The organism is Microcoleus sp. CAWBG27 (assembly GCF_020883145.1).
GTDB lineage: Bacteria > Cyanobacteriota > Cyanobacteriia > Cyanobacteriales > Microcoleaceae > Microcoleus.
Window position 1 is genome coordinate 33,286 of sequence record NZ_JAHREU010000003.1, and the last position, 91,279, is coordinate 124,564.

A 91,279-nucleotide genomic window follows, 5' to 3' on the forward strand; every position below is an offset into this window, starting at 1 on the left:
AATTATCCCTTCAATTCTTCCTTCGCGTTCTTAGCGTCTTCGCGGTTCGTTAAACAAATCTTTTAGGTTCGTAGTGAGGACTTCAGTCCTCTGAATTTATGAGGACTGAAGTCCTCACTACGAACCAAAGTTTTCAATTATCCCTTCAATTCTTCCTTCGCGTTCTTAGCGTCTTCGCGGTTCGTTAAACAAATCTTTTAGGTTCGTAGTGAGGACTTCAGTCCTCTGAATTTATGAGGACTGAAGTCCTCACTACGAACCACAGATAACAGGCTTTCCAGCCTGTTCCACCAACTAACAATATTAGCTCGCGCTCAAAACAAATTGTTCGATCGCAGCCGCCACACCATCTTCCTCCACATCCGGCGCCACCCAATTAGCAACAGCCTTCACCCCATCAGGAGCATTCCCCATCGCCACGCCCACACCCGCGTAGGAAATCATTTCTAGATCGTTAAAATTGTCGCCGATCGCCATCACATTCGCCGCCTGCAAACCCAAAATTTCCTCCGCCAAATACTGCACTGCATCTCCCTTATTCGCCGAAGGATGCGTCGCTTCAAAAAAAGTAGCAACGGATCGAGTTAAATAAAGCTCCGCAGGCGTGTAACGCTCGCGCATACTAATGAGCAAGCCGTCGAGTACCTCCGGATTCTGGCACAAAGCCAAGACTTTCGTCGGTTCCCCCGGAATATCTCGCCGCAAATCTTTAATTACATTTGGTTGAATACCCGATCGTTCGGCATAAAGTCGGGTAGCTGTGGTAATTTCTGGTACATACAGTTTATCGTCAATGTAGAAATGGATCGACAGGAGCGATCGCAATTCCGGTACTTCAAAATGCTCTAACAATTGCAAAGCCCTTGGTATCGACAGCGGTAAGTGGCGCAGCCGCTTTTGACTCGCGACATCTTGAATCCACGCGCCCTGGTAGCAAATCAGCGGCAGAGTTGAGCCGATATGCGAGTGGAAACGCAAAGCAGACTGGTACATCCTGCCCGTAGCGACAGCTACTTTCACTCCCCGCGACTGGGCTGCCAAAATGGCCTGCTTGACCGGTTCTCGGATCTGATTTGACAAACCTGCGATCGTCCCGTCGATATCCACTACCAGTAGTTTAATGTCTGCGGTGCCAAAATTGCGATCGGTCGCAGTAGCTGGATTTGAGGCAGTTATATTCTGCATGATTGTTTTTAGATTTTACCTGTTGATTTGCACGTACCAGTTTATTTTGGCACTGGCCCGATAGCAAAATGCAACTTCTGATTTTTTGAATACTAGAATATAGATAATTGAGTAAACCCCAAAAAAGTATCAAGGATGAGCCTTTAGGGCCTGGTTTAACTAAGCTACATAATAGCAGCTAGTTTACTGCCGTAAAAACCGCCCTCGATCTGCGATCTGTATTTTTACTTACTTAATAATACCATGTAAAAAACAACAACAGCAGCCAATATGTCAACCATTCTGTCATCATTCATTCCCACTTCTTCCATCTCAAATCTAAAATTTAAAATCTAAAATCCTCTAACCGTACTTTTCAAGCCAGCCCTCAAACAGCATGATTACCATTCCGGGATACCGCATTGACGGAGAACTTTATACAAACCCCCACACAGCCATTTATCGAGGGATGCAGCTTGAAGATCAAAAACCAGTTATCCTGAAAACTCTCACGCCGACCTACCCTACCCCAGGGCGAATAGCCCAACTCCTGCACGAAGCAGAAATCCTTAAAAATTTAAATTTGCCAGGAATAGTCAAACTTTACAAGCTCGAAAAATACAATCACTTTCCTGTTTTAATTTTAGAAGATTTTGGTGGCATTTCCCTAAAAGATTTTCTCAGCACCAACCAGCTAGATTTACAACAATTTCTCCAAATTGGCATAAAACTAGCAGAAACTCTCGGGCAACTTCACGAACACCACATCATTCACAAAGATATTAAACCCAGCAATATTATTGTCAATATCCAGACTGGGGATGTCAAAATTACTGATTTTGCGATCGCCTCCCTGCTACCGGGCGAAAACCCCGCCCTGGCCCACCCCAATTTACTCGAAGGAACCCTCGCCTATATCTCTCCCGAACAAACGGGACGCATGAATCGGGCGATCGACTACCGCACCGATTTTTATTCTTTAGGCGTCACATTTTATGAAATGCTCTGCGGCGAATTGCCTTTTAGTGCCACCGATCCGATGGAATTAGTGCACTGCCATATTGCTAAAACGCCCATTTATCCTCGCGAAAATAGAAAGCAGAAAGTCAAAAGCAGCATCAATCAAACAGAAAGCGACGAGATTCCTCTAGCCATTGACGATATCGTAATGAAGCTATTAGCAAAAACAGCCGAAGACAGGTATAAAAGTGCTTTCGGACTTTTGTATGACTTGGAAAATTGTCTCGCTCAACTGCAAACAAGCGGCGCAATTTCTCACATCACCCTCGGCGAGCAAGATCGGTCAACTCACCTACAAATTTCCCAAAAACTTTACGGACGAGAAGCGGAAGTTAATCTACTTCTCAATACGTTCGATCGCATGAAGCGAGGCTATGCAGAAATCCTACTTATTTCCGGTTGTGCCGGTCTTGGCAAATCGTCGCTTGTCTATGAAATTTACCAACCCATACTCCGGGAGAATGGGTATTTTATAGACAGCAAATTTGAGGAATTCAAGCGCGATATTCCCTACGCTTTTTTGCTCCAAGCTTTTCAAGACTTGTTGCAGCAAATTCTCACAGAAACAGCCGCCAAAGTGCTAGTTTGGAAACAAGAAATTTTAAATGCTCTCGGTAACAACTGCCAAGTAATTATTGAAGTTATTCCAGAAGTAGAACTGATTGTCGGGTCGCAGCCTTCTGTGCCAGATTTAGGATCGAATGAATCTCAAAATCGCTTTAATTTAGTATTTCAAAAATTCATCCGCATCTTTACTCAAAAAGCACACCCGCTGGTGATTTTTCTCGATGACTTGCAGTGGATTGATTCAGCCTCGCTCAAGTTGATCCAACTGCTAGCAACTGACATGGCCAGCCAATACTTATTAATAATCGGAGCCTATAGAGAATCAGAAGTAGATGCAAATCATCCCGTAATGCTAGCCGCAGAAACAATTAGGAAAGCAGGCGGGAATGTAAGTACGATCGCCCTTTTGCCTTTAGATATTAACAGCGTCAATCAACTCGTCGCGGATACTCTGATCTGCGCCCCAGAAAAATCGCTACCTTTGGGACAATTACTGTTTCACAAAACCGGAGGAAATCCATTTTTTATAATCCAGTTGCTGAAGTCTCTTTACTCGCAAAAAATGCTACAATTTAAAATTGTAGCCTCTAAAAATTCCGTCGATCGAGCCGAACCTCACTTGTCTGACTTTGGCGAACAAATCCCAGAACAAGCTGTGAAAAAATGCAAAATCACAGGCGAGTGGCAGTGGGACATTGAGCAAATACAAGAAATAGGAATAACTGACAATGTTGTGGAATTAATGATAGACAACATTCAGAAACTTTCAGGCAATACGCAGGAACTGCTAAAATTAGCCGCTTGTATAGGTAACAAATTTGATTTAGCAATTCTCTCCCAAATCAGCGAACAACCTCTCACTTCCGCAGCAATAGACCTCTGGGAGGCACTTCAGTCCGGTCTCATTTTGCCCGTGAATAACGCTTACAAAATTCCGATCGCACTAGCAGCAAGCACAGGGCTGACAGACCAAATATCTAGAGACGTTACAGATGAATTGTCCCTACCAGTTGCTGATGCTGGTAGCGCAACTTATAAATTTTTGCACGAGCGAGTTCAGCAAGCAGCTTACGCTTTAATATCGGAATCTCAGAAACAAGAAATTCATCTCAAAATCGGCAGATTCTTGCTGCAAAACGCGCATCCAGAGCAATTAGAAAACCATATTTTCGATTTAGTCAACCAACTAAATGCAGCCCAACCAATCATCAGCAGTAAATTAGAAAAACTTCATTTATGTAAATTAAATTTAATGGCGGGCCGCAAAGCAAAAGCCAGTGCAGCTTACGAACTCGCTGTCAAATATTTGGCTGCAGGTATTGCATTGCTTCCCATGCAAAGTTGGCAAACCGACTACGACTTGACTCTTGCACTCTACGAGTCAGCAGCAGAAGCAGCTTACCTCAATACCGATTTTGAACAAATGGAAAAATGGGCAAAAATTGTCTTGCAATACGCCCAAAATGAACTAGACAAAGTCAAAGTTTTTGAAATCCGAATCACAGCTTGTGCGATGCAAACCAAACTGCAAGAAGCGGTAACAATTGGTCGGGAATCACTCACAATGTTAGGAATAAACTTTCCAAAATCGCCAACTCCCCTCCACATTCAGCAAGCACTTACCAAAACCTCAGCTTATTTAACAGGAAAAAAGATAGAAGATTTAATTGACTTGCCTATGATGACCGAGCCGCGTAAATTAGCAACTATGCGCGTGCTTTCCAGTATGTTGTCGGCTACCTCGATTGTTGAACCCATACTGTTGCCGTTGATTGTCTGCGAGCAAGTTAATTTATCTATCAACTACGGAAATTCTGCTTTTTCTGCCTTCGGTTATGCTAATTACGGAGCAATTTTAAAAGGAATAGTTAGAGACATTGAATCGGGCGAGCGATTTGGTCAATTAGCGTTAAATTTGATCGCTCGGCTAAATGCTTTAGAATTCAAAAGCAAGACTCTTAATTTAGTTGCCTTCATTTTGATGCACGGCAAACATCACGTTAAAGATACTTTACCTCTGTTAGAAGAAGCCTATCAAAGCGCGCTCGAAAATGGTGATTTAGAATCGGTTGGATATTCTGCCGTAAATATTTGTCAGTCCTTGTATTTTATTGGTCAAGAATTGCCGCAACTGGAACGAAAAATGGTAAATTACAACCATTTGCTATTTCAACTAAAGCAAGAAACGGTATTGACTTGGAATCAAATATATTGGCAAACAGTTTTGCAATTGATGGGGAAAATGGAAAGCCCCGACATTTTATTACGTGAAGCTTACAGCGAAAAAACATTATTGCCGCTGCTGTTGAAAGTTAACGATCGAGTGGGACTTCAAACTTTTTACTTACAAAAATTAATATTAGCCTATTTATTTGGCAATGTCGAGCTGGCGCTAGAAAATGCAGCGCAAGCCGAAGTTTATTTAGACGGAGTTGTGGGGTTTATTAATGTTCCTGAATACCATTTTTACGATTCTCTCGCCCGACTCGCAGCATATCCCTCGGCAACAAAAGAGGTACAAGAAGAGCATCTTTTTTACGCAAACACCAACCTAAAGAAAATGCAAAAGAAAGCACTTTCTGCGCCGATGAACCTCCAGCACAAATGTGACTTGATTGCCGCTGAAAAAGCTCGAATATTGGGAGATATTGTGAGAGCAATGGAATATTACGACTCCGCCATTGCCGGAGCGCAAACAAACGGATACATACAGGTACAAGCACTAGCAGCAGAATTGGCAGGAGCATTTTATTTATCGATTGGACGAGAAAAAATTGCGAAAACTTACTTGACAGAAGCGCGTTATTGCTATCAGCGCTGGGGAGCTAAAGCGAAAGTAGCGCATTTAGAATCAAAATACTCGCAGTTGCTGACTTCACCCTCAATTTCAACTAATATCGAAACTCACAAATCTACGAGTAGCGCTTGCACTACGAGCGACGGTGCAGGCGTACTAGACTTGACAACAGCAGTAAAAGCATCGCAAACCTTAGCGGGCGAAATAGTTCTAGACAAACTGCTGGCAAAACTGATGAAAATTGTTATTGAAAATGCCGGGGGACAAAAAGGCTTTTTAATACTAGAAAAATCTGGTCAATGGGTGATTGAAGCATCAGGCTCTGTAGATGTCGAGCGGGTTAATGTAATGCAATCAATTCCGATAGATTTTGTAGGTGAAGATCGAGAAGTAACTTTGCTGGCAGTTTCTGTTGTCAACTACGTCGCCCGTACCCAGGAAAGTATAGTTTTAAATGATGCCACCCGCGAAGGACAATTTACTCGCGCACCTTATATAATTGCGGTTCAACCTAAATCAATTCTTTGCACTCCCTTAATCCATCAAGGCAAACTCAGTGGCATTTTATATTTAGAAAACAATCTGACTACAGGCGCTTTTACGCCAGACAGGTTGGAACTATTAAAACTGCTGTCTTCTCAAATTTCTATCTCGATTGAAAACGCCCAACTTTACATGAACTTGCAGCAATTCAATCAGAATCTTGAAAACTTAGTTCAGCAGCGTACCTGCGAATTGTCCCAAACTTTAGAAGACTTAAAATCGGCTCAAAATAAACTGGTAGAAGCGGAAAAAATGGCTGCCCTCGGAGGGTTGGTTGCAGGTGTCGCCCACGAAATAAATACTCCCATCGGCGTAGGTATCACTGCCGCCTCGCTACTGGCTGAAAAAGTCACAAAATTTTTGGATCTTTACAGCAAGGGTCAAATTAAACGATCGGAGCTAGAAAAATTCCTGGATACGGCGCTGCAAAGCAGTAATATGATCTTATCCAACCTCACGCGGGCGGCAGACTTGATTCACAGTTTTAAAGAAGTGGCTGTAGATCAGTCGAGCGAATTAAAACGCACGTTTAACGTGAAAAACTATCTAGAGGAGATTTTGACATCCTTAAGCGCCAAACTCAGAAGAACTAAGCACAAAGTAGAGATTAAGTGCGATGAAAATATTGTACTGGACAGTTACCCCGGTGTGTTCTCTCAAATTGTGACAAATCTGGTGTTGAATTCCCTAATTCACGCTTACGATGGAGAAAATGGGGGGATTCTGGCGTTTGATTTGAAACTAGAGGGCGATCGGCTAATATTTGAATATGCCGATAACGGCAAAGGAATTACCCCAGAAAATCTCAGTAAAATTTTTGAACCATTTTTTACGACAAAAAGAGGTCAGGGCGGCACAGGATTGGGACTGCACATTATTTACAACCTTGTCACGCAAAAACTAAAAGGCAGAATTCGCTGCGAAAGTCAAGTAGAAAAAGGCACAAAATTTATGATAGAATTTCCGGCTATAAGAAGAAATTAGTTATTATACTGTCAGTTTTAATATAATTCTATTTAGGAGAACGATAAATGTCAGAAGCTAGTAAAAATGTGTTGGCTGCGGGCGATGACGAATTAATAGTGGCGGGCGACGATGAATTAATCTTTGCCGACGAAGACGAGACGGAAGACAAGCCGATCGCAGGAACGTGGAAAATATTGATTGTAGACGATGAAATAGAAATTCATAATATTACAAAACTCGCTTTAAATGAATTTATATTTGAAAACAAAGCGATCGCATTTATCAGCGCTTACTCAGGTAAAGAAGCCAAAGAAATAATCGAAGCCCATCCAGACATAGCCTTGATTTTACTCGATGTAGTCATGGAAACAGAAGAGGCAGGCTTGGAAGTAGTAAAATACATCCGCGATATTTTAGAGAATCAAGTAGTACGGATTATTTTGCGTACCGGACAGCCGGGACAAGTGCCAGAAGATGTAGTAATTGTCAGCTACGATATTAATGATTACAAAACAAAAACAGAACTAACAAACAAAAAGTTATTTACCACGGTAGTGACAGCACTCAGAGCATTTCGCGCCCTGACTCAAATCGAGGCCAGCAAAAGTGAACTAGAAAAAATAGCAGCAGCGTCAGCGCGCTTTGTACCCAGAGAATTTTTGAAATTTCTCCAAAGAGAAAGCATAGTTGATGCCAGATTGGGAGACTCTGTACAGGCAGAAATGACGATTATGTTTGCTGATATTCGTTCATTTACAAGTTTGTCAGAGAGTATGTCTCCCCGAGAAAATTTTGAATTTCTCAACTCTTACTTAAGCCGAGTTGGCCCAGTTATCCGCCAGTACAACGGTTTTATAGATAAATATATTGGTGACGGAATTATGGCTTTATTTCCTAACTGTGCTGAAGATGCTGTGCAAGCAGCAATAGAGATGCAGCAGCAAGTTAAAATTTATAACAAACACAGACAAAATTGTGGATACAAACCTATTTCTATAGGGATTGGCTTGCATACTGGAACTTTAATGTTGGGTACTATTGGCGAGGCGGAACGGATGGAAAGTACGGTCATTTCTGATGCTGTAAATTTAGCCTCTAGGGTGGAAGGATTGACAAAGCTTTACGGAGTTGGTATTGTTGCTAGCGTTCAGACTTTGTGCCGGATTGACGACCCCCAACATTATAAGTGCCGATTTCTCGATCGCGTTCAAGTAAAAGGAAAACAAGCGCCGGTGGCTGTGTTTGAGATTTATGACGGCGACTCGGATATGATGATCGAACTAAAAGGAAAAACCCAAACTGATTTTGAACAGGGAATTTTTTTTCACTACCAGCAGCAATTCGCGCAAGCGAGGCAAATGTTTATGCGTGTCTTGCAAGTGAACAAGTATGATAAGGCTGCATTGTTTTATGCAGAACGCTGCGATATGTTGATGAAGAATGCACTGATTATGACTTTGGAAGGAATTGAAATATAGGGCATTGGGCATTGGGTATTGGGCATTGGGTATCATTTATTATCACGAACTGATAACGAATAACGAATAACAAATAAGAAATAACAAATAACAGATAACTTAATTTATGCGCTTAAAATCTCTTGATGTTTTTCGCGGAATTGCGATCGCCTCCATGATTCTAGTGAACAACCCCGGCAGTTGGAAACAGGTGTATCCGCCGCTAGATCACGCGGAATGGCACGGCTGCACCCCGACAGACTTAGTATTTCCGTTTTTCCTGTTTATCGTTGGCTGTGCGATGTCTTTCTCGCTGTCAAAATATACTGAAACTACTACAAAAATAGAAACAAATATTTATTGGCGAATTGTGCGGCGGGCGGCGATTTTATTTGTATTAGGATTGCTGCTAAATACATCTTCGATCGCCCTTGACGTACTTTTGAACGGCGCCCCGATCGCAAATTTCGGTAAAATCAGGATTATGGGAGTTTTGCAGCGGATTGGCTTAGCGTATGCAATTAGTGCGATCGCGATTCTGAACCTTTCCCCCCGCAATCAAAAACTGCTCGCTGTTGCGGTGCTTTTAGGCTATTGGGGCGCATTATTCGTATTTGCTGTAGGGGGGTACACTGAATACGCACTGACGCCGGAGGGATATTTGGGTGGATATGTCGATCGGCTAATTCTCGGCAGCCAACACCTGTACAAAGGCGGCCCCTTCGATCCAGAAGGATTGTTGAGCACATTACCAGCCAGCGTGACAGTGCTGATCGGCTATTTTACAGGGGAATGGTTGCGCGTGCAGCCAATTAAAACCCGCACGAGTTTAAATTTAGTAATTAGTGGATTATGTTGCTTAGTAATTGGTCATTTGTGGGGATTTTTATTTCCGATTAACAAACAACTATGGACAAGTTCCTATGTAGTTTTTACCGCAGGTTGGGCTTTGCTTTTGCTAGCAGCTTGCTACGAAACAATTGAAGTGCGAGGTTGGAAATGGGGGCGACCGTTTGAGATTATGGGATTGAATGCGATTTTCTTGTTTGTTGCTTCTGGGATTGTCGCCAGACTTTTGTTGAAAACTCATATCGGTAGTGGCGAAACTGCTCCAACAACTTACACTTGGATTTATGAAAACTGGTTTGTGCCTTGGGCTGGGCCGTTGAATGGTTCTCTGGCTTTTGCAGTGACGGCGGTATTGTGTTGGTGGTTGATTTTGTATGGGATGTACCGTCGAGGTTGGCAGATTAAAATTTGATAAGTTTGGTGTAGTTGATGTATAGCCTTTCTCAAAAAGGTGAGGTATGACTGACAGGTTATATAACCACTGAAACCAAGAGGGCACTCTTCCCAACAACGTCCGCGAATATGGGAGCTAGATCCGCTATAACTCTTTTAATAATCTCAGATAAGGGCGATCGATCTTTCTAGCAAAACACCAGTTTAAGTTATAATTGAAGGCAGGAGGATATATTATAGCCTTTCTCAAAAAGATGAGGTATGGCTGACAGCTTACATAACCGCTGAAATCAAGAGGGCTCTCTTCCCAACAACGTCCGCGAATCTTTGTGAAAACCGCTATATGCCGACTAATGCTCAAGAAATCTATCTTCAAGTTGTCCGCACTTTGCCACCAACGGAGCAACTACACTTAGCAACTCTAATCCTCAACGACTTATCACAGGGAAATGTCTCTGTCGTCGAGCCAAGCGATACCTGGACTGAGGAAGATTGTCTCGATGCAACAACTCGATCGATTCAAATTGAAGAAGTTCTAGCAGGGGTGAATACTTATCAGGCTTTGGAGAACATTCAACAACAGCTTCGTCAAGAAATTTGCGATCGCCCACAAGCTGAAACCAATTTGAAACAAACCCTTGCTACCTTACGGGATGCACAAATGGAACTGCTGCTAAAGGAGAGGGAGCGATCGCACCTATTAAACCTCTTACAAAAATCCTTTTGATCAATTGATGGGACGGGCAAGATGCCCATCCCACAAAAAAAATAAATCTTGTGGGATGGGCATCTTGCCCGTCCTAATTATTTTTGCAAGAGTTCTATTCTTAAATCTGAGTTGGATCGATATCTAGTTCTCTCAGTTTTGCAGCCATGCGATCGCGCTGTTGCTGGATTTCATCGCGCTGTTGCTGGATTTCATCGCGCTGTTGCTGAATTTCATCGCGCTGTTGCTGAATTTCATCGCGCTGTTGCTGAATTTCATCCCGCTGTTCCATTAACTCAACATAAGACAAAAACCGCTGTCCGTCGGGACGAATTATCTCTAATTCTGGTTCTGCAAATACGAACCGAACTCCCAAACGCGGACTGATCCAGCCATCTAAAGACTCAATAACTGTTAGTCCTGCTTCAGTTCTTTGCCATCCAGTCAGATCGTTATTATCTGGATCGTAGAGATAATATTCTTCCACACCAAATCGATTGTAAAACTGCAACTTCAGCGCCATCTCCGATAGCGTATTTCCCGGCGACAAAATCTCAAAAACCACCTGGGGCGCGATATTATTTTCCAGCCATTGCTGGTAAGAACCGCGATATCCTTTTGGTCTGCCAAATACCACCATAGCATCGGGTGCGCGCTTCGTTTTATTGTCACCTTGGACGGGATACCACAATAAATCTCCGGCTACGAATACAGTTGGATTGTCTTTAAATAATGCTTCGCACCCTTCTTTGAGTTTGACAATCCAACCAAATTGAAGTGTGTTATCTGACATGGGCTGTCCGTCGCTGTCTGGATACAGAACTTTTTCTGGTTGTTGAGTTGGCAGTAACTTAGTTTGTAATTGAGAAGTCATTTCATTTCTACCAGAAACTTCCACACCTAATTATAGCCGACGAGAATGCCTCAACTGGTTTCAGCTTCAAGCTTTTAGCCTTCAGGGCCGATCGCCCGCCAGCGCACCCTAACTATAAATGAGCCCAAATCGCTAAAATAAAAAAAAGATACGTAATAGGCAGGCCCGTTCAATGATCCCAACAGTTATAGAACAATCCGGTCGCGGCGAACGCGCCTTTGACATTTACTCGCGACTCCTGCGCGATCGCATCGTCTTCTTGGGCCAACAGGTTGACTCCGACTTAGCCAACCTGATCGTAGCCCAATTGCTATTTTTAGACGCCGAAGACCCGGAGAAAGATATTTACCTCTATATCAACTCCCCCGGCGGATCGGTAACAGCAGGTATGGGGATTTTTGACACGATGAACCACATCCGTCCCGATATTTGCACTATTTGTCTTGGTTTGGCCGCCAGCATGGGCGCTTTTCTGCTGAGTGCGGGCGCTAAAGGCAAGCGGATGAGTTTGCCTCACTCCCGGATTATGATCCACCAACCTCTGGGCGGAGCTCAAGGACAAGCTACCGATATTGAAATTCAGGCGAAAGAGATTTTGTACCACAAACAGCGCCTGAATCAATTTTTGGCAGATCATACCGGTCAGCCGCTTTCTCGCATTGAAGAAGATACTGAACGCGATTTCTTTATGTCGGCTGAAGAAGCAAAGGATTATGGTTTAGTCGATCAAGTGATCGATCGCCGTCCTTCTGCTAGCCGCCCGATCGCTGCTGTGGTGTAAATTAAAAATCAAAAATCAACAATGGGGAAATTTTCTTCATTGTTGATTTTTGATTTTTACTATCCGCTTAATTCCTTTTCATCAAATAGGTTCGATCGTTGGGACTTTAGTCCTTAGACAGCAGCACTGAAGTCCTCACTACGAACATTTTTTAGGCTTTTTTACGGTAACTTGTTTGATCGTTCGGACTTTAGTCTTAAGAAGGACTGAAGTCCTCACTACGAACCTATTTTAAGGACTAAAGTCCGCAAGAAAGAAGGACTTAAGTCCTCACTACGAACCTATTTTAGGTTTTTTTATGCTAACTTCTTTGATCGTTCGGACTTTAGTCTTAAGAAGGACTGAAGTCCTCACTACGAACCTATTTTAAGGACTAAAGTCCGCAAGAAAGAAGGACTGAAGTCCGAACGATCAAACCTATTTTCCTGATTTTTAGGGTAAAGATTCGAGATATTGCAGGAAGTCGAACAATTGTTCTCTATTTAAGAAATGTCGTGCTTCTTTGCCGTAACCTTGTTTGAGATAATCTTTTCCTTGGTTGGCTGTCCATCCCAACCTCTTGATTTCTTCGGTGGTTCTGCTGTAGATTTCCAGATATTCTAGGAAATCTGCCAACTGTTCGCTAGCAAGTTCTCTCTGCGATGACTTGCCATAATTTTGTTCGAGACAGTCGGTTTCCTGTTTTTTTGTCCATCGCAGCCGTTTGAGAATTGCGTCTATTTGGGCGATCGTATCAGAATCATCTTCGATCGCATCGCTGGGAATTCCTACCGCGATCGGTTGGAATTCCCGGACTTCGGCCGCACCCTGCGACAGTTCGCTTTGGCTAGTATTTGGCACTTCCAGTTCGGGAAGCGGTTCGCCGTAGCTGGAAGACAGCCAAGCGTCCGAGTCTAACTGCTTTGGTACAAATCCCACTGCCGGAGGTAAATCAACTGTTGGCGGCAAAGGTTCCGCTACAGGTGCGATCGACTCTGCATTTAATTTGGGTTCGGCATTGACAAAATTGCTTTGATGCGGTATGTCAACTTTGTCTGGAACAGGCATTTCTAAAACCGGAAGCGGAGCAAGGGCTGGCGGAACGGGAACGGGAACGGGAACAACCGGAACGGGAACGGGAACGGGAACAACAGCAACCGGAGCCGGAACGGGAACAGCAGCAACCGAAGCCGGAGCCGGAACGGGAACGGGAACAGCAGCAACCGAAGCCGGAGCCGGAGCAAATGCGAGGACAGCAATTGCTCGCGATCGGGCGCGGTCTTCAGCATCCTCAACAGACTCAGCAGCGGACATACCAGTAGCGAGAGTTTTGCCGTCAACCTCAACCAAACAGCGAACCACAAACTTACCGTGATGAATAGTCAGCAACTCACAGATCAACTGTCCAGCGGGATAAAGGGCGCGAAATTCTGCAAACATAAATTTTTTACCCCGAAATCAAAAGGGGCTGATGAGTTGAGTTTAGTACAACGACAGAGAAAACAATTTTCTGAAAGCACATATTCAACATACAATAAATGAAAGGTGAATCATGCACGCAACCTTTCACGCCATTAAACCCTATCCCACATCCGGCGGTTTAAGCTAACAAGCACCGGCAGTCATTTCTACCTATAGGAGGTCAGTAACTCAGTGCTAAAGCCACTGAGCTTGTAAGAGAAATCGAGCAAGCTGTATTGACCAGCCTAAGCCTTAACTGGCTACGTTATTTAGGTCACGACACCCTGGGATGCGAAGCTAGTCCCTTGCTCTGTCGCTAGTAGTTAAACAGCCTTAAAGTCACTGAGGCAGTGCTGCTAGCCTGACAAGCCTTTATAACATTGGCGAAGCTAACTTTACCCGAAAGGGAGATTGAGGACAACCATCCTCGCCAGAGGGGCAACCATACCCCTCTACCCCGCAAGGGGATTCAAGGCGGTTGAAACCGCTCTTGGAGTTTCCCTCTCAGGACTGAAGTCTCGCTCGTTTCCCACTTACCGAGTGCTTTTATGACACAGCAACTAGGCAAAAGTAGTAAAAGTCTCCGGTTTTGTGTACCAAGCACCTTCTACAGCACAGATTGCTCCCGACCCGCTCGTTCCTCCTCTGTCCCCAAGGACAGATCGCGTGGAAAAAACAGGGGCATCGCAGCGATGAGCTACTAGCAATTTTGCCCGGATCGCCGGTAAAATCTTTGGCTTTAGCACAAGGCAAGAGGCACTTCAAAAAGCAGAAGAAAGCAGGAAAAAGGCAGAAGGAAAAAGGCAGGAGGCCCAAATGCAAATTTTCTCCCTCTGCATCTCTCCATCTCCCGATCCAGGACTCAACCCGTCGCTTTCAGCATCGAGTCATCTTTTAAGAACCGACAGGGGCTTTCTACTTCGCGAAGAGCTCGGCGCTGCAAGCCAAAAGCAAAGGAACCAACGCTAAAAAATTGTATTGGGGAATAGGGTATGGGGTATTTGTCTGCACCATCATCTGTCATTTGCAGACAGACAGCAGACAATTAGCGACTGCTGGTGTGGGGAAATAATCTGAAAAAATCCCCGCGCACGGGTAGCACCGACTGTGCTGGTATCTCCACCGACTAACCCGCGCATTTGTTGGGAAGCAGGCACAGCGAGGGCAAGAAAGGGTGCGGCTGATTTCGCCAAAAGTTAGACTAATTGCTGGAAACAAGAGGATCGATCGCTACATGGAATTTTCTATCGCTGCACTGCTGGCAAATTTTACAGAAGACAAATTAGTGGCTCCCAAAGCACTAGAAAAAAAACTCGACTGCAATGATGAAACCAGTCAACTCAAACTTCAAATTGCATTAGAAGCTCTAGAGAAAATTGGCATATTAGTCAAAGACAAAGGCCGCTATCGTCGAGTAGCTGAAGATGACGTAGTAGAAGCAAAACTGCGCTGTTCGAGCAAAGGATTTTGCTTTGCAATTCAAGATGCTGAAGGTTCAGAAGATGTTTATGTGCGGGAAAGTCACCTCTCGACTGCTTGGAATGGCGATCGAGTTTTAGTCAAAATTATCAAAGAAGGTAGCCGCCGCCGATCGCCCGAAGGCGAAGTCATGCTGATCCTCGAACGCGCCAACCCCTCGGTACTGGCGCGAGTCAAGCAAACCGCTACCCCCACCGGCCGCGTCAGCTACAGAGCAATTCCCCTGGACGATCGCCTGCTGTTTGAACTAGACTTGCTCGCAAACGGTACAAATCTCCAAGAGGCGATCGACCATTTAGTACACGTCGAAGTCAAACGCTATCCCCTAGGAACCCACCGCCCAGTCGGCAAAGTAGTACAGGTACTCGGTTCCGACGCCGAAGCCGCCGACGACCTCGACATTGTATGCTGCAAGCACGACTTGCCACGCTCCTTCCCCGCAGCCGTCATCAAAGCAGCCGAAAATTTGCCCAGCAAAGTCAAAAAAACCGACATCAAAAAACGGCTAGATTTGCGGAACATCTTGACTGTTACCTTCAGCAGAAATGAACCGATAGAAACCAACGGCGAAAATGATGCCCCGAAAACTCAGCAGGAAAGTTTCTCAGAGGACTCCGCCGAAAACGAGTTTGACCCCACTTCATTCCTCTCAGATCCGCCAATAGAACACGCATTGTCGATCGAAAGTCTGAAGTCCGGCGGCTGGCAAGTTGGAGTCCACGTCACCGACGCCGCCGAGTACGTACAGCCCGAAACCCCCCTAGACCGCGAAGCCCGCAAACGAGGCACAGCAGCCCATTTGGGAGAAAAAATCATCGCCGTACTGCCAGAACTCCTCAGCGATCGCTGCTCCCTGCTGCTAGACACCGAACGGCTGGCATTCAGCATCATGCTCACCCTAGACGAATCAGGAGAACTCCTAGAATACGAAATTCAAACCAGCGTCATTCACATTGACTACCAGCTAACCTACGAGCAAGCTCAAGCAATTGTCGAACCAGGCTCCGATGCCGAAGATCGCGCTTTATCCTCCGCCCTCCGTCCTTTCCTAGCTCAAATCTCCGCAGCCTCACAGGCTGCCAGACAGGCGAGGCTCAAGCGGGGAGCTTTTGAACTAAATTTGCCAGACGCTAACTCTCACTTCGACGATGAAGGCGAATTAGGAGCTTTTGCAACGGCTCCCCCCGTGCAGTCGGCTGTCTCCGAGTTGGTCGTACTTGCCAACGAAGCTGTCGCCACCCACCTGCAAGCCTTGGGAGTGCCAGCAATCTACCGCGTCCAACCGATGCCAGATCCGGCAGACATTCAAGAGTTCATCAAACTCTCGAACAACCTCGGAGGCGAACTGTATCTCGAAAACGAGGAAGAAGTTCTGCCCTTTGACTTCCAGCGATTTACCCAACAGTTTGCCGGCCTCAAGTCCGAAAGAGTTCTCACCTACCTGCTCGAAGACACGATGAAGCCCGCTGTTTACAGCACAACTCCCAAGCCGCACTTCGGTTTGGCCCTGTCAGATGGCTACACGCGCTGCACTTCGCCGCTTTCCCGCTACGCCGATTTACTGGTGCTGCGGGTGTTGCACGCTGTGTTAGAGCAAGGGCGCAGCAGCCGTACAACTCGCGCTAAGGAAAAAGTTAACCTGCACCATTCCTCCTGTCACGGTCAAATTACTTGGAATGTCCTGCCGCCAGACTTGCATCACGAGTTTGAGACAGAGTTTGCAGCGGCGGTGGTACACCTGACGGAACGCGAAAGGGTTGCTGAGGATGCCGAAAGCGATTTGCAGGGATTGAAGAAAACCGGATTGATGAAAGAGCGCACTGGTCAAACTTTCCAGGGTTTGATTACAGGGGTGCAGTCTTACGGTTTCTTTGTGGAAATTGAGGTGCGGCCGCCGGAAAGTGAACTTTTGCGAGTTGAAGGGTTGGTGCACGTTTCTTCGCTGAAGGATGATTGGTATGAATATCGATCGCGCCAGCAAACTCTAGTTGGCCGCAAAAACCGCAATCAGTACCGTTTGGGCGATCGGGTAGAAGTTCAAGTCAAAAGCGTTGACTACTACCGCCAGCAAATTGATTTAGTTGCAGTTGGCGGCGGTAGCCAAGCTTTTGATGATGAGGAATAGTCAGTTGACTGTTGACAGTTGACAGTTGACAGTTGACAGTTAATTTTCCTCAATACTTAGTTGTCATTGTCTAGCAACTAAGTATTGATAAATTGGGAGCAAACTATACTCATAAATCATCCAAAAATAATCAACAACAGTCAACAGCCAACAGTCAACAGCCAACAGTCAACAGTCAACAGTCAACAGTCAAATAATAACTAACAAATAACAAATAACAAATAACAACTAACTAATGACAAATAACTACCCGCTGATTGTAGGAGTGACTGGAGCATCGGGACTGATTTACGCCGTGCGAACATTAAAATATCTCTTGGAAGCCGATCGAGCCGTCGAACTGGTAGCATCAAAATCTACCTACATAGTTTGGCAAAGCGAACAGAACATCCGTATGCCCGCAGAACCGACTCTGCAAGAAGAATTCTGGCGAGAACAAGCAGGAGTACCCAATTCTGGCAAACTCCGGTGTCATCCCTGGCAAGATGTTGGTGCTAATATTGCTAGCGGATCGTTTCGCACCCAAGGGATGATGATTATTCCCTGTAGCATGAGTACACTAGGCAAATTGGCGGCTGGCTTGAGCTCGGATTTACTCGAAAGAGCGGCCGACGTTCAGCTCAAGGAAGGGCGTAAATTGGTACTTGTACCTAGAGAAACCCCTTTTAGTTTGATTCACCTGCGGAATTTGACGACCTTAGCAGAAGCGGGAGCTAGAATTGTGCCAGCGATTCCCGCTTGGTATCACAATCCCCAAACAATTGAAGATTTAGTAGACTTTGTGGTGGCTCGTGCTTTGGATCAGTTGGGGATTGATTGCGTTCCTCTCAAACGCTGGAAGGAAGAAGAAGGGAGTTAGTTGTTATTTGTTATTTGTTATTTGTTAGTTGTTATTTGTTGGTTCCAATTTCCAATCACCAAGAACAAATAACCAAGAACAAATAACCAAGAACAAATAACCAAGAACAAATAACCAAGAACAAATATTATTGATATGCGCCCTGTATTATTGCTAGTGATTGTGGTAGGGCTAACTATTTTTGCCTTACAAAATGTGGAGCCGGCATTATCGCTGGTATTTTTGGGAATTCGATCGCCCGCTTTACCCTTATCTATCTGGATTTTGCTCAGCATGGGGACGGGAGTTGTCACGTCTTTATTGATTTCTGCTTTGCTCTCGTTTTCAAATTACCTATCTCAAACACGAGGGCGCAGCGGCCGCGACATTCGCAGCCGTGAGGCTGTCTCACCAGACAGGAGAACAGCTTACGCGCCACCTCCCCCTCCCAGAAAACAGGAGATTGACCCCGATTTTGAGACGGTAAATAGCCAAACTTCCGATCGAACTGAGTACGGGACACCGGCAGGCTACACTCCGCAGACTTTCCAACAAGAAACTCCAAACCCTCCTGTTGCTAAGAATTACGATCGACCGACAATTATTCAAGCCGCAGATGATGAAGATGATTGGGTTTCAAATAGCTCAAAATCGGTCTCTGGCGGCAGCGATGATGATTGGGGGGACGATCGAGATTTTGCCGATCGACCGCAGGTAAATGACGTTCCAGCAGCAAATCCGAGGGCTTACGAATCGACGCAGGAACCGAAAAGCAAGTCTTGGGCTGGCTCAGTATACTCCTATGGCTATCGAGATCCCAGCAAGTCGGGGGTGGGACAAACAGAGTCTGTCTACGATGCAGAGTATCGAGTGTTGGTTCCCCCGCAAGATCCCATACCTTCACCGGGTGGCGCCCAAGTCCCCCAAAATCCTAGTGCAGACACAGAGGATGATTGGGGATTGAATGAGGATGATGTCTTTGATGAGGACGACTCACGTCCCAGCGACGGCCCGATTAACCTGAAAAAATAGCAAAATATTGGAGGATTTGGCGGTGGATTTGTTGAGGGGAGTTAATATCTATCTCGTCGGGATGATGGGTGTGGGTAAAACCACGGTGGGGCGGATTTTGGCAAGGGAATTAAAATACCGTTTTTTTGATACTGATGAACTAATTGTGCGAGTTGCTAATCAGTCAATTGCTGAGATTTTCGATCGCGAAGGGGAAGAGGCTTTTCGGGAATTAGAAACGAAAGTGCTCGGCGAATTGGCTGCTTATCAAAATTCGATCGTGGCTACGGGCGGCGGTATTGTTGCCCGATCGAAAAATTGGGGTTACTTGCATTACGGTATCGTGGTTTGGCTGGATGTGCCTGTAGACCAATTGTGCGATCGACTGCGATCGGACAGCACTCGGCCCCTACTGCGGGAGGGAGACCTCAAATCTAAGTTGCAAGGCCTTTTGAGCGAAAGAGAGCGTTTCTACGCTCAAGCAGATGTCCGAGTTGGCATTTCCGGAGGCGAAAGGCCCGAAGAAGTAGCGCGTCGGGCGATCGAGGAAATCAAAAAAGTTCTAGAGGAAGGAAGAAGGAAGAAGGAAGAAGAAAGCAACGGTTTCGACAACTAAAACGTCCTAACCATCTGGCTCGGTTTTTATCAGAAACTGGGCATGATGTCAATTGATACACTCATCAATTGGGTCTTGGCAAAATTACCTATTTATAAAGACTTAAAAGTTACGTAAAAATACTGATTTATGCCTGAGTGTGTCGCTTTAACCGCTGAATGTTTGCAAATCAACCGGGTTTAAGCAGATGTGGTGCGTAAGTTTCATATATAAAGGTTCTCAAAAAAATAAGGTATGTTGTTGGGCTTTAGCCCTCTTACTCTGGATGGTTACGTAAGCTGTCAGCCATACCTCATCTTTTTGAGAAAGGCTACAGCAACCGCCCTCGACGATTAAAACCTTCTGGGATTGCTGAAACCCTTGCTTGTATTGCTGCTTCTTCTCTCTATTTACCCGATCGCGAAGTCGAAGGGCCTTCTTCCTCTTCCTTCTTCCCTCTTCCTTCTTCCTTCTTCCTTCTTTCCTCTTCCTTCTTCCTTCTTCCTTCTTCCTTCTTCCCTCTTCCTTCTTCCTTCTTCCTTCTTCCTTCTATCAACTGTCAACTCTTCCTTCTGTTGTGCCAAAAAATAAAATGGCCCCACCGCTGAAGGGCTGTAGGGCGCAAGGACAGTTAAACGCTAACCTCATTGTCGGAAAAATTAGCATCGATGCTATCCTCCTGTGTGACGATTTTGCGATCGTCCATTGACTCATCAATGCTCTCGTATCAAAAAATGTAACCCAAGATCGATCGAATTCAACCTGTCCTATTCTAAAAACAATACCTCATGCATTCTGACGAGCAGCTCCCTAAAGCTGCTTTTTTATTGGGATTTAGTTTTTGGTTGCCGGATTTACGGATCTTGGGAATAAAATTTTGAACAACAGTCGCTACAGATCGATATTGCCATAGTGGTTTTCCGTTGCACTCCAGGTTCCTCCCTAATTGACAATTGGCAATTGGCAATTGCTAATTGGGTATTGTGAATTTGTAATCGGTAATTGGGAATCTCAACCTTATGAGAGTGGACAACTGCTAGAATTACGGCACGAAGGCCTTAGTCGGGGGGCGGTGAGGTATTAAAAAAACCATCTCCATTTATTGTTGACACTCTCAGGTCTAAAGACACTGAGATTCTGCGGACAGAATAGGTTTGGGCAATACCCAAAGTCTAACTCTCGCTACGGTCGTCAAAACCCGTCTACCCAGTTGGTCAAGGTTTACACTTAACTTACTGGCTACTTTTCTCAGAATATTGGCAGCACCATTTAAGTCTGCATTCACCATCGAAGCATTAGCTGACTGATACAAGCCACGTTTAATCCGTTTTCCAGATGCTTTCCACCCAGATGGTTTTTCACCATATTTGGGTAGGGAGTCACCATCTAAAAAACTAGCTTTCGATGTATATGCTTCTTCGGTTTCAACAAACCTGATGCCGTGCAAATCGCACAGTTCTTTTAACCTATTTTTTAGCTTACCTAAAGGCATTTGAACAAACTTTTGATTGTTCACTTTACCGAGATTACTGTTAGACTTGAAACCTTCATTCCACCCAACTATCAGCGTGCCAATTCCGGATTTAAGGCAATGGTTGGTAATCAACTTTGCAGCCTTATTTATACCATCACGCATTTGGTGATTGCGCTTGCGGGTTACACGGTCTAGCCAATTATCCCAATAACCTTCTGGCTTTCCTTCTTTTCTAGTTGCTACTTTCTTGTTCCACAATTGATTCATCGCTTTCATCGCACGAGAATCAATTAAGAAGGAATTTCCTAATGTATCGACACAAGCTGCTAGATTATCAGCAGTTCCCAAGTCAATTGATAACGCTTGATTAATGTCCAGATTATGTTGTTGTTTTTCAACTTCGTAGGACATTTCCAGATAAAAAACGCCATTTTTAGGGAGAATTGTAAACTCTTTCACTTTGAAAAAATCAAGATTCGATGGCATAGGTAGAAAGAATTCAGAAACTCCAAACCATCGCCTCACTGTTAAACCCAAGGAAAATCTTAACTGATTCCCAACAAGTTTAGGTCTTAAACCTCCAGAATTTGGATAAGCCACTTTGAACAACTTAGACCCTTTTAGGTATCCCGGTGGCTTGGGCTTAAAATGCAATTGACCTTTGATGTACAAGTCTCTTAATTCTTTAAAAGATTTGAATGCTTCTGCGACTGACATCAATGTTTGCTGCATTGGCGTTGACGGCAATGACTTAGCAACCATTGACCTTGAAACTGACGATTCAACAGATAAGTCGAACTTTCCAGTCAACAGTTTTCCTGTTTTGAAAAAAGTCTGACGAGCCAAGTAAACGCCACTATTGTAAAGCTTTCCAGATTGCTGACAGAGATACTCTAACAAGGCTTTAACATCTTTGTTTGGAGATAGTAATACTTGCTGAACTCCCATTATTTTTTTGGTTTTAGTCACCTCTGTCTTCCTGGATATTGGTTGATTTTTCCAGTTTAAACGATCGAGCATGGATACGTCAAATATAAACCCATACTATTCGGCCAATTAAACAATAAATAAAGAAATAAATAAATAAATAAAGAAAGAAAGAAAGAAGGAAAGAACACGGGGACTGAAGTCCCACGAGTCGCTTCCCTCTCAGGTCTAAAGACGCTGAGTTTCCCGCATTCCGTATTATTTTTATGAGCGATCGCATAATTTTGCGCTAAATACCCATTGCCAGTTGTAGAATTTGGCTTTATGAATTTCCCGTTCCACATTACGGTAATACTAGCCTGCCTGTTCTTGACAAAAACTCGATCGCTCCGCCCACCCCCAAACCAGTTAAAGAAATAGTAGCTAATATCGCAAAAGTCCGCCATCTTTGGTGCCCAAACATTTGAATATCGAGTCTTGCCAAAGCTCCGGCTGAAGTCAAAACTAAAACCGTCACAAAAAGGTGCAACCAGGTAACAACTATAACTGCCAAACAAGCTCCTACAATAATCGAAATAAAAGCCCCAGCATCACTCGAAATCCAGCGCATGAGCCATTTTTTTGTCTCCTTCAGCGGGAATGACAAGGCAATGGCTAATACTAAAACAGCAGCTACGGCAAAAAACCAAGTCAGGTGCGGGGGAATATCAAATTCAGATAATTTCCAGCCAAAAATGAAATAAGTAACAAAAAGTAGAGTTAAGGAAAACCAAGAGTTTCTTTTCATCCGATATACAAATTAGGGGAACCAAGCAACATAAAGATGACCCCGCCCAAAAACGGTTACTTGCTTGCCGACACTCATGATGGTCGATTCCAAAATTTTAGACTCTTGCTTAAGCTCTCAGATTCAGGGCGCTGCGAGTTAATCTAAAATTCTTCATTTCTTTAATCTAAAATCGGCTGACCCCGATAAATTTGTGTGCGGGCTTAGAGGTTAGTAGAAATAGCTTGCACCGGACAAGTAGGGATGCACTGCTCGCAGACGATACAGCGCGATCGAGCAAACGTTAGTTTAAAGCTTTCTGGGTCAAGGGTCAAGGCTTCTGTCGGGCAAACCCCCGTGCACAAGCCGCAGTGAACGCAGGTATCTTCATCGATGAGTATTTCCCTGCTGGCTAGGGAAACGCCGATACTTTGCGATCGCATCCAGTCGATCGCCGCTTCTAGTTGGTCAATGTCCCCTGATAACTCTAGCACCAGTTTGCCCACTTGATTCGGAGCCACCTGAGCGCGGATAATGTTGGCTGCAACATTAAAATCCTTGGCCAGTCGATAGGTGACAGGCATTTGGATCGATCGTTGTGGAAACGTCAGCGTTACCCGTTTTTTCACTGTTACCTCGGTAATTTACAAACACAATCTTTCTTATCTTATTGTTTTAGCGCACTTGCTCTAATTACTGGCCTCAGCCAAATTTTTGATGAGATTGGTCTGATTATCTCAAAATGTGGTATAATTTAAAGTGCTTATTAAAAATAAAAACATAGAAATAAGATCCCAATTTATTTTATGAGTCTTAATTCGCCCAACTCAACTCCTGCACCCGCAGATTCCGAAATAAACGCCGCCGCGCGCGTCAGAAACTTATTGATCGTATTAGCAGCGATCGCCCTTTCAGTATCCCTCTTCTTAGGAGTGCGAACTCAAACGCCAGCAAGCAGTCTCACCGAAATGGCAAAAGCCTCGGCACCGATAGCAACAGCCTTAACAAACGGCAAGCCAACACTCATGGAATTTTATGCTGATTGGTGCGGTAGCTGTCAAGCAATGGCTAAGGACTTAAGCGCCATCAAACAGAAATATGCCGAACCAATGAATTTTGTCATGCTAAATGTAGACAACGACAAATGGCTACCAGAAATCACCAAATATCGAGTAGATGGCATTCCCCACTTTGTCTATTTGAATAATAAAGGCAGCAGCGTTGCTGAAACCATCGGCGAAACCCCACGCAGTATTATAGAAGAAAATTTAGAGGCTTTAATTGCCGGAAAACCAATACCGCACTCGCAATCTTCCGGTCAAGTTTCTGATTTTACTCCCGCCACAGGCCCTGTGAAAACAAGCAGTTCAGACCCGCGCGCCCACGGCAGTCAAGTACAGTAAATCAAGGAAGAGGGAACAGGGAACAGGGGGAGCATCTCATTTTTGCAAAAAGCATTTTTTCTTTCAGTGCGAGCGTCCCCGCTCGCGTGCTTTATAAAGCACGCGAGCGGGGACGCTCGCACTACTATAAATGCAAAACTGAGAGGCTCCCGGAACAGGGAACAGGGAACAGGAAACAGATAGTAATACCTTACAGAAATTCCACAGTCGATCGCAAGTTTAGCAAATTTTCATTGCGGGCGATCGGCTATGTCTAAAGGAATATAAAAAAACACTTTTTTGAGATTTTATTAAGATTTATTATACTACTCGTAAGGTGCGTCCGTAAAATTTATTTCTCCTCGACCTAAATTTAAGACTGACGCACCCTACTAAAATTAATGTGACTGACTGGGTAAACTCTTCAATCCAAAATCTAAAATCGAATGAGCGCCGACAAAACCGGATTTAGTATTAGCGCGATCGCGATTCGCCGCCACATCGGCACTATAATGCTGACATTGGCGATCGTCGTAGTGGGCATTTTCTACATCACCCAACTCCCCGTTGACTTGCTACCCTCCATCACCTATCCCCGCATCAGCGTGCGCCTAGACGCGCCGGGAGTCTCGCCAGAAGTCGCAGTTGACGAAATTACCCGCCCCCTCGAACAAGGACTTTCAGCCACAGAAGGAGTCACGCAAGTCTTTTCCCGCACCCGCGAAGGACAAGTCAGCGTCGATTTATTCTTCAAAACCGGCGGCGATATTGACCAAGCCCTCAACGACGCCACAGCCTCTGTCAACCGCATTCGCAACCGACTTCCCGATACCGTTGCATCCCCCACTCTATTTAAATTCGACCCTTCCCAACAGCCGGTTTACGAATTTGCACTGACTTCAGACTCGCGCCAAGGCGTAGATTTACGAGTATTCGCCGATGACGAATTAGCCAGGGAAATTAACGTAATTCCCGGAGTAGCTTCCGTTGACGTTTCCGGCGGGGTTCAAGAAGAAATTCAAGTTAATATTGACCTGAACCGGCTGCAAAGTTTAGGAGTTAATCTTAACGATGTTTTTAGTGCTTTGCGCGATCGCAATTTAGATACTTCCGGCGGCAGACTGCGCCAAGAATCCAACGAACCCCTGACTCGCACCATCGGGCGATTTAAAACAGCCGCCGAAATCAACAACATCTCATTTCAAATATCCGGTTCCAACCCGCCAAAACGAGTTTACCTGCGGGATTTTGCCGCAGTCAAAGACGGTACGGAAGAACAGCGAGTTAAAGTTTTTCTCAATCAAAAACCCGCCGTTAAAATCAGCATTTTGAAACAGCCGGACGCCAACACAATTACTGTGGTGGACGGCGTCAAAAATCGCCTCAAACAAATGCAGGCATCCGGCTTGATTTCAGCCGACATGAAAGTAGTTACAACCTTAGACGAATCCCGATTCATCCGCAATTCCCTAGCCGATGTCGCGAATGCCGGAATTTCCGGGGCAGTCTTGGCTGCGATCGCAGTTTTGTTCTTTTTAGGTTCCCTCAGACAAACGCTGATTATCTCTCTGACTATTCCCCTGTGTACTTTAGCTGCGATTATTTTAATGCGGCTGTTCGGCTTGTCGCTGAACTTGTTTAGTTTGGGCGGTTTAGCCTTGGGAATCGGTCAGGCGATTGACACTAGCGTAGTTATTTTAGAAAATATTGTAGTCGGTTTAAACAGCAACCCCGATCTCAAAAAAGGCAAAATCAAAAATCGCAAAGAACTCACAATAGAAGAGTCGGTAATGCGAAGTCAAGAAGTAGAATCAGCAATGGTTGCTTCCACGGCGGCAAACTTAGTATCGGTGCTGCCATTTTTGCTGATTGGCGGATTCTTTTCCCTGCTATTTAGCGAATTAATTTTGACAATTTGCTTTGCAGTAGCAGCGTCTCTGCTAGTAGCTGTAACTGTAGTACCGATGCTGACTTCCCGCTTGATGGGAATGTCTTATTCCAGCGGCGTCAGTCAGTTCGGGCCGATCAAACATTTCAACCGCGGCTTTGAAAACGGTACGCGGGCCTACGGTGCGGTGCTGTCAAAAGTGCTGGGTTTGCGCTTAATTATCATTCCACTGGCTTTTATAATTTTAGGCTGCGGAACTTGGGTGATGGCAAGTCAAATTCCCCAGGAAATATTGCCAAGAATCAACACAAGTCAAGCGCGATTGTTTGCTTTGTTTCCTCCCGGGACTAACTTGGAAACCAATCAAAAAGTAGTTGCAGCCGCCGATAAACTGCTGCTCGCACAGCCAGAAACCGAGTATACTTTAACGACAGCCGGAGGGCTGCTGTTCGGCAATAATACCATCGAGAATTTGCTCCGGGGAAGCAGCACGATTACCCTAAAAAAAGGCACAAATACGATCGCCTTTACCGAAAGAATGACCGGGGAATTACGGAAAATTGACGTTCCCAAGGGAACTCGCTTGCGCCTAGTCCCAGAAGGAATCAGGGGTTTAGTGCTAACGAATTCTCCAGTCAGGGGCGGCGAAATTGATGTCATACTTCAGGGCCCAACTGAAAAAGCATTACAAGAAGCAGGCCGTCAGATATTGACAGCATTGGATGAAAAGGTAAAATTAGCGCGGTTTCGGCCGGATGGAGACGCGCCGCAGTCGGAAGTGCAAATTCGTCCAGACTGGGAAAGGGCTTCTTTGTACGGGCTCAGCGCCCGAGACATTGGGGAGACAGTTCAAACAGCAATTGAAGGTTCTATTCCAACTCAGGTGCAGCGGGGAAACCGTTTGGTAGACGTGCGCGTGCAGTTCGATCGCACTTCTGTCAAATCCACCGCCCAACTCGGACAAATTCCCTTATCTGGCAATAATACCATCGTCCGTTTGAGCGATGTCGCAAAAATTGCGATCGGCAAAGCGCCGGGAGAAATTCAGCGTCTCAACCAACGGCAAGTTTTCTTAATTGTCGGAAACTTAAATCGCGGTGCAAGTTTGGGCGATGCTGTCAAGCAAGTCGATGCAGTTTTAGCCCAATTAAAGTTACCGCCAGGAGTCAGAATTGTGCCAAGTTCCGCAGCGGAAACCAACCAGCAATTGCAAAGTTCGCTCAAACTTTTGGGCGGATTGGCGACATTTTTAGTGTTTGTAGCGATGGCGGTGCAGTACAATTCCCTAGTCGATCCGCTGGTGATTTTGCTGACAGTGCCGCTGGCGTTGGCTGGGGGGATTTTCGGGCTGTACGTGACCAAAACTGCGATCGGCGCCACGGTGATGATCGGGGCAATTTTGCTCGTCGGAATTATCGTGAATAACGGCATTATTATGGTAGAATTGGCCAACCAAATTCGCGAAGACGAAAAGGTCGATCGGGCGACAGCAATTGTCAGGGCGGCACCTCAACGTTTGCGTCCGATTTTGATGACAACTATCACCACAGTTTTGGGTTTGTTTCCCCTCGCTTTGGGAATAGGAGAAGGTTCGGAGTTTCTGCAACCTTTGGGAGTTGTGGTGTTTTCGGGTTTGTCGCTGGCTACTTTGCTGACGCTGTTTATTATTCCGTGTTTCTATATTTTGCTGCACGATTTCTTCGGGATATTTGGGGCGAAGAAGAAGCCGCAGGTGGTGGCTGTTCCCGTGCAGAAAACTGGAAGAAAGAATGCGAATTAAAAGTGTTAGAGTTCCACGCGCTTTGTCACAATCCGGCAGGGGTTTAAATCCCTGCCTCATAGACGGTCATGCAATCGAGCGAGTATAATAGACATCTCATTAAGAAAGAACCTATGACATACACCCCATCCAAACTACTTAGCTTTGAGGAGTTTATTGCCCTATATGGGGATAATACACGATATGAACTCATTGATGGAGAACTCAGAGACATGGAACCTACTGGTCCTCACGAAGCGGTTGCAGGTAGTATTGCTGGTAGAATTTACGTAGAAATTTTTCGCGAACAATTCAATTGGTTGGTTCCAAAAACTTGTTTAATAAAACCCCTATACGCTGAGGCCACAGCACTGCGTCCTGATGTAGTTGTTTTAGATAAAGCAGAACTTGGTAGTGAACCCCTTTGGCAAAAAGAACCAGTGATTTGTAAAGATAGTACAATTAAGCTTGTTGCCGAAGTGGTCAGCACTAATTGGCAAGATGATTATGCAAGAAAAGTGGAGGAATACGCTTTTTTGAAGATTGCAGAATATTGGATTGTGGACTTTCGAGGCTTGGGGGGTTTGCAATTTATCGGCTCTCCCAAGCAACCTACTTTCACCGTCTGCCAGTTGGTTGATGGAGTTTACCAGCAGCAACAATATCGCTTGGGAGAGCGGATTTATTCTTATCAATTTCCCAATTTACAATTGCAACTTGATGACATTATGCCGACTTAAAATTTTCGCAATATCTTTATGCTGATTTCACCAAAAAATGAAAGAAAAATTGACTGCGAGATATTAACTATAAATCAAACCATTAATTCCGAGTGGGCTATGGCGATAACTTGCGGTCAAAAGGTCACTGTGTGCGATCGCAACTTGTCACCAAAATACGAATACCAGCTTCCAGACGAAATTAGCTGCTTAGCCATCAGTCCCAAAGGCGATTTGCTAGCAGCAATTATGGCAAATGGCAATCATTTAGCAATTGTGACAGCAGAAAACCAGCTAGTTTTTGAAGAACAGTTACCTAAACTTCCTAACTATAATGGATTTGAGGACTGCTGGTTTGATGCAGACGGCTTGCGTTTTTGGTGCATGAAAGTAATTGAAGGCAAGGAAGTAGAAATTCAAATTCGCGATACCAATTCATGGCAAATCCAGCGAAAACTTTTGCTCGAAGACCCTTTTGGATCGAGTTCCTTCGGGTTTTACCCGCACCCGGAAAACCAAATTTTAGCTATTTGGGCTGCTGAGGGTCAGGGCTTACAGCAAATTTACTGGCTTTATGATGATGGTACGAGAATTCACGCCGTGGAGGTTCCATGTCCCCATGACGCAGCACCTCCAGAATTTCATCCTGCTGGTAGGGAATTTGTGACCGTACATGATTGTGGGCGAAAAATCAGCCGATTCAGTTTTCCTGAGTGCAATCTACTTGGAATATGCGAATGGCCTCATGCCGATGACGGTTTTGGCTACTATATGTGCTACCTATCGGACGATAGCATTCTAGTCAACACAGATGAAGGACTCATGTATCTAATCGATCTTAACAAAATGGAGATATTAGATGCACTAATTTTAATCGGTCACGAACCGCGTTCGTCTAAAGAACTTTTTCCTAATCTCAAGGATGTTGGAGAAGGGCTTTGTGGCGACTTACACTATTTCTATCGTTTTGATTCAGATAGAATTCTCTCCGTTCATTCACAACTGCTGAGTCAAGAACCTCGATCTAAACAGAAGACATTAGTTATCTTCGGGGGAGAAGAGTTGTTTGGTTCGCTGGCGAAGGTACAACCATCCGCACCCTATAGTAAATTATTCATTCAATCTTTGGGAATCTCTTAAGAATTTTCAATTTTCAAGAACAGGCAAGATGCCTGTTCCACAAAGAAAGAATCAGTTTTATTGTGGGGTGGGCATCCTGCCCGCCCATAACAGCCTGTTCCACAAAGCGACGCACCTGACAAATCGGATGGGAACACAATCATCTATTTAAATATGATCAATAAATTTTGTGTGGCACGACTCCCACAAATGGGATAAGGTGCGTCGCCATCAGATTGTCTATCTTTTTTTCGGGATTTTTCGCAGGCGACGCACCCTACTAATACTCTGCTATTTGTTTTGAAAAATACGATCGCCAATAATACCAATACAGCATTTGATGTTACGCGCGATCGCCCTTCACAAGATTTATATCTCCCTCTATCATATTTCGAGCCTTTAAGCGACACCCCAGCCACCCCAGCCGACGCCCCACCAGCACCCCACGGACTGATATTTTGTAGCCTCAGTCTCATAAAGTTACATTCCGTTACAATAAAAAAGTAAACAGAACTTGCAGGCGAGCTCAAAAATCAATGCGCTTAATCTTAATGACCGGAAAAGGCGGCGTCGGCAAAACCTCCGTAGCAGCGGCTACAGGGCTGCGATGCGCCGAATTGGGATACAAAACCCTAGTGCTGAGCACAGATCCCGCCCACTCCTTGGCCGACAGCTTCGACATGGAGCTCGGACACGACGCCCGACTCGTAAAACCCAACTTGTGGGGAGCAGAATTGGACGCCCTCAGAGAATTAGAAGGCAACTGGGGGGCAGTAAAACGCTACATTAGTGAAGTTTTGAGAGCCCAGGGACTTGAGGGCGTGCAAGCTGAAGAACTAGCCATTTTGCCAGGAATGGACGAAATATTCGGTTTGGTGCGGATGAAACGGCATTATGACGAGGGAATATATGATGTTTTAATTATCGATTCTGCCCCCACTGGCACAGCATTGCGACTCCTAAGTTTGCCAGAAGTTGGCGGCTGGTACATGAGAAAATTTTACAAGCCATTGCAAGGCATATCAGCCGCCCTCAGACCTTTAGTTGAACCGATTTTTAGACCAATTGCCGGCTTTTCTTTGCCGAACAAAGAGGTGATGGATGCACCTTATGAATTTTACGAACAAATCGAAGCTCTGGAAAAGATTTTAACTGATCATACTGTGACTTCGGTAAGGTTAATCACTAATCCCGAAAAAATGGTCATTAAAGAGTCTTTGCGCGCCCACGCCTATTTGAGTTTGTACAATGTTGCCACAGATTTAATCGTAGCAAATCGGATTATTCCCGAAGAAGTAACCGATCCATTTTTCAAGCGCTGGAAAGAAAACCAGCAGGAGTACAAGCAAGAAATTCACGAGAACTTCCGGCCCCTACCCGTGAAAGAAGTGCCGCTTTATTCCGAGGAAATGTGCGGTTTGCCAGCCTTGGAGCGATTGAAAGAAACGCTTTACAAAGACGAAGATCCTAGCAAAGTTTATTACACAGAAAATACGATTAAGATTGTGCAGGACAACAATCAATATGTTCTAGAACTGTATTTGCCGGGAATTGCTAAGGATCAGATTCAGTTGAGCAAAACTGGTGATGAGTTGAATGTTCGGATTGGGAATCACCGCCGCAATATGGTATTGCCGCAAGCTTTAGCTGCACTGCAACCTTCCGGGGCGAAGATGGAGGATGATTATTTGAAGATTAAGTTTGCTTAATTTAACAGGACTTACGCAGGCACAATATAAATAGTTTGCCTGTGTAAGTCCTGTATTTTTAGTTTAGTCATTGTAGAGACTATCTACTCAGTCAAACATCTGAACTCAAGGCTATTTTAGTAATTTAACTCAACAAAGTAATCAACGGGTCTCGTCTAATTCGGTTTACTTCCTTGTTATACGAATTTTTCATGAGGCTGCATAGAATCCGATCCCCCCTTAGCTTGCCCCCTACTCCCCCTTAATAAGCAGGGTGGTTTTATTGTCAGGATAGGAAATTTCTAACTACGAAAAGTATTGCTCGCCAAGGTACGTAGTTTCGATCTTTGCGCTGTTAGCTAATCTTATAAAGAGCGCTGAAGCGCAACTACATACCTAATTTTCTGACGACAATAAAACCGCCCTGCCTAGCCCCCTTAATAAGGGGGGGAAAAGATTTTTCTCAAAGTCCCTCTTTTTAAGGGGGATTTAGGGGGATCAAGATATGTGCAACTTCACATTAAATTGGTATTAGCCCACTTCATTGGTGTTCCCCATATTCCCTTTGTGAAGAAGCGATCGCCACTTTTGACAAACCCTACTTTCTGGTAAAAGCCTACTGCAACATCAGATGCGTTAACCGTGATTTCATCAAGCTCGTTGCTGCATCTTGTGAATAGTTCTCTACCGATTCCTTGCCCCGAAAATTCTCTCCGGACGAACAACAACGACAGATGATTGCCTCTCCGAAATGCAATAAAACCAACAACTATCTCATTCCATGTAGCAACTAGCGTTTTCTCGCTACTCAAAATTCTTGCTCTTAATTCTTCTAGATCGGAAATTTGTTTCCATTCAGCAACGCTTTCTGGTGTTCCATCTGTGAGTTCCCATAGATCCGCAGAAGCCCACATACAAGCACTAATTTCTTGTTCGTCTCCAAGCTGCGGAGGTCGATAGGCAATTGCGTTTATCATTGTGGTGCGATCGTTGAAATGGTGTACCATGATGAAAGCGAAGTACCCAACCGCTGGTTGTTCGCGACCAAAGAGAGTTTCTGCGTGTATTAGTGTTAGTCTGGCGATCGCAACAGACGAGTAAAACCCTCTTGGCCAAAGTGTTTATCAGTTGTCAAGGCTTCCAGAATACCTCGATCGCGCATCAACACAAAAATTATACATTCCTACACAAAATAAGTTCGATCATTTCGCTAGACCTTCCTGTTTCATTTCGTATCCCAACAGTTTAGAGAAGTAATCCAAAGTTTCTTGATGTCGGTCATACATATGTATAACCGAAGCCAATTTTTCATCTACAGTGAATACTCCATCAGGACAAACTTTAAAGCGATTCAAGGATGCGCCAGTAATTGTTAGTACAGGGCCCATGGCATTTTCATGAACTTCCAAGGGAATATTATTAAACCCATCAGTATAGAAAAGATGATTAAAGACTGATTGCTCGATACCAATAAAGGGAGTTTTCAAAATTTCTGCACATAGAACTTCAAGGAAAGCATCGACTCCCTTGAAGCTTCCCATAATTGTGCCAATGCAAATCGCTGGTTTGCCTACCACCTTTTGCAAAGCCTTGGAACCGTAGCTATCGCCATACCACTTTGTATCCCAGTAATCGTCACCTCCATACTGGACATCCTGCTTAAAAAAGTGTAATTCTGAGGAATCTACCTCATCAAAAAAGGGTGACTGAAAAGCTACATCTTTTACATCTGACATAAAGACTTTCTTATACTGTGGATTCGTTTTTAGGAAGTCTCTGTAAGTGAACCACCGGACAAAATGAGGATGATGCCATAGCTTCAATAGCTGAACGTACATTTCGTAAAATATAACTCTTAATGACGGTATATTTTGAGTTGACAGTGCCAGCCATCTTGTTGGGTAGAGTATGCATCTATTGAGAAGCTTGGAGAACTTATTTACACTAGGCGAATAGTTATTTGGAGTGTATGAAAATGTTACCGAATACTCTTTGGCAATTTGACAAAGCTGATTGTTAACATTATTCGTGCAGATGACTAAGTCGCATACTTGAGGAGCATAGACGCTACGAAGAGTTTTTGCAAATACCTCTAGTCTCTCTGGATTTAGATTAGTTGCAAATCCAAGGACAACATTCTCAATTTGGTGATCCGACATAGTTATAATCCTTCGTCAAAACAGATAAAACCTAACTATAGCAGCCCTAAATCAGTCGAAAAATTGATGGATGCCAGAACCTTTGCAGTCTAAGCGTTTTACTAGCGTATAATGCCAGGAAATCATTTAGGATTGGTATATCTAATATTACAGGCCATTTAGGCTGATTGTCAAGTTTCTGGCTAAACACCCTATATGGGTTCAAAAGCCGAAAGTTTCTGCCTAAAATCCCTATTTTATCTGATTAGACCGAAATTTTGTGCCTAATCACACAAATCGTGGTGTTATGTGGAAAATTCCGGGCATTATTATTTAGACCCGCACGCGATCGAGTGCGGGTCAAGCATTAGTCGTAGGGAGTGATTAGTCCGCTCGCTAGCAATTAATATCAAGTCAGCGCCGATCGCAATCTATTAGCTGATGGATTAATCGTCACACCCACACTTAGGATCGCAAATTAAATAATTTACACTCTTGAAAGTGGGATGGGCGGGAGAGCCCGTTCTTTCTTGCTGGCAAGATTTATATCCGCATCATCACCATCAAATCGATAAATATTTTGACTCATTTACTACTCCGTAGTTGATTGTTTTTGGAATGAAAGGCGATCGCATTTAACCCTTCGACGTTGATTCAGTGTATCCGATCGCACTCACGATATCGCGATCGATCGCACTCAGCCAATTCTCCTGTTGGGATTGAACACTGTGCACAAAGCAACTCAACAAAAAGGCGATCGACCTCACAGAGTCTTGATTTGAGAAATCCGCTGTGTTATCCTCTTCCGGTGCACCGCTGGGTTGTGGAGAATCATTGATGCTGTAATGGTTTAAACCCGTTAACTCAATGAAGGTTTTTGCTGGTGCTGGTATCCTCTGAAATGCCGATCGCGAAAGTGTTTGAGGAACCACTGAGTCCTTTTCCCCAGATAGCATTAGGATAGGAGGCAACGGGGCGATCGCGCTAGTGTTTGATGGTGCGTTCGATCCGTAGGTAACTATCGCCATGAGTTGACTGGATAGTTCAGGAGAATTCGCGCCTACAGTACCGAAAGCAGCCATACCACCAGCCGAATGTCCTAACAATATAACTCCTCTATCGAGAGCATTGTTAAGTGAGGGAGAACTCGAAGGTTTCAGTGCGGCAAAAACCTTCGCCGCTGAACTGTTATCTGGACAAAGATAATCTCTGCCAACTGGGAAGCAGTTTGGCACAATTACCCAGAATTGATGCTTAGTCAACTCGGTTGCGATCGCAGTATATTCTAACTTGTCGATTTCAACTCCCTGTAAGATTAAGATGACGGAAGATGAGTCATCATCTTCAAGGAGTGGTTGGGGAGGATATATATCGAAAGGAATCGGAGATGCCAAGTTAGGCGTTATGGATATGGGCATATACTGGTTAATAAAATTAGGATACTATTCTTTCAATTTAGGACACGGTTTGTAGTAAGGACTTTAGTCCTTTCTGAATGGATGAAGAAGGACTGAAGTCCTCACTACGAAACTTTTTCCTCTCTTGGTTTGTAGTGAGGACTTTAGTCCTTTTTGAATGGATGAAGAAGGACTGAAGTCCTCACTACGAACCTTTTTCATCTGCTTCTTCTTTCTCCTCCTCTGTGCTCTCTGCGCCCTCTGCGGTTCCTTCAATCTTTCCTGCATTAACCTCAATTTTTCGCGAGTGACGTTCCGACGCAGCTTTTTGCAGCATTTTCAATTTTTCCGGGTCAGCATCCGATCGCCAAAATAACTTATGACCTTTAATCTTAACGCAATTGTCCTCCAAACACTGTACCCATTCCCGATATTTCCTAACCGCACCACCATCGAGAATCCCCAACTTTTCCTCTTGGCGGGTGAGTTTTGCAAACTTTTCGTAATGCGGATAACTAGGCGTCACAAAAGCTTCTTTTCTGACTAAAAGTGGCGGGTTGTATACATCGGAATAGTCTTGATAGCTGACAGAAAGGTCGCCCAAATGTATGTGCATAGACTTGTGCAGGGCTGGATGCGGATTAGTGTCAAAATCTGGATAAAACAAATAGGAAATTTGAGGTTTGCAAGCATGAAATTTGACGATTGTAGCGCCGTCCAGCCTGCCAATTGTGCGGTTGGCGCAGCCTTCGTAGAGGCGCAGCAAAGGGTCGAGTTCTTCTAAAAATGAGACGTGGACTGAAAGGGAACCGTGCTGTTTGTAGCCGATCGCACTATCCTCGCAACAATCCGCCACAATATCCGGTTTGCTCAGGCTGTATAGCATTAAATCTGCCAAAGTGCAAGCCCTGTGATAACTGTCAAACAAACCCTTGATGTCATTGCGGATTTGAGCCGGAAGCCGCCGCATCGGAGGGCGATCGCCCAAACCGTTAAGAGCGAGATATACTAGCAAATCCTGGCGGCGCTTGTCGGCGATTGTCTCCCAATCATCCGCATCCGTTGCTTGCAAAATCACCCTCCAAGCCCGATTAAAACTGTGAAATTCCTCCTTAATTGGCGCTTCTTCGGCTAATTCGCCCTTCACCGGGAGGCGGCCGCGATCGCTCACAAAAGCCATCAAAGGAGCCAGCATTTCCTCGTAATCCTCAAAGCGCTTGACTTGCGATCGCACTCTGGGAGTCGCTAAGCGCGATCGAAATCGAGAAGCCCGAAAACCCTCACCCTCCGCCGCATCCCGAAACACAAAATAAATCCCCAAAGCCACAGGAATCGCATCAACATTCAAAACTTGGTCGATATAAATTTTCAATTCTTCCTGTTCGTAATACTTCTGAAAAGTATTCCGAGAAGTAATCACCCCATCCCCATAAGCAATTTGACCGCGATCCGGATCGTCAATCAAAACCTGAGCCGCCACCACCAATAAATTCTTAGTTAATTCCCAAGCATTCAGCAAAGCTTCTCGGCGTTCCGCCAAAGATTCAATCACATTAATTACATAACCAATATTCACAATATCCGCACAAATTTGCGGAGTATCCGGCTGATAGTACGGATCCCAACCAGCAGCACCATAACCCTCTTGGCTAATACATTTAACATCCCCACCGTAACCGCAACCGTAATCAAAAAAAGTCATCCCATCAACAAACAAATCAGATTCCAAAACCAGGCGCACAGGTTTAGAAATAGAGTTCCGCACCATCGCAGCTTTGTGCCGCTCAATCTTGGGAATTGATAACTCACTATTCTCCTGTTTCAAACGCTCGACAACAGCATGATCGTGGATTTCCACACCGCAATATCCCAAATATTTAAGCCAACCATCGCGAGTGCCAATGACGCTTGTATTGTCCAGCAGTCCCCATCCTTCCTCGCAGCGAGTCAGCCGAGCAAACTTCTCGTAATTGGGATAATCGGGTGTCACAAAAGTTTCTTTGCGGTGCAAAACTGGTGGATTTTCGCTGTTGCTGTAATCGAAATATTTAACTTCGCCTGTTTCTAGATTAATTTGGATGCTATTTTGCAAAGCAGGGTGAGCGTCCGTATCGAAATCGGGGTAAAAAAGATAAGATATTTTAGGTTGATTGAGGGAAAACTTAACTAAAGTTGCTTCATCAATATTTTCGAGATGGCGTCTGGCACAATTTTCGTAAATTACCAGGACAGGATTGAGTGCTGACAAAGCCGAAACGTGAACGTAAAAAGCCGTTGGTAATTTTTTGCCTATTTTGCTTTCCCGACAGCACCGAGCTATTTTGGTCACCAGACTATCAACAGAAAATTTATTAATTTCCTCAGGCGGACACGGCACGGCATTTACAGAAGTTTCCCCAGAAATAGCATTGTTTTCATGTAATAAAACTTCCCGAGCAAAATCCATCAAAGGCGTTAGCAGTTCTCCATTATTTTCTAATGGTTCGCTATGTGAAACAGGGTTTGTATCGGTATCGTAAGTCATAGATTAACTCATCGATTTTTGAAAGTAACCGCAGATAAAAGTAGGGTGCGTCAGGGAGAATATTCTTCGTCTTTTGTTAACAAAATCCGTCCTGACGCACCCTACAATAACTGAGCCTACAATAATATCGTCTCCGATCGATTGCAATAAGTAAGGTTCGTAGTGTGGACTTTAGTCCGCAACATACTGCGGACTAAAGTCCACACTACGAACGGCACCCTACAATCACTATGCCGACGCATCTAAAAACTTAAATTTTAACCAAACATTCGAGTTTCCACAAACTCTTGAACTCTGGCTAAATGACTGGACAAACTCGCTAATATGCTTTCAACCCTCTCAATAGTTGACAATCCAGAAGCTGGCGGTTGAGATTGAAAGCCTCGCGCCTGATGCTCCAATTGTGCTGCTAAATCCGACATCTGAGCAACTCCCACATTTGCAGAAGTTCCCTTCAGACGGTGAGCTTGATATTCCACAGTTGGCCAATCTTTAGCTTCTGCGGCTATTTTGGCAGCATCCACATCAGCTTGTGCGTTTCCCACAAATGCTTGCAAGAGTCGCTCGGGCAATTTGACATTAACCTGTCCGAGTTGCTGCAATCTGCTTTTATCGAACAGTCCGTCGCAGTCTGCGTGTTCCCAAGATTGCAGTTCGCGCGGCGAAGCTATCGGGTTCTTAATCGCCCTTGGTGCCGGCACAGCCACAGGCTTTGCTGCTTCCAAAACTTCTGGATAATTTGTTTCTAATTGAGGATTTTGTACCAAATTAATACCTTTAACTCCATACTTATTTTTAAACTCAACATTTTGGGATTCATATTTTTTCAGCGCCACGGCCAAAGCATCTAAATCTACAGGTTTGCTGAGATAATCATCCATCCCCGCCGCCAGACATTTTTCTCGTTCTCCCGGCATAGCGTGAGCCGTTAAAGCAATCACAAAAGTATGCCGATCGCCCTTTTCTCGTTCCCTTAACTTTTTTGTCGTTTCATAACCGTCAAGGATTGGCATTTGACAGTCCATCAACACCAAATCATAGCTTTTCTGTGCCAGCAAGTCCAGCGCTTCTTGACCGTTGGAGGCGGAGTCAGCATGATAGCCTAAAGCTGTCAACTGTTCGACAATAACTTCTTGATTGATCGGGTGGTCTTCCGCCAGCAATATTCTCATAGATGAGGGTGAATTGGGAGTAACATATCGAGAATTAACTCCTGGCAATTTGCAAGTATTAGCAGCCTCCAAGCTGTCAAAGTCTCCCGTTCCCTTAACCGATGCCAGCAAAGCTTCAAGCAAGCGGGAAGGCCGCACCGGCTCGATTAAATAACCGCTAAAACCATGACAGCAAAGTGCTTCAGCTTTCGGCTGTTCCCGCAAAGCAGTCATGGCGATTAACGAGGCAAATGTCGAGGTCGATCGCACTTTCTGGGCAAATTCCTCAGCATCCAAATCCGGCATTTGCAAGTCCACCAGCACCGCATCGCAGCTTTTTTCGCCTTCCTCTGAATGCCCAGAAATGCTGCTATTGGCATTTTTCAACCAAGTCAAAGCAGCAGCAGCGGTTTCTGCTTCGTAGCAGCGGGCGCCCCAACTTTGAGCGAGCGATCGCACCGCCGCCCTCTTCAAAGCGCTTCCCGAGACTACTAACAGCTTCTTTCCTGCAAGTTCGCCAGTCTGAGGCTCAACTTGCAACTGTTTTTCCAAAGGTACAGCAAACCAAAATGTCGAACCGTTGCCGAGAAAACTGCGAACCCCAATCGCACCTCCCATCATTTCGACTAACTGCTTGCAAATAGCCAAACCCAAACCCGTGCCTCCGTAAGCCCTAGTTGGAGAAGCGTCTACCTGAGAAAAAGATTGGAACAGTTTTGCCTGCCCTTCCGGCGAAATTCCAATGCCAGTATCGCGCACCGAAAATAGCAAACTTTCTTCTTGCCTGCCGTCTGCCAATCGGTTGCCCCGTTTCACAGTCACGTGAACTAAGACTTGACCGCGATCGGTAAATTTGATTGCATTTACCGTCAAATTTAGCAATATTTGCTTCAACCTGCCCGAGTCGCCCACCAACTTTTTAGGCACCGCACTGTCAATTAAAAAATCCAATTCAAGACTTTTTTCCTCCGCCAAAGGTGCCACCATTTCTATCACCGATTCCAGGCAGATATCCAAATCAAAATCTGCCTTTTCCAGCCGCATTTCTCCGGCTTCTATCTTAGAAAAATCGAGGATATCATTAATCACGCTCAGCAAATGTTCGGCACTGCGGTAAATAGTCTGAGCCGACTCCCGCTGTTTTGGTTCCAGAGGAGCGCGCAGCAGCAATTGAGCCATGCCCAAAACGCCATTCATCGGAGTGCGAATTTCGTGACTCATGTTCGCCAAAAACTGCGATTTTACCCGGCTCGCTTCTAGGGCAGTTTCCCGCGCTTCCACCAACTCATTAATCTTGTCGGCTACCATTACCATTCCCCCCACTTTGCCGTCGGGATTGTACCAAGGGTGAGCTGCCCAGCGCAGGTACATCACAGAGCCGTCTGCTCGTTCCCAAGCATCTTCGCTCACAGAAACTACCTCACCCTTTAACACATCTTGATACATCATTTTCCAGCGATTAGGCGTATCTGGAAACAATTCGTAATGACTGAGATTTGTCAGGGACTGCCACTCAAAATTAAATTGAGTCAGCCATTGGTGAGAGTTAGCTAAATAGCGCATTTGGGTATCGAACATCGCCATTGCTACCGGCACGCAGGTAATAATTTGTTTCAGTTGCTGCCGTTCTCTTTCTAGCGCGTCTTCGGCTTGTTTGCGATCGGTAATATCGCTAATCATGCCGGCCATCCGCAGCGCTTTTCCTTGGGAATTTCGCTGGGCTTTGCCCTGGGAAGTGCAGTAGCGGTAAGCTCCTGAGGAGTGCAGCAGCCGGAATTCTACATTGTAGTCGATCGCCCGATCTAAGTGAGCGGCGATCGCCCGGACGATGCCGTCCTTGTCATCGGGGTGCAGGCGGCTGTAGAGAGCATCCATCGTACTGCCAAATTGATCTCGCGCCAAACCGATAATTTCCAAAAGGCGATCGTTCCAATAAACCTCATTTTTACTTAAATCCCAATCCCAAATTCCGTCGTTCACTCCCTCTAAAACTAACCTGTACCTTTCCTCGCTTTCCTTAAGTTGTTGACTGGTATGAAACGCCTGAGATTCGGCGCGGTAAACGCGAAGGGCATTCTGCAAACTGCGCGACAAACTCTCAGCAGACATTTTGCCTTTAACGATATAATCAGAAGCTCCCGCCTTCATCAATTCCACAGCAATTTGTTCGTCGCCTTGCCCGGTAAGTACAATTAAGGGAACTTTCAGCCCAGATTCCCGTACATTTTTTACCAAAGTCAGTCCGTCTCCGTCTGGCAAGCGGTAGTCTAGGAATACGCAGTCAAATTTGCAGTCAAATATCTGGTTTAATAGCAACGAATTTTCGGTTTCCTCAACCTCGCTTAACTTTTGAGATTTATCTGGATGCGAGAGTTTCGCCGCTGCTATACTAGAACTTTTCCTCACCAATAATTTTGCCAGAGCATCGGCGCAGTCTTCGGCTTCAGTAATTTCTACCGAAACCCGAGCTGACTTGAGCGAGCGTTTGACCGCCATGCGATCGACTTCATCGTCATCAACTATCAGAATTTTGATAAGTTTGTCCATAACAACCGAATTGTGAATTAATCTCAAAAAAATGCGGCATCCCAAAAATATATAAAACGAATGTACCGCTCCCAAAATCACAACAGCAACCTTGAAATTTTTCTGTTCTATTTTCTAGGGCTTACGGAATTTCGCTCAACATCCAGTATCTGTTGAGGGTAGCCATAACTTCGACAAAATTAGAAAAAGTTACTGGTTTAAGAATATAACCCGCGACATTTAAATTATAAGCTTCTACCTTATCTCTATCTTCATTAGAAGTGGTGAGGACGATCACCGGAATCGACTTCAACTTTTCATCCAGCCGCAATTCTCGCAAAAACTCGATGCCGTTCATTCTCGGCATATTCAAGTCGAGCAAAATCAATCGGCGTGCTTGAGGCATTGCAGGCTCTGTTTTGCTTTCTCCGCGCAATATATGCAGAGCTTCTAATCCGTTTGCAGCCAAGTAGAGCGGGTTAACAATGTTATTTTTTTTGAACGCTCGCCGGACGTTCATCACATCTACCTCATCATCTTCTACCAAGAGGATATGAATTTTTTTGTCTTCCATAAATCAGCCATTTTACAGATGTTTGTTAAGCGCCAGTCTGTATGGTGAGCTTCATTCAGCACCGATCGCGAACCCAGCAGGTCTAATCTCTATTGTGCTTTGTCAAGAATCATTTATGCCTCAGCCGATCGCAGTATATATCTGGAGGCATACTCAGTTGACAGTTGACAGTTGACAGTTGACAGTTGACAGTTTAAGAGCGGCCTCTACCATTAAGCCCGAGGATTGAAGTAATAAATAGTCTGATTTTAATTTCTCCCGAGAAGGCGGGCCGGCTTTCAACTAATTATTTCTGGTAGTGGGTAGGAGGCATCTAACGGCGCAGTCGATCGGCAAAAACTCGCAAATAATACCAGTTAAAAAAAAGAATGAAACTGTAAGTAAGCTCGAAACCTATACACGATCGGGCATTCCTTATCTAAAATCTCACATCTAAAATGGTATAATTTGCGATCGAGCTACGTTCAACAGTTGACAGTTGACAGTTGACAGTTGACAGTTGACCTCTGCCGAAAAGTCAGAGAATTGGAGTAATGAATAGTCTGATTTTAATTTCTCCGCCCAAGGGTTCCGGCTTTCAACCAATTCTTTCTGGTAAAATCTCAAACTCATCTATAATTATTAACCGCCATGTCAGCCGATCGCAAACTCTACGAAGGCAAAGCCAAAATCCTATACTCCACCGAAGACAGCGAAATTTTGCTGACCCACTTCAAAGACGACGCCACAGCGTTTAACGCCCAAAAACGGGGCAGCATCGCCGGCAAAGGCGAAATTAACTGCGCCATATCCGCCCACCTGTTTCGGATGCTAGAAGCCAAAGGCATTCCCACCCACTTCATCGACACGCCCGCCCCCAACCAAATGCGAGTCTGCCGCGTCGGCATCTTGCCCTTAGAAGTCGTCGTCAGAAACATTGCCGCCGGTAGTCTTTGCAAACAAACCGGAATTGCGATCGGTACAATTATCAATCCGCCGCTGGTGGAATTTTATTACAAAAACGACGATCTGGGAGACCCGCTGCTAACCCGCGGCCGATTGCAGTTAATGCAGCTAGCCACCCCCGAACAAGTAAAGCAACTGTCCATCGCCGCCCGTGAAATTAACGAAATACTCAAAGAATTTTTTACCCAGTGTGGCATCACCCTGGTAGACTTCAAACTGGAATTTGGGATCGACCAACATCAAAATCTGATCCTGGCTGACGAAATCAGTCCCGACACTTGTCGCCTCTGGGACAACGCAGAAAATGACCCCGACGCCCGCGTGATGGACAAAGACAGATTCCGCCGCGACTTGGGCTCGGTAGAAACCGCTTACCAACAAGTTCTCCAGCGGGTTCTAGCTCAGAAAGTCTAGAGGCTGGAAATGCGCTAGAATTGCACAGTTTGTACTTGTACTCTTGTACGTTCGGTGTCAGCAATCAGCGGTGAACAGTCATGAATTAGCGGTCAGTAGATTTTCCATTTTTCGATTAGAGATTTACTTCACAGATTAATCTGGGAGGTTGAACCCTTAGTCTAAAATTTGGGGAACACCACGAAAGCCTTGCGGGAGTATATAAACAGTTGACAGTTGACAGTTGACAGTTGACAGTTAATTAATGACTAATGACTAATGACTAATGACTTCTGAACTAATAACTAATGACTAATGACTAATGCTGTTCGCGAGCGGGGACGCTCGCACTAATAACTAATGACTAATGACTAATGCCCAATGCCCAATCCCTCCGCTACGCTCCGCCCAATGCCCAATGCCCAATGCCCAATGACTAATGATTAAATAGAGTCGTGTGTGTGGATCGCCCAAAAGAGTGAACAAAAATGCGTTTATCTGCTGTATTGGTGGCAGTTTTTACTGTCTCAGCAACCTTCGGATTGTCAAATTCGGCAAGTGGTCAAACATCCTACTCTGAATCAACAGAGGAAGCTTTGGCTGCCGTTCCTTCCGCCCCGTCGATCGAATTACCCGATCACCCCGTTCCAGAATTAACCAAAAATTCTCCTCAAAACCGCACAGCAGCTAACAACAGCCCAGCGGCTGCCCCTCGCAGAGGAGAAGACGATCGCGAACCTCCAAACCGAGTCACAGAACCAGTAACTCCGGTTTCGCCCGCACAGGTGCAACTCCAACCTGAGATTGCATCCAATCCGGTCGGCTCTAGCAGCCAAAATGCCCTGCCAGAGGCACAAGCGGCTAGCCCGCTCCCCCCCTCGGAGACGGGCGTTTCGCCCGCCTGGGTTTCCGTAGAGCCTCGGAAACAGGATGAATCAGGGGCGATCGTCCAAAACGCCCAAGTTTCTCCCAAACCAGGCCAGGATGAATCAGGGGCGATCGTCCAAAACGCCCAAGTTTCTCCCAAACCAGGCCAGGATGAATCAGGGGCGATCGCCCAAAACGCCCAAATTCCGCGCAGACCGGCCCCGGCTAGACCGGCCCCGACCAGACCGGCCCCGACCAGACCGCCGGCTAACACCCTTCCGACATTGCCCTCGGGCCCAGGAACACCGCAGCCCAGACCAGCCCCCGCACCAGCCGGGGCAGCAGAACCGCAAGTGCTAGTTGCCGAAGTTACCGTTACCGGGGCAACCGGAGACCTGGCAAGCGAGATTTACCGAGTCATCAGCACCCAACCGGGACGCACGACCAACCGCACCCAACTGCAACAAGACATCAACGCCATTTTTGCCACAGGCTTTTTCAAAAACGTGCGCGCAGTCCCGGAAGACACCCCCTTGGGCGTTCGGGTGAGTTTTATCGTGCAGCCAAATCCTGTGCTACAGGGAGTGAAAATCACCGGTCAGCAAGTTCTGCCCCAAAGCGTAATTGACGATAGCTTCCGCGATCAGTACGGCAAAATTCTCAACCTCCGCCGCTTTGAGGAGGGAGTGAAAAAAATTAATGCCTGGTATCAAGAAAACGGCTATGTTTTGGGCCAAATCACTGATGCGCCACAAGTAGCAGATGACGGCACTGTCACCTTGGTAGTGGCAGAAGGTCAAATCGAATCCGTTGATGTCCGCTTCCTGAACAAGGAGGGAGAGGCAACGGATGCGACCGGTCAGACGATCGGAGGTAACACCCGCCGCTATGTCATCACCCGCGAAGTACAACTCAAGCCCGGAGACATCTTTAACCGCACCAAGGCGGAAAGGGATTTGAGGCGAGTTTTTGGTTTGGGGATTTTTGAAGACGTGCGGCTTGCTTTGGAACCGGGAACGACTGACCCCCGCAAGGCAAGGGTAATTGTCAACGTCATTGAGAAAAATACAGGTTCTCTGGCTGCGGGTGCGGGTTTGAGTTCCGCGACGGGTTTGTTCGGTACGGTGAGTTACCAGCAGCAAAACTTGAACGGTAGGAACCAAAAATTGGGGGCTGAAGTACAAATCGGGGAACGCCAAACCCTGTTTGACTTGAGTTTTACCGATCCCTGGATTGCGGGCGATCCTTACCGAACTTCTTTCACGGCTAATATTTTTAGAAGGCGATCGATCAGCGTGATTTTTGACGGCGGCGAGAGGGAAGTCAGATTGGCAAATGACGATCGACCCCGCATCGTCCGCACCGGTGGCGGCATCAATTTTACCCGTCCCTTGTCGCGCAATCCTTTTGCAGATTCCGAGTGGACAGCTTCACTCGGTTTGCAATACCAGCGAGTCTCAATTACCGATCGCAAAGGCCGGCGCGAAGCCGAGGACGCACTAGGCAACCAGCTAAGTTTTAGCGATTCCGGCAGCGACGACTTGACAACAATCCAAGCAGGTGCTGTGCGCGATCGGCGCAACGACCCCCTCCGCCCCACCAGCGGTTCCCTGCTCAGATTTGGCATGGAACAATCGATTCCTATCGGTTCCGGCAGCATCCTGCTCAACCGCGTGCGTGCCAGCTACAGCTTTTATCTACCAGTCAAGTACACAAACTTTACCCCCGGCCCCCAAACCCTGGCATTTAGCTTGAAAGCCGGCACCGTATTCGGAGATTTGCCTCCCTACGAAGCCTTTGCCTTGGGTGGGGCCAACTCTGTACGCGGATACAACGAAGGCGACATCGGAGCCGGCCGCAGTTTCCTAGAAGGCAGTGTGGAGTACCGTTTCCCGATTATTTCGTTTATCGGTGGAGCGCTATTTTTGGATGCAGGCACCGATTTGGGTACGGGCAAAGATGTCCCCGGCGACCCGGCTGGTGTTCGCAGAAAGCCCGGTAGCGGTTACGGTTACGGCCTCGGCGTGCGGATTCAATCTCCTTTAGGCCCGATCCGGATCGATTACGGTATCAACGACAGCGGCGACAATCAAATTCACTTTGGGATTGGTGAAAGATTCTAATTACAGTTGACAGTTGACAGTTGACAGTTGACAGTTGACAGTTGTCAGTTGTCAGTTGTCAGGAAAGCAGTTGGCAGTTCCACTGGTCAACCAGATGGGTCAGCTCTGCCTTCGTTTTTCCTTCACCACCTACGCGAGGCAGAGCCTCTAGATATGGGTTCCCAGGCAGAGTCCGGGAACCAGTTACCACAAACAACTGACAACTGACTAATGACAACTGACTAATGACTATTCACACCCTAAAATCTGAATTTGAACGATCGGGAATTGGTTTGCACAGCGGCGAACAAACTCGCGTCCGAGTCTTGCCGGCTGCGGTGGGAGAAGGCCGCTATTTTGTCAGAATTGACTTGCCCGGTGCTCCGATAATTCCGGCAACAATTGAGGCGGTTTGTCAGACTGCACTTTCTACTGAATTGGTAGGTGCCGCAGGTGCTCAAATTCGCACTGTAGAGCATCTATTAGGCGCTTTGGCGGGGATGGGAGCGGATAATGCTCGAATTGAGGTTGATGGGCCAGAAGTGCCGCTGCTGGACGGTTCGGCTCAGGTTTGGGTGGAGACGATCGCCCGTAGCGGCCTAATTGCTCAAGAATCCCAGGAAGATCCAAATCCCTCATTCGTCCTGACTGAGCCGATTTGGGTGCGTCACGGCGATGCTTTTGCCGCCGCCTTACCGTCGGCTCAAACTCGGTTTAGTTACGGAATTGATTTTGAGGAACAGGCGATCGGCAATCAATGGTACAGTTGGTCGCCAGAGGTAGAAAGTTTTGCTAGCGCGATCGCCCCAGCCCGCACTTTTGGACTGGCCCGCCAAGTTGAACAATTGCGACAAGCAGGTTTGATCAAAGGTGGTACCCTAGAGAACGCCCTAGTTTGCGATCGATCCGGGTGGCTCAACCCGCCCTTGAGATTTGCCAACGAACCAGTGCGCCATAAAATCTTAGACTTAGTAGGCGACCTCAGTCTGCTGGGAACTTTGCCAAAAGCTCATTACTTGGCCTACAAAGCCAGTCACAACCTGCACGTTCAACTTGCCAAAGCCCTGAAATCCCAAGTTTCAGCCGTGCTACAGACAAGTTAGAAAAGGTTCCAGGCAATATACAGTTATAGTTTGCAGTTACAATTCACAACCCAAGACGCGATCTTTTGCGTTTATGTAGCAACGGCTAAGGCGCTTAGAACATTCTGAATTGCTGAAACCATTGCAGTGAATCTGTTATCTGGTTGCGATAACTAAAGCCTTCCTTCTTCCTTCTTCCGACTTCGATGGGACTTCCATCCGTTACATCCGTTACATCCGTTACTTGCATCCGTTGCCGAACTTCCTTCTTTCATACCACACTCAAAAGTCTTCAAGCAATGTCCATGCTGACTGAAGTTAACACCATCCCTACTGCTAATCCCGAGTCCGTTTCCACAGAAAACGGTGAAAATTCTCCAGCGGTTAAATCTACTTTTACTCTCGAAGAAATCCAGAAAATATTGCCTCACCGCTATCCTTTTGCACTCGTAGACAGGATTGTTGATTACGTGCCGGGAGTGCGGGCTGTAGGAATTAAAAATGTGACTTTCAACGAACCACAATTTCAAGGACATTTCCCGGGAAGACCGATTATGCCGGGTGTCTTAATTGTCGAAGCGATGGCTCAAGTTGGTGGTATGGTTCTCGGTCAGTTACCGGACATTGAGCAAGGATTGTGGATGTTTACCGGCATTGATAAAGTCAAATTCCGCCGTCAGGTTGTACCGGGCGATCGGTTGCTGATGACTGTAGAATTGCTCTGGGTAAAACGCCGCCGCTTCGGAAAAATGCAGGCGATTGCAGAAGTGGACGGACAAAAAGTTTGTGAAGGAGAATTGACGTTTTCGATGGTAGATTAAATTTGTTATTGGTTATTGGTTATTGGTTATTGGTGATTAGTTGTTTAGGAAAATTTATTTCTGATGACAACTGACAACTGACAATTGACGGGACTACTGATACTAAATCCTGGTTTGTTACTCCTTGATGATTCGGCGATTGAAATCGCTCCTTGCCAAGCGAAGTCCGCCTCCGCGGACTAAGAAATAAACGGGGTATTTAAGCTTGATTTGGTATGAAAACTGAAAACTGAAAACTGAAAACTGAAAAATGCTTACTTTGATTCACCCAACTGCTGTGATTCATCCCCGCGCCGAAGTGCACCCGACTGTAGAAGTGGGCGCTTATGCTGTAATTGGGGAAAGAGTGAAAATCGGGCCGGAGACTAAGATTGGTGCCCATGCAATTATCGACGGGCTAACAGAAATAGGTGCTCGCAATCAAATTTTCCCTGGTGCGGCGATTGGTTTGGAACCTCAAGATCTCAAATATGAGGGTTCTCTGACTAGGGTGACAATTGGCGACAACAATGTGATTCGGGAATACGTGACAATCAACCGCGCTACTGGAGCGGGCGAAAGCACCAAACTCGGCAATAATAATATGTTGATGGCTTACGTTCATGTGGGTCATAATTGCGATATTGCCGATCGAGTAATCATCGCCAACGCTGTAGCCCTAGCCGGACACGTCAAAATTGAGTCCCAAGCCAGACTCAGCGGGGTTTTGGGCGTTCACCAGTTTGTCCATATCGGCCGCTTATCCATGATCGGTGGCTTGAGCAGGATCGATCGAGATGTACCTCCTTATATGCTAGTTGAAGGGAATCCATCGCGAGTGCGAGCTATCAACAAAATAGGCCTCGAACGCGCAGGTTTAACCCCAGAAGATTTGCTAGTTTTAAAGAAAACTTTTCGGATTTTATACCATTCTGGCTACACTCTCAATCAAGCTTTGGAACAGTTGGATTTGTTGCCGGAAAATCACCACTTGCAGCACTTGCGGAGATTTGTGCAACAGTCTGTAACCAAAGGGCGGCGCGGTTTGATTCCCGGCAAAAAATGAATGAGGTAGAATAAATCTATTGTTTGTAGTAAGGACTTTAGTCCTTATTAGCTAAAAGTCGCGTCAGAGAGGACTGAAGTCCGAACGATCAAACCTATGAGTAGTTAGCTGTTTGTTTGTAGTAAGGACTTTAGTCCTTATTAGCTAAAAACCGCGTCAGAGAGGACTAAAGTCCGAACGATCAAACCGATGAGAGAGAGGACTGAAGTCCTCACTACAAACCGATGAGAGAGAGGACTGAAGTCCTCACTACAAACCTATGGATTTTATGAAAATTTTTATTAGCACTGGTGAGGTTTCTGGCGATTTGCAAGGAGCTTTGTTAGTTGCAGCTTTAAAACGTCATGCTGTCGCCGCTGGTTTGGAGTTGGAAATAACCGCATTGGGCGGCCCTCGTATGGCTCAAGCTGGCGCTACTATTTTAGGCGATACTCTGGGTATTGGTTCTATGGGTATTATAGAATCTGTGCCGTATATTTTGCCAACGATCACAGTTCAGCAAAAAGCTAAACAATATCTCAAAAAATTCCGTCCCGATGTTGTTGTATTGATTGATTATTTGACTCCCAATCTCGGTATTGGTAGCTACATTCGCCGCTGTTTGCCCGATTTACCTGTGGTTTGGTACATCGCACCTCAAGAATGGGTTTGCTCGATTTCTCCTCGCAATACTCAATTGATTGTCAATATTGCCGATCGCATTTTGGCGATTTTCCCCGAGGAAGCTACTTATTATCGCGCTAAAGGCTCTCAAGTCAGTTGGGTTGGTCATCCTTTGGTGGATAGAATGCAATCTGCGCCCAGTCGGGAAGTTGCTCGCAAAACTTTGGGAATTGAGCCGGAACAGGTGTCAGTCGCTCTAATTCCGGCTTCTAGAAAGCAAGAACTCAAGTACCTGATGCCGGTGATATTTGAGGCTGCTCGCATTATTCAAGCTAAATTGCCGGAGGTTCATTTCTGGATTCCGGTTTCTCAAGCGGCTTTCCGCAGCAAAATCGCAGAAGCGATCGAGAATTACGGTTTGCGGGCTACTTTGTTGGAAAATCAAAATCTGGAAATCTTGGCTGCTGCCGACTTTGCGATCGCCAAATCTGGTACTGTTAATTTGGAATTAGCTTTGCTGGGCGTTCCGCAAGTTGTTGCCTACCGCGTCAGTCGCATTACGGCGATGATTGCCCGCCACCTGCTGAAATTGTCGATTCCTTTTATCTCTCCGCCCAATTTGGTGCAAATGAAGCAGATCGTTCCGGAGTTGCTGCAAGACGAGGCTACTGCCGAAAATATAGTTTTCCACGCCCTGGAATTGCTCCAAAATGCCGATCGACGCCAGCAAACTTTGACGGATTATCGGAAAATGCGGGAAAGTCTCGGAGATGTCGGTGTGTGCGATCGCGCGGCTGCCGAAATAATCAAAAATGTTAAAATAAATACACCTTCTTAAAACAATTTTATTATTGAAATATTATGTCAAGCTATCGGAAAAAGCGACCGATCGCTGTTGATTTATTTGCAGGTGCAGGCGGCATGACGCTGGGCTTTGAACAAGCAGGTTTTGATGTACTTGCTTCAGTCGAAATTGACCCCATCCACTGCGCTACCCACGAGTTCAATTTCCCGATGTGTTCTGTATTGTGCAAAGATGTCTCAGAGCTGACTGGAGCAGAAATTCGGCAAAAATCTGCGATCGGGCGGCGCGAAATCGACGTAGTAATCAGCGGTTCGCCCTGTCAAGGATTCTCGCTGATGGGGAAGCGCGATGTCGGCGATCCGCGAAATTCTCTAATTTTCCACTTTCAGCGCTTAGTTTTGGAGCTCAAACCCAAGTTTTTTGTAATGGAAAATGTGCCGGGAATTGTAGCAGGCGAACACAAAGAACTCCTGAATCTTTTAATTAGCTCTTTTCTGGAAGCAGGCTATCAAGTAGAAGAAAACTATCAAGTTCTTAACGCAGCTCACTACGGAGTACCGCAAGCTCGCAAACGATTGTTTCTGATTGGTTGCAAAAAAGACTACGATCTGCCAAACTATCCTCAGCCAACTACTTTTTTGCCTAAAAAGAAACTTCCTCAACGCTATAAAAAAGTTAATTTACCTGCGGTTCCGACAGTTTTGGATGCGATTGGAGATTTGCCGGAAGTAGAAAAGTATAGCGAGTTGCTACACCGAGATTGGGTAATGGTGGAGTACGGAAAGTGCAGCAGCGATTACGCGAGTTTTTTGCGCGGATTCGATGATTTTGAGAATGATTATGCTTACGATCGCCAGTACGATCGACAAATCCTCTCATGCAGTCGGCGCACCAAACATTCTCCCGAATGTATGGAAAGATTTGCAGCCGCAGCCTACGGCGAAAAAGAGCCGATCAGCCGTTTTTACAAGCTTCACCCCGACGGAGTTTGCAACACTCTCAGGGCTGGAACCGACAGGGCGAGGGGCGCTTATACTTCGCCAAGGCCAATTCACCCGATCGCGCCTCGGTGCATTACAGTCAGAGAAGCAGCGCGATTGCATTCCTATCCTGACTGGTTTAGATTTCACGTCACAAAATGGCACGGTTTTCGCCAAGTCGGAAATTCTGTACCGCCACTATTGGCGAAAGCTGTAGCAGCGCAGATTATTAGCGCTTTGGGCGTAAAACCAATTAAGCCGAGTTTCAAGCTTTCAAGTGGAGAAGATTCGTTACTTAAACTAAATTGGTCGGAAGCAGAAAAATATTATCTCACAAGATCGGACGGCGGTTGAAACCGCGTCTATACAGGCAAAACCCGACGAGAGCGGGTTGAAAACCGAGCTAAATACGTTATTCTCTCTTAGTCCGCGGAGGCGGACTTTGTTTATGTAGCTGCGGTTTCAACCGCCGTCCGATCTTATCCCAAGCGTATTGAATGAATTAAAAATCAACTTCTAATCTTCCTTTTAATAAATAAGCAGCCATTTGGCCCTTACCTTTAACATTGATTAAACCGCGTTTTTCAAAATCATACTTGTCTTCTATAAGCAAATAAGTTGCGTCGGAAATTTGAATTCCGTCCGGGATACCGTGAGATTCCATGCGGGAAGCGGTATTTACCGTATCGCCCCACAAATCGTAAATAAACTTTTTTGTCCCGATGATTCCAGCTACCACTGGGCCCGAATGAATGCCGATGCGGATGCTAATAGTGAGGCCGAACTCTTCTCTGTATTTAACTATGGCTTCTTGCATATCGATCGCCATTTCCGCGATCGCATCTCCGTGATCTGCTCTCGGATTTGGCAGCCCCGCCACTACCATATAAGAGTCGCCAATTGTCTTAATTTTTTCTAAACCGTGTTTTTCGGCGAGATCGTCGAACTTGGAAAATATATCGTTGAGTAAATGTACTAATTTTTTGGGCGATATTGATGCCGACAACTGGGTGAAGCCAACAATATCCGCGAACATCACGCTAACTGCTGCGAATTCGTCGGCAATTACACCTTGTTCTTTTTTTAATCTTTCGGCGATCGCCTCTGGCAATATATTTAGCAGTAACTCCTGGGATTTTTTTTGTTCTATCTCTAATTTGACTAGATAATCCTGCATGGTTTGATAGGCAAGATTCCTTTCCAGCAGGTGCATATAAGCTTTGGAGTGATAGCGAATTCTAGCAATCAGTTCGACTGGATTGGGCAGTTTTACTAAATAATCGTTAGCACCCAAGGAAAATGCTTGCGCTTTTAGTTCCGCTTCTTCTTTACTGGAGAGCACAATCATCGGAATGTCTCGCGTCAGCGAATTCCCTCGAAAAAAGCGCAGCAACTGCAATCCATCTATTTCTGGCATTACTAAATCTTGGAGGATGACTGTTGGCTTCACCTCTAATGCTTTCTTAATTGCTTGAGCTGGATCGTTACAGTAATAAAATTTAATGTCTTTTTCATTAGCAAGCATTCGGCGCACCGCTTCGCCGATCATTTCCTGATCGTCAATCAGTAAAACTGTAACAGTGTATTCGGTCAAGCTAGATATTTTTTTGCTTTCTGAATTTAAAGGTAAATTTAAGTCAATAGAGTGACGGCTTCTCTCCAATTTGAGGTTACTGAGAATGGCGCTATCTCTGGCGGTAACTGGGTTTTTCCCATTGTTTCCCCTATCCTCAAACTTCAACTTTACCACGTTGCAGTTGACTATTTGACTTTCTCGTTGATTTAGTGTACAACTGCGATCGAATTCAATAGCCTGAGAGTGAGTTAATTTCATAACTAGATCGGGCAACGGCCATTGTCTGGAGAGGATCGAAACTTTTACTTAAATATTTTCTAAGTGTCAATAGCGACCCGGTATTATTTAAGTACGCTTACCAGGTGATAATACCAGGTTGGTAAAGTCTTATCCGCTGATTTTTGTAAAATCTTTACACAGCCTAGCACGCTTGACATTGATTGCAAGGGCGACGATCGCTAATTGTTGGGTCAGCCGGCTGCTGCTTGCTAGCAGGTGTCCGGTAACCTCAGCATTCCGTGAAATTACAGACTGCTGCAAGATATACGCGCGATCGCGCTCCCAAAACATCACCCCAATAGATTGATTATGATCGCTGAGAGTCTGGCACGACCTCGGCCATTGTGCTCAACAACTTAAGCCTTATGGCCCAAACATCTCTAGTATTTTCTACACGAGATATTTCATGCAGGCTGGGGCGATCGCCTCGATCGGCAAAACCTGCACAGCCGCATTCAAATCAGCAGCAGCTTTCGGCATCCCGTAAACTACTGATGTAGCGCGGTCTTGGGCGATCGTGTGCCAGCCTGCCGATCGCAAAACTTTGAGCCCTTTAGCGCCGTCTTTGCCCATACCGGTTAACAGCACTGCCACCCCTTTGCCCGGCCAGTATTGAGCGACACTCTCAAAAAAAGTGTCCACTGAAGGGCGGTAAGGATATTCTAAAGGTTCTTTCGTATACTTAAGTGTTAAATTCGATTGTAATACTAAGTGGTCGTTAGTCGCGGCAATTATCACCTTACCGACTTCCAAAGGTCGATCGGCAACTGCGACACTCACCGACAACTTACTTTTTTGACTCAGCCAATCTGCCAAACCAGGAGCAAACTCAGCATCTACGTGTTGGACGATCGCCACAGCCGCCGATAAATTGGCAGGTAAAGCCGATAGCAGAGTTGCCAAAGCTTGGGGCCCGCCAGTCGAAGAGCCGATCGCCAGCAGCGGCGGAGTCAAGCATTTGGGAGTTGCGCTGTGAAATAAAGAAGTCGAGTTACTTTTGCCAATCAATCTAGCAACTTTAGAAATAGTTTTTAACAACTCCATACCGCCGCTTGGGGAATTGCCCATCAACCCCAAAATTGGCGTATTAATAGCATCCAGAGCTCCATATCCCATAGCTTCAAAAACCCTGCCCGCATTACCTGTCACCGAAGATGTCACTAGCAGAATCGCGCAGGGAGATTGCTTCATGATCAGGCGCGTCGCCTCAACACCATCCATCACCGGCATGATCAAATCCATCAATATCACATCCGGTGTATTGCGGGCGCACTTTTCCACAGCTTCGGCCCCATCCGCCGCTATCCAAATAATTTCATACTCCGGTACCGTCACCAAAACTCGGCGCAAAGCTTCAGCAGCAATCAACGTGTCGTTGACGATCGCTATTTTCATGTTGAAATTGCTCATAGTTAATTAATTTTAAGTTGCGGGTAGTTGCCGGAGCCTGCCGATCCAGTTTTTTATGCTGCGGCCTTTTCTTTAAAACTGAGATATTGCACTATTGTCAATAAGCCTTTTATGAACAGGCAAGATGCCTGTTCCACAAGATGATTTTTGTGGAACAGGCATCTTGCCTGTTCCTGAGAATGGTGCTCGTCGGTCAGTTAAAACTAAACTTGTAGACGGAGGCAGCAAACAGCTTCTCAATTAGCGATCGATACTGTTGGGTTAACACTTTTTCGGGCCCGGAGATCCCCCTAAATCCCCCTTAAGAAGGGGGACTTTGAGTGCTTCCGGTTCCCCCCGACCTAAGGGGGGCTAGGGGGGATCTCCAGGCTCGGGGCCAAGCGTATTGAATTACCGATTGAATTACGAACTATCACGCACCCTACCACTATTCATACCACATTTTGGTCGTATTTTTATTTTTTAATTAAAAAAACTTAACCCGAGGTTTTTTTTTAAGCCTCACCGATTAAATCAACCACCGCATTTAACAGCGTATCGTCGTGAAAACTGCTTTTAGTTAAATAATAATCCGCTCCCACTTCCAATCCTCTGATTCTATCTTGCTCGCGGTCTTTGTAAGAAACAATAATTACCGGAATCGACTTTAGGGCCGAATGATTTTTAATTTGACTTACCAACTCAATCCCCGTCATGCGCGGCATATCAACATCGCTAATTACCAAATCAAACTGCCCGGTACGCAGAGCATTCCAACCATCCATACCATTAACAGCTATTTCAACCTCATATCCTTGATTTTCTAAAAGTTTGCGCTCTACTTCTCGAACAGTAATTGAATCATCTACTACCAAAACGCGCTTGCGAGTTGTTGATTCAGCAGTTTGTTCGGTTTTACTAACTTTCTGTAACAGACTTTCAGCCAGCAGTTTATCAGTCGATCGCACCAAATCTTCAACATCGATAATCAGCACCGGCGCACCGTCTTCCATAAAAGCAGCCGCGCTGATATCCGCTACCTTACCCAAACGCGGATCTAAAGGCCTGACAACTAAATCGCGTTCGCCCAGAAACTTATCCACAGCTAAACCATAACTGCTAGAGCGATCGCTCACAATGATCACCGGCAACAAATCCAACTTCTCAGGTGGCGCAGCTAACTCCAACACCTGATAAGCTGTCACCAAACCAATGTTTTGGTTGTCAAGAGTAAAATACTGTCGGTTTTCGGCGATCGCAATATCAGCAGACTCAACCATCACAATGCGATCGATCCGAGTCAGCGGAAAAGCATAAGGTTCCCCCGAAATTTCCACCAACAGCGTCCGAATTACCGACAGAGTTAGCGGCAACTGCAAATGAAAACTCATACCTTTTTCCGGCACAGATGTCGCCCGGAGAATGCCACCAACCTCCTGCACCATACTTTGCACAATATCCAAACCAACACCGCGGCCCGAAATTTCCGTCACTTGACTAGCAGTAGAAAAACCAGGCAAAAACAGAAAATCCATCAATTCTGGTTCAGTCAATTTCGCAGCCATTTCCGCACTTACCATACCTTTCGTGACAATTTTTTGGCGGAGTTTTTCCGGTTCTATTCCTTTTCCATCATCCGAAACGGTAATTGATAGCATCCCGCCCCGATGTGCAGCTTCCAGTCGGATCGTACCTTCCGCCGATTTTCCCGCAGCCAAACGTGCGTCTGGGAGTTCAATACCGTGGTCAAGAGCGTTGCGTAAAATGTGCGTTAGCGGTGCTTCTAATTTTTCTAAAATATCTCTATCTACCTGAGTAGATTTGCCAACAACTTCAAATTTTACTTGCTTGCCCAACTGTCTCGCCAAATCTCTCAGCATTCGCCCAAAAGCTGAAACGCCGTCAGCAAACGGTCGCATATTGCTGGCAATAACTTCTCGGTACAAGCGATCGGACAAGTTGGCAGAACGGCGGGCAAACAGTTCTAGTTCGTTAAGGCGATCGGACAAAATATGGCGGCAATCATTAGCTTTTTTGCGAGCACTGCTGAGATAATCTTCCGAGCGCTGATCCAGAACAGAATCGCTTAAAGATTCCTGCAATTTCTCCAATAAATTATAAAGTTGTCCTTGGTTTTTTCTAAGTTTTAATAATGAATCAGCAAACGGTTGCAGCCATTTTGCTTCGACTAAAGATTCGCCCGCCAAACCCATAATCCGGTTTAAATTTTCCGCATTTACTCGCACTACGCGATCGGCGGTTTTAGGCTTTTGAGCGTTTTCCCTGAGATTTGAAGGTGCAGGTTTGGCGCTAACAATTTTAGTCGGTCGTTGCTCTACAGCTACTGCTGTAGAATTGGTAGCGGGGGAAATTCGATCGCTATTTTTTGTGCGTTGGGAAGCATTATCTTGAGGTTTTGGTTGTGGTGTCGGGGTTGTTTGGATACTCGTCACTTCGGCAGATTTTTGTGAAACAACTGCCGCAGTTGTTGCCGATTGTTTAGTTGTTAATAATTCAAGAATCTTACTTATATCTGCGACAATATTATCTATTCCTGCCTCTTGTTCTGCCAGCCAAGATTCGATTTCCAGTGCCGGAATTTCCTGCATATTTACCAGAATATTTACTCCAGCGAGCAGGGTGTCAATTTGACTGGGATTTAAGCTAGATTTGTGCTTCTGAAGTGCCACAAATGTATCTTCTATCGCCTTCGCAAGTTTAACAACTTCATGGAACTGAACTATTCTGCCAGCACCTTTTATTAAATGAGCGGATTTAACAAGGGAGTCTAAGTCTAAATATTCATTGGGGTCATTTTTGAGCGAGAGTAAAGTTTGGTTTAATAGTATTGATTGTGCTTCTACTTCTCCGGCAAATAAAGCTAACATCGATAAATCAGTTTTAAGCAGCCGAGTTTCTGGACTTTCAACCTGTGGCAAATCGGGCAATATTTCATGAGGAATATCAGAATTGAATTGTACGTGATCTGTTATTTCTGCGGTAAAATCAACAGGTAATTGCGGCTCCCATTCCGGCAGAATTTCTGTTTCAACAATGGTCTCTTGTTCTATTGTTTCTGCTTCATCTGGGCTGCCCAAATCTAATTGTTCGTTATTGATAATTGCTAAGATGGCAGTTTCTAAGGTTTCAATTTGCGATCGATTAACCGGGAACCAATTTTCGATCTCGGTTTCCGGAATCTGGCTGATTTGGGCCAAAAGGTCGATCGCCCGCAGCATCACATCAATCTTATCAGGTGAGTCTAGGGCGATCGAGCCAGCCTGCGCCGCCACAAAGCAATCCTCCATCATGTGAGCGATTCGCACCGCAGCATCTAGTCCCACAATCCGCGCCGCGCCCTTGAGCGAGTGGGCCGCCCGCATCAAAGATTCCAGTTCAGCAGGAGAATTCGGGTTATTTTCTAATACCAAAATGTTCTCATTTAATACTGCTACTTGAGTGTCCGCCTCCATGCGAAATAAATCCATCATGGAGAAATTGCTCATATCTTGGTTTGCCATTTTTTATTAATCCTTAATAAGTGATATGAATTCCGGTTGCACCGTCAGGTGATTGTTAACTGTTGACTGTTGACTGTTGACTGTTAACTGTTGACTGTTAACTGTTAACTGTTGACTGTTGACTGTTGACTGTTGACTGTGGGACTCTTAATCGGAAAAATGATGGTGATTGGCTCTTCACTGTTGACTCGATTTATAATTTTGATGCTACCAGATTTGATATAAGACGGAAGTTCGGCAACAGATTGTGTAAATGATTTAACGGATGAATGTTGAAGGAAGATAGAAACAAGCTTTTCTGCTCGTTCTCCAAGCTGATAAACGCAGATAAACGATAATTAATCTTTTTTATACTGCAAGCAGTTATTTTTTTTTACAATGCCCAATGCCCAATGCCCAATCCCTCCGCTACGCTCCGCCCTGTTTGGCCAATGCCCAATTTATCAGATAATCTTCTTATTCAACGTATAAAACAGCAAATCATCATCCAGATAACAAACACTTTGCCCCTGCCAACTGATAATCCCTTTAGTATAAGTTTCTGGCACTTTAGAAACAGTAGATGGAACATTTCTGATTTGTTCCGGGAGAATGCGGTGAATGCCGTAAATTTCATCCACCCCAAACACCCAGCGGCTGCCTTCTCTCTCAATAACTACCATCCTTTCGTAAACAACAGGACTAATATTTTGTCGGCTAGCATCTGCTGCTTCCAATCCCAAAAGTGCTTTTAGCGAAATGCACAACTGGATTTCGCCGCGAATATTCACCAAGCCAATAAGTATATTATTGCTGCGGTGTGGCAAAGTGTGGATAACAGAGATCTGCGTCACTTCCTTAAACAGCGCCGCCGGTAAAGCCAACCATTCGCCGTTAAGCCTAAAAATACCTACAGATATAGTACCCGCAGCCGTGACGGCGTTAGTTACTCCTTGACTCGAACGCAATAAATTAGTCCACTCTTCCAGATATCCAGTCGGTAATTGCTGTTCCAGCAAACTCCGGCCCGCGTCGGAATAGACGGGACAGTTGCGGCAGTGAATAAATGTTTTTAATTGAGGACAAGTCCGATCGCCCCCAACTCCGATCCGATTCCAGCAATCATCAGTCATTCGATTTTAGATTTTAGATTTTAGATTTTAGATTTTAGTTTGTAGGGTGTGCACCACGCACCAGTTGATTTAACTAACCGTAGGGTGGCCAGCGGGGGGAAATGCTTAGTTTTGCGATCGCATTCAGGCTTCGACCGCACCCTACAATAACTATTGTACAAAAAAATAGATTTTAGACTGAGCCTTGCTACACCTGTTATTCTTCTAAAAAACCGACTCGGGCCGCCGACTCCCTCTTTACTTTAAAAAGGCTACTTTAAAAACGCTAGCATTTCGTGGCGTAAACCGAGTGTAGCATCATTAACTTGCCCGATCGCCCCATTGATATCCCGGAGCGCCGACGCAGTTTGCGAAGAAGCCTCACTCAACTGCACCATCGCCTCGCTAATTTGCACAGCACCCTGAGACTGTGCATCCATCCCCTCATTCACCTCTTCAAAACGCGGAGTCAAAGCTTCCACCCGCTGGATAATCGATTCCAACTGCAAACTAATAGTTTGCACATCTTCCACCCCGCGACGCACCTCATTAGTAAACTTATCCATTTCCATCACGCCAACACCCACCGCAGACTGCATTTCTTTAACCATATTTTCAATATCCAAAGTAGCCACCGCCGTTTGATCTGCCAGTCGGCGAATTTCCCTAGCCACCACCGCAAAACCCAACCCATACTCTCCCGCTTTTTCCGCTTCAATAGCCGCGTTGAGCGAAAGCAAATTAGTTTGATCTGCCACCTTCGTAATCGTCGTGATAATACTGTTAATATTATTAGCTTTTTCGCTAATAACTCCCAATTTACCCGAGATCGCACTGGTAGAATCTGCTAATTTATTCATCGTGGATTCCATGCGACCAATTTCTTGTTTACCGCCGCCGGCAGATTGAGCAGCTTGGTGGGACATCTCCGAAACTTCATCCATTGTCCTCGCCAGTTGCATAGCAGTAGCAGCAATTTCTTTAGCCGTGGCTACTACTTCATTAGTCGAAGCCACTTGTTGATTCATCGTCGCTTCCAATTCCTTCCCAGAAGCAGCAATTTGGTTCGTAGAGCCGCTAATTCTGAGACCAGACAGATCTATTTGATTTTCCAGAGTTTGGGATACCGCGCTCGTGAGAAACAGTCCAAACAGTCCAGCCGTTAGCGGCCCGAGAATCATGCCAAAAATCACCCAAAATGTGGTTTGATTAATATCGTTTTTAGACTGATCTTTAGCTAGTTGTCCCGTTGTTTCATTGATTTTGAGGTCTTCCAAGATTAAGTTAGTAGCTGCTTGAAACGAGGATCGATTCGCTTTGGCGCGATCGCTCAATTGATTGTAAAACGCCCCAGCCCTCCTAGCAGCCTCGATATCGGGCGACTTAGTATTCCCTTGACCAATCAGTTCGATCTGCCTTTTAAATGGGTTGAGAATTCCCAAACTCTCAAATTTTTTATTTAAATCTAAAAAAGCTTCGTGATTTTTCTTCCAGATATCCCATTTAGCCTGCAAGTCTTTGTATACCTTATCTTCTTCCGCAGTTCTGGATGTGGTTTCATACTCTTTAAAACCCTCATTAATCTGCTCCCAAGCTTTCTGAATTCTCGTCAACTCACTTCTCCTTTCCTCTGGGCTGAGTTCCAGATCCAGTAAGGCCCGTTCCGACGACTCTATTTGCGTTTGTCCTTCATTAATTTTCCACAATCCACTAACGCTCGGCAGGCTATTATTAGCTAGCGTATCAATATGTCTACCTAGCCGAGAAGTGCCGCTCCAACCAATACAAGCCACAGCTAAAACAATCACAGCTAGAAAAACAAATGCAGCATTCAGGCGCTTTTTGAAACTGATATCTTTAAACATTTTCTACATCCTTATTGCTTACTTTAAACCGAGAAATTTCTTGACGCAAACCTTGAGATGCCTCATTTAATTGAGAGATAGCACCGTTAATTTCGCGCAATGCGCCCGCCGTTTGCGACGACGATTGACTCAGATACACCATCACCTCGCTAATTTGCTGAGCGCCTTCCGATTGAGCCTCCATACTCTGATTTACCACTGAAAAACGCGGAGTGATAGCCTGCACCTGCTCGATAATTTCAGTCAGTTGCCAGCTCACACTTTCCACATCCTCAACGCTATCATTTACTTCTTCAGTAAACTTGTTCATTTCCGTCACCCCAGTAGAAACTGCTGCCTGCATCTCTTTAACCATTTTTTCAATATCTAAAGTAGCAACAGCAGTTTGATCGGCTAAACGCCGAATTTCTCTAGCAACTACAGCAAAACCCATACCATATTTTCCAGCTTTTTCTGCTTCTATGGCAGCATTCAAAGAAAGTAAATTAGTTTGGTCAGCTACCTTGGTTATTGTAATAATAATTCGACTAATATTATTAGCTTTTTCGCTGATGTTGCTAAGTTGGCTAGAAATAGAAGTTGTGGCGGTTGATAATTCCCGCATGGTATTTTCCATGTGGCTTAAGTTCCGCTGACCGCCCTCTGCTGCTATTGTGGTAGTTTGGAAGGTAGAAGTAATTCCCTGCATTGCTTGCTTCAGTTGTCGAGAAGTAGCAGCTATCTCTTTTGTAGTAGCTTCCACCTCTCTAATCGAAGCTGCTTGTTTGGCGATTACTTCCTCCAAGTCCTTGCCAGAGGCGGCAATTTCATGAGAGGAAGCAGTTACTTGAAGGCCAGAATTTTGTACTTGCCCGATCAAGGAATTGAGGCTTTGAGTCATGCTTTGGAATCCGGCGAGTAGTTTGCCAACTTCTCCCTGATAATTTGCTGAAATATTGGCAGTTAAATTACCAGCAGATACTTCTTCTGCAACTTTTACTGCTATTCCCAAGGATTGCGCGATATTCCGGATAATTACCCAAGAAATTAACACCCCAACTCCCACAATAATCAAAGTGCTCGCCCCAGCAAAGTAAGTTGAAAAAATCTCAGATTCCTGGGCGAATTTCTTTCTTTCATCCAAGAATCGATTTTCTGTTTCCTTTATTTCTGTAATTTTCCCCCTTAGCTTCGCCATAATTTCTAGTCCTGTTCCAGCACTTACTATTTGTTTTACCTGCTGTTCTCGACCAGATTTGCGGAGTTGAATAGTTTTTTCTAAATAATCGATTCTTTCTCTAATCAGGATTTGCAATTGACCGAGTTTTTCTTGTTGTGTCGGATTTTTCATCTTCTCTTTCAACTCTGCTAGTTGCACGTTAATGCTTGCATTTGCTTCATTGTATGGCTCTAAAAAATTCTCTTTTCCCGTGTACAGATAGCCGCGCTGACCAGTCTCAGCTTCCAGCAAAAGCATATCTAACTGTGCCAATTCTTGCAAAATTTTATGGCTCGAAGTAACGTTATCTAAAGATTTAACTAAGGTATTTTTAGTGTGTTGTGCTACAAGATTCCCTATAAGTATTAAGGTAAATATTGTGCCAAATCCCCTCCACAAAATTTGTTGAATAGTTGAATTTTTCTGCACTTAATTTACCTCTTTTTTGTCTGCTACAAATAATGAATAAAATTTGATATTTTAGAGTTTAGATACTGACGAATATTGGGTGTGAGTAACTATCAATTGACTTTGAATCGCGAAATTTCGTGGCGCATCCCGTGGGCTGCTTCGTTCAAAAGGCCGATCGCACTATTGATTTCCCGCAAAGCATCAGCAGTTTGCAGGGAAGTTTCGGCCAACTGCGCCATAGTTTCGCTAATTTGCTGAGCTCCTTCCGATTGAGCTTCCATGCCTCTATTTACCGAATCGAAGCGGGGAGTGAGAGATTGTACTTGCTGAATAATTTCGGCTAATTGCACGCCGATGTTGCGAATATCTTCCATCCCCTTGCTGACTTCATGGGAAAATTTATCCATTTCCATCACCCCAGTAGAAACGGCTGACTGCATCTCTTTAACCATATTTTCAATATCTAATGTGGCAACGGCTGTTTGGTCGGCTAGGCGGCGAATTTCTCGGGCGACGACGGCAAAACCCATGCCGTATTCTCCGGCTTTTTCGGCTTCGATCGCTGCATTTAAGGAAAGTAAATTAGTTTGATCTGCTACTTTGGTGATCGTGGTAACAATGCTGTTGATATTGTTGGCTTTTTCGCTAATAATTCCGAGTTTGTTAGAGATAGAAATGGTAGCATTTCCCAACACTTTCATGGTATTTTCCATGCGAACTAACTCTTTTTGACCTGTGCTAGCTTCGCGGGCGGTTGACTCTGCCATGTGGGAAACTTCATCCATCGTTTTTACGAGTTTACCGCTGGTGGCTGCGATTTCTTTGGCAGTAGCTACAACTTCGTTGGTGGATGCTGCTTGTTCGTTGACTGTGGCTTCTAATTGTTTGCCAGAAGCGGCTATTTGGGTGGCTGATGAAGTGATTTGTATGCCCGATGTTTGCACTTGTTTGATTAATCCGGCCAAACCCCGATTCATGCTGCGGAAGGAGTTCTCCAATTTGCTAATTTCGTCTTTGGTGTCGCTGACATGAACTTCTGCTGTTAAATCGCCGATCGACATTTTCTCTGCTACATCCACCACTCCGGCAATTTTAGCCCCTAACGGTTTGGCGATCGTATTGCTAAAGTACAGTCCAAACAGTACGGCCGTTAAAGGGCCCAGCAGCGTGCCTAAAATCACCCAGAACCTAGTTTGACTGATATCTTCGGTGGCAGCTTTGGCTGAGTCTGCTGCTAATTGGCGATCGTAGTTCAGGAGTTCCAGCATTCCCTCTGTCGCAGCTTGAAATGTAGTTACTTTCTCATTCAAAGCTTTGTCGTTCATTCTGTTAAGCACCTCAACTGCTGATGCAGCAGTTGCTAGTTCAGGTGATTTAGTTTTACCCTGTTTGAGCAAATCAATTTGGATTTGGCGGGGGTTGACAATACCCACTCTTTCATATTCTTTATTGAGTTCTTGGAATTCTTTGTGAGCCTCAGTCCACTTTTGCCACAGCGGTTTAAATTGTTGATAAAGCTTGTCTTCTTCCTCGTTGCGCGGAAGTTTATCGTAATCTTGAAAGCCTTGATTTATTTGAATCCAAGCATTATTTATTCTCGCAATCTCTCGGCGTCTTTGGTCAGGATTGATTGCTTCGTTGAGCAGCATCCGATCGGAAGACTGCACCTGTGTTTGTCCTTCGTTGATTTTCCACAAAGCGACGGTGCTGGGATAAGCATCGTTGGCGATCGACTTCAGGTGTCCGGATAGCCGAAAATTGCCGCTGGCGCCGACTAAAGCTACAACAAGCACGATCGCCCCCATGAACACAAACGCAGCGATCATGCGTCTTTGCAAAGTCATATGCTTAAAAATATTGTCCATAATTCCGTTCTCAGTTATTACTTGTCAGGCTATTTTTCCATTCGCTGAATGCGCCGGCGGACGATCGCAGCACCGGCAATATCTCCTCGCTCTTCTTTGAGCAAAGCTAGGTGAATTAGTCCTTCATAGTGATCCGGCTTGAGGTAAGTTGCTTTTTGGAAAGATTGCTCAGCTTGTTGGCGATCGCCCCTTGCTTGGTAAACTTGCCCCAATAAGACGTAAGCATCAGCATTCGTGGGATTTTGACTGAGGTAAGTTTCGCACAGTTTGGCCGCTTCCTGCAATTGTCCGCGATCGGCCAAACGTCGCGCTGCGTCTAAATCCGCACTCGGAGACTTAGCAGGATCTCGTGGCGGGGCGATCGCCCGAATTGGCAAAATCCCCGAATTCTCATTCTCTCTCGGATATTTTTGATGGGAAGTAGAGGATTTATTGTTAATACTTGGCAACTTTTCACTGCGAACATTTTCCCTATTTTCCGCGTGTTTAAACTCCCGAACTATCCGCGAATAACTGATATTAGTCTGCTCTTTTTTGACCTGGACTTGCGGGCTGTCTGGAATATCTGTTTTGCGGTAAGCAAATGCTAGGGAATGACGCACCGAGACAAATTGAGTAGGCAATTTTTGCCCGCTTTCTGAGTGACCCAAAAATAATATGCCTGTTTCTTTTAACAATCGATTTAACAGTTGAATGGTTTGATTTCTGCCTGCTTTATCAAAATAAATTAATACGTTCCGGCAAAAAATTGCATCGTAAGGAAGTTGGTTAGATAAAAAATAGCTATCTAGAATATTACCCTGAATAAAATTAACTTTCCTTCTCACCAAGTCGTTCAACTGATAAAGATCTCCCGGCAGCGGAGTAAAATAGCGATCGCGAAAATCTAAGTTTTTGTCACGGAAAGAGTTTCTGCCGTAAACTGCGCGCTGGGCTTTTTTGAGAGCAACTTTGCTGATGTCTGCCGCATCGATGCTGAAGTTGAGCGGATTTAAACCAGCGTCTAGTAGGGCGATCGCGATCGAGTAAGGTTCCTCCCCCGTCGAACAAGGAAGGCTCAACACGCGCAGGGTTTTGCCGGGATTTTGTGGCAACCATTCCGAAAGCGCGTAGCGACTCAAAAAAACAAAAGGTTCGCGATCGCGAAAAAACCAAGTTTCCGGTATCACGACAGCTTCGATTAATTCTTCCAATTCTGGAGGAGATGTTTGCAATTTTGTCAAATAAATACTGATATCTGTTAAACCGCAATCTTCCATGCGACGGTTAACGGCTCTAGTAATTGTATTAGACCCAATAGTCAGGGCATCTAAACCAATTTTTTGTCTGAGTAGAGCTTCAATTGCTACTTGTGTCATTGATTTTAGCTTAGCTCGTATGACAGTTGACAGTTGACAGTTGACAGTTGACAGTTGACAGTTGATAGTTGACAGTTGACAGTTGACAGTTGACAGTTGACAGTTGACACTTACCTTTCGCTAATGCGTTAATATCGTAGTTATCAACTTTCGGACGTACTCACCATTACCAATTACCAATTACCAATTACCAATTACCAATTACCAATTACCCATTGCCAATTAATTACCCATTGCCAATGACCAATGACCAATGACTAATAACCAATGACTAATGACCAATGACCAATGACCAATGACCAATGACTAAATCTCACTCCTCTTGCTGGGGAAGCAGATAAGTTTTTTGGGATTCAGGCAGCAGATGTTCTACCCTGACAAATTGAATCATACCGCGATCGTCTGCAATCATTTCTCCCAAATAAGGAGTGCTGTCAATCTTAATGCCGGGACTAACAAATTCGGTTTCTGGTTTGTCGAGAGTTTCTGTCACCCGTTCCGCCATCAGCCCTAAAATTAGGGGGCCGTGCAAACTGTGGTTGTTCCCCTCAGAATTATCAGGAAACTGGCAATTGACTAAGACGATGCGCGTGCTCAAGTAAGCGCGGGCGGCCGTCCCCTGTATCATTTGGCACAAATCAATAACCGGGACGAGATGTCCCCGGTAGTTAAACAAGCCGGGAATGTATTCCGGCGCGTTGTGGAGTTTTTTCAAGGTGACAGTGGGAACTACTTCGACTACGCGCCTGCTATCCAAGGCATAGCGATCGTCCCCGACATAAAAAAGTAACATCAACATAGGGATACCGTTAGAGATTTTAGATTCTGAAAGTCCGTAGAAAAAGCATTTTCAGAAATTTCGCTTAGTTTTGCAACAATTACGACTCTTTTGGAATTCTAGAGCTATCTTAGACAAAGTGTATTTTCTGGAGACTCAACTTCTATGGGTTGGTTTAAAAGACTGTTTGGACTGGAAAAGCCTGAAGAGCAGGCTCAACCAATGGCAGAAGTAGTACAGCAAGCTGCCGAAGCACAATCCATTGCTCCTGCTAAAGTCGGCCCAGACGGAAATTTTGACGAAAGCGGCCTGGCGAAGCGGGTGGCCTTGGCTTTTGACGGCGATTCAGAAGTTGCTGATATCGATACTGTTTGGGTTGCTCAGCTCAGCGGCACGGTTGTCCTCAAGGGTCAAGTTCCCAGTCAGGAAGTTCTTGACAAGTTGGTGGCCATTGCCTCTGCTGAAGAGGGCGCCACAGGCGTGCAAACCGATGAAGTGACAGTCGGGTAATTCCTCGGATCTCGATCCGTTTCGTTCTGAGTACGATCGAATTAGTCAAAGCTCGATTAAACCCGCTGCGGCGGGTTTTTTCCTGCCTTCTCACCGTCAAAATATTAATTTATGTAAACAAACGCATTTCAATTAAAAAACAGTATAATTGAATACAGAAACTTAAATAGTTTTAGCTATCAAAAGCAAGCGTGACCTAACCAGACCCAAAAGCAGGTACCGTGCCACGTATACTCCTGAAAGTCGATCGCAAAATTTTAGACCAAAGTCCGAGCTACCAGATTCATCTGTAAAGTAAATCTCAAATCTCAAATCTCAAATCTCAAATCGACTGACGACCGTTTTTATCTCAATATAAGGATCGAAAAATATGAAACTCACTTATCGCGGTGCCAATTACGAGTGCGACATTCCGACAGTAGATATGATCGAAGGGGAAGTCGCAGGCAAATATCGGGGTCAGGACTGGAACTATCGGTATCCGAGACACCTGGCTGTCCCCAAAAAATACGGCGGTATCAACTCTACCACAAAGCGAGATTTTCAAGCCCAGCAGCAGGTCACAACAGTTGGCGCAGCTTGCGCGGCGGTTGAATCTGCACCAACTGCTGCGGATTTGGCGCAAGTTCACCGATCGCATATTTGCAGTATTCTCGATCGCAGGCAGCAAGTAGCAAAGGCCAAAGGTGATGACAGACTGCTGCGCTTGCTAGAAATTGAGTGGAAGCAGATGGCTTGTTAGGAAAAAGCTCAGAAAGTCGAATATTTGTCAATAGGGGGAAGTTGAGAACAGTTCAATTTCCCCTTTTTGATGCTGTGGGCGATCGAATTTGCTGTCTCAAAGCGATTTCAATCGTCGGGATTTTGGGCGATCCGGTCTTTTTTAATGCGATCGCTCTCCTCAACACTCTTTTGGGTACGAAGAACTTTAAGCATTAACGCTGTATCTTGAATCATCATCCACGGTATAACATCGAGGATGGGTTTACCAGATTGCACGTCGATATTTCCCTTCACACCAATGATGACTGCTTGCAGGATAAATGCAGTTGCTATAACTCGCAACAACTTTTGACTTTGAAGATTGTTCATATGCCCTCACTTAGTGGCTGTATCGTTTACAAAACAAGCCTCCCCTGTGGGCAAAACCCAAGCAAATTCCCCAAGCAACTTTCAAAGTGCTTATAAAATGGGGATTAGCTGCTTGGGCAAGGTTGCCCAAGCAGACAACGAAAATTTTTTAAGATTTTCTTTATATTTGACCCATGGCTGAGAAAGGTGTACACAAGTTTGGTAGAGAAGAACATTTCAAGCAAAACGTGCTGAAATTGGTAAAAGCCTTGTTGCTATTGGCAAGTCCTGATTTCACCCTTGATGACTCTGAGCTAAAAGCAGCAGTTCAAGTGGAGTGGATTTCTGAGAATACGCTGAAAGTAAGTGGGGAATACAAGAAGAAAAATAAACGAGGAGAGCAAGTAGTTCCAGGTATAACAAAACAGGCGTTGTGGCAGCTAGCAGAAAAAACAGGCAATCCTCTTGAGCTTCCGAAACGTGAGTGGGAAAATTCTCCCAGTATCTTGGAAAAGCGAAAACAAGAGGTAGTCCGAGGTGCAATTTATTATTTGGAAGACTTGGGAGTTTTGCAGGATAAACACCCTAAAAACAACCCAAATAAACGCCCAAATACCCCACCTTCAAGATTCACCCTATCTCTGAAACATAAAAATATATCAATAGACGAAAATCTGGACGTAGTTCGACAGAAATTGCAGCTTGAAATATCTCCCCAGACAACAGATAAAAGCATCGACTACTGGCGCGATATCTGCGGGAACCGCTTGGAAAAGCAAAAGCAACTGACAACCAATCGGCTGGTGCTTGCTAAGGCGATGGTATTTAATCTCGACGATATTGATGTCGATTTAGAATTAGTCGAACGCATAAAGCCAGACAAAAGGAGTGGGGACGATCATCCTGAAAAATCCCGGTTGTACCAGCCAGACTACGAAGAAACCGAGAAACTGGAGTACCAAGAATTTCTTGTCAAAGTCATCAAATCCAATCAAAGTAACAAAATTGCAGTAATTGGAGAAGCGGGTGCTGGTAAAACCACACTCCTGCAAAGAATTGCTTTCTGGATCTTGGAAAATACCGATTATTTGCCGATTTGGATATCCTTGGGAAATTTGCCAAAGCCAGCGCTACATTTAAAAGAATATCTCCTGAATCGTTGGCTAGAAGATACATTAGTTAGCATCACCCCGGAAATCAAAGCTAATTTTGAAAAACAGTTGATTGCTGGAAAGGTATGGCTGCTGCTGGATGGCGTGGATGAGATGGCTGCGTCGGGTGATCCTCTCACATTTATCGATCGATGGCTACCAACTTGGAGTCATAATTTGCCTGTGATGCTGACTTGTAGGCTGAATATTTGGGAAGCAAATCCTTATGCACTCAATGGCTTTCAAACCTATCGCACGTTGTGGTTTAGCGAAGAGAAAGTCAAGCAGTTTATTCATGATGGTTTTCGCAAAAGTGATCCCGCACTAGGGATTCACTTGCAACAAGAATTAAACCAAACCGGAAAAGAACGAATTAAGGATTTGGTGAGAAATCCCCTACGGTTAATGCTATTGTGTTCGATCTGGCATTTGCTAGATGGCAAGTTACCCGATACCAAGGCAGAACTTTACCAGCATTATGTGGAGGAAGTGTACAGGTGGAAACAAGATGAATTTCGTACAACACCGGAAGAGAGACAGCAACTAAACGCCAAGCTGAGAGAGTTGGCAAAAGAAGCAATTGATAAGCAAGAGAACCGATTTTGTTTGCAACATAAGTTTATTGAAGGTGTATTTAAAAACGATTCTTTGTTCCAATTAGCGCTCAAAGTCTGCTGGCTGAATCAAGTGGGAGTAGATGCGAAAAATCCCCTTAAACCTGTCTACGCTTTCTACCATCCCACATTTCAAGAATATTTCGCCGCTTGTGCAATTGGCGATCGGGATTTTTTCTTACCTGGTCAACATCAAGATAAACCCGTTGCAGAAAAATACCGCATTTTTGAGCCGCAGTGGAAAGAGGTAATTTTGCTGTGGTTGGGGCGAGAAAATATAGAAGCGCAGAAACAGGAATTTATTGATGCTTTGGTTAATTTTGATGATGGATGTGGAGAATGGGAGTGGGAAAACATAGGAAAAGGGTTTTATGAATATCGCGCCTATTTTCTTGCTGCATCAGGAATTAATGAATTCAAATCTCATCCTCTTGCCAAGAATATTGTGAATCAATTAGTACATATTGGATTGGGTTATTTTAATCAGGAAAAACAGGAATGGCAAAAACACATTGATGTTATTTCACGTCACGTAATGATCGACAAAATTCTGGCACAGACTGATAAATCAAGTACCATTCAGGAAATTTGCTCTATTTTAGAAAATCCCCAATATCCTGAATCTTTTTATAGGCGTGCCATCTCTGTCTTAGGAGAGATTGGACAGGGTGATTTTCAATCTACTTCTGCTTTAAATAGAGTCTTGAACAACACCAAAAATCACGAAATTCGCAACCAAGCATTAATTAGCTTAAATAAAATAGAATCTGCAAAACCCTCCACTATCGACAGAGAACTCAAAAAAATAACTACTCCTGTGCATCATAATCCAACATCTAATCCAGAAGAGTTTGAAATAATTGAGGATTTAATAAAGTTATCATTAGATAATGACATTAATTACAAGAAGCGCATTAATGCTAGGAATAAATTAAAGAAAGCCAACCAACAAGATAGCCAAATTATCAAGGCTTTCGTAGAAGTTATTGAAAAAGATAACGATCCATCTCTTCGTTATTTAGCATTAGACAATTTATGCGAAATTGATCGACGAGGTATCGTAGTCACAAGAGTATCAATGAAAATTATAGAAAACTTTAAAAACGAGGATGAAGATGTACTATTGAAGGCTGTGAGAAGCCTAAAAAAAACCGATGCAATCAACGATATAAATAGTATAGATTGCTTACTATCTATTTTGAGTGAAACCAATGAAACTAAGGACAAACATCTACAGATAGCCCTCTTAGAAGCTGTAGGCAAAGTTGGTCATGACAATCCTAAAGCTATAGATAAATTGACTGGTATTCTAGCAAATACTAAAGATGAAGAGATCCGTTTTTATTCTGCTGACAGTCTAGGAAGAATAAATCCAGGGAACTGCAAAGCTGTAGCCGTAATAATTGAAATCCTAGAAACTACCAAGCATCAATATCAATATAGCTCAATGCTCCCTAATATACTTAAGCCATGCGATGATTTTCGGAATAGTTCAAAAGCCTTGGATAGCTTAGGAGAAATTGGCAAGGGAAGTAAAAATGCTATTTATGCCCTAGTAAAGGTACTAGAAACGGCTAAAGCAGAATATGCTAGGAGAAGAGCTATTAACAGTTTATTAAAAATCATTACTACTGATGAACATCGTCAAGAAGTGGTTTCTTTACTTCAACCTCACATGAAGACTGAAACTTACGAAAATAACTTTGATTTATTTGAAGACTGCTACGTAGTCCTCTGGCACTGCGCCCAAAATCTCTCTTACCCCGACTTCTATCAAGCTTGGCACCAAGACACCATTACCAACTCCGCAACAGCAAGCCCCAACTTAGAAAAACTACCCCAATTCCTTGCCGAAGCTATTAACTATCGACCCGATCTATGCAACAAAGTAAAGCTAATTTGCATCGATAGTGACAAATTCTGTAATCCCGAAAATCCCGCTACAAAAATTTACAATGAAATGCGCTTACAAGGTTGTGACAAAAGTGAAGATGGCAAACCCAAAACAATGGCAGAACTACAAGATTACTGGGATGAATTAAGGATAGAAAGCGAAATTCCTCTGTTTTTCATCTGCTACGATTCCACAGCACTCTCAGCCACACCCACAGGATTTAGCGAGCCATTTCTCAAAGCTTTAAGCAAGTTCGATGGGGCGATTTGTGTGGTGTGCGAACAAGGCGATATTCCCTTGCCAACTTTTTCACCCAGTCAACCGAACTTAATTGCAGAGATTGTCGCGTGGATTAGCGAGATGATGGAATAATAGAGAGTATGTTAGGATTAAACTAAACTCCCATATCTGGAGGCTTTATGTCTGACATTACCATAGACGAGATCAAACTGAAACAACTACTAAAAAGTGCAATTGTTGAACTGCTCCAAGAAAGAAAAGAAATAGTTTACGATTTATTGGCAGAAATTCTTGAAGATATTGCCTTAGAAAAAGCAATCCAAGAAGGCGAAAATACCGAGCCAGTTAGCCGCGAAGAAATTTTCAAGATTCTAGGGCGAAAAGAATGAATGTTGAATTTATAAAGAGCTTCGAGAAAGATTTAAACAATCTGCGCGAGCAATCCCTACTGCAACGAATTCAGGCAGTTATTGAAGAAGTAGAGGAAGCTGAAAATCTCGCAAATATCAGCAATTTGAAAAAGCTTAAGGCTGACGGTAACTACTATCGAATTAGGGTCGGAGACTACAGAATCGGTATGACAGCCGATGAAAATATCGTCATTTTTGTCAGAGTGTTGCACCGGAAAGAAGTTTACAGATATTTTCCTTAACTTAGATGAATCAGGCAAGTTATGTTTTCACAAGACCAAGATTTTTTGATTGAATCAAAACGCCGTCAAGCTGAAAGTATAAACTTCTCTATCGATCGCAATTACGACTCCGATCGCCTCTCCGTCTTGGTTGGTCAGATATTCAATATTTATCATGCCTATTTTCCTCAAGCTTGAATTTATATCGATTCCTACCTCTAAGTGTATCATCAGAAATTCGATCCTCTTCGAGGGCTCCGCTAACGGGCGATCGCACTAAATCCCCCCCATCAACCCTTGACGCAAACCACCTGCTTCAGAGTCGCCACAACTTCCACCAAATCGGACTGCTGACTCATCACCTCCTCTATCGGCTTATAAGCCCCCGGAATTTCATCTAAAAATTCCTCATTTTTCCGACACTCAACCCCATCAGTTTGCCGCACAAAATCATCCAGAGTAAATACATTCTTCGCTTTAGTTCGAGACATCAATCGCCCCGCACCGTGAGAACAAGAACAGTAACTTTCCACATTACCTTTGCCCTTCACAATGAAAGATTTTGTCCCCATCGAACCTGGAATAATCCCCAAATCGTCAACTTGCGCGCGCACAGCACCCTTGCGAGTCACATACACATCTTCGCCAAAATGTACTTCTTTTTCCGCATAATTGTGGTGGCAATTCACGTGTAAAAGTGGCTTCGTAACTTTGCCACCAGCGAGATGCTTTTCCACAATTTTCTTAAACCGATTCATCATGATATCGCGATTAAAACTCGCATAATCCTGCGCCCACTGCAAATCGTGCCAATAAGCAGCAAACTCCGGCGTACCCGCTACAAAATAAGCTAAATCTTTGTCAGCTAAACTAATTTCTGCCAGTTTAGCTAAATCTTTAGCAGTGTCGATGTGGTGTTGGGCTAGCAGATTGCCGATACCGCGCGAACCAGAGTGCAGCATCAGCCAAACCGAGTTTTCGGTATCAACACAAACCTCGATAAAATGATTGCCGCCGCCGAGGGAACCTAACTGTTTTAAAGCTTTATTATCTTGGCGCTGCACTCCTTGATGCAGTTCCTTGAAATCGCCCCATCTTTGCCAGTTGGTGACAGATTTTTCGACTTCTTTGTTTTCTGCAAATCCGACGGGAATTGCTGCTTCGATATCGAGGCGAATTTGTTTGAGTTTTCCTTCTAATTTGTTGGCGTTGAATGGCATTTTTACTGCCATCATCCCGCAACCAATATCCACCCCCACAGCAGCAGGAATAATTGCTTCTTTTGTGGCAATTACTGAACCGACTAAAGCTCCTTTTCCTAAATGTACGTCGGGCATTAATGCGACGTGTTTGAATACAAAGGGCAAAGATGCTACATTGGTTGCCATCTTGGTCTCTTTGTCGCCCAGGGCGTGATTTGCCCAGGATAATACTGGTTTTGGGGTGGATATTTCTAATTTTTCGTAGGGCATTTTTGTTTAAATATATTTAACTCGATCCATTATGTAGTATATTTGTAGCACAAATATCGGCTAACGTCAATAGCCCGATCGCCCAAAACGCAGTTTTCAACCAAAAAACTTGGCTCAAACCTCGAATATCCGTTAAAAAGTGCGATCGCAGAAAGTTTGTAGTGAGGACTTCAGTCCTCCAAAAAAGCGCCCTACAAGCTCAACCCGATCGCAGTGCACGCGCTACAGGCTAATTAAAAGCGGTTATTTGTCGATCGCAAATACCAGTTGTTTCAGCACATCTAACCGCGAACAGTTCCAGTAATCGACGTGGGAAACGATTAAACCGTCGCCGTTAACCTTCAGTTCGCTCCTACCGCTAATTGCCATTTTCGGTTTCCAAGGTAACGGCGCCATCCAACTCAGAGTCCAACGAGTGTCTATAGTATCTCCCGACTGAGAAATCTCGTGCAAGTCGAGTTTAATCTGTTGAAAAAAAGTCCCCATAAACCCGATCATTTTTCGGTAGCGATCGACTCCAGTAAATCGATTCACTGGGTCTTCAAAATAAACATCTTTTGCGTAAATGTTGTAAGTCTGATTTTCGGGGAATCTTTGATAATCGTCTTTGAGAATTTCCAGAATATTCATTATTATTAATAATACACCTTAAATCACTATAATATAATCATACCAAAAAATAGGGTTTCCCATCCGGGCATCGCAGGATTCCCCAAGTTTTTAGAACAGGGTATAAATTCCCGTCTTAAAAACTTTGTCCTAAACTGTCAACTGTTAACTGTGAATTGTCAAATAAGAGGGCGGGCACGGGGGCACCGCCCCTACCATAGGTCAACTATCAACTCTTAACTATCAACTATGATCGATCTCTACACTTTTACCACACCGAACGGCCGCAAAGTCTCGATCATGCTCGAAGAAATAGGTTTACCCTACAACGTGCACGTCATAGACATCAGCAAAAACGACCAATTTAGCCCAGAATTCATCGCCATCAACCCCAACAGCAAAATACCCGCTATAGTCGATCGCGATAACGGCATTACAGTCTTCGAGTCAGGCGCCATCCTGATCTATCTAGCCGAAAAAGCAGGCCAATTTCTGCCCACCGACAAACACAAATACTTTCAAGTCATGGAGTGGCTGATGTTTCAAATGGCCAGCGTCGGGCCAATGTTCGGACAACTAAACCACTTCAGACGTTTTGCACCCGAACAAATTCCCTATGCAATTCAACGCTACGAAAAAGAAACCTTGCGCCTCTACGGAGTATTAGATTCTCAACTAGCAAAATACGAATACATTTGCGGCGAATATTCCATCGCCGATATCGCGACTTATCCGTGGGTGGCTATTTACGAATTTCAAGGATTAACCCTCGACAACCATCCCCACCTCAAACGTTGGGTAGAAACCTTGCAGAAGCGTCCCGCCGTTGAGCGCGGTATGGCTGTTCCATCTATACAAAAATAGCATTTTTTGTCCTAGACACAACTGCCATAATATGGTGTTAATTCTTAGGTACGTTGTTGCGCTTCAGCGCTCTTTTTCTATATCTGCAAGAGCGCTGAAGCGCAACAACGTACCTTTTTTTAATATTAGAGTTGCGTCCAGAACTTAATTTTTTCAACCGCAGATAAGGAAAGATATCACCAATATTATCAGCGTTTATCATCGTTCATCGGCGGTCAAAAAATCTCTCAAACCTACTAATCAGCAAAGTGCTTAATAATCGCCTCAGCAAACTCAGAACACTTGAGTTCCGGCACCGGAGGCTCCATTAACCTTGCCAAATCGTAGGTAACTTCACCGTTAGAAATTGCAGCGCCCAAACCCTTCTTAATCAAATCTGCCGCTTCCTGCCATCCCATATATTCTAACATCATCACTCCCGACAAAATCAGGGAACCGGGATTAACTCGATCGAGACCGGCGTGCTTAGGTGCAGTGCCGTGAGTCGCCTCAAAAACAGCACATTCATCACCAATATTCGCACCGGGGCCCATGCCCAATCCGCCGACAATTGCTGCGGCTGCATCTGACAAATAATCGCCGTTTAAATTCATCGTTGCCAAAATTGAATATTCGGCTGGTCGAGTTTGAATTTGTTGGAAAATACTGTCAGCAATCCGGTCATTGACCATGATTTTTTCTTTCCACTTTCCGCTACCGTGACTTTCCCAAATTGCGGACAAAACATCGGAAACTTCTTTACAAATTACGGCTTGTTTTTCGGGTGTCAAAGCGTCGTAGCCCGGATCTATTTGGCGGGCATTGTCTTCTAAGCTAATCTCGGAATTGTGTTCTTTGTTTCCGAGAATCCAGGACTCTCTTTCTGTTACGCAATCAGCGCGAAATTCGGTGGTTGCCAACTCGTAACCCCAATCTCGGAAACCTCCTTCGGTGTATTTCATGATGTTGCCTTTGTGCACCAAGGTTACTTGCTGCTTGTCTTTTGGCAACCGCAAAGCGTGGGTAATTGCCCGTCGTACTAAACGCTGAGAACCGCTTTTGCTAATTGGTTTAATGCCGATCGCAGAATCGAGGCGTATTTGTTTTTTGCCGTGTTCTGGCGTTGCGGGAATTAACTCATTGTTGAGGTATTCAATTAGTTTGTTACCGATTTCGCTGCCTTGTTTCCATTCAATTCCCAGGTAAATATCTTCTGTATTTTCCCGGTAAATAATTACGTCTAGCAGTTCGGGAGTTTTGTGCAGCGATGGGGTGCCATCATAATATTTGCACGGCCGCACGCAGGCGTAGAGGTCAAATATTTGGCGCAATGCTACGTTGAGCGATCGAATTCCGCCACCTACTGGGGTTGTCAGGGGGCCTTTGATGGCGACGCCGTATTCTTTGATGGCGTCTAGGGAATCTTGGGGCAAATACTGGTAGGTACCGTAGACATCGCAGGCTTCGTCGCCTACGTAAATCTTGAACCAGTTAATTTTCCGCTGGCCGCCGTAAGCCTTTTCTACGGCAGTATCCATGACTTTCTGGGATGCTGGCCAGAGGTCTACGCCCGTACCGTCACCGCGTATGAAGGGGATAATTGGGTCGTTGGGGACGATCGGCGAACCGTCTTTGAAAGTAATTTTAGAACCAGTTGTCGGGGCTACAATTTTTTCGTACATATCTTAACAGTGCGGATAGCAATGTTCCCTATTTTGCCACGATTATACCAGAAGGAAGAAGGAAGAAGGAAGAAGGAAGAAGGAAGAAGGAAGAAGCGATCGGCTGCGTGTCACTGTGCTAATCTGGCGATCGCCAATTTAAAAATAAATTCAAAAAAGTAGTAAAAATAGCAGAAGTTCGTCTCAAATATGGTCTTCTGTTTATGTTTTGTCGCTAATGTTGAGACATTGTTGAAGCGAGTCAAAATGGCGATTGCTTTTGAACCGCAGATGAACGCAGATTATTTTGAGGATATGGCAACCGCCAAGACAATTAGGAAGTTCTTAATTTCTGAAATCTAAGATTTTATTGCTTCTTCTTTCCTCCTTCCTCCTTGCTTCTTTCCTTCTTCCCTCTTCCTTCTTCCTTCTTCTTGCATTTACTTGCGATATTTTTCCTTTTGCATATTCTTTTTCACAACCCACAAAATAAAGCCGATGACAATAGTCACAGCAACTATTTTGGAAACTGGAGCTAGGTAATCATCTACAAGTGCATAATTTTCGCCTAATTTATATCCGGCAAAAGTGAGGAAACTCACCCACAAAATTGTGCCGATTGTTGAGTAGACTAAAAACGGGATTAAAGCCATATTGTTGATGCCAGCGGGCAGGGAAATTAGGGTGCGAACTCCCGGTACGAGGCGACACAAAAATACGGCTTTGTTGCCGTGTCTGTTAAACCATCTATTTGCTTTGTCAATATCGGCGCCGGATACTGTAATCCACTTGCCGTATTTGTCGGCTAAATTCCTCAAGCGTTCTTCGCTCAATATTTTACCCGCATAGTACCAGGGAAGTGCCCCTAAAACTGTGCCGATCGTCCCTGCTGCGATCGCCGGTATCATCTGCATATCGCCCTTGGATGCGGTGAATCCTGCCAGCGGCATAATCAATTCTGAGGGGATGGGCGGGAACAGGTTTTCCAAAAACATCAATAACGCAATGCCGAGATAGCCCATCGACTGCATTGTGTTAGTTATCCATTCAACCATTTTGATTTAATAATTGGTAATAGGTACAGCAGAAGTCATCAGTCATTAGTCATTAGTCATTAGTCATTAGTCATTAGTCATTTTGCTCGTTCCTAGGCTCTGCCCATTGGTGACAACTTAAGACTGAAAGTCCTGAGAAATCTCGTTTTTACCTGAGTCTAGATCCCCCTAAATCCCCCTTAATAAGGGGGACTTCGATCAATTCCGGTTCCCCCCTTATTAAGGGGGTTAGGGGGGATCTAGACACTGAAAGTCCTGAGAAATCTCGTTTTTACCTGAGTCTAGATCCCCCTAAATCCCCCTTAATAAGGGGGACTTTGATCTGATTCCGGTTCCCCCCTTATTAAGGGGGGTTAGGGGGGATCTAGACTTCGACACAAACAAGAAAGACTGTTGGTTTAACCTTAAGTTGTCAGCAATAGGATTGCTTCTACAACTCTAAACTATGATTAAGTTCCCGAAGTCCAAGAGTTGGTGTACTCAATTTGCTCGGGTGTCAAGGTATCAATGAAAATACCCATTGCTTCCAATTTTAGACGGGCAATTTCTCTGTCAACTTCCACTGGGATTGAATGAATACCCGGCTCTAGTTTGCCTTTGTTGGTGACCAGATGTTCTGCGGCTAAAGCTTGGTTAGCAAAACTCATATCCATGACAGCGCTGGGGTGTCCTTCGGCGGCTGCCAAGTTGATCAAACGGCCTTCGCCCAACACAATAATCGACTTGCCGTTATTGAGGCGGTATTCTTGGGTGAAAGAGCGAACTGTCTTCACACCAGTGCTTTTTGCACCGAGGGATTTGAGGTCGATTTCAATGTCGAAGTGACCGGAATTGCAAACCATTGCGCCGTCTTTCATGGTGTCGAAATGTTCGGCACGAATGACGTGTTTGTTGCCGGTAACGGTGATGAAGATATCGCCGACTGTTGCTGCTTCGTCCATCGGCATGACGCGGAAACCGTCCATGACTGCTTCGATCGCCCGAATCGGATCGATTTCGGTAACAATTACGTTGGCGCCCATACCGCGGGCGCGCAGTGCCGTGCCTTTGCCGCACCAGCCGTAACCTGCAACCACAATATTTTTACCAGCTAACAAGATATTGGTAGCGCGGATAATGCCGTCTAGAGTAGATTGACCTGTACCGTAGCGGTTGTCAAAGAAGTGCTTCGTATCTGCGTCGTTGACGTTCATCGCCGGGAAAGTCAGCACGCCATCTTTCAACATAGCGCGCAGGCGCACGATGCCGGTGGTGGTTTCTTCGGTGGTGCCGATCAAGTCGGAAATTTGGTTGGGGCGGTGCTGGATCAGAGCAGCTACCACGTCGCTACCGTCGTCGATGATAATGTTGGGACGGTGGTCGAGGGCTGTGTTAACGTGACGTTCGTAGGTAGCCGCGTCTTCTCCTCTGAGGGCGAAGACGGAAATGCCGTAGTCTTCAACTAGGCAAGCTGCTACGTCATCTTGGGTGCTCAAGGGGTTGCTAGCGATGAGTACAGCGTCTGCGCCGCCCATTTTCAGGGCGATCGCCAAATGAGCTGTTTCTGTTGTAACGTGGCAGCAAGCTGAAATACGGATGCCTGCGAAGGGCTTTTCTTTAGCGAAGCGTTCTTGAATTTGACGCAATACCGGCATTTCGCGGCCTGCCCACTCGATACGTTGCTTGCCCAACGGGGCGAGGGATAAGTCTTTGACTTCGTGTTTAATTTTGACGGATGTAGCTACCATTTATGTTATTTCCCAGAAATCATCAAACTTTGTTAGTTTTAGCAGTTGACACTCTCAGGTCTAAAGACACTGAGATTCTTAAGAAATTTCGTTCTTAATATCCCTATTGCTAGGGTTCCTGGGCGCAATCCTCTTGCCAAAAAATGGTGGGCTGCTATCCTTGTCTTTCAACAAGCTCCTCAAGCGTTTAAGGGACTTAGCCCTTGGTTCCGTGGAGTCCCCGCGTACCTTTAATATATGGTAGGCATTTGCTTCCTAGGTTTGCACCTGTGTATCCATCCCAATCTAGATTATAACGGTAATATCCCTTTTTACACTGCTAAAAATATTAAGAATTAAGAAAGATTCACGGCGGTTAAAACCGCCCGTCTCGCTTGCATCGAGCGGTCTAAAGACACGCTCTTTTTCCGCTTGCCGAATGTTTTTTATAAACCCATCGACGATCAAGTGTTGTGATTTAATCTGTGATTTTAGTCCATCACAATCGGCGGTGCTTATCTTAAATTTTGATTGTGAGCGATCGACCAATTTGCGATATCAGCACCGAGCAGTAACTAACACAGCCAGAGTCAGTCGATTTTACATTTGAAATTTTACATTGACTCCACACAGCTATCTGAAATATTCAAATTTCATCTCAAACCTTATCCTAGGGGGACTAACTCTTTTTTGTCAAGTCAATCCGCCTAACTCAACCTAAAATACCGATCCCGAAAAAGCTTGATGTGTAAGCATTCTTCCTTCTTCCTCCTTCCGACTTCCATTTCTCTTCCATTTCTCTTACATTCGTTACATCAATACTTCGGACATTTTTAGATCTAATCGAGTATCTCAAACCCTTGATGGCTATAGGGATGAGTATTTTTTCAATGTTTGAGTCTAGCCCTGACTTTCAAAAAAACATTAAAAATGCCAGGGCTTACGCTGTAACGCTTACAGAGTCGTTGAAAAACTGTCCGAAGTATTGTTACATCCATTACATCCGTTACAGAATCCGTTGCCGAACTTCCTTCTACTTATTAGCGCGGCGTTCTTGAATGATATGAATAATCGAAGGCACAAAAGAAAGTACAATTATCACACCAACAATCGGCAGTAAATACTCATCAACTTTGTCCGGAGGAATCATCTTTCCCAAATAATAACCGAGTAGGGTCAACCCCACCGTCCACACAAACCCGCCCAGCAGGTTGTAAAACATAAAAGTTTTGTATTTCATTGCCGCCACTCCCGCCACTATCGGTGCAAAAGTGCGGACAATTGGCATAAATCTGGCCAGTACAACTGCTTTGTGGCCGTGTTTTTCGTAGAAGTTTTCAGTTTTTTCTAAATATTCTTTCTTAAAAAGCCACGAATCTTCCTTGTTAAATAAGCGACGGCCCCAACGGTGTCCGCTTGCATAGCCAACATTATCGCCAGCCACCGCGCAGACAAAACACCCAAAAATTAGCGTCCAAATATTCATAGAGTTTGGCCCCGACGCCACAATGCCCGCAGCAAATAGCAAGCTGTCTCCCGGCAGAAAAAAACCGAACAGCAATCCGGATTCCGCGAACACAATAGCCCAAATTCCCAAATAGCCGAAGGTTTTAATCAGTTGCTGCAAATCAAAATTCATCTTTCTGTTTTTCCGGGGAATGAACTCAGCATTACATATATGACATCTATGATATCATTGTCTGTTGAATATAGCATAAACGATGGTCTGGCAAAATAATAAATTAGCCAGCGATCGATATATTTACCTAAAAATTTTTAGTTCAAATTTAACAATGGGCGCCATAATTCAATAAATCCAAACTAGCTTGTTAAATCTGCTGGGCCAAGCGATCGAGGCAATGCCTTCAATAGCAGCGGCTGTGGTAGTTATTGTGCTGACGAACACGGCAGCAAAGTTTGTTAGCCTCGCAGTCTCGGCAGCTACTCAACAGACTGTCAAAAGTTTATCCTTGCGATCGCTCTTGGTGCAGATAGCCTTTGCCCTCACTTGGGCGGCTGGCAGTTCAATCGCCTGCGTCATTGCTTTCCCGGCTTTGCCTCCCGGAGACATCATCGGTTTGTTAGGATTGGGTTCAGTAGCTGTTAGTTTTGCCTTCCAAGATATCTTCAAAAACTTTTTAGCAGGCATCTTGATGCTGTTGCACGAACCGTTTCAATTAGGCGACCAGATAGTTGTAGAAGGCTTTGAAGGTACAGTCGAAGAGATTTCGATGCGTTGAACTCAAATTATGACTTATCAGGGAGAGCGAGTGATTGTGCCGAATGCGATCGTCTTTACCAATTCAGTGCGGGTACTCACTGCCATGCCACACAGGCGAACTGACTTGCCTTTAATTTTGGACTACGATACCGAACCTTCCTTGGCAATTGAAACCTTGGGTGAACTACCCGCACGCTTATCGAAGCGATTATAGTGCAAGCTTCTAACATCGCGGGGCAATGCCGAGCGAACTGACTTACGTCATGCACGTTGGTCTTACTTCCCCTCCACTCTTCAGAAACGGCTGTTCCATCCGTTTGTAGCATTCTGATACCTTCTGCTCTAATATTTGTTGCTGCATTACCATCGCGATCGTGACGAGTGCCACAATTGGGACAAGTCCACTCTCTAACATCAAGTGGTAACTTATCAATTTGGTAATAACAGCTAGAGCAAAGTTTAGAACTGGGGAACCATCGGTCAATTTCTATTAACTTCCCACCTTTTTTATCTAGCTTGTAAGCTAAGAAATTAGTAAAAGTTCCCCATCCAGCATCAGATATTGCTTTAGCTAAATTGTGGTTGCGTACCATGCCTTTAACATTAAGATTTTCTACTACGACAACTTGGTTTTCGTTGACGAGTTTTCTTGATAACTTATGCAAAAAATCTTGACGGGATTTAGCTATCCGAGCGTACACTTTAGCTACAGTCTTTTTAGCTTTGTTTCTTGATTTACTTCCTTTCTGTTTTTTTGCTAGCTTTTGTTGCTTGCGTTTAAGATTTTTTTCATGTTTGGCTAAGTGCTTAGGATTACTGTATTTAGAGACTTTAGTGCCATCACTCGCGATCGCAAAATGAGTCAATCCTAAGTCAATCCCAATTACTTTACCCTCAGTTGAAAATGTTGGGTTTTCACCTTCAGCCTCGGTCAATATTGATGCAAAGTATTTCCCTGATGGTTCTAAGCTGACCGTTACAGTCTTAATTATTCCTTCAATATTCCTATGCAGCTTAGCTTTAATTTTACCGACTTTGCCAGGAAATTGAACAAGCCCCTCAAATACTTTCACATTCTGAGGATACTGAATTGACTGCTTGCCCTGTTTTGACTTGTAACGGGGGAATCTAGCACGACCTGCAAAAAAGTTTTTATAGGCTGTTGTTAGATTGAGCGTTGTTGCTTGCAAAACTTGGCTGTAACGTAACATTCAGATAACCATAAAGTTTCTTCTGCTTTTTTAATATGGGGGTAAGAAGGTATTAAGTGCTGATTGACCGAGGCTTTTTCCGGTTTTTTGTAAGTCTCGATCGACTTGTTTAAAGCGTAATTCCACCACCATCTAGCACAGCCAAAGTGCTGAGATAATAACACCTGTTGTTCTGGTGTTGGATAAACTCTAACTTTGACCGCTTTGTGTAACATCTTAACACCTCCTTACTGCATTATACACAAAACAGTAAGAGTATCGAGAAGATTTGGAAATTTGAGTGGAGCCTATTTCTCTGCCTTTCATCCCACCGCGCTAAGATTAGTACATCTTCTTCGGGGGACTTCCCGGCGAGGTAGTTAAAGTTTGTCGCTGCAACCGTTGAGCTTCTGCTTGCTATGAGAGCCCGGTTAATTTGGGCTTGAGCATCTTGGGTTGCTTTTTTAACTGCGAACTACCTACACGCTTCCTGGCGGTGAGCGTGTAGGCTTCCCAATTCAATGGGGATTGCCTCAACTTTCATAGATTTTTTACGTCCTGAAGATTTTGGTCTTACATTCCCTCCAAGGGCAGAAGCGCTAGTTCCTAACGCCAGAATTCGCAAACCTTCATTTCTAATATTTATTGCAGCATTAATATCTCTATCATACTGAACTGCTTTTCCTCCTTCCTCCGACTTCCATCGGACTTCTGTCAACTGTCAACTGTCAACTGTCAACTGTCAACTGTCAACTGTCAACTATTCCTTCCTCCTTCAAAATCTGCTAGAGAAGGGGCATTGGTGGGACTTACCCAACCCAAAGCGAGTATAAAAAAAGACTCCTTGGGCAAGTTTTGAATTTATAGCGACAAATGTTAAAAATTAGAATTTGAAAATGGCAGAAAATAAGCTAAAGTTAGATGAGAACGGTTGAAGAAAAATATCTAATGTTGCAGCAACACCCTTGGCCGAAGACAATTGAAGAGGCGATCGTCATTCAAGATGTTCTCCGGTCAGAGGTAATTACCGAAAATCTACGGTCGCCAGTTCGGTACGTCGCAGGCGTAGATGTCGGCTACGACAGTGTAGAAGGCGTATCGCGGGCCGCTGTAACAGTTTTGAGCTTTCCAGACTTGCAATTACAGCAGCAGTCTGTGGTTCGCAGTCCTACAGCTTTTCCTTACGTTCCCGGTTTCCTGTCTTTTCGAGAAGTGCCGGCAGTCCTCGACGCTTTACAAAATATCAGTTTGAGACCAGACTTGATATTGTGCGACGGTCAAGGACTAGCTCACCCCCGCAGGTTCGGCCTGGCCTGCCATTTGGGAGTTTTGACAGGAATTGCGACGATCGGAGTTGCCAAAACTAGATTTATCGGAGAACATTCAGAAGTAGGGTTCGAGCGGGGCAGTTGGCAGCCTTTGCTGCACGAGGGATCAACGGTAGGCGCAGCGTTAAGGACGCAAACAGGGATAAAACCGATTTATGTATCGATCGGTCATAAGGTAAACTTGATAAGTGCGATCGAGTACGTCCTGCACTGCGCCCCGAGGTATCGCTTGCCAGAAACAACTCGATCGGCAGACCAACTAACATCGGGATAACTGGGCGGCCCCGAAGGCATCAAAAAAATAAAAAGTCAAAAGATAAAAAAGCATCCCTCTTTGGACTTTGAATTTTAGAAGTGTCGCCGTTAAGTCGAAAAATGCTCTGAGTGTATCGCCAATCAGCTTTCGGTTCCATCCTTCCAGCGAACTAAAGAATGACTATACCTGAGAAAGAGGTATAAAAGTTGGGGGATTTCTAGAATGATTGAAAGACAGTAATCAGCTTAAACATTGACGGCTTGAACTACAGTACCCGGGCGTGAACTATGTTTAGTTCACATTTGTAAATTATCAAACAGTCATCCTGCGACTTAAACTCAAAGTTTACATTTGTCAGATGACGTTTCATAATTTACCGTCTAACCTCTCATCGCTGGCTGGGAGTCCCAACTACGGTGGGAGGTGGAGGCGGGATCGATCTAAAAAATCAGCAAACAAACAAGGAGACAGTCATGGCTGAGAAAAGCAAACGTGGATTCGCATCTATGGACGCAGAAAAACAGCGCGCAATTGCTAGCAAAGGCGGAAAAGCTGCACACGCGAAAGGAACTGCACACGAATTTACTTCGGAAGAAGCCAGAGAAGCCGGTCAAAAAGGTGGCGAAGCTGTCAGCAGAAATCGGGAACACATGGCTCAAATTGGTCGCGAAGGCGGCCGGAAAAGCCGCAAAAGCGAAGCTTAATTGAGTCTGTGACTATTTAACACAGTGACTGAAATATCGTCACTGTGCGATTCTTAAGAAGTTATAAAGCTGTCTTGAGGGTCAAGAAGTTTGCGGGCTAGACAAGGCAAGCAAACACCAGTCTGTCTCTCAATAAAAGCCAATCCGATCGCAAAAAGCCCCGATTTCGGGGCTTTTTTGTTTGTGAGACGAAATATTTGGTTAACTCGTATAGACTTTCTCAAAAACATGAGGTACTCATGGGCATAGGGCATAGGCCAAACCGGGCATAGAGTTCCGTGGGCATACTTCACTTTTTTTGAGAACCGCTATATATAGCAAGCCTCTCATCAGTTGTGTAATTGTTGTAGGGTTCTAACCACGCCCGGTTGCCCGATAGATATGGGGTAGGCGAAGAAAGGCACTACCCTACAAATTTATCTGAATCATTTAGGATTGCTATATAAACGGACATCGAGGGAACGCAAGACTACTTGTAGCGCATCCCAATGAAGTTTCAAGAATATCCGCACTTTTAGGGCGGGGAGTATATTAAATATTTCAGGAAACTATAGAACGATGACAAACCAGCTTAATTTAACATGGACAGAGGCTGGGGTTCGTCAAACTCAGACGATTCTAAACGAACAGCCAAGCAAAAACCCGGGAAGCGTGAGACTCGGACGCGACCCAGCGCAGTGCGATATAGTATTTTCGGATTCCAGTGTATCGGGGTTGCACGTGGAAATATTTTTTAATGAGGAATTGCAGGAGTATGCAGTGCGGAATTTGCGCCCCAGCAATCCGCCCCTGGTAGACGGAAAAATTCTCGCCTCGGGCGAAGCAATATTGAAATCCGACAGTCGCATCCATTTAGGCCAAGTGGAAATTGAGGTGAATGTAACTGAGGTGCACTTAGCCGCGCCGCTGACAGTTTTGCTTGGGGCGCCTCCGGTGCAAATTTCTTCCCCGCCGGCGCAGCCTTCTACCTACGGTTTGCAGTGTCCCAAGTGCAGCCGGGTTTCGCCTTACGCGCAGTTAAGTGCGGGGTGTCCGTGGTGCGGTACTTCTTTGGCGGCGGCGGCGAGTGTGGTGCTGTCTCCTTGAGGGGAGAGAAAAAGCCAGAATCGGGCGATCGCTCTTTTGTTCGATCGCGCGATCGCCAATGCTAGGATCGTGCAGGAAACAGCACCTAATTTTCGCTTCCTGACACTTTTGGGAGTGCATTCAATCCAAAATCTCAAATATCAGCGGTAAGATGCACCATTGGCAGCCCACACTTTAAATACGACAAGTGGCGCATTTGGCTTAGTTTCACCCGATTGCTACGGAAAATCTAGCGTTGAACCAACAGAAATCTACAGATATTCTCGGTTTCTAGCCCCCATGCACCCAAAACTATTAAAGTTTTTGATACAAGCCCCGAGCTCAAATCAAATCTCTCAAATTCAAAAATCTTTTTTCCCAGAAAGCTCAAAGCCGACGGCTGATGTTTAAAAAATAATAATGAATCCTCAACCCTTGCACCTGCGACTTACTTGGAAAGATACAGCTACGGGGGATTGTCGCTCCCCGATACTCGAATTGCCCATCGCTTTGGGACGTATTTTTGAAGGTATGCCCTCCACCATCAACGGTGAGCGAGTTTCTCGAATTCCCCTCAAAAGCAGTCAAGTGTCTCGGTTTCACGCTGTGATTGCCACCGAAGGCGACAGTATCGTAGTTACTGACACCGGCAGCCGTAACGGTACTTTTGTCAACGGCACCCGCCAAACCCGGTGCGTGCTGGCAAATGGCGATATGCTGCAAATCGGGCCCTACAAGATAGCCATTTCATTTACTGTTAATTCCACAGAAACCCAGTCTGTCAATTCTCACATTTTCTTTAACCCGCAGACCAATAGGCCAGACCCCGCGTTGGGGCAGCCCATGGTGTCGCCGGTGCCTCAAACAAATAGTAGGGAAGAATTTCCGCCGATCGCATTTTTGCAGGCAAATCAAGTCACAATGCGATCGATCCAATCTATGGGACTGCCGGTTGAAGAAATTGATTGGGCTGCTGTTGGTGGCGGTTTGGGCAGCTTGATTTGGGTGGATTTGCTGAGAATTTGCGGCGTGAAGGTCGATCGAATTGCCGTTCTGGGCATGGAATCGGAACCCTACGCCCGTTACCGTCGGTTGTGCCTGAATTCTCAAATTCCGCTGCGAGAACGCCTGCGATCGAATTCTGACTCGTGTCCGGACAACATTTGGGGCTGGCCTCCCTATGCTTTGCGGGAAGCTTGGCAGGTATTGCTGAAAGGGCGGTTGATGGTGTCGCTAAAGTTGATGTGGCAGGTGTTTGCGGAACCGACTTTTGCCGAAACTTATACGCCGCGCGCCGGGAATGTGTTTGACTCGATTGACAGGGAAACTGTGCGTATCGGGTGGAATCAGATGTTTCGCTACGGGAGAGTGCGGGCGATTCGGAAGACAGATGACGGCAGGTACGCGATCGCTTATTCTCGATCGAATGCCAATCAACGCGATCGTGCTTTTTTAATCGCCAAATACGTACACTTAGCCACCGGCTATCCCGCAATTCAATTTTTGCCAGACTTGCAAGAATATCGCGAAAAAACCCAGGATTTTGAGTCGGTTGTCAACGCTTACGAAAGCCACGACGGCGTTTACGAAAAGTTGGAGGCGAAGGGCGGCAGCGTTTTAATTAGAGGGCGGGGAATTGTGGCTTCGCGGGTGGTGCAGCGAATTTATGAAGCGCGACAGCGAAATGCCAACATTCAAGTATTGCATTTGATGCGATCGCCCAAACCTCAAGGTAACAAATTCGATCGAGCTCAGAGAAACGTCGAAAATCACTATGAATTTCAACCTTTCAACTGGCCCAAAGCCTGTTGGGGCGGCGAACTCCGCGTACTTTTGGAAAAAGCCAAACCCGAATTTCGCCCGCAGTTTCTCGGAGACTGGGGCGGCACTACCACAGCCAATCGCAGCGACTGGCGGCGGATAGTCAAAGAAGGTTTAAGTCAAGGATGGTATCAAATTACCTTCGGGGAAGTCGAGCGAGTCGAGCGCGACAGTCAAAATCGCACCGTGACTTACATTCAGGAAAAGGATCTCAAGGGGCAAATTAAGTTACAAGCTGATTTTATTATTGACGCAACGGGTTTGGACGCTAAGGTAAAAACCAGTCCCCTGCTAGAGGATTTGGTAGTTCAATACAATCTTCCCCTCAATAATTTGGGGCGTTTGAGTGTCAACAACGATTTTGAAGTCCCCGAATTACGCAATGCCTCCCCCAACAACCCAGAAGGGCGGGTGTACACAGCGGGCGCGATTACTTTGGGCGGGCCTTACGCGCCCGTAGACAGCTTTTTGGGCTTGCAATACGCCGCCCTGCGTTCTGTTGAAAGTCTGGCAGCTAACGGAGCTCCGGGTGTTGGGAAATTGAGCGTTTGGCGATCGTTCCTACAATGGTCAAAGTGGATTTTAAATAAATCTCCAGGATAATTTGAAGAAGGAAGTTCGGCAACGGATTTTGTAGCGGATGTAACGGATGTAAAAGAGCTTCGCCTTCTACCTCAAATCCCAATCCTCAATCCTAAATTCAAAATCCAAAATCCAAAATTCAAAATCCAAAACTCAAAATCTAAAATCGAATGACTCCCACCTTATTCGGCCGCTGGCAAACTCGGTTACTGCTATTTGCCACCGTAGGCGTTTTAGTAACCCTACCCTTTTTTCTGGGTTTAATTACCTCCACATCAGGCTCAATTTTTTTCTTTATTTTAGGGTATGTAGCAATTTTTGGCATCGCCTGGGATGTCATATATATCTACATCCAGCAGTTTCGCTGGGATCGAGATTGGCCCGGCGCGTTTCAATTAATCGCCGGGATTTGGGAAGCACTTTTTGTGTTATTTTTAATCAAAATTATCGGTTTGCCCGGAATACCTGGGCAAGATTTTGACTTGGGAGCTTTTGCATTGCATTATAGTTTCGTGTGGTTGGCTATTTATCTAGCATCACAAACACTGATGCGGATTTTGTTTCCCTACTGGCGTTTCCGAGGCGGTCAATGGTTGTAAGAATTAAGATGTGCATCAACGGTAGAGAAACGACCCTGCCGTGTCCGACGCGGGGTTCTGCGACTTTTAGCAATAGTTCAGGTGCACGCCCAACCGAATTTATAGTAAGCTTAGTTTAAAATAACTGGGATGATTTAATGTACCGTTCTCCCTGTATATTCTCATTTTTTTCCGGTTCAGGATTCCTTGACCTCGGTTTTGAATTAAGCGGCTTTAATGTAGCGTATGTCAATGAAATTTTCCCACCATTCATGCAAGCATACCGCTACTCTCGGCAGTGCCTAAATTTGCCCCTACCAGAATACGGATACTGCGAAGGAGAGGAAGCAGATGTAACTCAACTTGTAGGGGGAAAACCAGCTTTTCGCCTGCGGGAATTGATGCAGGATGCCCGCCAGCATCACGATATTGTGGGATTTATCGCGGGGCCGCCTTGTCCTGACTTTTCTGTTGGCGGCAAAAATCGAGGTCAGGAAGGAGATAAAGGTAAACTTTCAGCTTCGTACATTGAATTGATTTGCCAGCAGCAGCCGGATTTCTTTGTGTTTGAAAATGTCAAAGGTTTGTGGAGGACAAAAAAACATAAAGCTTTTTACGACGAACTCAAGCTTAAGTTGGCTGATTCGGAATATTTTTTTGTGGAACGTTTAATAAATGCGATCGAATATGGAGTACCGCAGGATAGAGACCGCATTATTTTGATTGGCTTTAAAAAAAATCTTGTCACAAATCTGGGGATTATCCTAGATGAATCCAGCCCAATGTTACCTGAAAAATTATTTCCCTGGGAAACTCAGGTATTATATCCCAAATCAGAAGTTTTTTGTCATCCTTGGCCTGAAAGAAATGCTTTTGTACGTGATGGTTTCTTGCCTTGTCCCGATGGCATCACCCAAGAATTAACAGTAGAGTTTTGGTTCCAAAAAAATGATGTTCTCAACCATCCCAACGCTGAACATTATTTTCAACCAAGAGCAGGTATTAAAAGGTTTGCTGAGGTCGATGAGGGAGACGATTCAAAAAAATCTTTCAAGCGCCTGCACCGCTGGCGTTATTCGCCGACTGCTTGTTATGGAAATAACGAAGTTCACTTGCATCCTTACAAAGTTCGCAGGCTTTCTGTTGCTGAAACACTAGCTATTCAGTCGCTACCAAAAGAGTTTGCACTGCCGAATAATATGACGCTGACTAATATGTTTAAAACTGTGGGGAATGGAGTTCCTTATCTCGCCGCGCAAGGTATTGCTAGAACAATTTTAGATTTTTTATAATCTAAATAGATCTATAGTTGCCCATCAAGATGGCTCTCAGCAATTTGGTTTGTAGTGAGGACTTTAGTCCGCAGAAAAAGAGAGGACTAAAGTCCTCACTACAAACGATTTCGATAATTTAGTTTGTAGTGAGGACTTTAGTCCGCAGAAAAAGAGAGGACTAAAGTCCTCACT

At 44.9% G+C, this 91,279-nt stretch carries 67 protein-coding genes and 2 pseudogenes; 35 read left to right on the forward strand and 34 right to left on the reverse strand.

The window, feature by feature from the left end; all coding sequences use genetic code 11:
- Nucleotides 1-303: 303 nt before the first annotated feature.
- Entirely contained in the window at nucleotides 304-1,185 is an 882-nt protein-coding gene (locus tag QZ938_RS02580; RefSeq protein ID WP_293149679.1) for a Cof-type HAD-IIB family hydrolase, read from the reverse strand.
- A 376-nt stretch (nucleotides 1,186-1,561) separates the two neighbouring features.
- Here QZ938_RS02580 and QZ938_RS02585 point away from each other — a divergent pair, with 376 nt between their 5' ends.
- From QZ938_RS02585 to QZ938_RS02600, 4 genes are all read left to right on the forward strand, one after another.
- Nucleotides 1,562-7,075 (forward strand): ATP-binding sensor histidine kinase, encoded by a 5,514-nt coding sequence (locus QZ938_RS02585; protein ID WP_293347697.1) that lies wholly within the window; start codon nucleotides 1,562-1,564, stop codon nucleotides 7,073-7,075.
- Nucleotides 7,076-7,122: 47 nt separating this feature from the next.
- On the forward strand, nucleotides 7,123-8,535 hold the full coding sequence (locus QZ938_RS02590) for an adenylate/guanylate cyclase domain-containing protein (protein ID WP_293149683.1): 1,413 nt from the start codon (nucleotides 7,123-7,125) through the stop codon (nucleotides 8,533-8,535).
- 106 nt (nucleotides 8,536-8,641) lie between these two features.
- Entirely contained in the window at nucleotides 8,642-9,775 is a 1,134-nt protein-coding gene (locus QZ938_RS02595; protein ID WP_293347699.1) for a DUF5009 domain-containing protein, read from the forward strand.
- 324 nt (nucleotides 9,776-10,099) lie between these two features.
- Nucleotides 10,100-10,483, forward strand: a complete 384-nt coding sequence (locus QZ938_RS02600) for a hypothetical protein (RefSeq protein ID WP_293347701.1) — start codon at nucleotides 10,100-10,102, stop codon at nucleotides 10,481-10,483.
- A gap of 100 nt (nucleotides 10,484-10,583) precedes the next feature.
- Here QZ938_RS02600 and QZ938_RS02605 read toward each other — a convergent pair whose 3' ends face one another.
- Entirely contained in the window at nucleotides 10,584-11,336 is a 753-nt protein-coding gene (locus QZ938_RS02605; protein WP_293347703.1) for a Uma2 family endonuclease, read from the reverse strand.
- 148 nt (nucleotides 11,337-11,484) lie between these two features.
- Between QZ938_RS02605 and clpP the strand changes: the two genes are divergently transcribed.
- Nucleotides 11,485-12,117, forward strand: a complete 633-nt coding sequence (gene clpP, locus QZ938_RS02610; protein ID WP_293340149.1) for an ATP-dependent Clp endopeptidase proteolytic subunit ClpP — start codon at nucleotides 11,485-11,487, stop codon at nucleotides 12,115-12,117.
- Between the two features lie 432 nt (nucleotides 12,118-12,549).
- Here the strand turns inward: clpP and QZ938_RS02615 are convergent, their stop codons facing one another.
- Complete coding sequence (locus tag QZ938_RS02615) at nucleotides 12,550-13,536, reverse strand: hypothetical protein (RefSeq protein ID WP_293347706.1); 987 nt, start codon at nucleotides 13,534-13,536, stop codon at nucleotides 12,550-12,552.
- Nucleotides 13,537-14,419: 883 nt separating this feature from the next.
- Nucleotides 14,420-14,602 (reverse strand): hypothetical protein, encoded by a 183-nt coding sequence (locus QZ938_RS02620; RefSeq protein WP_293340104.1) that lies wholly within the window; start codon nucleotides 14,600-14,602, stop codon nucleotides 14,420-14,422.
- A gap of 189 nt (nucleotides 14,603-14,791) precedes the next feature.
- Here QZ938_RS02620 and QZ938_RS02625 point away from each other — a divergent pair, with 189 nt between their 5' ends.
- From QZ938_RS02625 to QZ938_RS02640, 4 genes are all read left to right on the forward strand, one after another.
- The gene (locus QZ938_RS02625) at nucleotides 14,792-17,161 is read left to right on the forward strand and encodes a ribonuclease R family protein (protein ID WP_293149810.1); all 2,370 of its coding nucleotides are present in this window, start codon (nucleotides 14,792-14,794) and stop codon (nucleotides 17,159-17,161) included.
- 235 nt (nucleotides 17,162-17,396) lie between these two features.
- Nucleotides 17,397-18,020: a flavin prenyltransferase UbiX gene (locus QZ938_RS02630; RefSeq protein ID WP_293347709.1), complete on the forward strand. Its 624-nt coding sequence runs from the start codon at nucleotides 17,397-17,399 to the stop codon at nucleotides 18,018-18,020.
- 135 nt (nucleotides 18,021-18,155) lie between these two features.
- Nucleotides 18,156-19,031, forward strand: a complete 876-nt coding sequence (locus QZ938_RS02635) for a LapA family protein (RefSeq protein ID WP_293347712.1) — start codon at nucleotides 18,156-18,158, stop codon at nucleotides 19,029-19,031.
- A 22-nt stretch (nucleotides 19,032-19,053) separates the two neighbouring features.
- On the forward strand, nucleotides 19,054-19,626 hold the full coding sequence (locus QZ938_RS02640) for a shikimate kinase (RefSeq protein WP_293149695.1): 573 nt from the start codon (nucleotides 19,054-19,056) through the stop codon (nucleotides 19,624-19,626).
- A 389-nt stretch (nucleotides 19,627-20,015) separates the two neighbouring features.
- On the opposite strand, the gene QZ938_RS02645 is transcribed toward QZ938_RS02640, so the two are convergent.
- From QZ938_RS02645 to QZ938_RS02660, 4 genes are all read right to left on the reverse strand, one after another.
- On the reverse strand, nucleotides 20,016-20,189 hold the full coding sequence (locus QZ938_RS02645; RefSeq protein ID WP_293347715.1) for a hypothetical protein: 174 nt from the start codon (nucleotides 20,187-20,189) through the stop codon (nucleotides 20,016-20,018).
- Nucleotides 20,190-20,725: 536 nt separating this feature from the next.
- On the reverse strand, nucleotides 20,726-22,048 hold the full coding sequence (locus QZ938_RS02650) for a transposase (RefSeq protein WP_293149699.1): 1,323 nt from the start codon (nucleotides 22,046-22,048) through the stop codon (nucleotides 20,726-20,728).
- Nucleotides 22,049-22,349: 301 nt separating this feature from the next.
- Nucleotides 22,350-22,793, reverse strand: a complete 444-nt coding sequence (locus QZ938_RS02655; RefSeq protein ID WP_293149701.1) for a hypothetical protein — start codon at nucleotides 22,791-22,793, stop codon at nucleotides 22,350-22,352.
- A 203-nt stretch (nucleotides 22,794-22,996) separates the two neighbouring features.
- On the reverse strand, nucleotides 22,997-23,401 hold the full coding sequence (locus tag QZ938_RS02660; protein WP_293335166.1) for an NIL domain-containing protein: 405 nt from the start codon (nucleotides 23,399-23,401) through the stop codon (nucleotides 22,997-22,999).
- A gap of 177 nt (nucleotides 23,402-23,578) precedes the next feature.
- Between QZ938_RS02660 and QZ938_RS02665 the strand changes: the two genes are divergently transcribed.
- The 4 genes from QZ938_RS02665 to QZ938_RS02680 all read left to right on the forward strand — a co-directional run bounded on the left by QZ938_RS02665 (nucleotide 23,579) and on the right by QZ938_RS02680 (nucleotide 29,660).
- The gene (locus tag QZ938_RS02665; protein WP_293347718.1) at nucleotides 23,579-24,175 is read left to right on the forward strand and encodes a thioredoxin family protein; all 597 of its coding nucleotides are present in this window, start codon (nucleotides 23,579-23,581) and stop codon (nucleotides 24,173-24,175) included.
- A gap of 425 nt (nucleotides 24,176-24,600) precedes the next feature.
- Nucleotides 24,601-27,822, forward strand: coding sequence for an efflux RND transporter permease subunit (locus tag QZ938_RS02670; protein ID WP_293347721.1), 3,222 nt, complete (start codon nucleotides 24,601-24,603; stop codon nucleotides 27,820-27,822).
- A gap of 113 nt (nucleotides 27,823-27,935) precedes the next feature.
- Nucleotides 27,936-28,541, forward strand: coding sequence for a Uma2 family endonuclease (locus QZ938_RS02675; protein WP_293347724.1), 606 nt, complete (start codon nucleotides 27,936-27,938; stop codon nucleotides 28,539-28,541).
- A gap of 18 nt (nucleotides 28,542-28,559) precedes the next feature.
- On the forward strand, nucleotides 28,560-29,660 hold the full coding sequence (locus QZ938_RS02680; protein ID WP_293347727.1) for a hypothetical protein: 1,101 nt from the start codon (nucleotides 28,560-28,562) through the stop codon (nucleotides 29,658-29,660).
- A 143-nt stretch (nucleotides 29,661-29,803) separates the two neighbouring features.
- On the opposite strand, the gene QZ938_RS02685 is transcribed toward QZ938_RS02680, so the two are convergent.
- The gene (locus QZ938_RS02685) at nucleotides 29,804-30,115 is read right to left on the reverse strand and encodes a hypothetical protein (protein WP_293347730.1); all 312 of its coding nucleotides are present in this window, start codon (nucleotides 30,113-30,115) and stop codon (nucleotides 29,804-29,806) included.
- A 60-nt stretch (nucleotides 30,116-30,175) separates the two neighbouring features.
- Between QZ938_RS02685 and QZ938_RS02690 the strand changes: the two genes are divergently transcribed.
- Nucleotides 30,176-31,348, forward strand: coding sequence for a TRC40/GET3/ArsA family transport-energizing ATPase (locus QZ938_RS02690; protein WP_293347733.1), 1,173 nt, complete (start codon nucleotides 30,176-30,178; stop codon nucleotides 31,346-31,348).
- Between the two features lie 494 nt (nucleotides 31,349-31,842).
- Here the strand turns inward: QZ938_RS02690 and QZ938_RS02695 are convergent, their stop codons facing one another.
- The 6 genes from QZ938_RS02695 to QZ938_RS02720 all read right to left on the reverse strand — a co-directional run bounded on the left by QZ938_RS02695 (nucleotide 31,843) and on the right by QZ938_RS02720 (nucleotide 41,637).
- Nucleotides 31,843-32,304, reverse strand: coding sequence for a GNAT family N-acetyltransferase (locus QZ938_RS02695; RefSeq protein WP_293347736.1), 462 nt, complete (start codon nucleotides 32,302-32,304; stop codon nucleotides 31,843-31,845).
- A 225-nt stretch (nucleotides 32,305-32,529) separates the two neighbouring features.
- Nucleotides 32,530-33,063: a hypothetical protein gene (locus QZ938_RS02700; RefSeq protein ID WP_293347739.1), complete on the reverse strand. Its 534-nt coding sequence runs from the start codon at nucleotides 33,061-33,063 to the stop codon at nucleotides 32,530-32,532.
- 1,037 nt (nucleotides 33,064-34,100) lie between these two features.
- On the reverse strand, nucleotides 34,101-34,883 hold the full coding sequence (locus tag QZ938_RS02705; RefSeq protein ID WP_293347741.1) for an alpha/beta hydrolase: 783 nt from the start codon (nucleotides 34,881-34,883) through the stop codon (nucleotides 34,101-34,103).
- Nucleotides 34,884-35,067: 184 nt separating this feature from the next.
- Entirely contained in the window at nucleotides 35,068-37,386 is a 2,319-nt protein-coding gene (locus tag QZ938_RS02710; protein WP_293347743.1) for a DNA phosphorothioation-associated putative methyltransferase, read from the reverse strand.
- A 257-nt stretch (nucleotides 37,387-37,643) separates the two neighbouring features.
- The gene (locus QZ938_RS02715) at nucleotides 37,644-41,084 is read right to left on the reverse strand and encodes a response regulator (protein WP_293347745.1); all 3,441 of its coding nucleotides are present in this window, start codon (nucleotides 41,082-41,084) and stop codon (nucleotides 37,644-37,646) included.
- A gap of 121 nt (nucleotides 41,085-41,205) precedes the next feature.
- A complete protein-coding gene (locus tag QZ938_RS02720; RefSeq protein ID WP_293149725.1) occupies nucleotides 41,206-41,637 on the reverse strand; it encodes a response regulator in 432 nt (143 codons plus the stop codon).
- Nucleotides 41,638-42,267: 630 nt separating this feature from the next.
- On the opposite strand from QZ938_RS02720, the gene purC reads away from it, so the two are divergent.
- From purC to QZ938_RS02755, 7 genes are all read left to right on the forward strand, one after another.
- Nucleotides 42,268-42,996, forward strand: coding sequence for a phosphoribosylaminoimidazolesuccinocarboxamide synthase (purC, locus tag QZ938_RS02725; protein ID WP_293347747.1), 729 nt, complete (start codon nucleotides 42,268-42,270; stop codon nucleotides 42,994-42,996).
- Between the two features lie 467 nt (nucleotides 42,997-43,463).
- Nucleotides 43,464-45,965, forward strand: a complete 2,502-nt coding sequence (locus QZ938_RS02730; RefSeq protein ID WP_293347749.1) for a BamA/TamA family outer membrane protein — start codon at nucleotides 43,464-43,466, stop codon at nucleotides 45,963-45,965.
- Nucleotides 45,966-46,189: 224 nt separating this feature from the next.
- Nucleotides 46,190-47,047 (forward strand): UDP-3-O-acyl-N-acetylglucosamine deacetylase, encoded by an 858-nt coding sequence (lpxC, locus tag QZ938_RS02735; protein WP_293347751.1) that lies wholly within the window; start codon nucleotides 46,190-46,192, stop codon nucleotides 47,045-47,047.
- Between the two features lie 278 nt (nucleotides 47,048-47,325).
- Nucleotides 47,326-47,847, forward strand: coding sequence for a 3-hydroxyacyl-ACP dehydratase FabZ (fabZ, locus tag QZ938_RS02740; RefSeq protein ID WP_293149735.1), 522 nt, complete (start codon nucleotides 47,326-47,328; stop codon nucleotides 47,845-47,847).
- Between the two features lie 250 nt (nucleotides 47,848-48,097).
- The gene (gene lpxA / locus QZ938_RS02745) at nucleotides 48,098-48,892 is read left to right on the forward strand and encodes an acyl-ACP--UDP-N-acetylglucosamine O-acyltransferase (protein ID WP_293149737.1); all 795 of its coding nucleotides are present in this window, start codon (nucleotides 48,098-48,100) and stop codon (nucleotides 48,890-48,892) included.
- 268 nt (nucleotides 48,893-49,160) lie between these two features.
- Complete coding sequence (gene lpxB / locus QZ938_RS02750) at nucleotides 49,161-50,333, forward strand: lipid-A-disaccharide synthase (protein WP_293347754.1); 1,173 nt, start codon at nucleotides 49,161-49,163, stop codon at nucleotides 50,331-50,333.
- 23 nt (nucleotides 50,334-50,356) lie between these two features.
- Nucleotides 50,357-51,634 carry a DNA cytosine methyltransferase gene (locus QZ938_RS02755; RefSeq protein WP_293347757.1) on the forward strand — a complete coding sequence of 426 codons (1,278 nt, stop codon included), beginning with the start codon at nucleotides 50,357-50,359 and terminating at the stop codon, nucleotides 51,632-51,634.
- Between the two features lie 148 nt (nucleotides 51,635-51,782).
- On the opposite strand, the gene QZ938_RS02760 is transcribed toward QZ938_RS02755, so the two are convergent.
- The 10 genes from QZ938_RS02760 to QZ938_RS02805 form a co-directional block, all read right to left on the reverse strand.
- Nucleotides 51,783-53,114 (reverse strand): adenylate/guanylate cyclase domain-containing protein, encoded by a 1,332-nt coding sequence (locus QZ938_RS02760; RefSeq protein WP_293347760.1) that lies wholly within the window; start codon nucleotides 53,112-53,114, stop codon nucleotides 51,783-51,785.
- 129 nt (nucleotides 53,115-53,243) lie between these two features.
- A complete protein-coding gene (locus QZ938_RS02765) occupies nucleotides 53,244-53,429 on the reverse strand; it encodes a hypothetical protein (RefSeq protein WP_293347763.1) in 186 nt (61 codons plus the stop codon).
- A 96-nt stretch (nucleotides 53,430-53,525) separates the two neighbouring features.
- Nucleotides 53,526-54,545: a chemotaxis response regulator protein-glutamate methylesterase gene (locus QZ938_RS02770; protein WP_293149747.1), complete on the reverse strand. Its 1,020-nt coding sequence runs from the start codon at nucleotides 54,543-54,545 to the stop codon at nucleotides 53,526-53,528.
- A 494-nt stretch (nucleotides 54,546-55,039) separates the two neighbouring features.
- Nucleotides 55,040-58,045, reverse strand: coding sequence for a hybrid sensor histidine kinase/response regulator (locus QZ938_RS02775; RefSeq protein WP_293347766.1), 3,006 nt, complete (start codon nucleotides 58,043-58,045; stop codon nucleotides 55,040-55,042).
- Between the two features lie 443 nt (nucleotides 58,046-58,488).
- Nucleotides 58,489-59,157, reverse strand: coding sequence for a chemotaxis protein CheW (locus QZ938_RS02780; RefSeq protein WP_293149751.1), 669 nt, complete (start codon nucleotides 59,155-59,157; stop codon nucleotides 58,489-58,491).
- 251 nt (nucleotides 59,158-59,408) lie between these two features.
- The gene (locus QZ938_RS02785) at nucleotides 59,409-61,001 is read right to left on the reverse strand and encodes a methyl-accepting chemotaxis protein (RefSeq protein ID WP_293347769.1); all 1,593 of its coding nucleotides are present in this window, start codon (nucleotides 60,999-61,001) and stop codon (nucleotides 59,409-59,411) included.
- A complete protein-coding gene (locus QZ938_RS02790) occupies nucleotides 60,994-62,628 on the reverse strand; it encodes a CHASE3 domain-containing protein (protein ID WP_293149755.1) in 1,635 nt (544 codons plus the stop codon). The genes QZ938_RS02785 and QZ938_RS02790 overlap by 8 nt, the downstream gene beginning before the upstream one ends.
- Before the next feature lie 92 nt (nucleotides 62,629-62,720).
- Complete coding sequence (locus QZ938_RS02795; protein ID WP_293347772.1) at nucleotides 62,721-64,475, reverse strand: methyl-accepting chemotaxis protein; 1,755 nt, start codon at nucleotides 64,473-64,475, stop codon at nucleotides 62,721-62,723.
- A 29-nt stretch (nucleotides 64,476-64,504) separates the two neighbouring features.
- Nucleotides 64,505-65,833, reverse strand: a complete 1,329-nt coding sequence (locus tag QZ938_RS02800; RefSeq protein WP_293347775.1) for a CheR family methyltransferase — start codon at nucleotides 65,831-65,833, stop codon at nucleotides 64,505-64,507.
- A 313-nt stretch (nucleotides 65,834-66,146) separates the two neighbouring features.
- Complete coding sequence (locus QZ938_RS02805) at nucleotides 66,147-66,632, reverse strand: chemotaxis protein CheW (RefSeq protein ID WP_293347778.1); 486 nt, start codon at nucleotides 66,630-66,632, stop codon at nucleotides 66,147-66,149.
- A 144-nt stretch (nucleotides 66,633-66,776) separates the two neighbouring features.
- Here QZ938_RS02805 and QZ938_RS02810 point away from each other — a divergent pair, with 144 nt between their 5' ends.
- On the forward strand, nucleotides 66,777-67,121 hold the full coding sequence (locus QZ938_RS02810) for a phospholipid-binding protein (RefSeq protein ID WP_293335249.1): 345 nt from the start codon (nucleotides 66,777-66,779) through the stop codon (nucleotides 67,119-67,121).
- A 370-nt stretch (nucleotides 67,122-67,491) separates the two neighbouring features.
- Complete coding sequence (locus QZ938_RS02815; protein WP_293347781.1) at nucleotides 67,492-67,863, forward strand: DUF4278 domain-containing protein; 372 nt, start codon at nucleotides 67,492-67,494, stop codon at nucleotides 67,861-67,863.
- Nucleotides 67,864-67,970: 107 nt separating this feature from the next.
- On the opposite strand, the gene QZ938_RS02820 is transcribed toward QZ938_RS02815, so the two are convergent.
- Nucleotides 67,971-68,213, reverse strand: a complete 243-nt coding sequence (locus QZ938_RS02820; RefSeq protein ID WP_293347784.1) for a hypothetical protein — start codon at nucleotides 68,211-68,213, stop codon at nucleotides 67,971-67,973.
- A gap of 173 nt (nucleotides 68,214-68,386) precedes the next feature.
- Here QZ938_RS02820 and QZ938_RS02825 point away from each other — a divergent pair, with 173 nt between their 5' ends.
- From QZ938_RS02825 to QZ938_RS02835, 3 genes are read left to right on the forward strand one after another with little or no spacing between them, the layout of a single operon-like run.
- Nucleotides 68,387-72,223, forward strand: coding sequence for a HEAT repeat domain-containing protein (locus QZ938_RS02825; protein WP_293347787.1), 3,837 nt, complete (start codon nucleotides 68,387-68,389; stop codon nucleotides 72,221-72,223).
- Nucleotides 72,224-72,270: 47 nt separating this feature from the next.
- Nucleotides 72,271-72,480 carry a hypothetical protein gene (locus QZ938_RS02830; RefSeq protein ID WP_293347790.1) on the forward strand — a complete coding sequence of 70 codons (210 nt, stop codon included), beginning with the start codon at nucleotides 72,271-72,273 and terminating at the stop codon, nucleotides 72,478-72,480.
- Complete coding sequence (locus tag QZ938_RS02835; RefSeq protein WP_293347793.1) at nucleotides 72,477-72,743, forward strand: type II toxin-antitoxin system RelE/ParE family toxin; 267 nt, start codon at nucleotides 72,477-72,479, stop codon at nucleotides 72,741-72,743. The genes QZ938_RS02830 and QZ938_RS02835 overlap by 4 nt, the downstream gene beginning before the upstream one ends.
- A 269-nt stretch (nucleotides 72,744-73,012) precedes the next feature.
- Here QZ938_RS02835 and QZ938_RS02840 read toward each other — a convergent pair whose 3' ends face one another.
- Entirely contained in the window at nucleotides 73,013-74,194 is a 1,182-nt protein-coding gene (locus tag QZ938_RS02840; RefSeq protein WP_293347796.1) for an RtcB family protein, read from the reverse strand.
- A gap of 243 nt (nucleotides 74,195-74,437) precedes the next feature.
- Nucleotides 74,438-74,824 carry a DUF2358 domain-containing protein gene (locus QZ938_RS02845; RefSeq protein WP_293347799.1) on the reverse strand — a complete coding sequence of 129 codons (387 nt, stop codon included), beginning with the start codon at nucleotides 74,822-74,824 and terminating at the stop codon, nucleotides 74,438-74,440.
- A 228-nt stretch (nucleotides 74,825-75,052) separates the two neighbouring features.
- Here QZ938_RS02845 and QZ938_RS02850 point away from each other — a divergent pair, with 228 nt between their 5' ends.
- Nucleotides 75,053-75,667 carry a glutathione S-transferase N-terminal domain-containing protein gene (locus tag QZ938_RS02850; protein WP_293347801.1) on the forward strand — a complete coding sequence of 205 codons (615 nt, stop codon included), beginning with the start codon at nucleotides 75,053-75,055 and terminating at the stop codon, nucleotides 75,665-75,667.
- Between the two features lie 236 nt (nucleotides 75,668-75,903).
- Here QZ938_RS02850 and QZ938_RS02855 read toward each other — a convergent pair whose 3' ends face one another.
- Nucleotides 75,904-77,328 carry an NADP-dependent isocitrate dehydrogenase gene (locus QZ938_RS02855; RefSeq protein WP_293347804.1) on the reverse strand — a complete coding sequence of 475 codons (1,425 nt, stop codon included), beginning with the start codon at nucleotides 77,326-77,328 and terminating at the stop codon, nucleotides 75,904-75,906.
- Nucleotides 77,329-77,361: 33 nt separating this feature from the next.
- Between QZ938_RS02855 and QZ938_RS02860 the strand changes: the two genes are divergently transcribed.
- Nucleotides 77,362-77,490 carry a hypothetical protein gene (locus tag QZ938_RS02860; RefSeq protein ID WP_293347807.1) on the forward strand — a complete coding sequence of 43 codons (129 nt, stop codon included), beginning with the start codon at nucleotides 77,362-77,364 and terminating at the stop codon, nucleotides 77,488-77,490.
- Between the two features lie 257 nt (nucleotides 77,491-77,747).
- Here the strand turns inward: QZ938_RS02860 and QZ938_RS02865 are convergent, their stop codons facing one another.
- The 3 genes from QZ938_RS02865 to QZ938_RS02875 form a co-directional block, all read right to left on the reverse strand.
- Complete coding sequence (locus QZ938_RS02865; protein WP_293347810.1) at nucleotides 77,748-78,362, reverse strand: DedA family protein; 615 nt, start codon at nucleotides 78,360-78,362, stop codon at nucleotides 77,748-77,750.
- Nucleotides 78,363-78,811: 449 nt separating this feature from the next.
- On the reverse strand, nucleotides 78,812-80,089 hold the full coding sequence (gene ahcY / locus QZ938_RS02870; RefSeq protein WP_293347813.1) for an adenosylhomocysteinase: 1,278 nt from the start codon (nucleotides 80,087-80,089) through the stop codon (nucleotides 78,812-78,814).
- 1,012 nt (nucleotides 80,090-81,101) lie between these two features.
- On the reverse strand, nucleotides 81,102-81,707 hold the full coding sequence (locus QZ938_RS02875) for a VTT domain-containing protein (RefSeq protein ID WP_293347816.1): 606 nt from the start codon (nucleotides 81,705-81,707) through the stop codon (nucleotides 81,102-81,104).
- Nucleotides 81,708-81,894: 187 nt separating this feature from the next.
- Between QZ938_RS02875 and QZ938_RS02880 the strand changes: the two genes are divergently transcribed.
- Nucleotides 81,895-82,308 (forward strand): mechanosensitive ion channel domain-containing protein, encoded by a 414-nt coding sequence (locus tag QZ938_RS02880; RefSeq protein WP_293347819.1) that lies wholly within the window; start codon nucleotides 81,895-81,897, stop codon nucleotides 82,306-82,308.
- Between the two features lie 76 nt (nucleotides 82,309-82,384).
- Here QZ938_RS02880 and QZ938_RS02885 read toward each other — a convergent pair.
- Together QZ938_RS02885 and QZ938_RS02890 are read right to left on the reverse strand one after the other, a co-directional pair.
- Nucleotides 82,385-83,715: pseudogene (locus QZ938_RS02885) on the reverse strand (RNA-guided endonuclease InsQ/TnpB family protein).
- Nucleotides 83,716-83,954: 239 nt separating this feature from the next.
- Nucleotides 83,955-84,152: pseudogene (locus QZ938_RS02890) on the reverse strand (hypothetical protein); the annotation flags it as partial.
- Nucleotides 84,153-84,427: 275 nt separating this feature from the next.
- Between QZ938_RS02890 and nfi the strand changes: the two are divergent.
- From nfi to QZ938_RS02920, 6 genes are all read left to right on the forward strand, one after another.
- On the forward strand, nucleotides 84,428-85,081 hold the full coding sequence (nfi, locus tag QZ938_RS02895) for a deoxyribonuclease V (RefSeq protein WP_293149793.1): 654 nt from the start codon (nucleotides 84,428-84,430) through the stop codon (nucleotides 85,079-85,081).
- A gap of 455 nt (nucleotides 85,082-85,536) precedes the next feature.
- The gene (locus tag QZ938_RS02900; protein WP_293149797.1) at nucleotides 85,537-85,767 is read left to right on the forward strand and encodes a KGG domain-containing protein; all 231 of its coding nucleotides are present in this window, start codon (nucleotides 85,537-85,539) and stop codon (nucleotides 85,765-85,767) included.
- A 558-nt stretch (nucleotides 85,768-86,325) separates the two neighbouring features.
- Nucleotides 86,326-86,853, forward strand: coding sequence for an FHA domain-containing protein (locus QZ938_RS02905; RefSeq protein WP_293149798.1), 528 nt, complete (start codon nucleotides 86,326-86,328; stop codon nucleotides 86,851-86,853).
- Nucleotides 86,854-87,252: 399 nt separating this feature from the next.
- Nucleotides 87,253-89,256 (forward strand): FHA domain-containing protein, encoded by a 2,004-nt coding sequence (locus tag QZ938_RS02910; protein ID WP_293149799.1) that lies wholly within the window; start codon nucleotides 87,253-87,255, stop codon nucleotides 89,254-89,256.
- A gap of 149 nt (nucleotides 89,257-89,405) precedes the next feature.
- Nucleotides 89,406-89,834: a hypothetical protein gene (locus tag QZ938_RS02915; protein WP_293347822.1), complete on the forward strand. Its 429-nt coding sequence runs from the start codon at nucleotides 89,406-89,408 to the stop codon at nucleotides 89,832-89,834.
- Nucleotides 89,835-89,971: 137 nt separating this feature from the next.
- The gene (locus tag QZ938_RS02920) at nucleotides 89,972-91,105 is read left to right on the forward strand and encodes a DNA cytosine methyltransferase (RefSeq protein ID WP_293347825.1); all 1,134 of its coding nucleotides are present in this window, start codon (nucleotides 89,972-89,974) and stop codon (nucleotides 91,103-91,105) included.
- Nucleotides 91,106-91,279 lie beyond the last annotated feature (174 nt).

Coding starts and splice junctions, on each gene's coding strand:
- fabZ (WP_293149735.1), top strand. CDS start 47,326: ATGTCCATGCTGACTGAAGTTAACACCATCCCTACTGCTAATCCCGAG.
- QZ938_RS02815 (WP_293347781.1), top strand. CDS start 67,492: ATGAAACTCACTTATCGCGGTGCCAATTACGAGTGCGACATTCCGACA.
- QZ938_RS02805 (WP_293347778.1), bottom strand. CDS start 66,632: ATGTTGATGTTACTTTTTTATGTCGGGGACGATCGCTATGCCTTGGAT.
- QZ938_RS02830 (WP_293347790.1), top strand. CDS start 72,271: ATGTCTGACATTACCATAGACGAGATCAAACTGAAACAACTACTAAAA.
- QZ938_RS02845 (WP_293347799.1), bottom strand. CDS start 74,824: ATGAATATTCTGGAAATTCTCAAAGACGATTATCAAAGATTCCCCGAA.
- QZ938_RS02600 (WP_293347701.1), top strand. CDS start 10,100: ATGCCGACTAATGCTCAAGAAATCTATCTTCAAGTTGTCCGCACTTTG.
- QZ938_RS02675 (WP_293347724.1), top strand. CDS start 27,936: ATGACATACACCCCATCCAAACTACTTAGCTTTGAGGAGTTTATTGCC.
- QZ938_RS02615 (WP_293347706.1), bottom strand. CDS start 13,536: ATGTTTGCAGAATTTCGCGCCCTTTATCCCGCTGGACAGTTGATCTGT.
- QZ938_RS02900 (WP_293149797.1), top strand. CDS start 85,537: ATGGCTGAGAAAAGCAAACGTGGATTCGCATCTATGGACGCAGAAAAA.
- QZ938_RS02680 (WP_293347727.1), top strand. CDS start 28,560: ATGCTGATTTCACCAAAAAATGAAAGAAAAATTGACTGCGAGATATTA.
- QZ938_RS02800 (WP_293347775.1), bottom strand. CDS start 65,833: ATGACACAAGTAGCAATTGAAGCTCTACTCAGACAAAAAATTGGTTTA.
- QZ938_RS02630 (WP_293347709.1), top strand. CDS start 17,397: ATGACAAATAACTACCCGCTGATTGTAGGAGTGACTGGAGCATCGGGA.
- QZ938_RS02730 (WP_293347749.1), top strand. CDS start 43,464: ATGCGTTTATCTGCTGTATTGGTGGCAGTTTTTACTGTCTCAGCAACC.
- QZ938_RS02875 (WP_293347816.1), bottom strand. CDS start 81,707: ATGAATTTTGATTTGCAGCAACTGATTAAAACCTTCGGCTATTTGGGA.
- QZ938_RS02720 (WP_293149725.1), bottom strand. CDS start 41,637: ATGGAAGACAAAAAAATTCATATCCTCTTGGTAGAAGATGATGAGGTA.
- QZ938_RS02670 (WP_293347721.1), top strand. CDS start 24,601: ATGAGCGCCGACAAAACCGGATTTAGTATTAGCGCGATCGCGATTCGC.
- QZ938_RS02755 (WP_293347757.1), top strand. CDS start 50,357: ATGTCAAGCTATCGGAAAAAGCGACCGATCGCTGTTGATTTATTTGCA.
- QZ938_RS02760 (WP_293347760.1), bottom strand. CDS start 53,114: ATGAAATTAACTCACTCTCAGGCTATTGAATTCGATCGCAGTTGTACA.
- QZ938_RS02605 (WP_293347703.1), bottom strand. CDS start 11,336: ATGACTTCTCAATTACAAACTAAGTTACTGCCAACTCAACAACCAGAA.
- QZ938_RS02915 (WP_293347822.1), top strand. CDS start 89,406: ATGACTCCCACCTTATTCGGCCGCTGGCAAACTCGGTTACTGCTATTT.
- QZ938_RS02705 (WP_293347741.1), bottom strand. CDS start 34,883: ATGCCCATATCCATAACGCCTAACTTGGCATCTCCGATTCCTTTCGAT.
- QZ938_RS02910 (WP_293149799.1), top strand. CDS start 87,253: ATGAATCCTCAACCCTTGCACCTGCGACTTACTTGGAAAGATACAGCT.
- QZ938_RS02700 (WP_293347739.1), bottom strand. CDS start 33,063: ATGTCAGATGTAAAAGATGTAGCTTTTCAGTCACCCTTTTTTGATGAG.
- QZ938_RS02665 (WP_293347718.1), top strand. CDS start 23,579: ATGAGTCTTAATTCGCCCAACTCAACTCCTGCACCCGCAGATTCCGAA.
- QZ938_RS02690 (WP_293347733.1), top strand. CDS start 30,176: ATGCGCTTAATCTTAATGACCGGAAAAGGCGGCGTCGGCAAAACCTCC.
- QZ938_RS02905 (WP_293149798.1), top strand. CDS start 86,326: ATGACAAACCAGCTTAATTTAACATGGACAGAGGCTGGGGTTCGTCAA.
- QZ938_RS02780 (WP_293149751.1), bottom strand. CDS start 59,157: ATGACTGATGATTGCTGGAATCGGATCGGAGTTGGGGGCGATCGGACT.
- QZ938_RS02590 (WP_293149683.1), top strand. CDS start 7,123: ATGTCAGAAGCTAGTAAAAATGTGTTGGCTGCGGGCGATGACGAATTA.
- QZ938_RS02920 (WP_293347825.1), top strand. CDS start 89,972: ATGTACCGTTCTCCCTGTATATTCTCATTTTTTTCCGGTTCAGGATTC.
- QZ938_RS02685 (WP_293347730.1), bottom strand. CDS start 30,115: ATGAGACTGAGGCTACAAAATATCAGTCCGTGGGGTGCTGGTGGGGCG.
- QZ938_RS02595 (WP_293347699.1), top strand. CDS start 8,642: ATGCGCTTAAAATCTCTTGATGTTTTTCGCGGAATTGCGATCGCCTCC.
- nfi (WP_293149793.1), top strand. CDS start 84,428: ATGTTGCAGCAACACCCTTGGCCGAAGACAATTGAAGAGGCGATCGTC.
- QZ938_RS02850 (WP_293347801.1), top strand. CDS start 75,053: ATGATCGATCTCTACACTTTTACCACACCGAACGGCCGCAAAGTCTCG.
- lpxC (WP_293347751.1), top strand. CDS start 46,190: ATGACTATTCACACCCTAAAATCTGAATTTGAACGATCGGGAATTGGT.
- QZ938_RS02715 (WP_293347745.1), bottom strand. CDS start 41,084: ATGGACAAACTTATCAAAATTCTGATAGTTGATGACGATGAAGTCGAT.
- QZ938_RS02795 (WP_293347772.1), bottom strand. CDS start 64,475: ATGGACAATATTTTTAAGCATATGACTTTGCAAAGACGCATGATCGCT.
- QZ938_RS02710 (WP_293347743.1), bottom strand. CDS start 37,386: ATGACTTACGATACCGATACAAACCCTGTTTCACATAGCGAACCATTA.
- QZ938_RS02810 (WP_293335249.1), top strand. CDS start 66,777: ATGGGTTGGTTTAAAAGACTGTTTGGACTGGAAAAGCCTGAAGAGCAG.
- QZ938_RS02785 (WP_293347769.1), bottom strand. CDS start 61,001: ATGTTTAAAGATATCAGTTTCAAAAAGCGCCTGAATGCTGCATTTGTT.
- QZ938_RS02775 (WP_293347766.1), bottom strand. CDS start 58,045: ATGGCAAACCAAGATATGAGCAATTTCTCCATGATGGATTTATTTCGC.
- QZ938_RS02840 (WP_293347796.1), bottom strand. CDS start 74,194: ATGCCCTACGAAAAATTAGAAATATCCACCCCAAAACCAGTATTATCC.
- QZ938_RS02820 (WP_293347784.1), bottom strand. CDS start 68,213: ATGAACAATCTTCAAAGTCAAAAGTTGTTGCGAGTTATAGCAACTGCA.
- QZ938_RS02580 (WP_293149679.1), bottom strand. CDS start 1,185: ATGCAGAATATAACTGCCTCAAATCCAGCTACTGCGACCGATCGCAAT.
- QZ938_RS02865 (WP_293347810.1), bottom strand. CDS start 78,362: ATGGTTGAATGGATAACTAACACAATGCAGTCGATGGGCTATCTCGGC.
- QZ938_RS02825 (WP_293347787.1), top strand. CDS start 68,387: ATGGCTGAGAAAGGTGTACACAAGTTTGGTAGAGAAGAACATTTCAAG.
- QZ938_RS02585 (WP_293347697.1), top strand. CDS start 1,562: ATGATTACCATTCCGGGATACCGCATTGACGGAGAACTTTATACAAAC.
- purC (WP_293347747.1), top strand. CDS start 42,268: ATGTCAGCCGATCGCAAACTCTACGAAGGCAAAGCCAAAATCCTATAC.
- QZ938_RS02625 (WP_293149810.1), top strand. CDS start 14,792: ATGGAATTTTCTATCGCTGCACTGCTGGCAAATTTTACAGAAGACAAA.
- QZ938_RS02695 (WP_293347736.1), bottom strand. CDS start 32,304: ATGATAAACGCAATTGCCTATCGACCTCCGCAGCTTGGAGACGAACAA.
- QZ938_RS02655 (WP_293149701.1), bottom strand. CDS start 22,793: ATGAAAAGAAACTCTTGGTTTTCCTTAACTCTACTTTTTGTTACTTAT.
- lpxA (WP_293149737.1), top strand. CDS start 48,098: ATGCTTACTTTGATTCACCCAACTGCTGTGATTCATCCCCGCGCCGAA.
- lpxB (WP_293347754.1), top strand. CDS start 49,161: ATGAAAATTTTTATTAGCACTGGTGAGGTTTCTGGCGATTTGCAAGGA.
- QZ938_RS02855 (WP_293347804.1), bottom strand. CDS start 77,328: ATGTACGAAAAAATTGTAGCCCCGACAACTGGTTCTAAAATTACTTTC.
- QZ938_RS02635 (WP_293347712.1), top strand. CDS start 18,156: ATGCGCCCTGTATTATTGCTAGTGATTGTGGTAGGGCTAACTATTTTT.
- QZ938_RS02835 (WP_293347793.1), top strand. CDS start 72,477: ATGAATGTTGAATTTATAAAGAGCTTCGAGAAAGATTTAAACAATCTG.
- QZ938_RS02770 (WP_293149747.1), bottom strand. CDS start 54,545: ATGAGCAATTTCAACATGAAAATAGCGATCGTCAACGACACGTTGATT.
- ahcY (WP_293347813.1), bottom strand. CDS start 80,089: ATGGTAGCTACATCCGTCAAAATTAAACACGAAGTCAAAGACTTATCC.